107 protein-coding genes, 1 tRNA gene, 2 pseudogenes and 2 riboswitches (1 of these 112 running past the window's edge) are annotated in these 104021 nt (G+C 45.7%); of the genes and pseudogenes, 73 read left to right on the top strand and 37 right to left on the bottom strand.

What is annotated here, in order from left to right:
• Positions 1-122 precede the first annotated feature (122 nt).
• The 7 genes and pseudogenes from rpmH to mnmC form a co-directional block, all read left to right on the top strand.
• Positions 123-257, top strand: coding sequence for a 50S ribosomal protein L34 (gene rpmH / locus PKF022_RS09640; protein ID WP_011903922.1), 135 nt, complete (start codon positions 123-125; stop codon positions 255-257).
• An 8-nt stretch (positions 258-265) separates the two neighbouring features.
• Positions 266-583 carry a ribonuclease P protein component gene (rnpA, locus tag PKF022_RS09635; RefSeq protein WP_255532698.1) on the top strand — a complete coding sequence of 106 codons (318 nt, stop codon included), beginning with the start codon at positions 266-268 and terminating at the stop codon, positions 581-583.
• Position 584: 1 nt separating this feature from the next.
• Positions 585-824, top strand: a complete 240-nt coding sequence (gene yidD, locus PKF022_RS09630) for a membrane protein insertion efficiency factor YidD (RefSeq protein ID WP_216245941.1) — start codon at positions 585-587, stop codon at positions 822-824.
• Between the two features lie 10 nt (positions 825-834).
• Positions 835-2508 carry a membrane protein insertase YidC gene (gene yidC, locus PKF022_RS09625; RefSeq protein WP_281776744.1) on the top strand — a complete coding sequence of 558 codons (1674 nt, stop codon included), beginning with the start codon at positions 835-837 and terminating at the stop codon, positions 2506-2508.
• Between the two features lie 42 nt (positions 2509-2550).
• Positions 2551-3912, top strand: a complete 1362-nt coding sequence (mnmE, locus tag PKF022_RS09620) for a tRNA uridine-5-carboxymethylaminomethyl(34) synthesis GTPase MnmE (protein ID WP_281777504.1) — start codon at positions 2551-2553, stop codon at positions 3910-3912.
• A gap of 90 nt (positions 3913-4002) precedes the next feature.
• Positions 4003-5868, top strand: a complete 1866-nt coding sequence (locus PKF022_RS09615; protein ID WP_216231047.1) for a phosphoenolpyruvate carboxykinase (GTP) — start codon at positions 4003-4005, stop codon at positions 5866-5868.
• A 48-nt stretch (positions 5869-5916) separates the two neighbouring features.
• Positions 5917-7008, top strand: a pseudogene (gene mnmC, locus PKF022_RS09610) (FAD-dependent 5-carboxymethylaminomethyl-2-thiouridine(34) oxidoreductase MnmC); the annotation flags it as partial.
• Here mnmC and PKF022_RS09605 read toward each other — a convergent pair.
• On the bottom strand, positions 6978-9656 hold the full coding sequence (locus tag PKF022_RS09605) for a DNA topoisomerase III (RefSeq protein ID WP_281776743.1): 2679 nt from the start codon (positions 9654-9656) through the stop codon (positions 6978-6980). The pseudogene mnmC and the gene PKF022_RS09605 overlap by 31 nt on opposite strands.
• A gap of 196 nt (positions 9657-9852) precedes the next feature.
• Positions 9853-10554 carry a DNA-processing protein DprA gene (gene dprA, locus PKF022_RS09600; protein WP_281777503.1) on the bottom strand — a complete coding sequence of 234 codons (702 nt, stop codon included), beginning with the start codon at positions 10552-10554 and terminating at the stop codon, positions 9853-9855.
• A gap of 71 nt (positions 10555-10625) precedes the next feature.
• Here dprA and def point away from each other — a divergent pair, with 71 nt between their 5' ends.
• The 9 genes from def to PKF022_RS09555 all read left to right on the top strand — a co-directional run bounded on the left by def (position 10626) and on the right by PKF022_RS09555 (position 18815).
• Positions 10626-11141, top strand: coding sequence for a peptide deformylase (gene def, locus PKF022_RS09595; protein ID WP_216231045.1), 516 nt, complete (start codon positions 10626-10628; stop codon positions 11139-11141).
• 8 nt (positions 11142-11149) lie between these two features.
• The gene (gene fmt / locus PKF022_RS09590; RefSeq protein ID WP_281776742.1) at positions 11150-12148 is read left to right on the top strand and encodes a methionyl-tRNA formyltransferase; all 999 of its coding nucleotides are present in this window, start codon (positions 11150-11152) and stop codon (positions 12146-12148) included.
• Positions 12149-12150: 2 nt separating this feature from the next.
• Positions 12151-13017, top strand: a complete 867-nt coding sequence (htpX, locus tag PKF022_RS09585) for a zinc metalloprotease HtpX (RefSeq protein WP_281776741.1) — start codon at positions 12151-12153, stop codon at positions 13015-13017.
• Between the two features lies 1 nt (position 13018).
• Positions 13019-14335 carry a 16S rRNA (cytosine(967)-C(5))-methyltransferase RsmB gene (rsmB, locus tag PKF022_RS09580; protein ID WP_281776740.1) on the top strand — a complete coding sequence of 439 codons (1317 nt, stop codon included), beginning with the start codon at positions 13019-13021 and terminating at the stop codon, positions 14333-14335.
• The gene (locus tag PKF022_RS09575) at positions 14332-14913 is read left to right on the top strand and encodes a DUF4390 domain-containing protein (RefSeq protein ID WP_255532696.1); all 582 of its coding nucleotides are present in this window, start codon (positions 14332-14334) and stop codon (positions 14911-14913) included. The genes rsmB and PKF022_RS09575 overlap by 4 nt, the downstream gene beginning before the upstream one ends.
• Entirely contained in the window at positions 14910-17219 is a 2310-nt protein-coding gene (locus PKF022_RS09570) for an ATP-binding protein (protein ID WP_281776739.1), read from the top strand. The genes PKF022_RS09575 and PKF022_RS09570 overlap by 4 nt, the downstream gene beginning before the upstream one ends.
• 2 nt (positions 17220-17221) lie before the next feature.
• Positions 17222-17905: a response regulator gene (locus tag PKF022_RS09565; protein WP_281776738.1), complete on the top strand. Its 684-nt coding sequence runs from the start codon at positions 17222-17224 to the stop codon at positions 17903-17905.
• 93 nt (positions 17906-17998) lie between these two features.
• A tRNA-Phe gene (locus PKF022_RS09560) sits at positions 17999-18074 on the top strand.
• An 84-nt stretch (positions 18075-18158) separates the two neighbouring features.
• Positions 18159-18815: an FMN-binding negative transcriptional regulator gene (locus PKF022_RS09555; protein WP_281776737.1), complete on the top strand. Its 657-nt coding sequence runs from the start codon at positions 18159-18161 to the stop codon at positions 18813-18815.
• Between the two features lie 176 nt (positions 18816-18991).
• Here the strand turns inward: PKF022_RS09555 and PKF022_RS09550 are convergent, their stop codons facing one another.
• Positions 18992-19723, bottom strand: coding sequence for a GntR family transcriptional regulator (locus PKF022_RS09550; protein ID WP_281776736.1), 732 nt, complete (start codon positions 19721-19723; stop codon positions 18992-18994).
• Positions 19724-19801: 78 nt separating this feature from the next.
• Between PKF022_RS09550 and PKF022_RS09545 the strand changes: the two genes are divergently transcribed.
• The 10 genes from PKF022_RS09545 to PKF022_RS09500 all read left to right on the top strand — a co-directional run bounded on the left by PKF022_RS09545 (position 19802) and on the right by PKF022_RS09500 (position 26517).
• Positions 19802-21172: an adenylosuccinate lyase family protein gene (locus PKF022_RS09545; protein WP_281776735.1), complete on the top strand. Its 1371-nt coding sequence runs from the start codon at positions 19802-19804 to the stop codon at positions 21170-21172.
• Between the two features lie 25 nt (positions 21173-21197).
• Entirely contained in the window at positions 21198-22169 is a 972-nt protein-coding gene (locus tag PKF022_RS09540) for a tripartite tricarboxylate transporter substrate-binding protein (RefSeq protein WP_281776734.1), read from the top strand.
• Between the two features lie 192 nt (positions 22170-22361).
• On the top strand, positions 22362-22847 hold the full coding sequence (locus tag PKF022_RS09535) for a hypothetical protein (RefSeq protein ID WP_281776733.1): 486 nt from the start codon (positions 22362-22364) through the stop codon (positions 22845-22847).
• Between the two features lie 140 nt (positions 22848-22987).
• On the top strand, positions 22988-23542 hold the full coding sequence (locus tag PKF022_RS09530; RefSeq protein WP_281776732.1) for a peroxiredoxin: 555 nt from the start codon (positions 22988-22990) through the stop codon (positions 23540-23542).
• Positions 23543-23596: 54 nt separating this feature from the next.
• A complete protein-coding gene (locus tag PKF022_RS09525) occupies positions 23597-23749 on the top strand; it encodes a hypothetical protein (RefSeq protein ID WP_216231037.1) in 153 nt (50 codons plus the stop codon).
• 67 nt (positions 23750-23816) lie between these two features.
• On the top strand, positions 23817-24500 hold the full coding sequence (locus PKF022_RS09520) for a haloacid dehalogenase type II (protein ID WP_281776731.1): 684 nt from the start codon (positions 23817-23819) through the stop codon (positions 24498-24500).
• A 9-nt stretch (positions 24501-24509) separates the two neighbouring features.
• The gene (locus PKF022_RS09515) at positions 24510-24908 is read left to right on the top strand and encodes an MAPEG family protein (protein WP_281776730.1); all 399 of its coding nucleotides are present in this window, start codon (positions 24510-24512) and stop codon (positions 24906-24908) included.
• A 99-nt stretch (positions 24909-25007) separates the two neighbouring features.
• Positions 25008-25160, top strand: a complete 153-nt coding sequence (locus tag PKF022_RS09510) for a hypothetical protein (protein WP_281776729.1) — start codon at positions 25008-25010, stop codon at positions 25158-25160.
• A 6-nt stretch (positions 25161-25166) separates the two neighbouring features.
• Entirely contained in the window at positions 25167-25907 is a 741-nt protein-coding gene (locus PKF022_RS09505) for a sulfite exporter TauE/SafE family protein (protein ID WP_281776728.1), read from the top strand.
• A gap of 143 nt (positions 25908-26050) precedes the next feature.
• Positions 26051-26154, top strand: a riboswitch (glycine riboswitch).
• Positions 26155-26325: 171 nt separating this feature from the next.
• The gene (locus tag PKF022_RS09500) at positions 26326-26517 is read left to right on the top strand and encodes a hypothetical protein (RefSeq protein WP_216231032.1); all 192 of its coding nucleotides are present in this window, start codon (positions 26326-26328) and stop codon (positions 26515-26517) included.
• Between the two features lie 58 nt (positions 26518-26575).
• On the opposite strand, the gene PKF022_RS09495 is transcribed toward PKF022_RS09500, so the two are convergent.
• Genes PKF022_RS09495 through PKF022_RS09485 form a run of 3 tightly spaced genes read right to left on the bottom strand, consistent with a single transcriptional unit; the run spans position 26576 to position 28135 of the window.
• The gene (locus tag PKF022_RS09495) at positions 26576-27220 is read right to left on the bottom strand and encodes a histidine phosphatase family protein (protein WP_281776727.1); all 645 of its coding nucleotides are present in this window, start codon (positions 27218-27220) and stop codon (positions 26576-26578) included.
• Between the two features lie 17 nt (positions 27221-27237).
• Positions 27238-27642, bottom strand: coding sequence for a GNAT family N-acetyltransferase (locus tag PKF022_RS09490; RefSeq protein WP_348773168.1), 405 nt, complete (start codon positions 27640-27642; stop codon positions 27238-27240).
• Entirely contained in the window at positions 27629-28135 is a 507-nt protein-coding gene (locus PKF022_RS09485; protein ID WP_281776726.1) for an MOSC domain-containing protein, read from the bottom strand. Before PKF022_RS09485 ends, PKF022_RS09490 begins: the two co-directional genes overlap by 14 nt.
• A 72-nt stretch (positions 28136-28207) precedes the next feature.
• Between PKF022_RS09485 and PKF022_RS09480 the strand changes: the two genes are divergently transcribed.
• From PKF022_RS09480 to PKF022_RS09470, 3 genes are all read left to right on the top strand, one after another.
• A complete protein-coding gene (locus PKF022_RS09480) occupies positions 28208-29083 on the top strand; it encodes a DMT family transporter (RefSeq protein ID WP_281776725.1) in 876 nt (291 codons plus the stop codon).
• A gap of 375 nt (positions 29084-29458) precedes the next feature.
• Positions 29459-29716, top strand: a complete 258-nt coding sequence (locus tag PKF022_RS09475) for a DUF2798 domain-containing protein (protein ID WP_281776724.1) — start codon at positions 29459-29461, stop codon at positions 29714-29716.
• On the top strand, positions 29717-29962 hold the full coding sequence (locus PKF022_RS09470) for a hypothetical protein (protein ID WP_281776723.1): 246 nt from the start codon (positions 29717-29719) through the stop codon (positions 29960-29962).
• 22 nt (positions 29963-29984) lie between these two features.
• Here the strand turns inward: PKF022_RS09470 and PKF022_RS09465 are convergent, their stop codons facing one another.
• The 7 genes from PKF022_RS09465 to PKF022_RS09435 form a co-directional block, all read right to left on the bottom strand.
• On the bottom strand, positions 29985-31613 hold the full coding sequence (locus PKF022_RS09465; RefSeq protein ID WP_281777501.1) for a peptide chain release factor 3: 1629 nt from the start codon (positions 31611-31613) through the stop codon (positions 29985-29987).
• A 57-nt stretch (positions 31614-31670) separates the two neighbouring features.
• Complete coding sequence (locus tag PKF022_RS09460) at positions 31671-32408, bottom strand: pseudouridine synthase (protein ID WP_281777500.1); 738 nt, start codon at positions 32406-32408, stop codon at positions 31671-31673.
• 49 nt (positions 32409-32457) lie between these two features.
• Positions 32458-33876 (bottom strand): serine/threonine-protein kinase, encoded by a 1419-nt coding sequence (locus tag PKF022_RS09455; RefSeq protein ID WP_281776722.1) that lies wholly within the window; start codon positions 33874-33876, stop codon positions 32458-32460.
• Positions 33877-33881: 5 nt separating this feature from the next.
• Positions 33882-34634, bottom strand: a complete 753-nt coding sequence (locus PKF022_RS09450; RefSeq protein WP_281776721.1) for a metallophosphoesterase family protein — start codon at positions 34632-34634, stop codon at positions 33882-33884.
• A 25-nt stretch (positions 34635-34659) separates the two neighbouring features.
• Positions 34660-35559 (bottom strand): lipid A biosynthesis acyltransferase, encoded by a 900-nt coding sequence (locus tag PKF022_RS09445; RefSeq protein WP_281776720.1) that lies wholly within the window; start codon positions 35557-35559, stop codon positions 34660-34662.
• Between the two features lies 1 nt (position 35560).
• Entirely contained in the window at positions 35561-36232 is a 672-nt protein-coding gene (gene can / locus PKF022_RS09440; RefSeq protein ID WP_216231024.1) for a carbonate dehydratase, read from the bottom strand.
• 332 nt (positions 36233-36564) lie between these two features.
• Complete coding sequence (locus PKF022_RS09435) at positions 36565-37461, bottom strand: aspartyl/asparaginyl beta-hydroxylase domain-containing protein (protein ID WP_281777499.1); 897 nt, start codon at positions 37459-37461, stop codon at positions 36565-36567.
• A gap of 157 nt (positions 37462-37618) precedes the next feature.
• On the opposite strand from PKF022_RS09435, the gene PKF022_RS09430 reads away from it, so the two are divergent.
• Positions 37619-37984 (top strand): hypothetical protein, encoded by a 366-nt coding sequence (locus PKF022_RS09430; RefSeq protein WP_216231022.1) that lies wholly within the window; start codon positions 37619-37621, stop codon positions 37982-37984.
• A gap of 77 nt (positions 37985-38061) precedes the next feature.
• Entirely contained in the window at positions 38062-38382 is a 321-nt protein-coding gene (locus PKF022_RS09425; RefSeq protein ID WP_011903860.1) for an HU family DNA-binding protein, read from the top strand.
• 86 nt (positions 38383-38468) lie between these two features.
• Here PKF022_RS09425 and rodA read toward each other — a convergent pair whose 3' ends face one another.
• From rodA to PKF022_RS09400, 5 genes are read right to left on the bottom strand one after another with little or no spacing between them, the layout of a single operon-like run.
• Entirely contained in the window at positions 38469-39620 is a 1152-nt protein-coding gene (rodA, locus tag PKF022_RS09420; RefSeq protein ID WP_281776719.1) for a rod shape-determining protein RodA, read from the bottom strand.
• Entirely contained in the window at positions 39602-41509 is a 1908-nt protein-coding gene (mrdA, locus tag PKF022_RS09415) for a penicillin-binding protein 2 (protein ID WP_348773167.1), read from the bottom strand. Before mrdA ends, rodA begins: the two co-directional genes overlap by 19 nt.
• 8 nt (positions 41510-41517) lie before the next feature.
• Entirely contained in the window at positions 41518-42042 is a 525-nt protein-coding gene (mreD, locus tag PKF022_RS09410; protein ID WP_215391803.1) for a rod shape-determining protein MreD, read from the bottom strand.
• Positions 42039-42974 carry a rod shape-determining protein MreC gene (gene mreC, locus PKF022_RS09405; protein WP_281776718.1) on the bottom strand — a complete coding sequence of 312 codons (936 nt, stop codon included), beginning with the start codon at positions 42972-42974 and terminating at the stop codon, positions 42039-42041. Before mreC ends, mreD begins: the two co-directional genes overlap by 4 nt.
• A 24-nt stretch (positions 42975-42998) precedes the next feature.
• Complete coding sequence (locus PKF022_RS09400; RefSeq protein ID WP_068319852.1) at positions 42999-44042, bottom strand: rod shape-determining protein; 1044 nt, start codon at positions 44040-44042, stop codon at positions 42999-43001.
• A gap of 61 nt (positions 44043-44103) precedes the next feature.
• Here PKF022_RS09400 and gatC point away from each other — a divergent pair, with 61 nt between their 5' ends.
• From gatC to PKF022_RS09340, 12 genes are all read left to right on the top strand, one after another.
• Positions 44104-44397, top strand: a complete 294-nt coding sequence (gene gatC, locus PKF022_RS09395; protein WP_216231018.1) for an Asp-tRNA(Asn)/Glu-tRNA(Gln) amidotransferase subunit GatC — start codon at positions 44104-44106, stop codon at positions 44395-44397.
• Complete coding sequence (gatA, locus tag PKF022_RS09390) at positions 44394-45911, top strand: Asp-tRNA(Asn)/Glu-tRNA(Gln) amidotransferase subunit GatA (RefSeq protein WP_281776717.1); 1518 nt, start codon at positions 44394-44396, stop codon at positions 45909-45911. The genes gatC and gatA overlap by 4 nt, the downstream gene beginning before the upstream one ends.
• Positions 45911-47380: an Asp-tRNA(Asn)/Glu-tRNA(Gln) amidotransferase subunit GatB gene (gene gatB / locus PKF022_RS09385; protein ID WP_281777498.1), complete on the top strand. Its 1470-nt coding sequence runs from the start codon at positions 45911-45913 to the stop codon at positions 47378-47380. The genes gatA and gatB overlap by 1 nt, the downstream gene beginning before the upstream one ends.
• 27 nt (positions 47381-47407) lie before the next feature.
• Positions 47408-48082, top strand: a complete 675-nt coding sequence (locus PKF022_RS09380) for a DUF484 family protein (protein ID WP_216231016.1) — start codon at positions 47408-47410, stop codon at positions 48080-48082.
• Positions 48063-49064 (top strand): tyrosine recombinase XerC, encoded by a 1002-nt coding sequence (locus PKF022_RS09375; protein WP_281776716.1) that lies wholly within the window; start codon positions 48063-48065, stop codon positions 49062-49064. The genes PKF022_RS09380 and PKF022_RS09375 overlap by 20 nt, the downstream gene beginning before the upstream one ends.
• Before the next feature lie 69 nt (positions 49065-49133).
• The gene (locus PKF022_RS09370) at positions 49134-50195 is read left to right on the top strand and encodes a GTP-binding protein (RefSeq protein WP_281776715.1); all 1062 of its coding nucleotides are present in this window, start codon (positions 49134-49136) and stop codon (positions 50193-50195) included.
• Between the two features lie 231 nt (positions 50196-50426).
• Positions 50427-50804 (top strand): RNA polymerase-binding protein DksA, encoded by a 378-nt coding sequence (gene dksA / locus PKF022_RS09365; protein WP_172457147.1) that lies wholly within the window; start codon positions 50427-50429, stop codon positions 50802-50804.
• Between the two features lie 13 nt (positions 50805-50817).
• Positions 50818-51720, top strand: coding sequence for an acetylglutamate kinase (gene argB / locus PKF022_RS09360; RefSeq protein ID WP_215348098.1), 903 nt, complete (start codon positions 50818-50820; stop codon positions 51718-51720).
• Positions 51721-51730: 10 nt separating this feature from the next.
• Entirely contained in the window at positions 51731-52381 is a 651-nt protein-coding gene (slmA, locus tag PKF022_RS09355; protein WP_216231012.1) for a nucleoid occlusion factor SlmA, read from the top strand.
• Complete coding sequence (locus PKF022_RS09350; RefSeq protein ID WP_281776714.1) at positions 52378-53517, top strand: homoserine O-acetyltransferase; 1140 nt, start codon at positions 52378-52380, stop codon at positions 53515-53517. Before slmA ends, PKF022_RS09350 begins: the two co-directional genes overlap by 4 nt.
• Positions 53514-54107: a methionine biosynthesis protein MetW gene (gene metW, locus PKF022_RS09345; protein ID WP_281776713.1), complete on the top strand. Its 594-nt coding sequence runs from the start codon at positions 53514-53516 to the stop codon at positions 54105-54107. The genes PKF022_RS09350 and metW overlap by 4 nt, the downstream gene beginning before the upstream one ends.
• 15 nt (positions 54108-54122) lie before the next feature.
• Positions 54123-55442: an MFS transporter gene (locus PKF022_RS09340; RefSeq protein WP_281776712.1), complete on the top strand. Its 1320-nt coding sequence runs from the start codon at positions 54123-54125 to the stop codon at positions 55440-55442.
• A gap of 37 nt (positions 55443-55479) precedes the next feature.
• On the opposite strand, the gene PKF022_RS09335 is transcribed toward PKF022_RS09340, so the two are convergent.
• A complete protein-coding gene (locus PKF022_RS09335; protein ID WP_281776711.1) occupies positions 55480-56262 on the bottom strand; it encodes an exodeoxyribonuclease III in 783 nt (260 codons plus the stop codon).
• Positions 56263-56270: 8 nt separating this feature from the next.
• Between PKF022_RS09335 and pyrE the strand changes: the two genes are divergently transcribed.
• A complete protein-coding gene (pyrE, locus tag PKF022_RS09330) occupies positions 56271-56939 on the top strand; it encodes an orotate phosphoribosyltransferase (RefSeq protein ID WP_281776710.1) in 669 nt (222 codons plus the stop codon).
• Between the two features lie 12 nt (positions 56940-56951).
• Here pyrE and dapF read toward each other — a convergent pair whose 3' ends face one another.
• The 3 genes from dapF to PKF022_RS09315 are packed head-to-tail and all read right to left on the bottom strand — an operon-like array spanning position 56952 to position 59649.
• The gene (gene dapF, locus PKF022_RS09325) at positions 56952-57806 is read right to left on the bottom strand and encodes a diaminopimelate epimerase (RefSeq protein ID WP_281777497.1); all 855 of its coding nucleotides are present in this window, start codon (positions 57804-57806) and stop codon (positions 56952-56954) included.
• A gap of 59 nt (positions 57807-57865) precedes the next feature.
• On the bottom strand, positions 57866-58765 hold the full coding sequence (locus PKF022_RS09320; RefSeq protein WP_281776709.1) for a lipid A biosynthesis acyltransferase: 900 nt from the start codon (positions 58763-58765) through the stop codon (positions 57866-57868).
• 23 nt (positions 58766-58788) lie between these two features.
• Complete coding sequence (locus PKF022_RS09315) at positions 58789-59649, bottom strand: lysophospholipid acyltransferase family protein (protein WP_281776708.1); 861 nt, start codon at positions 59647-59649, stop codon at positions 58789-58791.
• Between the two features lie 202 nt (positions 59650-59851).
• On the opposite strand from PKF022_RS09315, the gene metK reads away from it, so the two are divergent.
• From metK to metF, 3 genes are all read left to right on the top strand, one after another.
• Complete coding sequence (metK, locus tag PKF022_RS09310; protein WP_216152593.1) at positions 59852-61018, top strand: methionine adenosyltransferase; 1167 nt, start codon at positions 59852-59854, stop codon at positions 61016-61018.
• A gap of 67 nt (positions 61019-61085) precedes the next feature.
• A riboswitch (S-adenosyl-L-homocysteine riboswitch) is annotated at positions 61086-61191 on the top strand.
• A 61-nt stretch (positions 61192-61252) separates the two neighbouring features.
• A complete protein-coding gene (gene ahcY / locus PKF022_RS09305; protein ID WP_215348088.1) occupies positions 61253-62698 on the top strand; it encodes an adenosylhomocysteinase in 1446 nt (481 codons plus the stop codon).
• Positions 62699-62735: 37 nt separating this feature from the next.
• The gene (metF, locus tag PKF022_RS09300; RefSeq protein WP_216231004.1) at positions 62736-63566 is read left to right on the top strand and encodes a methylenetetrahydrofolate reductase [NAD(P)H]; all 831 of its coding nucleotides are present in this window, start codon (positions 62736-62738) and stop codon (positions 63564-63566) included.
• A gap of 1 nt (position 63567) precedes the next feature.
• Here metF and PKF022_RS09295 read toward each other — a convergent pair whose 3' ends face one another.
• Entirely contained in the window at positions 63568-64185 is a 618-nt protein-coding gene (locus tag PKF022_RS09295; RefSeq protein WP_281776707.1) for a 5-formyltetrahydrofolate cyclo-ligase, read from the bottom strand.
• A gap of 129 nt (positions 64186-64314) precedes the next feature.
• Between PKF022_RS09295 and PKF022_RS09290 the strand changes: the two genes are divergently transcribed.
• Genes PKF022_RS09290 through PKF022_RS09280 form a run of 3 tightly spaced genes read left to right on the top strand, consistent with a single transcriptional unit; the run spans position 64315 to position 68312 of the window.
• A complete protein-coding gene (locus PKF022_RS09290; protein ID WP_281776706.1) occupies positions 64315-66237 on the top strand; it encodes a lytic transglycosylase domain-containing protein in 1923 nt (640 codons plus the stop codon).
• Positions 66238-66273: 36 nt separating this feature from the next.
• On the top strand, positions 66274-67182 hold the full coding sequence (locus PKF022_RS09285) for a complex I NDUFA9 subunit family protein (protein ID WP_281776705.1): 909 nt from the start codon (positions 66274-66276) through the stop codon (positions 67180-67182).
• The gene (locus PKF022_RS09280; RefSeq protein WP_281776704.1) at positions 67182-68312 is read left to right on the top strand and encodes a polynucleotide adenylyltransferase; all 1131 of its coding nucleotides are present in this window, start codon (positions 67182-67184) and stop codon (positions 68310-68312) included. Before PKF022_RS09285 ends, PKF022_RS09280 begins: the two co-directional genes overlap by 1 nt.
• Before the next feature lie 8 nt (positions 68313-68320).
• Here the strand turns inward: PKF022_RS09280 and PKF022_RS09275 are convergent, their stop codons facing one another.
• Positions 68321-69508, bottom strand: a complete 1188-nt coding sequence (locus tag PKF022_RS09275; protein ID WP_281776703.1) for an SAM-dependent methyltransferase — start codon at positions 69506-69508, stop codon at positions 68321-68323.
• A 25-nt stretch (positions 69509-69533) separates the two neighbouring features.
• On the opposite strand from PKF022_RS09275, the gene PKF022_RS09270 reads away from it, so the two are divergent.
• The 8 genes from PKF022_RS09270 (at position 69534) to PKF022_RS09235 (ending at position 81081) form a co-directional block, all read left to right on the top strand.
• Positions 69534-70343 (top strand): SDR family oxidoreductase, encoded by an 810-nt coding sequence (locus tag PKF022_RS09270; RefSeq protein WP_281776702.1) that lies wholly within the window; start codon positions 69534-69536, stop codon positions 70341-70343.
• Between the two features lie 24 nt (positions 70344-70367).
• Positions 70368-70763: a dihydroneopterin aldolase gene (locus tag PKF022_RS09265; protein ID WP_216230998.1), complete on the top strand. Its 396-nt coding sequence runs from the start codon at positions 70368-70370 to the stop codon at positions 70761-70763.
• A gap of 30 nt (positions 70764-70793) precedes the next feature.
• Complete coding sequence (gene ttcA / locus PKF022_RS09260; protein ID WP_281776701.1) at positions 70794-71702, top strand: tRNA 2-thiocytidine(32) synthetase TtcA; 909 nt, start codon at positions 70794-70796, stop codon at positions 71700-71702.
• A complete protein-coding gene (gene glmU / locus PKF022_RS09255) occupies positions 71699-73228 on the top strand; it encodes a bifunctional UDP-N-acetylglucosamine diphosphorylase/glucosamine-1-phosphate N-acetyltransferase GlmU (RefSeq protein ID WP_281776700.1) in 1530 nt (509 codons plus the stop codon). The genes ttcA and glmU overlap by 4 nt, the downstream gene beginning before the upstream one ends.
• Entirely contained in the window at positions 73228-75060 is a 1833-nt protein-coding gene (gene glmS / locus PKF022_RS09250) for a glutamine--fructose-6-phosphate transaminase (isomerizing) (protein WP_281776699.1), read from the top strand. The genes glmU and glmS overlap by 1 nt, the downstream gene beginning before the upstream one ends.
• A 130-nt stretch (positions 75061-75190) precedes the next feature.
• The gene (locus PKF022_RS09245) at positions 75191-76729 is read left to right on the top strand and encodes an efflux transporter outer membrane subunit (protein WP_281777496.1); all 1539 of its coding nucleotides are present in this window, start codon (positions 75191-75193) and stop codon (positions 76727-76729) included.
• A gap of 169 nt (positions 76730-76898) precedes the next feature.
• Positions 76899-78038, top strand: coding sequence for an efflux RND transporter periplasmic adaptor subunit (locus PKF022_RS09240; RefSeq protein ID WP_216231896.1), 1140 nt, complete (start codon positions 76899-76901; stop codon positions 78036-78038).
• 7 nt (positions 78039-78045) lie between these two features.
• The gene (locus PKF022_RS09235) at positions 78046-81081 is read left to right on the top strand and encodes an efflux RND transporter permease subunit (RefSeq protein ID WP_216230994.1); all 3036 of its coding nucleotides are present in this window, start codon (positions 78046-78048) and stop codon (positions 81079-81081) included.
• A gap of 18 nt (positions 81082-81099) precedes the next feature.
• Here the strand turns inward: PKF022_RS09235 and PKF022_RS09230 are convergent, their stop codons facing one another.
• The 3 genes from PKF022_RS09230 to PKF022_RS09220 are packed head-to-tail and all read right to left on the bottom strand — an operon-like array spanning position 81100 to position 82596.
• The gene (locus PKF022_RS09230; protein ID WP_281776698.1) at positions 81100-81762 is read right to left on the bottom strand and encodes a glutathione S-transferase N-terminal domain-containing protein; all 663 of its coding nucleotides are present in this window, start codon (positions 81760-81762) and stop codon (positions 81100-81102) included.
• A 27-nt stretch (positions 81763-81789) separates the two neighbouring features.
• Complete coding sequence (locus tag PKF022_RS09225; RefSeq protein WP_281776697.1) at positions 81790-82290, bottom strand: flavin reductase family protein; 501 nt, start codon at positions 82288-82290, stop codon at positions 81790-81792.
• Positions 82291-82299: 9 nt separating this feature from the next.
• A complete protein-coding gene (locus PKF022_RS09220) occupies positions 82300-82596 on the bottom strand; it encodes a hypothetical protein (protein ID WP_216230991.1) in 297 nt (98 codons plus the stop codon).
• 87 nt (positions 82597-82683) lie between these two features.
• On the opposite strand from PKF022_RS09220, the gene PKF022_RS09215 reads away from it, so the two are divergent.
• Complete coding sequence (locus tag PKF022_RS09215) at positions 82684-83667, top strand: MDR family oxidoreductase (protein ID WP_281776696.1); 984 nt, start codon at positions 82684-82686, stop codon at positions 83665-83667.
• 21 nt (positions 83668-83688) lie between these two features.
• Here the strand turns inward: PKF022_RS09215 and PKF022_RS09210 are convergent, their stop codons facing one another.
• Complete coding sequence (locus PKF022_RS09210) at positions 83689-83865, bottom strand: DUF1289 domain-containing protein (RefSeq protein WP_216230989.1); 177 nt, start codon at positions 83863-83865, stop codon at positions 83689-83691.
• A gap of 35 nt (positions 83866-83900) precedes the next feature.
• On the opposite strand from PKF022_RS09210, the gene PKF022_RS09205 reads away from it, so the two are divergent.
• Complete coding sequence (locus PKF022_RS09205; protein ID WP_281776695.1) at positions 83901-84986, top strand: MBL fold metallo-hydrolase; 1086 nt, start codon at positions 83901-83903, stop codon at positions 84984-84986.
• Here the strand turns inward: PKF022_RS09205 and PKF022_RS09200 are convergent.
• On the bottom strand, positions 84898-85347 hold the full coding sequence (locus PKF022_RS09200) for a PhaM family polyhydroxyalkanoate granule multifunctional regulatory protein (RefSeq protein WP_216230987.1): 450 nt from the start codon (positions 85345-85347) through the stop codon (positions 84898-84900). The genes PKF022_RS09205 and PKF022_RS09200 overlap by 89 nt on opposite strands.
• A 74-nt stretch (positions 85348-85421) precedes the next feature.
• Between PKF022_RS09200 and PKF022_RS09195 the strand changes: the two genes are divergently transcribed.
• Together PKF022_RS09195 and metH are read left to right on the top strand one after the other, a co-directional pair.
• Positions 85422-86486 carry a homocysteine S-methyltransferase family protein gene (locus PKF022_RS09195; protein WP_281776694.1) on the top strand — a complete coding sequence of 355 codons (1065 nt, stop codon included), beginning with the start codon at positions 85422-85424 and terminating at the stop codon, positions 86484-86486.
• Entirely contained in the window at positions 86483-89233 is a 2751-nt protein-coding gene (gene metH, locus PKF022_RS09190) for a methionine synthase (RefSeq protein ID WP_281776693.1), read from the top strand. Before PKF022_RS09195 ends, metH begins: the two co-directional genes overlap by 4 nt.
• Here the strand turns inward: metH and PKF022_RS09185 are convergent.
• Complete coding sequence (locus PKF022_RS09185; protein ID WP_216230984.1) at positions 89230-89547, bottom strand: DUF1840 domain-containing protein; 318 nt, start codon at positions 89545-89547, stop codon at positions 89230-89232. The genes metH and PKF022_RS09185 overlap by 4 nt on opposite strands.
• Before the next feature lie 68 nt (positions 89548-89615).
• On the opposite strand from PKF022_RS09185, the gene argS reads away from it, so the two are divergent.
• The 3 genes from argS to PKF022_RS09170 are packed head-to-tail and all read left to right on the top strand — an operon-like array spanning position 89616 to position 92601.
• Positions 89616-91310: an arginine--tRNA ligase gene (gene argS / locus PKF022_RS09180; protein WP_281777495.1), complete on the top strand. Its 1695-nt coding sequence runs from the start codon at positions 89616-89618 to the stop codon at positions 91308-91310.
• Positions 91311-91345: 35 nt separating this feature from the next.
• Complete coding sequence (locus PKF022_RS09175) at positions 91346-91957, top strand: SPOR domain-containing protein (RefSeq protein WP_281776692.1); 612 nt, start codon at positions 91346-91348, stop codon at positions 91955-91957.
• The gene (locus PKF022_RS09170; RefSeq protein WP_216230981.1) at positions 91954-92601 is read left to right on the top strand and encodes a thiol:disulfide interchange protein DsbA/DsbL; all 648 of its coding nucleotides are present in this window, start codon (positions 91954-91956) and stop codon (positions 92599-92601) included. The genes PKF022_RS09175 and PKF022_RS09170 overlap by 4 nt, the downstream gene beginning before the upstream one ends.
• Positions 92602-92626: 25 nt before the next feature.
• Here PKF022_RS09170 and PKF022_RS09165 read toward each other — a convergent pair whose 3' ends face one another.
• The 5 genes from PKF022_RS09165 to PKF022_RS09145 are packed head-to-tail and all read right to left on the bottom strand — an operon-like array spanning position 92627 to position 97419.
• On the bottom strand, positions 92627-93403 hold the full coding sequence (locus PKF022_RS09165; RefSeq protein ID WP_281776691.1) for an SDR family NAD(P)-dependent oxidoreductase: 777 nt from the start codon (positions 93401-93403) through the stop codon (positions 92627-92629).
• Positions 93400-94695 carry a cyclopropane-fatty-acyl-phospholipid synthase family protein gene (locus PKF022_RS09160; protein WP_281776690.1) on the bottom strand — a complete coding sequence of 432 codons (1296 nt, stop codon included), beginning with the start codon at positions 94693-94695 and terminating at the stop codon, positions 93400-93402. Before PKF022_RS09160 ends, PKF022_RS09165 begins: the two co-directional genes overlap by 4 nt.
• Complete coding sequence (locus tag PKF022_RS09155; protein WP_281776689.1) at positions 94692-95477, bottom strand: DUF1365 domain-containing protein; 786 nt, start codon at positions 95475-95477, stop codon at positions 94692-94694. The genes PKF022_RS09160 and PKF022_RS09155 overlap by 4 nt, the downstream gene beginning before the upstream one ends.
• Positions 95477-96853 carry an FAD-dependent oxidoreductase gene (locus PKF022_RS09150; RefSeq protein ID WP_281776688.1) on the bottom strand — a complete coding sequence of 459 codons (1377 nt, stop codon included), beginning with the start codon at positions 96851-96853 and terminating at the stop codon, positions 95477-95479. The genes PKF022_RS09155 and PKF022_RS09150 overlap by 1 nt, the downstream gene beginning before the upstream one ends.
• Positions 96850-97419, bottom strand: coding sequence for a glutathione peroxidase (locus PKF022_RS09145; protein WP_281776687.1), 570 nt, complete (start codon positions 97417-97419; stop codon positions 96850-96852). Before PKF022_RS09145 ends, PKF022_RS09150 begins: the two co-directional genes overlap by 4 nt.
• Positions 97420-97511: 92 nt before the next feature.
• Between PKF022_RS09145 and rfaE2 the strand changes: the two genes are divergently transcribed.
• A complete protein-coding gene (gene rfaE2 / locus PKF022_RS09140; protein WP_216230975.1) occupies positions 97512-98000 on the top strand; it encodes a D-glycero-beta-D-manno-heptose 1-phosphate adenylyltransferase in 489 nt (162 codons plus the stop codon).
• On the opposite strand, the gene PKF022_RS09135 is transcribed toward rfaE2, so the two are convergent.
• Both PKF022_RS09135 and PKF022_RS09130 read right to left on the bottom strand, forming a co-directional pair.
• Positions 97997-98806 carry a type III pantothenate kinase gene (locus PKF022_RS09135; RefSeq protein ID WP_281776686.1) on the bottom strand — a complete coding sequence of 270 codons (810 nt, stop codon included), beginning with the start codon at positions 98804-98806 and terminating at the stop codon, positions 97997-97999. The two genes, rfaE2 and PKF022_RS09135, sit on opposite strands and share 4 nt — an antisense overlap.
• Positions 98803-99588 (bottom strand): biotin--[acetyl-CoA-carboxylase] ligase, encoded by a 786-nt coding sequence (locus tag PKF022_RS09130; protein WP_281776685.1) that lies wholly within the window; start codon positions 99586-99588, stop codon positions 98803-98805. The genes PKF022_RS09135 and PKF022_RS09130 overlap by 4 nt, the downstream gene beginning before the upstream one ends.
• A 37-nt stretch (positions 99589-99625) precedes the next feature.
• Between PKF022_RS09130 and PKF022_RS09125 the strand changes: the two genes are divergently transcribed.
• The 7 genes and pseudogenes from PKF022_RS09125 to PKF022_RS09095 form a co-directional block, all read left to right on the top strand.
• Entirely contained in the window at positions 99626-100720 is a 1095-nt protein-coding gene (locus PKF022_RS09125) for a VanZ family protein (RefSeq protein WP_281776684.1), read from the top strand.
• Between the two features lie 16 nt (positions 100721-100736).
• Positions 100737-101045, top strand: coding sequence for a ferredoxin (locus tag PKF022_RS09120; RefSeq protein WP_281776683.1), 309 nt, complete (start codon positions 100737-100739; stop codon positions 101043-101045).
• Positions 101046-101071: 26 nt separating this feature from the next.
• Positions 101072-101785 (top strand): alpha/beta hydrolase, encoded by a 714-nt coding sequence (locus tag PKF022_RS09115; RefSeq protein WP_216230970.1) that lies wholly within the window; start codon positions 101072-101074, stop codon positions 101783-101785.
• Positions 101786-101817: 32 nt separating this feature from the next.
• Entirely contained in the window at positions 101818-102084 is a 267-nt protein-coding gene (locus tag PKF022_RS09110) for a DUF493 family protein (protein ID WP_281776682.1), read from the top strand.
• A gap of 7 nt (positions 102085-102091) precedes the next feature.
• Positions 102092-102736: a lipoyl(octanoyl) transferase LipB gene (lipB, locus tag PKF022_RS09105; RefSeq protein ID WP_281776681.1), complete on the top strand. Its 645-nt coding sequence runs from the start codon at positions 102092-102094 to the stop codon at positions 102734-102736.
• 53 nt (positions 102737-102789) lie between these two features.
• Positions 102790-103743, top strand: a pseudogene (gene lipA / locus PKF022_RS09100) (lipoyl synthase); the annotation flags it as partial.
• Positions 103652-104021, top strand: partial view of a hypothetical protein gene (locus PKF022_RS09095; RefSeq protein WP_281776680.1) — the 5' portion only. The gene runs 299 nt beyond the window's last position; only the first 370 of its 669 coding nucleotides appear in the window; its start codon is at positions 103652-103654; its stop codon lies beyond the right edge, outside the window. The pseudogene lipA and the gene PKF022_RS09095, both read left to right, overlap by 92 nt.

Raw genomic sequence — 104021 nt, 5'->3', positions numbered from 1 at the left:
TTTAAATTAATGATTTAAGAGAAATTTGGGGAAAAATAGAGAAAAACACCTACATATTCATCAAGATAGATTGACCTTTTGCTCTGCAACAAGGAAAATACTTGGTTTTCCAGGGATCGATCATGAAAAGAACTTACCAACCCTCAGTAACTCGTCGCAAGCGCACTCACGGCTTTCGCATTCGTATGAAAACCAAAAGCGGACGCGCAGTTTTAAATGCCCGTCGTGCAAAAGGCCGCAAGCGTTTGGCTGTTTAATTTAGCCATTGAATAGCGCAAGGATTTCTGAATTATTAAAAATACGTCCCCAGACAAGTTTGTACTGGGGTGTATATGCTGCATCTACCCAAGAGGGCGCCAAGCCTGATTTGGGGGTTGCGGTAGCAAAGAAGTTGGCCAAAAGAGCGGTTGACCGAAATCGCCTAAAGAGAATGATTCGCGAATTGGTGTGGGCCGCTCAATCCAACACATTAAATAAAGATGTTGTTGTTAAGCTCAAAAAACCAATTGGTCGTGAGACACGAGGCAGGCTCAGAAAAAAAGAAAAAGAAATTCTCCGCTCTCAAATTTCAGGGTTAATTTAAGGTGCGTGTTTTAAACAATGTGGCAATAAAGTTGGTGAAAATTTATCAACTAACATTAAGCCCATATGTGGGAATGCACTGCAAATACGTACCCAGTTGTTCGCAATACGCTTGTGACTGCTTTAGTCATTATGGATTTTTAAAAAGCCTTGGATTGATGGTGTGGCGTATCTTGCGCTGCAACCCATGGTCACATGGTGGCTATGATCCTGCTTTAAAAGATACAAAAACATCAACTTAAGTGAATGTAAATGGACTTTAAAAAAACAATTCTTTGGGCTGTATTCTCGATGTCGGGTCTTATGCTCTACAACAATTGGCAGGTTCATGAAGGCAAGCCATCTTTGTTTGGTGGCGCTCCAGCAAGCGCCCCTGTAGCTGCCGATAAAGCAGCAGCCGCCAACAAGGTTGATGTTCCCGCGCAAATCTCAGGATCACCAGCTGTTGCTGCAACTCCTGTCGTAAGTAGCGGTGCGATTGAGGGCGCAGAAAAGTTCACTTTACAGAACGATGTTTTGGTGCTGGAGATCAGTGCAAGCGGTGCAAACGTGATTGATGCAAGGCTATTGAAATCTTTAACCGCAGACAATAAGCCGGTTGAATTGTTCCAATACACGCCGACACATAAATACTTTGCTCGTTCAGGATTAATTTCCCTTGGAAATAATGATCTTCCAAACCATACAAGTACATTTAAGTTGGCTCAATCCGGCAAAGATGGCTCAGGCAGACCATTTGCTGTTTTTGTTAACGAGCGCAATGGCGTTAAGTTGGAAAAAACATTCATTCTTAATCCGGGTAGTTATGTTGTGGATGTTGGGCATCGCGTTACCCAAGCATCAAACAACTCAAACCCACTTGTTCTTTACACAGAGATTGTGCGCGACGCTTCGCAAGAACAAAAAATCGGCCCCTTCGATGGCGCCTTTTCTGCTAGCACCTTTACTGGCCCTGCTGTTTATACCGACAAAGAAAAGTTTAATAAGCTCGAGTTCACGGCAATTGATAAAAACAAAATCACCATTCCTTCTCAAGTGGCTGCCGGTGAGCCGGCGTGGATTGCAATGGTTCAGCACTACTTTGCAAGTGCGTGGATTCCTGGCGACAAGACTGCCCGCGATATTTATGCTGGCAGAATTGACAACGGCTTATATCGCATTGGCATGCAGACACCGCTTGGCGTAGTTGCACAAGGCTCTACCGTAGTTGAAAAGGCCAAGTTATTTGTCGGCCCACAAGAAGAACGCGTTTTAGAAACAATCGCTCCAGGTTTTGAGCTGTTGAAAGACTACGGCTATTTAACCATTCTGGCCAAACCAATTTTTTGGCTGCTAGACAACATTCATTCTTATGTTGGCAATTGGGGTTGGTCAATCATTCTCTTGACCATACTAATTAAGTTGGTGTTCTTCCCCTTGTCTGCTGCAAGCTATAAGTCAATGGCGCGCATGAAGGAAGTGCAGCCCCGCTTAGTTGCTATGAAAGAGCAATACAAAGGCGAGCCGCAAAAACTGAATCAAGCAATGATGGAGATGTATCGTAAAGAAAAGATCAACCCACTGGGTGGTTGCTTGCCTGTGCTGATCCAAATCCCGGTGTTTATCTCCCTGTATTGGGTTTTGTTGTCTTCAGTCGAGATGCGTGGCGCACCATGGGTATTGTGGATTCATGATCTATCAGTTCCAGATCCGTACTACATCCTGCCAGTAATCATGGCTGCCTCGATGTTTGTGCAAACCAAATTGAATCCAACACCGCCAGATCCAGTGCAGGCAAAAATCATGATGTACATGCCAATTGTTTTCTCGGTCATGTTCTTCTTCTTCCCCGCTGGTTTAGTTTTGTACTGGGTGGTAAACAACCTGTTGTCGATTGCACAGCAGTGGCAAATTAACCAAATGTTTGGAAAAAAGCCCGCTAAGTAATTTGCGAGCCGCATAAAACTTTGTAATAAGTAGACAGCAATGATGACGAGAAAATTGCCTATCATTGCTGTCGCAACCGCACAGGGTAAGGCTGGCGTGGGTGTAGTTCGCATCAGCGGACAAAACCTACAGTCCATCGCAAACTCCCTCTTTCAAAAAAAACTTTCTCCTCGACAGGCCAACTTGTTAACGCTGTGTGACGAACACGGCGATGCTATTGATCAGCTTATTGCCATTTACTTTGCTGGACCAGCCTCATTTACAGGCGAGGATGTTTTAGAGCTTCAATGTCATGGTGGGCCACAACTGCTTGAGTTGGTAATAAAGCGCTGCCTTGAGTTGGGAAAAAACGAGGGGCTCGTTATTGCCGAGCCTGGCGAATTTACGCTCCGCGCTTACTTAAATAACAAAATTGATTTAACGCAAGCTGAAGCAATTGCCGATCTTATAGATGCGCAGAGTGAAGCCGCCGTTCGCGGCGCCGCACGTTCACTACAGGGCGCCTTTTCTGATGACATTAATAATCTCATCGAAGAAATTACTCAGCTCAGAATTTTGGTTGAATCAACCCTTGATTTTCCAGAAGAAGAGATTGAGTTTTTAGAAAACGCACAAGCTCGTCAGCGCTTAGCGGCAGTGAAAGAAAAGTTACAAGGGTTACGTGCCGGCGCAAAACAGGGAAAAATCTTGCGAGATGGAATCCAATTGGTTTTGGCTGGTGCCCCCAATGTTGGAAAAAGTTCCCTATTAAATCGTTTGGCCGGCGAAGAGGTGGCCATTGTCACCCCGATTGCTGGAACTACCCGCGATCGGGTAAAGGAAAGCATCACTGTTGATGGTGTGCCAATGCACATTATTGATACCGCAGGTTTGAGGGAAACGTCCGACATAGTCGAGGCAAAGGGAATTGAGAGATCTTGGGATGCCATTCGTCTTGCCGATATGGTGATTTTTTTGACCGATGCCCAGGCAGGAAATCAAGAAGATGCGCTAAAAGCCCAGATTTTGAAGGAATTACCCCCTAAATGTGCCGTACTTGAGGTCATCAATAAGGCAGACCTACTGCCAGAATCTCCAAAATTGCCGTCTGACCAGGCTTTATTGATTTCTGCCAAAACTGGAGCGGGAATAGATCAGCTGAAGCAGAAGATTTTGGAGCTTGTAGGCTGGGACGGCCCTCAAGAGGGCGCAATCTTGGCGCGCAGAAGACATTTAGACTGTATAGAGCGAGCTGCCGAACATATTGAAAAATCGGAACAATTCGCCGCAAATGGCAACAATTCACTAGAGTTATTCGCAGAAGAGCTATCTTTGGCGCAAAAACACCTCGGTGAAATCACCGGAAAACTGCTTCCAGACGACCTTTTAGGAAAAATCTTCAGCCAATTCTGTATTGGCAAGTAAAGGGTTTGTGCGGTGTGGGGTCGGGGGTAAAAATTCACCCAAAATGATAAAATTGTCGGATTAAAAAATTCAATCTTCATAGGGAAACATATGACTTCAACTACCAGCGGCCAGATCAATGTCAATGCGCCGGCTTACGTAAAAAACAAGCGTTTAATTGAGTGGGTTGGCGAAGTTGCTGCCTTAACCAAACCCGATGCCATTCGTTGGTGTGATGGGTCGCAAGCTGAATACGATGAGCTCTGCGAGCTATTGGTTTCGGCTGGTGTATTTAAGCGCCTTAACCCTGCTAAGCGTAAAAATTCCTTTTTGGCTTTGTCAGACCCTGAGGATGTGGCGCGCGTTGAGGATCGTACCTTTATTTGCTCAGCCAAGAAAGAAGATGCTGGCCCAACCAATAATTGGGTTGAGCCAAGCGAAATGCGCGCAACATTGAATCCATTGTTTGATGGCTGCATGCGCGGTAGAACTATGTATGTAGTGCCATTTTCAATGGGCCCAATTGGCTCACCAATTGCACACATTGGCGTCGAGTTGTCAGATAGTCCTTACGTTGCAATCAACATGAAGTTGATGACTCGTATGGGCAAAGCGGTTATCGATCAGTTGGGCGCTGACGGCGAGTTCGTTCCCTGCATCCATACGGTTGGTAAGCCTTTGGCTGCTGGCGAAAAAGACGTTGCTTGGCCTAACAACAAGAACAAATACATCGTTCATTACCCAGAAACTCGTGAGATCTGGTCCTTTGGTTCAGGTTACGGCGGCAATGCCTTGTTAGGTAAAAAATGTTTTGCCTTGCGTATTGCATCGAACATGGGCCGCGACCAAGGCTGGCTGGCTGAGCACATGTTGATCTTGGGTGTAACTTCACCTGAAGGTAAGAAATATCATATCGCTGCAGCATTCCCATCCGCCTGCGGCAAAACCAACTTCTCTATGATGATTCCTCCAGCAGGATTCGAAGGTTGGAAAGTAACCACTATTGGTGATGACATTGCTTGGATCAAGCCACGCAAAGACCCTGTCACCGGCAAAACCCGTTTATTCGCAATCAATCCAGAATCTGGTTACTTTGGCGTAGCCCCTGGAACCAATCGTCAAACAAACCAAAACTGTATTGACTCATTGAACCAAGACGTGATTTTCACCAACGTTGGTTTGACTGATGATGGTGATGTTTGGTGGGAAGGCTTAACAGAAACCCCGCCAGCACATTTGATCGACTGGCAAGGTAAAGACTGGACTCCTGCTGATGGCGCTGCTGGCCGTAAAGCTGCGCATCCAAATTCACGCTTCACTGTTGCGGCAACCAATAACCCAGCGGTTGATCCAAACTGGGACGATCCTGCAGGCGTTCCAATTGATGCTTTCTTGTTCGGCGGTCGCCGCTCAAACACCGTGCCTTTGGTTAGTGAAGCGCGTGATTGGGTTGAGGGTGTTTACATGGCTGCAACATTGGGCTCAGAAACTACTGCAGCCATTACAGGTCAAATCGGCGTTGTACGTCGCGACCCATTCGCAATGATTGCATTTGCAGGCTACAACATGAGCGACTACTTCCAGCACTGGTTAAATATTGGTAAGAAGTTGGAAGCCGAAGGCGCTGTATTGCCGAAGATCTATTGTGTGAACTGGTTCCGCAAAGACGAAAATGGCAAGTTCGTATGGCCTGGCTTCGGCGAGAACATGCGCGTTCTTTCCTGGATTTTGAATCGTGCCGAAGGTAAAGCTAACGGTAAAGAAACCCCGTTTGGCATCACTCCAGAGTACGCAGACATGCACTGGGGCGGCCTTGATTACTCAGCAGACAAGTTCACCAAAGCCATCAACGTTGGTATTGATGACTGGAAGAATGAGCTGAAGTTACATACGGAGTTGTTCGAGCACCTTGGCGATCGTTTACCAAAAGAGCTGAAAGAAACTCGCTCTAAGATCGAACAACGTTTGAATGCTTAAAACTGATAAGTCTTTAGTAATCACAAACGTTTTATATAGCTTTATTCAATGACCAAACCCCAACACCATGAAATAGTGGTGATTGGGGCAGGCATTTGTGGAGCAACCATTGCAAATGAGTTGCTCGAGCGTGGCAAAGCAGTTTGCATTATTGACGCTGCCACATCCCCGGCTACCGCCTGTTCCAGCCATGCTTATGCCATTGCTCATCCCCATATTGGTAAAGGTTCGCCACGCTTATTGCGTTTAACGCGAATTGCATTTTTGCTTGCCGAGGCGCGTTGGAAAAATGTATGGCAGCAGCATGGAATATTTCAGCCAACCAAAAAAGATAAAGTATTTGATCGTGCGCAAGTGACGGATCACCTCCGCTCTTTAGGCCTCGATAGTGATATGGCAATGGCTATGGATCCTCAAGAGGCGCAGCGTGTTTGTGGAATTGAGCAAAGCGGTGTTTGGCTGCCACGCGGCGCTTGTCTAAATTTATATGAAGCAAGCAAACAGTTACTTCAGGCGCATGAACGTTTAACTTGTCTTTGGAGCGCGCGAGTTGTGCGTTTAGACAGGTCTGAAGACACCTGGCATTTATTTGACGCTACAAATCAACTCATTGTCTCCGCTGATAAGGTTGTTATAGCCTGCGCCATGGAGACAAAGCCCCTGATGAGCAGTATTGATGTTCGTTTGCCCTTAAAGCCTGTTCGCGGGCAACTGAGCATTTTTTCTATTGAAGAAAGCAATCCTTGGGCTAAGAGGTTGCCTAGAGTTGGCATTTCTGGGGATGGATACTGTTTGCCTGCATCGCGTTCAGAGGGCGGCAGTTATCAATGGATCGTTGGCTCTAGCTTTGATGAGGGTGTAGATGATCTTTCCTCGAGAGATGAAAGCGACAACTTTAATCGCGAACAGGCCCGGGGCTTAGTAGCCTATGAAAATGGCGACCTTAGCTCGCTAATCAAAGTTGGTGAATTCGTTGGCATTCGCTGTGTTGCGGGCGATCGTTTACCTATCATCGGCGCCCTCGCTCAGCGCCCAGGAATATTTTTAGCTACCGCTCTAGGGTCGCGAGGAATTTTATGGTCCGCTCTAGCAGCTAAGCTTATTACTGCTCAGCTGCTAGAGGATGACTTTGCTTTGCTAGCGCGCTTAGGTTTTGCAGCTGATTTAGTTGCTGCACTTGCACCCGCCCGTTTCTTCGCAGGGGCTTTAGCGGCCCCCTCCGCTTTGGGGGCTTTAGCTTCAAATTCAAAACCAATTTTGCCCGCAGAATCTAAGGCTAAATAGGCCTTAAACCCACGCCCTGTCCGGTTCGACTTAAAGTTGGTTAGAAGATCCGTTTTGCCTTCTTTCAACAATTTCTGAACTTGCTCTGGCGAAACTTCTTGTTGCAAAACAACCTTGCCGGTTTTGAAATCACACGATTTACTAGGGCCAGTATTGTTTTCGCAAACGTAGCGCATGCCATCTTCATAAACAGCACCAGAGCATTTCGGACAAACGCCTAATGCTTGGCGGCCTGTGAAATCAACCGCTTCAGTTTCGTCATCTTGTGTATTACCAAAATCAAACTCGAGCTTGAAACCAGCGTTTGGATAGTCTTTGTCGTCCTCTGGAATTTCGCTTAACTTAATGATTGCTGCAAATGGCCTTCCCATTTTGCTGCGGAAGCCTTGTAGCGGACCAATGGTTTTTTCACGCAGCAACTCCTCAACTTCAGGATATTCAAACGCACGTCCACCGGGTGTTTTGCTGATAGTAAAGCCACACTTTTCGCAAGCAAAACGACGGTAGTTTTCTTTCACCGGGCCCTTACAGTGCGGGCATGGCGTGGTCATCGTGACATAGTCGCCGGGGATGGTATCGCTGTCGTATTCTTTAGCGCGCTTCACAATACGCTGAGTCATTTGCGCGATCTCTTGCATGAAGGTATCGCGATTCATCTTGCCTTGCTCGATGAGAGAAAGTTTGTTCTCCCAACTGCCAGTCAAATCAGGTCGAGTCAGCTCTTCAACATCTAAACCGCGCAATAAAGTCATTAGCTGAAATGCTTTGGCTGTTGGTATTAGCTCACGCGCTTCGCGTACGATATATTTTTCAGCCAGTAGCCCTTCAATAATTGCCGCCCGTGTTGCTGGTGTGCCCAAGCCCTTTTCAGCCATGGCTTCGCGCATCTCATCATCATCTACCCACTTACCAGCACTTTCCATTGCGGAGAGCAATGTTGCTTCTGTATAGCGTGCTGGTGGTTTTGTTTTTAGTGGTACTGCAGCGATGGATTCGGTTTGAACGGATTCGCCCTCTTGGACCGGAACTAGCTCATCATCCGCCTGATTGGATTTGCCGTAGACCGTTAGCCAGCCTGGGTTTACGAGCACACGCCCCTCAGTTTTAAAGTGGTGTCCTGAGGCCTCTGTAATACGAGTAGTAACGCGGAATTCTGCAGCGGGATAAAACACCGCCAAGAAGCGACGCACTACCAAATCGTAAAGTTTTGCCTCTGGCTCACTCAAGCTCTTCGGTGTTTCTAGAGTAGGAATGATCGCAAAGTGATCGGAAATTTTGGAGTTATCGAAAATGCGCTTGTTCGGTTTAATCCATCCGTAGCCCGCCTTAGTTTTTGGATCCTTGGGATCGCCCTGCAGAATTTGTTTGGCAAATGCACGATAGTCTTGCGAATGCTCAGAGAGGTTCTCCATGGTTTGTTTAACCGTATCGAGATAATCTTCTGGCAGTGCTTTTGCATCAGTACGCGGATACGTTAATACTTTGTGACGCTCATATAAGGCTTGTGCAAGACCTAATGTATTTTTTGCGGAGAAGCCAAAGCGCGCATTCGCTTCGCGCTGCAAACTAGTTAAGTCGAATAGCTGAGGGGCAAGCTGTGTGGCTGGCTTGGCTTCTTCAGTTACGTTTGCTTTTTTGTCACGACATGCCGCTACGATGCTTTGTGCAGCTGCTTCGCTCCATAAGCGATTCTCGCGAGCATCTGGTTCGGCAGCATCTTTTTTAAACTTCGGATCAAACCAACGACCCTCATAGACGCCTGCTGCAGCAATGAATTCTGCTTTCACTTCCCAGTAGTCTTTGGAGATAAATTTACGGATGAGTTCTTCGCGCTCGACAACAATAGAGAGTGTCGGAGTTTGTACGCGGCCTACGGTTGTTAAAAAGAATCCACCACTTTTGCTATTAAATGCGGTCATTGCGCGAGTGCCATTGATGCCAACTAGCCAATCTGCTTCAGAGCGACAACGCGCCGCATCTGCAAGAGGCTGCATATCTTCATCAGTTCGTAAGTTGGCAAAACCATCACGAATTGCTGCCGGTGTCATCGATTGCAGCCACAGGCGTTTAATAGATTGAGATGCTTTTGCATGTTGCGCAATCAAACGGAAAATCAACTCACCTTCTCGCCCAGCATCGCATGCATTAATAAGTGCGTTGACATCTTTGCGCTTAATAAGCTTTTGTAAAACCTTTAGGCGTGACTCTGTTTTGGCAATCGGACGCAAATCAAAATATGGAGGCACCACTGGCAGATTGGCAAAAGACCACTTGCCACGCTTTACGTCAAACTCTTCTGGAGCAGCGATCTCTAATAAATGGCCCACTGCAGAAGAAATCAGAAATTCATCGCTTTCAAAATAGTCTTCATATTTTGTAAAGCCGCCTAGGGCCTTAGCAATGTCATTGGCAACAGAAGGCTTCTCAGCAATGATGAGTGCCTTAGGGTGATCACCTGCGGTAGTCTTTGAACTGCTTTTTTTGGTAGTTGCTTTAGTTGCCACGCGTTTTGCCTAAATTTGAGCTAGAAATGGTGTTTTATGGGGCAAAAGGGAGGGTCGATTTATGTCTAAATAGGACCCAGCCAACTGCATACCCCTTTTTTATTATTAACCGATAAATTAAGAAAAGTCCAAAAACCCCTATCTTTTGCTTATTTTGGACGCATCAGGCTGCCTATTTTTATAGCAAAACCCCCTTTTAAAGCCATTTAAATGAGGGTTTCAAGCAAAAATCGAGCTCCTCAAGAATATCCTCCGGCCGAAAGGCAAGTTTTGCCCCTTGCTGAATCAGCAGATGGCAGCCTATTGAGTTGGGGTTGCTAATGGGGCCTGGAATAGCAAAAACTTCCCTCCCTAAATCTGCTGCCAGTCGGGCCGTAATGAGTGAACCCGACATTTTGGCGGCTTCGATCACCACAACACCGAGCGAGAGTGCTGCAATGATGCGATTTCGCTTGGGAAAGTGCCATGCCTTGGGGCCTACCCCTGGGGGCAATTCAGAGATCAAGAGCCCTCGTTGCCCAATGGCTTGAGAAAGGCTGGTATTTTGACGTGGGTACACAAGGTCTGTACCGGTTCCCAGCACTGCGGCGGTGAAGTGCCCTGGCCCAAGCTTAAGGACGGCATGGTGGGCTGCGCTATCAACGCCTATGGCTAGCCCAGAAACAATGAGCACCCCTGCTTTTGATAGTCCTTGAGCAATGAGGTGGGCATTTTTTAGACCCTCTAGACTAGCGCTTCTTGAGCCCACGATGGCAATCATGGGTTTCTTTAAAAGAGCAATTTCTCCATATATATAGAGCGACTTTGGGGGGTCAAATAAATCATAAAGACGGCGAGGGTAGTCATCGCTTCCACATTTGATACAGGTGGGGGCATTCGGCGTAGGCAGTATTTGCATAAAACAATTTTGTGCCATGGGGGAATTTGAACAATCAGGACAGACTGATAGCTCTGTTGGATAATTCTTATATGGCTTTGTTAAATGTCCTTTGTTATCCAGACCCCCGCCTGCACAAGGTTGCAAAACCGGTAGCGCAGGTTGATGCTCGCATTAAAAAAATTGTCGCTGATATGGCGGACACTATGTATGAAGCCCCCGGCGTTGGCTTGGCAGCAACCCAAGTAGATATTCATGAGCGCATCGTAGTGATCGATGTATCTGATGAGCAAAACGAGTTGATGGTTTTTATCAATCCGGAAATTATTTGGGCAAGTGCGGAAACGAAATCTTGGCGTGAAGGCTGCCTGTCTGTCCCTGAGTTTTATGACGAAGTTGAAAGACCAGCAGAAATTCGCGTTAAGGCACTAGATATTGACGGCAAAGAATTTGAAATAAATGCCGATGGCTTGTTGGCAGTTTGTTTGCAGCACGAGTTAGATCATTTGCAAGGAAAAGTATTTGTCGAATATTTATCAATCCTGAAGCGAACTCGTATCTCACAAAAAATGAAGAAGCGCGCTAAAGAATTAGTAGGTCAGCGCTAAGCGCCCCAATGAAAATTGTCTTTGCTGGAACCCCGGTGTTTGCTGCGCAAGCCATGCGCGCAATCGATGCTGCAGGACATGAAATTGTTCTAGCGCTTACTCAGCCTGATCGCCGCTCTGGCAGGGGGATGCATTTACAAGCAAGCCCGGTTAAAGAGTTTGCTTTAGAAAAAAATATTCCGATATTGCAGCCAGAAACATTAAGACGCACCAACACTGACCCACAAAAAAAAGCACAAGCTGAGGAGGCTTATGAGCGCCTCTCATCAACTGAGTTTGATGCCATGGTTGTCGTTGCCTATGGCTTGATTTTTCCCCAAGAAATTTTAGATATCAGTGAACGGCCTGGAAGATTTGGCAGCTTTAATATTCACGCCTCTCTACTTCCTCGTTGGCGTGGTGCTGCGCCAATTCAGCGAGCGATTGAGGCGGGTGATGCCAACACGGGTGTTTGCATAATGCAAATGGATGCAGGGCTGGATACTGGCGATGTAGTGATGGATGCTCAGCTTGCTATTGCGCGTGATGAAACAAGCGCTAGTTTGCATGACCGATTGGCGCAACTTGGCGCTGATCTGATTGTTAAAACACTAGACGCTTTGCAGCAAGGCAAAGATTTGACTCGAGCGCCGCAACCAAATGTAGGCATTACTTATGCTGAAAAAATATTAAAAAACGAGGCGGAAATTGATTGGGCTTTAAGTGCAAACGAAATCGATCTGCGCATTCGAGCTTTTAATCCTTTCCCCGGCGCAAGCAGTCAGGTCAACGGACTTATCGTGAAGCTTTGGGATTCTCAGGTCGCTGATGATGGGGTTATAAGCCCAAATGGGAATATCGGTGATGTAATTGGGTTTAGTGGCGAAGGCGTATATATTCAATGTGGCCAAGGCGTAATCGAGGTTACTCAAATACAAAAACCTGGTGGAAAAAAAATAGGTGCCAAAACAGGCCTACAGTCGATTGGTGACGGTGAAAAACGGTTGCATTTTCAGTCAAAGGAGTAGAAATGTTTAATTTTGCAAAAACTGCTGTTTTGATGGCAGCCATTACCGCCTTATTTATTGTGGTTGGCGGCATGTTGGGTGGCGAGCAGGGCATGTTAATGGCTTTGCTTATGGCGGTTGGCATGAACTTTTTTAGCTATTGGTTTTCTGACACCATGGTGCTAAAGATGACTAATGCACAGCAGGTTGACGAAAGATCTGCGCCTCAGTTTTATGGGTTGGTGAAAGAGCTGGCCGAAAAGGCAGGTTTGCCGATGCCCAAAGTATTTTTGATTAATGAAGATGCGCCCAATGCTTTTGCAACAGGACGAAATCCAGAAAATGCTTCCGTTGCTGCCACAACGGGGATTCTAAAAATTCTTTCGAATCGTGAATTACGCGGTGTAATGGCGCATGAACTTGCACATGTTCGTCATCGGGATATTTTGATTTCAACGGTAGCTGCAACTATGGCCGGTGCAATTTCTGCGCTAGCAAATTTTGCGATGTTCTTTGGTGGACGCGATTCGGAGGGAAGACCCAACAATCCAATAGCAAGCTTAATGGTGGCTATATTGGCACCAATTGCAGCAAGCCTGATTCAGATGAGCATTTCTCGCGCGCGAGAATATGAGGCCGATCGCGGCGGTGCAGAAATTAGCTCTGACCCCGAAGCTCTCGCACATGCACTAGAAAAAATTCATAACTATGCACAAGGCATCCCGTTTCAGGCTGTTGAGCAGCATCCTGAAACTGCGCAGATGATGATTCTCAATCCTTTAAGCGCTGGCGGTCTTGCACAACTTTTTTCAACACATCCTCCCACTGAAGAGCGGGTGGCACGCTTAATGCATATGGCTAAAAACGGGGCATACCCCGGAGCAAATTAATTTGACTGATCAGCAAAAACCACGCAGTCTCCCGCTTTCTGAGGCAATTACTATAGCTGCACAAGCGATTAGTGAGGTGATGAGCGGAAGATCGCTTACAGAAGTTTTAGATCAGCTTGAGCCACACGAACGCCCGATTGTTCAGAGCCTTAGTTTTGATGCCCTCCGCAAATGGGTGCGCTCGCACGAGTTGATCAAGCAATTTATTCCAAAGACCCCCCCGCCAGAGACCGATCATTTATTGAGCGTTGCCATTGCTTTGTTTTTGCATGATGGAGCAGATAGCAAAGGCTATCCAGCACACACTATTGTTGATCAAGCGGTTAAAGCATGTAGTGAGTATGACAAGACCATGTATGCCAAGGGATTGGTAAACGCAGTTTTGCGTAAGGTAAGTCTTTTAGTGCAGCCGCCCGAGGGCGAGAAGCGCTATCCGCCAGATCCAATCCCAATGTACGTACCCGCATGGTGGCGAGCAAATCTCAAACGCAATTACTCTAAATCTTGGCAATCAATTTTGTTTCGGCAGGCTAAGCGCGCACCATTAATTTTGCGTGTAAATCAGCGTCAATATTCGCGCGAGCAATATCAATCTCTATTGTCTGAGGCAGGAATTGCATCAGAACCTATAGAGGTGGTAGCTGGCGTTGCATTGCCTTGCGCACTCTTGATTCCAGAAGCGGTACCCGTGTCTGATCTGCCAGGTTTTTATAGTGGCGCTGTATCCGTCCAAGATGCGGGTGCACAGCTTGCTGCGATTTTGTTAAGCCCCCAAGATGGTGAGATGGTGTTAGATGCTTGTGCTGCTCCTGGCGGAAAGACGGCACACTTACTAGAGCTTGCTGATTGTTCGATGCAGGCTTTGGAGCTAGATGGTGATCGGATAGGGAAAATTGGTGGCAATTTAGATCGCCTTCGCTTGCGCTCAGACAAGGTGCGCGTAGTGCGTGGCGACGCTTCAAAAGCCGCCTGGTGGGACGGCATTCCTTTTGACAAAATTTTGCTCGATGCACCTTGTTCTGCATCGGGTATTGTGTCGCGGCATCCAGACATTCCATTCCTGAGACGTGAAGCAGATATCCGGGCCTTACAAGAACGACAGCGAGGTATTTTGAACCAAGCTTGGAAGATGCTGAAGCCAGGGGGCACTCTTTTGTATGTGACTTGCTCGATATTTGTTGAGGAGGGCGAGGATCAGGCTAATTGGTTTGCGGGGCAGCACTCTGATGCGGTACGATTAGATGCTCCAGGCCAGATTTTGCCTGGCGAGTTAAATGACGGTTTTTACTATGCTTTGTTTAAGAAAAATGGGCCATGAGCCGAAGAATTAAACAACTCCTCTTTTTGTTCTTGATGGCTTTGGGAGTTCTCTCAACAACCGTTAGTGCAGAAGGTATCAAGATCAAATCCTTTGAGCTGGAGAGGTCAGACAACGACTGGCTTTTGAGTGCTACTTATCAGATTGAATTGTCACCAGGCCTAGAAGATGCAGTAAAAAAAGGCGTAGTTTTATATTTTCAAACAGAGTTTGATTTAACAAGATCACGTTGGTATTGGTTTGATGAGAAGCCAGCCCTCATACAAAGACAAACTCGTTTGTCGTATCAACCATTGACACAGCAGTACCGCATTGCTTCTGAAGGTTTTACCTTTTCTGCCAAATCTATGTCTGAAGCATTACAGGCCGTAGGGAGCATAGGTAGTTGGCGTGTAATGGATAGCTCACAACTGGACCCCGGCAAATCCTATACCGCAAGCATGCGCATGACCCTGGACCTGAGCAAGTTACCAAAACCATTCCAGGTCAATGCATTAAATAATCGCGACTGGAATGTATCGAGCGATTGGTATCGCTTTCCGTTCTCTCCAAATGGCCCCAATCTGATTAAGCGATGAGATCGATAGCGGCCCTTCTGGATCCAGGCTTTTTTTCATCAAAAGTCTGGAGCAAAAAAGTAATTCCAATCACGATTGGATTGATTGGCGTTTTCGCTCTCTTGCTCTTGGTTTTATTAGCAATCGCCTCATCCAATACGGAGTTTTTTGATAACTATTTTATTTGGCTGTATGCCGCAAACGTAGTCATTGGCATTTCTCTGACATTGGTTATTTTGATTTTGGTGGCAGTGATTGCAGTGCGCTGGTATCGAGGCCATTTTGGCACACGCCTAATCGCAAAGCTGGCAATGATTTTTGCCTTGGTTGGCATCGTCCCGGGATTGATTTTGTACGGCGTTTCTTTGCAGTTCGTATCACGCAGCATTGAAACCTGGTTTGATGTAAAGGTAGAGTCAGCATTGAACTCTGGTCTGGAGTTGGGTCGAGTTACTTTGCGAGTTGCCCAAGAAGAAATCTTAGGCGAAGGTAATTTTATTGCTGAACAAATTGTGCAGATTCCTTCGGGCGCCACAACAGATCAGGTTGGTGCGGCCATTATGAAGATTCGTAATCAATTTGGTATTCAAGAGGTAAGCCTCTTTAATATGCAGCGTAATTTAATTATCACCAGCGAGCTAAAGCCTAAAAAATATTTTCCTGCGCCTAGTGCCGATGTTGTTGCAGAGGCTTTTAAAAATAAGGGCGCCACCTTTTTAGATCAAATTGAAATGGATGGCGGGCAGCGTGGCTATCGCATTAGGGCAATTGTTCCCGTTGTTCGCAAGAAGGCTGCACACAGCAGAGCGGACTCTAGCAAAGATGCGGAAGATAAGTATTTCTTGCAGCTAGTGCGCTATATTCCCACCCCATTGGCAAAGAATATTTTTGCGGTTGAATCTGCATATAGTGAATATCAAGAAAAATCACTGGGACGCACAGGTCTGCGCAAGATGTTTGTTGGTACGCTGACCCTGACCCTCTTTTTTGCTGTATTTGTAGCCATTACCTTGGCACTTATGTTGGGTAGACAGCTTGCTCGCCCTTTGCTCATGCTACTAAAAGGAACGCAGGCAGTGGCACAGGGCGACTTGTCGCCCAAGCCCGAGTTAGATACTGGTGATGAGCTTGGCATGCTTACACGTCAATTTAATGTCATGACAAGACAGTTGGCAGATACCCGCACCTCTTTGCAGGAGTCCAAAGCTTTCTTGGAACGAGTATTGGGAAGTCTTACAGCAGGTGTATGTATTTTTGACAAAAACTACAACGTCGTTTCTAGCAATGCTGGAGCCGACAGAATTTTTGGGCAAGACCTAACTCAGCTTGATGGAAGGCCGCTGAGCAGCAGCCCTGCTTTACAAGAGTTTGAGGGAGCCATTAAAGAGGGTTTTGCCACTATGAAACTTGCTGTAGCTGGTGAGGGTGGAGTAGAGCAAAAGTCTAATCAAGCTAATGCGCCAGTGTGGCAAAAACAAATTCAGTTACACAGCACCAATGAGTTTGAAAATGAATTGGGCGTCACGCTGTTTGTGCGCGGCACAGAGTTGACCGGTGATTTGCGCATGGTAGTTTTTGACGACATTACCGACGTGGTGAGCGCACAAAGATCGATTGCCTGGAGCGAGGTAGCAAGACGCCTAGCCCACGAGATTAAAAACCCACTTACGCCTATTCAGCTTTCAGCTGAAAGATTGCAACATAAACTTGCCGGCAAGTTGAGTCCAGAGCAAGAAGAAATGATTAATCGCAGCACCGAAACCATTATTGGTCAGGTGCAGGCCATGAAAGAAATGGTCAATGATTTTAGGGATTTTGCAAAGACCCCAACCCCTCAATTGAAGCCAGTTTCTATCAATACACTTACCTCTGAGATCTTAGGTCTTTATGAGGGAAGCCCTCTGAAAACCAAGCTGGATCCAGGGTGCCCAAATATTATGGGCGACCCAACCCAACTCAGGCAGGTAATCCATAACTTGCTACAAAATGCTCAAGACGCCACTCTTGAAGGCCCCAACCCTGGCAGTCCAGTAGAGGTAAAAACAGAGTTAGTGCCCTATGGCGAGCACAATGGCGTGGTTCAAAATGCAGTGCGATTGACAATAAGTGATTGTGGAGTTGGATTTCCAGCTAAGATATTGGCAAGAGCCTTTGAGCCATATGTAACTACAAAGAGCAAAGGCACGGGATTGGGTTTGGCGGTGGTCAAGAAAATTGTTGATGATCATGCGGCCAAAATTGAAATCCGCAATCGCATGTCGGGTGAAGAAGTGATTGGTGCGCAAGTATCAATATTGTTTATGAATCTAGCAAAAGAGGCAGCCTAAGCATGGCTAGTATTTTGGTTGTAGATGACGAGATGGGTATTCGTGAGCTTCTCAATGAGATCCTTACAGATGAAGGCCATACCGTGTACGCCGCAGAGAGCGCCATACAAGCACGCACTATTCGAGAGCAGATGCGCCCCGATTTAGTTTTGCTAGATATTTGGATGCCAGATACGGATGGCATTACATTATTAAAAGAGTGGTCCAACACTGGTCAGTTGACGATGCCAGTAGTGATGATGTCTGGTCACGCAACGATTGACACCGCTGTTGAAGCAACGCGAATTGGCGCTTTGAACTTTTTAGAAAAGCCGATTGCTTTACAAAAGTTGTTGAAGACAGTGAGTAAAGCTTTAGAAAGCTTTCCTAAATATGTTGAACCAGAACAAGAGCGAATCGTTCAATCTAGTAATAGTGCTGTAGCAATACCAAAGCAGGCGGCAGTTGAGTCAGCCCCCGCGCCTGCCGGGGGTGAATACATTAGTGGAATTGCAAAAACCTATTTTGATTTGCCGCTAAGAGAGGCTAGAGATCTCTTTGAAAAGGCTTATTTTGAGCATCAAATGCAAATCATGGGCGGTAGCATGACGAAGATTTCTGAATATACCGGCCTAGAGCGCACCCATTTATATCGCAAGCTAAAAGCGCTAGGAATAGACACCTCTCGTAATAAAGGCGAAAGCTAATCACCTATTGGCAATGGACTGCTCGCCCCCGGAATTAAGCCAATCTGGCAAATCAACGGCGCCCAAAGCAAATTCGTTATAATTCCAAGTCTTGGCCTGGTAGCTCAGTCGGTAGAGCAGAGGATTGAAAATCCTTGTGTCGGTGGTTCGATTCCGCCCCGGGCCACCAAGAAATACTAAAACCACCTTTGGGTGGTTTTTTCACTTATGGGTTTGGGATTGATTTTTAATCCATAAATGTTTTAATTAGCAGATGTATATCCCTTCACATTTTCTTGAGACTGATCCAGAGAAGATCTCTCAATTTATTAAAACTCACCCTCTTGGACTAATGGTTGCCAATGTTGATGGGGATCTGGTTGGAAACCACCTCCCTTTTATGGCGCCCAATGGAAACATAGCCGTTGGGAGCAAGTTAATTTCACACACAGCCAAAGCAAATCCAATATGGAAGATTGGCGAGAAAAACCAAAAGGTATTGTTAGTCTTTTCTGGATATGAAGCTTACATCAGCCCATCTTCATATCCCACAAAGAAAGAAACGCATAAAGTTGTTCCTACCTATAATTATTTAAGCGTTCACATCAATGGAACGCTATCGGCCATCCAAGATGAGGAAGATAAGCATCACATTGTGAAGATCCTGACGGAGAAAATGGAGTCAAGCAGGAAAGATCCGTGGGCCGTTACAGATGCCCCAAAAGATTACATTGAAACGATGTTGGCAAATATTGTGGGAGTCGAATTGCTAGTTGAAAAAATCGAAGCCAAATGGAAGATTAGTCAAAATCGTCCTGCCAGGGATCGTCAAGGCGTTATTGATGATCTCAGGGGGAATGACGAGGATTCAAATAGCCTAGAGATGGCAAAAGAGATAGAGGCGCTAGGTGGTTTGAAGTCGGATCATTAATCCTGAGCCCTGGTCAATTCCGCCCCGGGCCACCAAGAAACATCAAAACCACCTTCGGGTGGTTTTTTCATTTGTTGCTAGAGTGTTCGCCGCTTTAGAACTTCCTTTGTCTTAGGCTGGCTTACTGTTCTCAATCATCTAAGGTGGCTACTTGTTATGTCGTTTAAAACGACAAATTATTTAGACTCTCTTCTCAATCTTGTAGATGCGCTATATCTATCCGCAGGATGTGTGGTGACTGTTATTTGAAAGGCTTCATTGGCTGTATCTATATAGCTACGCACAATCTTCAGTGCTGGCGACTTAGCCTTTGCCTGTAAGAGCTTGGCGAATTCTTCGTTCAGCAGAATGGCAAATACATCCTGTTTAATTTCCGCAATCTTTCTTCCATATTCTGATTCAATCAAGTGACTAATTAGAATGCTTGGATTGTCTTTTGCGAGCTTAGGAATTTTTTTATAGCTTGCGTCGATATAGATTTCAGTAAGTCCCATGGGCTCATCTGGATTTTTGTCGCTGAATCTAAGGCTACATAGTTTTAGCCATTCTTTGCCGACACTACATCCAAGCTCCTCAGTCAATTTTTTGTTCGCTGTGATTTTTTCATTTGAGTAGATAACACGAGCATGTTTTTCACCAAACTCCGTTAAGTCCTCAACAGAGCTAACAGTTTGCTTATATCCCGCATTGGGAGTTGCTGACTCAACCTTTGTGCCAGCTTTTTTACGCCTAGAAACCATTCCAACAGCCTCTAACTCAGCTATTGCGGCTCTTACGGTATAGCGGCTGGTCGAATATTGTTCAGCTAACTCCAATTCCGTTGGAAATACGCTACCAACGGGAAACTGCCCTTTTTTAATAGCGTTTTGAAGGTTTTGGGCTAATTGGAGGTATAGCGGCTGGCTCATGTTGAAATTTTACTTGACATTATGTCCGTACATATAGAGAATTATTATGTACGGACATAATAAAAGTTGGAGAGAGACATGAAAAGCAGTTTTTCGGCGAGCACAGTAATTGATTCAATTTTGTTTAGAGACGCATTTGGAACTGCGGCAATGCGTGAGATCTTTTCAGATAAGGCTTTAATTCAGCGCTATATCGATATTGAGATAGCGCTGGCAGTGGCGGAGGCAAAGTGTGGAGTAATTCCTAAAGAGGTGGCAGATGAGATCGCCAAGAAATCCACAATCGATTTAATTGACTTTGATTTGTTGAGAAATGAAACGGATATTGTTGGATATCCAATTCTTCCTTTGGTTCACCAGTTGGTGAAGATGTGCGGTGAAGCCGGTAAGTTTGTTCACTGGGGCGCCACTACACAAGACATCATGGATACCGCAGTCGTCTTACAGGTTCGCTCTGGCCTTGAAATTGTTAAGCAAGACATCAAAGAGCTGCGCAAGATTCTGGCATCGATGTCAGAGAGGTATCGCAATACCCCTATGGCCGGACGTACTCACTTACAACAAGCCCTGCCAGTCACCTTTGGCTATAAGTCAGCAATTTGGCTTGCGATGATGGACCGTCATGCTGAACGTCTAGCGCAACTTGAGCCTCGAGTTTTGGTGGGCGAATTTGCTGGCGCCGCAGGAACGATTGCTTCATTGGGCGATAAGGGTTTAATTGTTCAAGAAGCATTAATGAAAGAACTTAATTTGGGCGTGCCAGTAACCACTTGGCATGTGGCTCGCGACGGATTAGCTGAGGCAGTTAATTTCTTAGCATTGGTTACTGGTTCACTGGGAAAGATTGCTTACGACATCATGCTCATGGCATCTACTGAGTTTGCCGAAGTGTATGAGCCATTTGTAAAAGGCCGTGGTGCTAGTAGCACAATGCCACAAAAACGTAATCCAATTAGTAGCGAATTAATGTTGGCAGCTTCTAAGGGTGTACGTCAGCATTCTGGATTAATGCTTGATGCCATGATTCAGGATTTTGAAAGAGCGACTGGACCGTGGCACGCAGAGTGGATGGCGATTCCAGAAAGTTTTGTATTAACTGCTGGAGCTCTTCATCAAGCTAAGTTCATGCTGTCAGGGCTGATTGTGGATGAGAAGAAGATGCTTGAGAACCTTAATCTCACCAAGGGCTTAATTGTTGCTGAAGCCGTGATGATGGGTATGGCGCCATTTATTGGTCGTCAACAAGCTCATGATGTTGTATATGACGCTTGCCGCGATGTTAATGAAAACGGTGGCACTTTGTCAGAAGCACTCCAAAAGATTCCAGAAGTCACTAAGAACTTTACTAAAGAGAGGATTGAGGAGTTAACCAATCCGATTAATTACTTGGGTATGGCCCCACAAATGGTGGACAAAGCTGTTGCTCATTCTCGCTCATTGAAGTTTTAATTAATTTAGAAATTAGGAGATACAGATGTTCAAAAAAATATCAGCACTATTGGTTGCCTTGCTATCTTCCGTAGCTATCGCCCAATCTGATTATCCAAATCGTCCAATTACTTGGGTTGTACCATTTGCTGCTGGGGGACCAACGGATGCTTTGGCTCGTAGCATTGCTGATGTGACAAGCAAGCAGCTTGGCCAATCCATCATTATTGAAAACACGCCAGGTGCCGGTGGAACGATTGGAGCAACTAAAGTGGCTAGAGCTACGCCAGATGGATATACATTTTTAGTTGGTCATATGGGGTATATGGGCGCTGCCCCAGCTTTATACAAAAAGTTAAATTACAACCCGGTGGTAGATTTTGAGGCGGTATTCCGTTTCCCAGATACGCCGTTAGTGCTGATGGTAAGAAATGACCACCCAGCAAAGAATGTGAAAGAGTTGTACGACTATGCCAAAAAGAACCCTGACCAAGTGTTTATGGGTAATGCCGGCCTTGGGTCAAGTTCACATCTGATTGCTGCTTTGGTGGCTAATGCTGCTGGCGCAGATGTAAAGCATGTCCCTTACAAAGGGGCTGGTCCGGCATTAATTGATGTTGTTGGCGGCCAGATTGATGGCATGTACGACCAAACAAATACAGCTTTCCCGCAAATTACAGAGAAACGTGTTCGCGCGTTGGCTGTGACTTCAAAGGCACGATTGCCACAACTCAAAGATGTTCCTACGCTAAACGAAACAATTTTGCCTGGCTTTGAAGCAAGTACATGGTATGGAATTTATGCTCCTAAGGGCACGCCAAAGGCGGCTGTGGAAAAAGTTCAAAACGCATTCTTAAAAGCCATGAAAGATAAGGCTTATACCGATAAGCTCCAGTCACAGGCTATACAGTTGTTGCCGGAACAGCAATACCTGGGCTCCTCATTGGCAAAACACACTGAAGCAGAGGTGGTGCGCTGGAGAGCTGTTGCTGCTAAATCAAATTTAGCGATGGATTGAGTATCCTCGGCCTTGGTCGATTCCACCCCGGGCCACCAAGAAATACTAAAACCACCTTCGGGTGGTTTTTCATTTGGGGATGCACTGTTAAATACGCCATCAAAATTACTCTCTAGTTGGTTTCGGTGCTAGATACAATCTATCTAACGGGCTGTAAAACTTAACAAGATAGTATTAATTAGGTGCTCAAAAATGAAAGAAATTTCAATCAGTGATTTATCCTCTTTTGGATTGTTGATGGGCTTTATCGTGGTGTTTTTCGTTTTGATTGTTTATCACGGCTTATGTTTGTGGGGCGCCCAATCTATGTACCATCGACATGCCAGAATATTAATTGCTAAAAAACAATATATTCGAATGGAAATTTTTTTCTTTATGGGTTTATCCGCACTAGCACTCATTCATTTGAGTGAAATTGGCATACTATCTCTCTTGGGGCTAATACATGGGGTGGCATCAAGCATTGACCACGCCATTGTTGTGATTGGTGGCATATACACAACGATTGGATCCGAGCAGGCTGTTTCTAATTTGCCAAGTAGATATCGAATTCTTGCTGTAGTACTATCAATGAGCAGCCTTTTTTGTTTTGCTTGGAGTACCGCTGTAATGATGGATATGATGCGAATTTATCGCAAAATAAGTGCTTCAGATGGGACAATTGTTAACAATGATTAGATCTAGTCTAGAGCTGGATAAGCTCTCCTGAGCTCCTGGTTCGATTCTGCCCCGAGCCACCAAGAAACATCAAAACCACCTTCGGGCGGTTTTTTATTGCCTTCTTGCTTATGAGCGCTTGTTTTGTATAGTATTTGCATATGACAAATCTCAATCAGCTCCCTACAGATCTTCCAATTCCTCAAGATGATGGCTCAACCAATCACTTGAAGGGAATGAAGCTGCCCAATATTTCTTTAACTGCCACCAATGGTAAGACTGTTAACTTTGGCGACATCAAAGGTAAATTAGTTATCTACTGTTATCCAATGACAGGGCAGCCCAATGTTGCCTTGCCTGATGGTTGGGATCAAATTCCTGGGGCAAGAGGTTGTACGCCGCAAAGCTGTTCCTTTGGAGATCACTATCAAGAACTTCAGGCATTGGGCGCTGAAGTAGTGGGCTTAAGTGTTCAAACGACTGAGTATCAAAAAGAGATGGCCGATAGACTTCACCTCCCATTCCCGGTAGTTAGTGATGTGAACTATCAATTTCAAAAGGCATTGAATATGCCAACCTTTGTAGCGGCTGGAATGACATTACTAAAGCGGGTTACTTTAATTGCGAATAAGGGCGTGATAGAGGCAGTTCACTATCCAATCTTCCCAAGTGACAGCGATCCAGCCTGGGTGATTGAATATTTGAAAAGCCATTAGGTCAGTATTTGTCTGGGTCGATTCAAAGAAATTCATGGGTATACTTGAAGGCATATGAAAAAAATAACACTTAATTTATTGGCACTAGCCACCGTGCTTTTGCTTGGCGCTTGTGCAGGCGCAAGCACATCTTCACCCGTTGGAGTTACTTGTCTTCCCGGAATACCTGTGCAAGATAAAAATCCAGATTGCACTGGCGGCGGTTAAACAAACCACCTTCGGGTGGTTTTTTATTTAGCGAGATAGACATTCATATAAAAAATTGGGGGACGGCATGTATAAGCTGATTGCATTTGATGCCTATGGCACTTTATTTGATGTGTATTCCATGGGGCAGTTGGCAGAAGAATTATTTCCGGGTCATGGACAAGCTTTTGCTTTGATGTGGCGTGACCGTCAAATTGAGTACACCCGCTTAGTAACAATGAGCGATCCCAATCCTGCTGGAAGCAAATACTATCTTCCATTTTGGGAGTTAACTATTCGGTCGCTACGATATGTTTGCAAACGTATGGGGTTAAACCTCACAGAGCAATACGAAGAACGACTGATGGATCAGTATGCAAAGCTTACCGGCTTTGAAGATAGCTTAGATGTTCTTAAGGCAATAAAAGAAAAAGGAATTTCTACTGCTATTTTGTCTAACGGCAGTAGAGAGATGCTAGCCACGGTGGTGGAAAGCAATGGTCTTAAGCCGTACTTAGATCAGGTGGTGACTATTGAGGATGTGCGCTTATTTAAAACAGCGCCTCAAGCTTATGAGCTTCTGTTAAAAGCATTTCCAGTAAAGAAAGAAGAGATCTTATTTGTCTCTAGTAATGCCTGGGATGCACTTGCAGCCAAATGGTATGGGTTTGATGTGTTTTGGGTGAATCGTCTTGGGCACCCTTTTGAAGAGATTGGCGAAAAACCAAACTATGAAGGAACTTCCTTAACTAAAGTTTTGGAAGTGATTTAAGGAAAAAACATGCTACTGATTACTGCAATTATTGCCTCAATCTTGACCATCATTTTCGTTAAGCTCTCTTTTGCAGTCATTGGGCTCAGAAGAAAAAATAAAGTTGGCCTAGGAAGCGGGGGTCACGACGATCTAGAAAGGGCCATTCGTGCACAAGGTAACTTTGCCGAGTATGTACCATTCGGTTTAATTTTGATTGCTTGTCTCGAGTTAAATGGCGCCCCTTGGTGGTTCGTTGTTCTACCAGGGATAACTTTAATCATTGGACGTTTAATTCATGTCAAAGGCATTCATGAGCCGCCCCCCAATTTTAGTAATCGCGTATTAGGGATGAAATTTACTTTTGGCACTCTCATTACGCTGGTTGTCTTAAACTTGGGCTGGTCCTTGTACGGTTTGGTGGCATAGGGATCAAAAAATCTGAAAATAGAAGCGTTTAAGTTTTAATATTTAATCATTACAAAGAGTTTTTATTTATTAGACAGTCTTCAATCGGGATAAAGCGATATGAAAAAATTATTTCTTGCTGTAACAGTAAGCTTGGTTGCTTTAGGTTTAAGTGCTTGTGCCGCAAGTTCCACTTCACCTGTTGGAATTAACTGTGACTATAGTCAAGGCAAGCCCTTGTGGGAATTGCCGGTAGATTGTCAGGGGCGTTAGTGGTGATTGAGCTTGCCTGATCTCATTATTCAGGCCCTTGTTCTGGGGGCTTTGGGCCTGGGTGCTGGTGTATTGGGTGGCGTCATTGGCTTTGGCACCACTATTATCTTGATGCCTGCTTTGGTCTATTTTTATGGACCTATTCAGGCAATTCCGGTCATTGCTTTGGTTGCTACCGTAGCAAATCTCTCGCGCATTTTTCTTTGGTGGAGCGTTATTCAGTGGCGCGTTTGTTTAGTTTATAGCTTAGCTGCCATCCCATTCACCGTATTAGGTGTTAATACTTTAGTGCGGCTTGATGAACGTCTCATCGAAATGACTTTAGGAGTCTTTCTGATTGTATTAATTCCTATTCGTCGTTGGATGCGTAAAAAGAATTTCTACCTATCACTATGGCAGATGGGTTTTGTTGGTGCCGCTATTGGCTATTTAACGGGAATTGTCGCGACTACGGGTGCCATCAATACCCCTTTCTTTTTGGCTTATGGCTTAAGCAAGGGCGCCTTCTTAGGAACAGAGGCGGCAAGCACTTTATCAATTTTATTTACCAAAGGCATTGCTTTTCATCAGCTGGGTTTTTTAAATATAATGGCCATCATTCAAGGGTTTCTGATAGGTGCTTGTGTTTTAGCCGGCTCCATTTTCTCTAAAAAAATCGTGCTCGCATTGCCGGAACATAAATTTTTAATATTGATGGAATTGGTAATGCTGATTTCTGGACTTTCTATTCTGTCGATGTCCTTTTAGTGAATATCGGTATAAATCACTAGTTTGATAAAAGTGATATCCGGTTATAATTTTTATAAGCAGGAGAGTGAGGGTTTCCCTCCACCGAAGGCGCAAACTCCCATGAACGCTCAGGTATCCACCAGGAAGGTACTGCTTATCCTAAATAGCCGTCTGGAGAGCCACCATTTTGATGGTGCACCGAAGGAGCAAGTTCTAAGCCACGCTTAGGGTGAATCTCTCAGGTATCAAGGACAGGGGGAGCGGCATCCATCAGCGCGGCATTAGCTCGTGTGGTGGACTGCTTTGGGAGAGTCTCTATGCATATTCAGATTGAATAGTTCACGAATTTTTATCGTGCCGCAAATGCGGCTTTGAATTCATCTGTATTTCCCAATATCGACTTTGATTTTGGGCGCTAACTTATTAAGGTAAATGTATGACTAATAAATTTGTTGAAGAGGCTCCTTATCACCCTGGTTACGAAGATGCTGGCTTTAAGGGCGCATCCTCGCCACTAGCTGCGGAAATTGATCGCTTTAGAAAAAGTAATTCTCGTTACTTAAGTTTTGCTGATGTGATCGTTGATTTTTGTGCATCAGATCAAAATAAACTGCACGCTGCTAAGTAATTGAAAAATAAATAAGCCACCTTTCGGTGGCTTATTTATTTACTGAATCTTTAGATTTTTATAGATCCAAATTATCCAGGGCTAAATCTTCCAGGTGGCCAGTTTGGGCCCAGGCATCTACCTTCCAATCCAATCCGTTATGGCTGATCCAGTTGAGGGAAGCGTTGGGCACTGCAACGGCCTTTTCGGCCTCTAGCGCTTGATTGCTTGCGATACGGTACATCATATCTAACGCCCCACCATGGCTTACCAACAAAATCGTTTTACCGATATGCTGGACGCGAATTTCCTCAAGCGCAGTGTTGATGCGATTAGCAAATTGCTGAATGCTTTCTCCGCCACGTAATTCTTCGGCAATATTTCTGCTGATATGCGATTTCCAAAGCTCTGGTTCAATCTGCGGCGCTTCATCAGTAGTGAGTCCTTGTAGCGCACCAAGATGCCGCTCCCTGAGCGCTGCATTGGTAATTGCGGTTGTGCTAAACAGTTGCTCAATTGCTTTTGCGGTTTTAGCTGCCCGCTCAAGATCGCTGGTATATAAAACATCAAATGCAAGATTAATTTTTTTAAGAGCATGAGCCATTTGCTCTGCTTGAGCAAGTCCTCGAGCATTTAGGCTTATATCGGTGTGGCCTTGTAGGCGACGTGCGGCGTTCCAATCCGTTTCACCGTGACGCACCAAACAAAAACGAGTAGTAGTCATGCAGCCATCATAAAGACTTAATTATTTTTTAGAGTCCAGGCGCGTGGATTGTGCTCAAAGCCAATATGCCCATAGTATTCATTTGCCTTAGGCGCAGCGAGAAGCACGATCATGCATTCAGGGCCTAGTCGAGATTTGGTTTCTTCAATGAGTTGCTTACCAATTCCAGAGCGTTGATATTGCTGATCAACCGCTAGGTCTGCCAGATAGGCAACATAGGCAAAGTCAGTTAATAATCTAGAAATGCCTACTAATACTTCACCATCCCAAGCGGTAATCGTGAGATTAGCATTTTTGATCATGGCCTCAAAGGTTTGTACGTTATGAATGGGGCGTCGTTCTCCAAGCGTAGAGCGTTTGTAGAGGTCTATTGCTTGCTGAGCGGTGATGATGGCATCGTCGCGGTATTCAATCATTTTCATTTTCTATAGATAGCTGATCACCAATGGTTAAAACCCCTGAGCTTAGGACTTCAGCTCGGATACCGCCACGCCCTTCAAATGCTTCCATAAAGCTTGGTCTGCCGAGCAGTTGGGCGGGTCTTTCGCATGGCGTGCAAAGTTCTGTGCCCAACAGCTGAATGCTACCCAGCTGAAATCGTTGCCCTACGAAGTCATTGAGCTCATCTGCAGTGATCCCCTTGAGTACGACATTGCGACGTGTTTCAGCACCATGAAAGCTGGGCTCATCACCGGCCTTTAGCCAGTCATTTGCCGTCTCAATTCCCGATAGGCTAATTAAGCTAATGTGACGCACCTTGGTAGGCTTGCTTGCGGAGTAAGCCCCTGCGCCCAAAGCATAGCGGTCACCCTTAATGCCCATGCCAGCGATTATTTTGGCGGAGTTCATCTGCTTCATATGCGTACCTGCTGCAGTCGCAATATAAATGGCTGTTATATGGGCATTCAATTTCATGGTTAGTCATTGAATATTACAGCCCTCATGGGAGATTGTTAATACAATCAATTGAACACAAGAAAAAGGGTGATGGTGAGCAAAGAAACCAAGGGAATGTTGATTGGCTTTATAGGTATTCTGATCTTTAGCTTAACGCTGCCGGTTAGCAAAATTGCTGTTTTAAGTTTTAACCCTTATTTCATTGCTTTTGGAAGAGCAAGCTTGGCAGGCTTAGTCGCGCTAGCATATCTTGCCTATAAAAAAGAAGGCATGCCGACCCAAGTCGAACTTACAAAGTTTGTAGTGATAGCCCTAGGCGTTGTATTTGGGTTTCCTATTTTTACCACTGTAGCAATGGCCCATGGCTCTTCATCTCATGGGGCTGTTATTTTGGGAATGATGCCACTTGCTACAACGGTAATTGGGGTGCTGCGCTTTAAAGAGCGACCTTCATTGGGTTTTTGGCTGGTATCTCTACTGGGCGCTGGCCTAGTTGTTTTATATGCATTGCTCAAGAGCTCAGGCAGCTTTACTTATATTGATGGCCTTTTGGTCTTGGGCGGCATCAGTGCATGTGTTGGTTATGTAGAGGGCGGCGAGCTTTCAAGAAAGATAAATCCTCGCACAGTTATTTCATGGGCATTGGTAATCTCATTACCCATCAATTTAGTGATGGCTTGGCTGACCTATAGCCCAGAATATATTGATGCAGGTGCCGTAGCATGGATCAGTTTTATGTATCTCAGCATCTTCTCGATGTTTCTTGGCTTTTTCTTTTGGTATGAGGGCCTTGCGATTGGTGGCATTGCAAGAGTAAGTCAGGTCCAGTTAGTCCAGCCATTCTGCACTCTAGTGGCAGCCAGCATTTTGCTTGGCGATTCACTCACAGCAATGAACTTAATCTTCGCAGTTTTGGTAGTGTCTACAGTAATACTCGGTAAAAGAATGTTGGTGAGAAGAGTCTAGTCAATTTTTGTTTCTCACTTTTATATAGCGCTGTAATTAAAAAGCCCCAGTAACGGGGCTTTTTAATTATGCAGCAACAACTTTATGTTTGCTAAGTGCTCGCAATATTTTGCTTTTCTCTTTTGGTTTTGTGCTTGCTTCTAATAATTTAGTAAGCTGCGCTGTGTTAAGGGGCCCTAAACGCGCTTTACCAGTTTTGGTAAGCATAGAGTCGTTTTTTCTGGTTCTTTGGTTTTGGCCTACAGCCATAAATTTCCTAGAGTAATGGAATGATGAATCTCAAAGGCTTGCTCAAGAGATTCCCCTATCTAGGGCGCACAATAGTGATCACAGTCCAGAATAACAGTTAACACCTGCAGAAGCTATGATGTAACCATGATGAATTTACCCAGTTTAGTTTTTGCCCTTGTAATGGGCTTCTTAATGTCTCTGAGCATTACGCTTGCAACTACATTTGTCAGAGTAGGCCCTGCAGAAAATTTCTTTTGGTTATGGCTTGAGGTATGGGTAGTGGCGTATCCAGTGGCAATTGTCTGCATACTAATTTATAAACCTCTTGCAAGCAGGTTAAGCGAGAAAATTATTCAGGGCTTAGGCTCGCGTAAGAAAAATGATGGCCACAAGGATAATTAAATGAATATTCGAGCAAGGTATTTAGTCGTATGCATTAGCAGCATTTTTCTTTTATCCTCATGTGCCGCGGTATACACCGATGCGTCAGACGCCAATCACGTGACTTTTTTAAATAGCAGTGGCGAATCCATTGAACAGTTAACTAATAAGGCAAATGCTTATTGCCAGCAATACGGCAAGATCGCCTCATTTCGGAGTAGTGATACTCCATTGGTCGCCGTATTTGATTGCAAGATGCCGCGTTAGATTGCTTAGAGCGGCGGGTAAATTAGCCAGCTAAATCTGATTGATAAATTAGGCCAGCATGCTCTCTCAGGGCGTGGAATTGAATTGATTCCCAGCGCTGTTGAGCGACATCTAATTCTGATTTATGTGATGCCAGGAAAACGGATGCGCCTACGACATCTTCTGCCATGCGGTGAATGTTTTCTTGGGTAAATTTTTTCAGCGCTACAGGGTCATCAGAGCTAACCCAGCGGGCCAAGCTATAGCGGGCAGGCAATAGACGTACCTCTGCGCCATATTCTGTTTGCAGACGGTGGCTTACTACTTCGAACTGGAGTTGACCAAATGCGCCCAACAACATGGTGCCACCAGCCAGTGGCCTAAAGACCTGAATAGCGCCCTCTTCACCTAATTGCATTAGTCCAGTGCGTAATTGTTTTGAGCGTAATGGATCTGCAGACTCAACCATGCGGAAAATCTCTGGTGCAAAAAATGGCAGGCCGGTGAACTGTAATTGCTCCCCTTCAGTTAAGGTGTCACCAAGGCGAAGTAATCCATGATTGGGCAGACCAATGATATCGCCTGGAAAAGCTTCGTCCAAAATATCGCGCCTTTGCGATAAGAAGGAAAGCGCATTGTTTGTGCGTACCTCTTTGCCATTACGACAAATCTTGAGTTTCATGCCTCGCTGAAAATGACCAGAGCAGATTCTTAAAAATGCCACTCGGTCGCGATGCGCTGGATCCATGTTGGCCTGAATCTTGAAGACGACCGCCGAGAATTTATTTTCTGCAGGGCTGACTTCACGTTGTAGCGCTTTGCGTGAACCTGGTGATGGCGCTAGCTCAACTAATGTATTCAGAATCTCACGTACGCCGAAGTTGTTGATTGCCGAGCCAAAGAAAACAGGCGATTGACGACCAGCTAGAAAGGCCTCGAGATCAAAGGCAGGCATCGCCTCTTTAATTAGCTCTACCTCAGCCAGGGCATTTTCTAAGTCCGTGCCTAGACGTTCTTTCAGTGCTGGATCATTTACATCAACTACCGCATGTGAGTCTTCGGTTACGCGATCTTCGCCTGCTTTGAACATTCGCATCCGCATATTGGCAATGTCGATAACTCCCGCAAAGGATTTGCCCATGCCGACTGGCCAAGTAAATGGAACCACTTCAATACCGAGAGCGGTTTCGATCTCGTCCATGAGTTCCATTGGCGGCTTTACTTCACGATCCATCTTGTTGATGAAGGTGACAATAGGCGTATTACGTGCGCGGCAGACTTCAAGCAAGCGCAATGTTTGGGATTCGACACCATTGGCAGCATCAATCACCATCAGAGCCGAGTCAACGGCAGTTAATACTCGGTAGGTATCTTCGGAGAAATCTTGGTGGCCCGGCGTATCTAGTAAGTTAATGATGCAATCGCGGTATTCCATTTGCATTACCGAGCTTGCTACAGAGATACCCCGTTGTTTTTCAATCTCCATCCAGTCGGAGGTTGCATGGCGGCTTGCTTTACGGGCTTTCACACTGCCAGCAATTTGAATGGCGCCCGCGTATAGCAATAGTTTTTCAGTAAGCGTAGTTTTGCCGGCATCTGGGTGAGAGATGATGGCAAAGCTGCGACGTCTAAGTACTTCTGCGCCTGGCGTGCTGGAGGTGGAAGTTTCGATGGTAATTTTGCGCTACTTAATATCAGTTTGGACGCAATTATAAGCGGGCGAGCCGCTTCAGAATTGCTCTTCAGGCCTTACATATCGCCATTGACCTGGCGGCAGTGGGCCTAGTGAGATACGACCCATTCTGACGCGTTTGAGACCCAACACTTTGAGGCCCACCATCTCACACATCCGACGTATTTGGCGCTTGCGTCCTTCGCGCAATACAAAGCGAAGCTGATCTTCATTTTGCCAGCTTACTTGTGCGGGCTTTAGTGCTACTCCATCAAGCGAGAGACCATGTCTTAGGCGATCTAAATCTTCAAAAGAAAGCATTCCTTCAACGCGTACTAAATATTCTTTTTCAATGGGACTATTTTCGCCAATCAATAATTTGGCAATACGCCCATCTTGAGTAAGAACTAGCATGCCAGTAGAGTCGATATCCAATCTTCCGGCAGGTGCTAGACCTTTAGTGTTGAAGCGAGGATTTCTCCCTTTATCTAGGGGGCTGGCAAAGTAATTTTCTGGAGTAATCAAAGAGGCTGCAGGTTGATATTCTTGCTCATCATCGTAGTGAGATATGTAACCAACAGGTTTATTAAGGATCACGGTAATGCGAGAAGCTTGTTGCGCTTTGGCGCCAGATTGCAACTCTATTTTTTGATGACGAAAAGCACGAACACCCAACTCATTCACTACTTCACCGTCTACCGTTACGAGACCTTGCTCAATATATGAGTCAGCTTCACGACGTGAACACAGGCCTAGCTCAGAGAGTAATTTTGAGACGCGTACTTTTTCTTCCATGTACGCATTATCCGTCAATTACTAGCCTTAGGGACTTGATGGGCCTAGATCAAGTCCTGACAATATGAACGCTACAGGGCGCCTCTTCGACAATCTTAGTCATAGAGGTTCTCCATGGCGTTACCTTGTTAGGCAGCTTATGTGATGCTCCAATCAGAATGAGGGATGCATCATTGTCTTTCGCGAATTCTACAATTCGGGATGCTGGATCAAGAGCCTCTAGTACGTGATAAGAAATTCTCTCTGGCGGAAGCTTTAGCGGTTTAGCCCAATCCATTAGCTGTACTAAATGACCGCGCACAATACCGCTGGCAGTCTCACTCTCTTGGTTTCCTTCGAATGTTGGTGTGCTGTTAATGGTGCTCAAGCAAACTAATCGACTTTCAGGATAGGCATGCAAAAGGTTCTTTGCAGTAATTTGCATACGCTCTCGTAAGTCTTCATCTGACTGGCGAGTATCAATTGCCGCAATCATGAGGGGCGCGTCAAAGTTCCCCATGCTCGGACGTGGACTTGGGGAGGGTTCATAGCCAGCAGCTTTAAACATCCCCTTCAGGTTTTGCCAAAAACTAGGTGGCTCAACACGGTCAGCCCGCTCCGTTAGTGTGACGCCCTCGGGATCCCGCAGCACTTGCCGCAAGCGCGCAGCACTTTGGTAGCGATCTGCGGCACGAGGTTCAAGGCACCTTAAAACAACTTCTTGAAGCCAGCGAGGAATTTCTCTACGAATTGCCCTTGGTGGGAATGGCTCTGCCCACATTCTTCGACGTAAGCCACTCATTGATTGGGGATTACCAAATGGTAGTTCACCAGTCAGCAGCTCGTACATGATTACACCGATAGAAAAAATATCACTACGTGCATCAGAGCGAATACCAGCTACTTGCTCGGGGGAGATATAGGGCGCAGAGCCAACGCCTTTTCGCATTTCTTCGGCCAGCAAATCAGGATAGCGAGCATGATGTGACAAACCAAAATCAATTAGGGTTAACTTGCCCTTCTCATCAACCAAAATATTTTCAGGCTTAATATCAAGATGGATTGCATCTTGAGAGTGCAGTGATTGAACTGCTTGCGCAAGATCTGCGCCAATGCGGACAACTTCATCAATCGTAAAAACTTTACCTTCTTTAATGTAGTCCTCAAGAGGCCTGCCTTCCACCCATTCCATTGCAATATATGGACGCGTGGCCATATTGCCAGAGCCCAGATACTTTGGAACGTATGGGCTTTTAAGTGAGCGCAAGATGGTGAGTTCAGTTTCAAAGCCAATCAAGCTTTCTACAGGCTGATCTCTACCAACGCGTGGTATCTTTAGCAGAATAGGAACATCAATACCTTCTTTGGTTGCAGAAAAAAGGCTGGCCATTCCGCCACGATGAACTTCTTTGCCTAAGGTAAATCCATCAACTACTTTGCCTTCTTGAAATATATCGTCTACTGCTTCAATATCAGTATTAATTGCCATTAGATTTACCTGCCCGTAATAAGGCGATTTGCTAAGTCTTCTGGCAGCCCGGCACGACGCACTTTGTCTGCAGCAGTAAAGTGATCATAGGGTGTGCGATGAAAAGTGAGAACTTCTGCATCAGGTTCGAAAATGGCAAAACAGGCCTCAGGGTTGCCATCTCTTGGCTGGCCAAGGGAGCCTACAACGCCTACCCACTGGCGATGGTGAAGTACTGGAATTTCATCGCCGGGATGTGGTGCAAAGCGAATGAGTTTTCCAACGGCGCTTTGATAAAACAATGCCTGCTCATGTGCGTGGCCTACAAAGGTGTAATTCTTTCCAGAGTTTTGTACGCACCGCCATGCGCTCATGCTATCGGTAATGTAATTCCAGTCGGCAGGGTTATGTGCAGAGGCGTGAACAAAACAAATTTCGTCCTCTTGAATAATGAGCGGTAGATTTTTTAAGAACTCCACGTGACTAGGCTTGAGCTGAGACTTAGTCCACTCGATGGCAGCATTGGCGCTGGAGTTCATTTGACTTCGACTGTCCTTAAAAACAGCTTCATCATGATTGCCAAGGATGGCTATGGCCTGCTTCTTCTCCACAAGATCAGCAATTCGATCGATGAGCGCTGCAGGGTCGGCGTTATAGCCAACTAGGTCGCCCAAGAAAACCATTCGGGTTACTCCAAGCTCTTGTGCACGAGCCATACAGGCTTCAAAGGCTTCTAAATTACTATGGAGATCGGCGAATAGCCCAATACGTTCAGTCATCCCTTAATGATAGGACAAAAGACCTCTAGATAGAAGGGTTATAGGGGCTTGGACCGTTATCTGGGCGATTTTTGAACCGCTTATGAACCCAGTAGTATTCCGCTGGGCGTAATCGAATTTTCTCTTCAAAATATTGGTTTAGACGAGCAGTGTCTGATTTTGGATCAACTCCTGGGAAATTCTCCAAAGGCTCTCCAATTTCGCACAGGTAGCCAGACTCATCCGCCTTCAAGGTGGTTGTCATCAGACAGACATCGGCGCCTGTAATTTTAGCTAAGCGAGAAATCGTAGTGATCGTATTCGTTTGGATGTCAAAAAACGGTACAAACTCAGAGTCCTTGAGACCCAAATCAATATCTGGAGCAATGATGATGAAATCGCCGTTACGAATTTCGCGAATGATGGCTTTAGCATTTCCCTGTCGATCAATGGAGTTCCCACCGAAGCGATTGCGCCATTCAATAATTTTTTTATTAAAGAATGGACTTTTCATTCTTTGAAAAAATCCAGAAGTCCGTGGCCAGTGCTTTTCTTTGGACAGTGCGCTCAAAATAATACTACCCTCAATGCCTGTGAAGTGCATATTAACGAGGATGCGCGGTTTTTTGCTAGAGAGATCTACTGCTGACTTTACCTCGATCATATTACTCAACTGTTTTGAACTGCCGCACCAAATAATACTTTTTTCTACGAGGCTGCGACCAAGCAAACGCCAGTGTTGTTTGCATAAGCTATCAATTTCAGCTGAGCTTAATTGGGGGAAGCATAGGCGGAGATTAGTTTTCACAACCCGGTTTCTATCGCCGGGAATGCGAGCAGCAATATAGCCAAGCCCATAACCAATGGCAACTAGTAATCTATAGGGTAGTAGTGAGAGAAGCTTGAGTAGCGCAACAACTACTTGATTAGAAAAAGATTTGAGCAAATTAGTTTTGATCTTGTTCGTAGCGCTTTACAGACTTAGCATAGCGCTCAGTCATTTCTTCGACCGAGCTGCTTGACATGCCCAAGTCGTTCACCAGACCAGTCTCAAGTCGATAAGCCCAGCCATGAACGGTTAGATCCTGTCCGCGCGCCCAAGCATCTTGCACGATAGTGGTTTCACAAACGTTCACTACTTGCTCAATGACATTGAGCTCGCATAAACGATCTTGACGTTTTTGGGTTGGGATCATGTCGCCTAGATAACGCTCATGTTTTTGATGCACGTCTTTGACATGGCGTAACCAGTTATCAGCCAGACCGACTCGCTTATCTGTTAGTGCCGCATGAACGCCTGAGCATCCATAATGGCCCACCACCAATATATGCTTCACTTTAAGTAAATCAATTGCAAACTGAATAACGGATAAACAATTTAAATCTGTGTGGACAACGACGTTTGCAACGTTTCGATGGACAAATAATTCACCAGGCAACAAATTAACAATGTCATTTGCTGGCACTCGGCTATCAGAGCAACCAATCCAAAGGTATTCGGGGGCCTGTTGAGAGACAAGGCGCTTAAAAAAGTTGGCATCCTTGGCTATCATGCTTTCTGCCCAGGTGCGATTGTTTGTAAATAGCTGCTCTAAAGCTTGAGAATTCTTCATCGTCATGGATTCAGTTTAAAGTACTTTGATGACACCTATTTGGTTAAAACAAACCCCCACTGGGATCACTCTCAATTTGCATTGCCAGCCTGGGGCAAAACAAACAAAAGTGGTTGGCCTTCATGACGGCTGCTTAAAAATTTCTCTACAGGCGCCGGCCCTTGAAAATAAGGCAAATGAGCTCCTATTGGCCTGGCTTTCCAAGCAGCTGAGGGTGCCTCAAAAGCAAATTCAATTCGTGTCTGGTCAAAATAGCCGCAAGAAAAGAGTAGAAATATGGGGCCCCATTAGTCCTGAGCAAATTGTTCAGTTACTAAGCCCCTAAAACCAAAATCAGCCTACCAAAAAATGGCCCACAAAATTCCTAGAATCAGCACCCACTTGCCTACGTAGTAAACGGTGCGATGTTTTGCTTTAAGTTTTTTGGCTTGCGCGCGGAGTTGGTAGAAATAGGTAAAAAGAACATTTACAAAACCAACTTTTTCGCCTTCTACGTTTTGAGAAGAAGCTGCACTCATGACATATCGACCAAACCAGCGATTCAGTAGCTGAACTATTTTGGTGTACACAGGACGCTCAACATCACAAAATAAGATAATTCTTTGCTGGTCGGTTTCATTGGCAGCAAAGTGAATGTAGGTCTCATCAAACATCACCGCTTCACCATCTTTCCAGTAATAGCGCTCACCATCGACGTCAATGAAGCACTTGGGGTTGTTTGGCGTAGATAGACCAATGTGATAGCGCAAGGAGCCTGCATAAGGGTCGCGGTGGCGTACCAAGGTTGCGCCGGGCGGCAATGAGGCAAACATGGCCGCCTTAATGGAGGGGATGGATTTCAGCAGTGCCACTGTTTTAGGGCATTTAGCTTGGGCTGACGGCACCTCTTTTCCGTACCAGCATAGGTGAAAACGCTTCCAACCAGTGCGAAAGAAAGAATTAAAGCCAATGTCGTTGTATCCGGTTGCTGCAGCAATGGATCCACCCTCCTGCAAAGAAAGCGCTTCCTGCCGTATGGTTTCCCAATTGTCTTGAATGGGTTCCATTTCAGGAAATTGGCTAACTGGAATAAAGGCGCTTGCCTTCACTTTTGAAAATAGGTACAGCAGGGTATTTACTGGTGCTAGAAGCACCTGGTAGTCAGTGAGAGATCTCACTACGCCAAAACGCACCTTTCCCCTGTAATAGACGTAAATTGCTGATACTACAAAAACAAAAAAGATAACGTGACGAATTTCCATGGCTTTTGTCTATTTAAGGTAGTTATCGATATTTTAATTTGGATATAGGCCTTAAATAGACTATTTCTCGCAACTGGATGCTCATATACTTCATATAGAAGATATAAGCACCCGACTAGGGTTTGTGTGTAGATTTACTAAGGAAATTCTGATGAATAGCTTTATAAAGTGGCTCTTAAGCCTTGTTTTAATTGGGTTAGTGGCTATTTCAGTCTATACGTGGGCCATGCTGAATTGGAGCTACGGAAGTGGCGAGCGTGCTGGATATGTGCAGAAATTCTCTAATCGTGGCTATGTATGTAAAACCTGGGAGGGTGAGTTGGCGATGGTCTCTATGCCCGGCACGATGTCAGAAAAATTCCTCTTTACGGTGCGTGAAGATGCTGTGGCGCAAAAAATAAATGCTAATTTAGGAAAAAAAGTTGCCCTAAAGTATGAGCAACACATCGGTTTGCCGACAACCTGTTTTGGCGATACGGAGTATTTTGTTTCTGATATCGTAGTTTTGGATGAGTAGTTTGTAGTTGAAGTAAAAAATTGCTGTAACGCAACTTTATTTTTGTAATTTTTTGTGGTTAAAATCATGTAAGCGTAATGTGCGCTGACATCAATATCTATAAGGAGCTTCACTTGAACAAAGCCGAACTAATCGCAGCGATTGCTGACGACGCGGAGATTTCTAAAGCCAAAGCTGAATTCGCATTGAATTCTGCTATCGACACAATCATCAAAGCTGTTACTAAAGGTGACTCAGTACAACTGATCGGCTTTGGTACATTTGCTTCTGGCAAGCGTGCTGCACGTATGGGTCGTAACCCAAAAACTGGCGAGCCACTCAAAATCGCTGCTGCAAAAACTGTTAAGTTTTCTGCTGGTAAAGCGTTTAAAGATTCAGTTAACAAGCGTAAGAAGTAATTCTTCCTTTGTTGATAAAAAAGCCCGGCATGCCGGGCTTTTTTATTCCCTAGAAAATTTTCAGAGTATTAACAGTTGTTTCTAAATTAGCTTTGCACTAAACGGCGATGACGATGAATGCTCATCAATATGCCAGCACCAAATCCCAGGGTCACAAGAGCGGTACCACCATAACTGATAAATGGAAGTGGCACTCCAACAACTGGCAATAGGCCGCTTACCATGCCGATGTTCACAAATGCATAGGTGAAGAAAATCAAAGTCACGGCGGCACCTAACAAGCGCGTAAATAAATTTGGCGCACTTGCAGAGATGGCGAGCCCTCTTTTAATTAAGGCAAAGAAGAGTGCTAGCAAGACCAAGTTACCTAACAGACCAAATTCCTCAGAGAAAACCGCAAATACAAAGTCAGTATGTTTTTCTGGAATGAATTCTAAGTGCGCCTGAGTTCCTTGAAACCAACCTTTGCCAAAGAATCCGCCAGAACCAATCGCAATCATAGATTGAATGGTGTGAAAGCCTTTGCCTAATGGATCGCTAGTGGGATCCAATAAAGTGCAGATGCGATGCTTTTGATAATTGTGTACGAGTGGCCAAACCACATCATGTGCACAGATAGTGCTGCCGAAAATAATAATTAACAGAATGCCAATAACGCCTAAAGCAACAAAAGGCAAAATCCATTTCCACGGTAGGCCTGCCAAAATAATGACGTAAAGACCAGCCGCAAAAACTAAAAGAGCAGTTCCCAGATCGGGCTGGCGTGCGATTAAAAACACTGGGATTGCCAAAATAATTCCAGCAACACCGTAGTCCCAAGATTTTTGAATGCCTTCACGTTTCTGAAAATACCAAGCAAGCATCAGGGGCATTGCAATTTTCATAATCTCAGATGGCTGAATCACAACCCCAATATTGAGCCAACGACGTGCACCTTTTTTAATTAAGCCAAATGCAGCTACTGCAATTAAAAGAGCAACGCCAAATCCATAAATCCAAACTGCGCCCATCTCTAGCCACTTAGGCGGTATACGTGACACGATCCACATGACTACAAAAGAGAGCACGAGATTACGCACCTCTTCTAAAATTTGCACGGGAGTATTTTGACTCGCCGATAAAAAAGTAAAAAAGCCGATTGCCGCTAAGCCAAGCAGAATAAGGCCGAGCTGGCGATCTAATCCGGAAAAAATACCAAAGAAAAATCCTTTAACTTTGATTAAGGGGCTCTTTTCCACTCAGGAATCTCCTTAGGCCACTTGCCCTCAATGTAATAGTCCAATGCCTTACGTGCGATTGGTGCTGCGTGTTGCGCTCCAAAGCCTGCATTCTCGACAACCATGGCAATCACAATGGTTGGCTTATCTACTGGAGCGAATGCAATATATAAAGCGTGGTCGCGCAAGAACTCTGCAGTAGCACTGTGCTTATATTCTTTTGAATTCAAACTAAAAACTTGTGCAGTTCCAGTTTTTCCGCCAACTTGATATCCGGTTCCTTTAAATGCAGCTGCAGAAGTGCCTGAAATATTCACTTCAAGCATCGCCTTCTTAATGACTTCAATATTTTCGGCATTGAGATCGATGCGATAACTTTCTTTAGGTGTTGTGAGTACTCTATTTCGCGTGAACGGATCTTCAATTGCTTTGACTAAGTGAGGCTTCATGACGATGCCGTTGTTTGCTACGTTAGCCATTGCATGGGCTAATTGCAAAATAGTGAAAGCGTTGTAGCCCTGACCAATGCCTAGAGAAATAGTTTCACCTTCATACCATTTTTGCTGCTCTGGCTTTTTAAAAGTGTTTTTCTTCCATTCGGTAGAAGGTAGGACACCTCTTGCCTCGCCTTGTAAATCAATGCCAGTGATTTGGCCAAAGCCAAGCGGCTTCATAAAGTCATGCATCATGTTCACGCCCATATCGCGTGCAAGCAAGTAGTAATAGGTGTCGCAAGATTCAACAATCGACTTTTGCATATCCACAATGCCATGGCCACCTTTTTTGTCATCACGGAATGTGTGATTACCAAAGTCAAAGTAACCAGGATCAGAAATTGTTTGTGATGGCGTGCGCTTTTTATTTTCTAAGGCAGCTAGCGCCATGAAGGGCTTGTAAGTTGAACCTGGCGGGTAGATACCTTTAAGCGGGCGGTTATAGAGTGGCTTTTGTGGCGAGTCGTTTAGCTCTTTCCAGGTGACTGAATCAATGCCTTCAACAAAATCATTTGGATTAAAGTTAGGCTTCGAAACAAATGCCAAGACATCGCCAGTCTCTGGTTCAATTGCCACAAACGCACCACGGAAATTGCCATACAGTTGCTCCACCAAATACTGCAACTTGATATCAACTGAGAGAACTACATTCTTTCCAGGAATCGATGGTGAGCTAGAAAGCGTGCGCACTGGTTTGCCGCCAGCAGTAATTTCTACTTGGTCGTATCCAGGCACTCCACGTAATACAGTTTCGTAGCTCTGCTCTAAACCAATTTTTCCAACGTACTGAATGCCTGGCAAGAAAGATGCCTGTAAAGCGTCTGGATCATCAGCCTTGGCGCCCTCGATTTCGGCCTGCATGCGCTCCTTATCTTTCTGAGAAACGCGGCCAATATAGCCAATCAAATGGGAGGCTAATTCGTTATATGGGTACTCTCGGAAGCTGCGGGCGCGGATTTCTACCCCAGGAAAACGGTAGCGATTGGCCATAAAACGGGCTGTTTCGGTCTCGTTGAGCATCGAGCGCAGGGGAAAAGTGCCCATATTGCGAGAATCTTCTAGAGAGCGCTTGAAATTACGGCGATCCCTGGGGGAAATATCAATGATTTCAGAAAGATCGTTGATTAATTGGTCTACGTTGCCTTTGACCTCCTCGGCATTCACATCCAGAGTGAGGGCAGAATAATTCCTGCCGATCACAATACCATTGCGATCAATTAGAAGACCTCGGTTTGCTGGAGCGGGGACGAGCGCAATACGATTACTCTCTGCTAATAGCGCATATTTTCCATGGCTGACTAATTGAAGCCATACAAGGCGAGTAACAAGTAATAAAAAACAAACGGTGACAAACAAGGTCGCAATGTGAATGCGCTCTTGAAATGAGTCTAGATCAGGCTTTTTAAAAGAAACCATCTTGTTTCTTAGAGTGGTCGATTGTGATCAACATCTATAGGGCGACGCTGTGGCGCAAGGAGGATGCGCGTTGCCAATGGCCAGAGCATCGCCTCAATCAGTGCTTGAATAGCGCCTGTGAGAGCCCACCAATACAGTTCGCCGCTTAGCAACCAATGTGCCAGCACGGGAAAGAGTGATACCAATAAGAAAATCGGCAGCAGATGTAATGCTTGTGACAGCACCGTGAGAGCCACAATACGTCTGTGCCATGAGATGGCGACATAAGCAACAAGCGAGTAACTAAAGGCATGCAAGCCTAGGAGATCGGAGTTATGAACATCCATCATGAGACCAAGAATGAACGCGGTGATCACGCTCACATATCGATGTTGATGAATATTCCAAAACACAATACAGAGAATCAACCAATCGGGTACCCAGCCATAGTTACCAATCGGCAATAGATTTAATAGCAGCGCACAAAATAAGCTGAAGTAAATAAAGACCGGATTTACCGGGCGCAGAATGTAGCCGCTTTGGAAATCAATCATTGCATTCCTCGCGCACGAGTTTGACGTCTACCAGGAGTATTTGTTAGCGGCGCACCGGTTGCTGATTTGTTATTCAGCGTCGGAGCTTTAGCATCAAACTGCGGATCATATAAAAGCGCCAATGCTTGACGATAGCGATTTACTGCTGCAACTGGTACGCAAAATACATTTGAGGAATTCTTATCGACATTGCGTTCAATTTTGCTAATGACGGCTACTGCAAAACCGGGAGGGTAAATGCCATCAATTCCAGAGGTCAGCAAAATATCCCCGACCTCAAGATCACTTGCTACTGGTAGGTAGCGAAGCTCTAGCGGGTTACCGCGCCCTGCACCAAAGACGGCTGCACGAAGTCCGTTACGCGCCACCTGCACCGGAACGGCAAAATCACGGTCTTCCAGCAGAGAAACCTCGGCAGAGCGCTCATACAGGCGAACTACTTGACCCAAAATACCGGAATCATTGGCAATCGGGTTGCCTAGCTTAAGGCCGTCGTTACTCCCGCGATTAATCACAATGCGCTGTGAAATAGGGTTCGGTGGATTAAATAGAATTTCTACTGGTAGTGTTTTAAATGGCACCTGTTTTTGCAAAGCCATCAGCTCACGCAAGTTTTGGTTTTCCACCATCAAAAATTCTGATTGATTTGCCAGTAGAGAAAGCTCCGCTTGACGTACTTTCATCACTTGGTTTTCTTGATCCAGAGTTGATCTAGTGGTGAAATATTCTGATGTTGCTTCAAGTGCATTGCGCGGCATCATCATCACGTATTCAAGCGGACGTAACACCCAATTCACATTGTTACGAATTGGATCAAGAGCTTTAAAACGAAAATCGATCAGCATCAGAGCGATGCTGATCGACAGACAGACAATCAGTTTAAGTAAGGCCGGAATGCCCTGTCTGAAAAGTGGTGGAGCGCTATGTTGCAATTCCCTGGTCGACGTGTATGTCGCTTACTCGTGCGAGAACACTCCGCCTAACTTATCCATGCGCTCAAGTGCGATACCGCAACCACGAGCCACGCAAGTTAAAGGATCTTCTGCAACATGAATTGGCAGGCCAGTTTCTTCAAGCAAGAGGCGATCAAGATCACGCAATAAAGCGCCGCCGCCAGTTAGCATCATGCCGCGTTCAGCGATATCGGATGCCAACTCAGGTGGAATCTGCTCGAGAGCCGCTTTTACTGCGGTCACAATTTGATTCAACGGATCGGTTAATGCTTCCAAGATTTCATTGCTGGTAACTGTAAAGCTACGTGGAATACCTTCTGAAAGATTGCGACCTTTTACTTCCATCTCGCGCACTTCGGCGCCGGGGAAAGCGGAGCCAATGGTTTTCTTGATCAACTCAGCAGTTTGTTCGCCGATCAACATGCCGTAGTTACGACGGATGTAATTGGTAATTGCTTCGTCAAACTTGTCGCCACCAACACGAACGGAGCCTTTGTAAACCATGCCGCCCAATGACATCACGCCAACTTCGGTTGTACCGCCACCGATGTCGACAACCATCGAACCAGCAGCTTCAGAAACTGGCAAGCCAGAACCAATTGCAGCAGCCATCGGCTCTTCAATTAAAAATACTTGTGATGCGCCAGCGCCTAATGCAGATTCACGAATCGCACGACGTTCAACTTGAGTAGATCCACAAGGAACGCAAATGATGATGCGTGGGCTTGGCTTTAATAATTTGCTCTCGTGCACAAGCTTGATAAATTGCTTGAGCATTTGTTCGGTAATGGTGAAGTCAGCGATAACGCCGTCTTTCATTGGGCGAATTGCCTCAATATTCCCTGGAACGCGTCCCAACATCGCTTTTGCCTCTTTGCCGACGGCCAAAATGGTCTTTTTGCCGTTTGGACCACCCTCTTGGCGAATTGCCACTACTGAGGGTTCATCGAGGACAATACCCCGCTCACGCATATAAATTAAGGTGTTGGCGGTTCCTAGGTCGATGGCTAGGTCATTGGAAAAGTAGCTGCGGAAAAAACCAAACATGATGTAGTGGGAAAATAGAAAGTGTTAATGAAAATATATAGGAATGATACTCTAGCGCCCCATGAAACTTGATGATGTCCAGCGCATTGCGCACCTTTCTAGGCTTGAGTTAAATCAGGCAGAAGCCGAGGCAGTTTTGCCTCAATTGCAGGCCATTTTTTCCTTGGTGGAGGAAATGCAGGCCGTTGATACAAGCGGGCTTGAGCCTTTGGCTCATCCCATCCTCTTTTTGCGTGATTTGGCCCAGCCTATGCGTGCTGACCAAGTGACCGAGTCTGACCATCGCGCCGAAAACATGCAATCAGCCCCTGCGCAGCAGGATGGCTACTTCCTTGTACCAAGGGTGATCGAATGAGTTGGCACAACACTCCTATAGCCTTAATGGCAAAAGCGCTAGCCGCTAAAGAGGTTTCTAGCACCGAGCTCACTCAGTACTTTTTGAACCGTATTGAAGCTGGAAAGCAGTGGAATGCCTATCTTGATGTGAATGCTCACTTAAGCTTAGAGCAAGCTAATAAAGCAGATCAGTTAATTTCATCTGGCAAAGCGGGCAAATTAACCGGCATCCCCATTGCGCATAAAGATGTCTTTGTAACGCGTGGCTGGAAGTCGACTGCAGCCTCCAAAATCCTGGAGGGATACCAGAGCCCATTCGATGCCACGGTAGTGGCGAATCTGGGTATCCCAGATGAAAACAATCCCCATGGCGCTGGCATGGTTTGTCTGGGCAAGACAAATATGGATGAGTTCGCTATGGGCTCTTCTAATGAAAACTCTGCTTACGGCCCGGTTTTAAATCCATGGAATGCCGCGCACGTTGCCGGCGGTTCTTCAGGCGGCTCTGCAGCAGCAGTTGCTGCTGGGTTAGCGCCGATTGCTACTGGTACCGATACAGGCGGCTCCATTCGCCAGCCAGCTGCATTTTGTGGCTTAACTGGAATTAAGCCCAGCTATGGGCGTGTTTCTCGTTACGGCATGATTGCCTACGCATCTTCACTCGATCAAGCGGGCCCGATGGGCAAGACCGCAGAAGATTGCGCTTTGCTGCTTTCAGCAATGTCTTCGCATGATCCACGTGACTCCACTTCTTTAGCGGACTCCGGAGAAGATTACGGCCGTTACCTCAACCAAAACTGGAAAGATGGAAACAACAATTCAGCAAAACCACTAGATGGTTTGCGTGTTGGTTTACCAAAAGAATTTTTTGCTGAAGGTTTAGCAAGCGATGTTGCCAAGTCCGTTAATGAAGCCTCCAAGCTTTTAGAAAACTTAGGCGCCACATTAATTGAAGTAAGTTTGCCCAAAACCAAATTATCTATCCCCGTTTATTACGTTTTAGCACCTGCAGAAGCATCGAGTAATTTGAGTCGCTTTGATGGTGTTCGTTACGGATATCGCGCAAATGAATACCGTGATCTTGGTGATATGTATGCTAAGTCTCGCACCGAGGGTTTTGGCTCGGAAGTAAAGCGCCGCATCATGATTGGAACCTATGTCCTTTGTCATGGTTACTATGATGCTTACTATCTTCAGGCGCAAAAGATTCGTCGCATTATTGCGGCAGATTTTCAGGCGGCTTTTAATCAATGTGATGTCATCTTGGGGCCCGTAGCCCCTGATGTAGCCTGGCGCTTAGGTGAAAAGTCAAAAGACCCTGTGCAAATGTATTTAGAAGATATTTATACGCTATCAACAAACTTGGCAGGCCTGCCGGCAATGAGTGTGCCATGCGGATTTAATGCCAATAATTTACCTATTGGCATGCAGCTCATCGGCAATTATTTTTCTGAAGCACGCCTCTTGCAGGTAGCTCATCAATATCAGCAGGCCAGTGATTGGCATTTGCGTCAAGCAAGCGAGGTGGCATGATGCAATGGGAAGTCGTTATTGGTCTAGAGACCCACGCACAATTACAAACACAGTCGAAGATTTTTAGTGGTGCAAGCACGCGCTTTGGTGCGGAGCCAAACACGCAAGCATGTGCGGTGGACCTTGCGCTGCCTGGTGTATTGCCAGTGCTCAATCGCCAAGCAGTAGAGCATGCGATTTGTTTTGGGCTAGCAGTGAATGCAAAGATTTCACCGGCAAGCATCTTTGCACGCAAGAACTATTTCTATCCTGATTTACCTAAGGGCTATCAAATTAGTCAAATGGAAATTCCAGTGGTGGTTGGAGGAAAAGTTGAAATCCTGGTTGGCGATGAGATGAAGGTAGTTGAGCTCACTCGCGCCCACATGGAAGAAGACGCAGGTAAATCAGTCCACGAAGAAGGTTTTGCTGGTCCCCATGGAGAGCCTTCTAGTGGCATCGATTTAAATCGTGCAGGAACACCTTTGCTGGAAATCGTGACTGAGCCCGTAATGCGCAGTGCCGCAGAGGCGGTTGCCTATGCCAAAGCGCTACATGGCCTGGTGGTTTGGCTGGGTGTTTGTGACGGCAATATGCAAGAAGGTTCATTCCGTTGCGATGCAAACGTATCTGTTCGCCCTATGGGGCAAGCAGAGTTTGGTACCCGTTGCGAAATTAAGAATCTGAACTCTTTCCGTTTCTTGGAAGAGGCAATTCAATACGAGGTGCGTCGTCAAATTGAGTTAATTGAAGATGGCGGTACCGTCGTTCAAGAAACCCGTTTATATGATCCCGATCGCGGTGAAACACGTAGCATGCGTAGCAAAGAAGATGCGAATGACTATCGCTACTTCCCGGACCCTGACTTATTGCCTGTAGTCATTGATGATGCATGGATTGAAGATGTGCGTAGCAAGATGCCTGCACTCCCTGCGCAGTTGCGTGATCAGTGGCAAAGCGAATTTGGTTTAAGCGCCTACGATGCGCAGTTGCTCACGCAAGATCGTGATACTGCAAAAGTATTTGAAGACCTATTGGCAATCGTTGGTAAGCCATTAGCAAAAGCAGCGGCTAATTTAATTGCTGGCGAACTTGCATCGTCATTAAATCGTGCTGGTATTGCTGCGGCAGATGCGCCATTAAAGGCGGAACATTTAGCGCCATTACTGACTCGCGTCGCGGATGGCACTATCTCCAACAAAATTGCTAAAGACATTTTTTCGATTCTTTGGGAAGAGGCTCTTGCAGGCAAGACCATTAGCACTGTAGATCAAGTGATTGATGCCAAGGGTTTGAAGCAAATTAGTGATAGCGGTGCAATTGAGGCCATCATTGATCAAGTTTTGGCGGCGAATCAGAAATCGGTTGAAGAGTTCCGCTCTGGCAAAGAGAAGGCATTTAATGCTTTGGTAGGCCAGATCATGAAAGCTTCTCAAGGCAAAGCCAATCCTGGTCAGGTAAATGAACTCTTGCGTAAAAAGCTGGGTTAACAAAAGAACATTTTTAGAAAGCAATTGATGAGCGCAATAGATCCAAAACAAGCCGAGCAAGAAGAGTTAGTTGCTGAGTGGTTGCGTGTAACCCCAGGCTTTTTTGAGCGCTATGCTGATCTCTTTAATGAGATTCGTATTAAGCATCCGCATGAAGATCGTGCCATCTCTTTGCAAGAGCGTCAGATGACGGTGTTGCGTACACAAAATCAAGAACTCAATCGTCGCTTAAGTGAGATGCTGCACTTTGGTAGTCGTAACGATAAAACGCAGCAAAGTTTAGTTGCTTGGCTTTTGCGTTTAATGAAAGCAAACAATAAAGCCGATGTAGAGTCTGCGATTACTTCTGGCTTGGCCGAAGTCTTTGAAGTGGAGTCTGCGCAATTGCTGTCACCGAATTCTGCATTTAGTCCTTGGGTTGACACCCCCTTGTGTGGTTCTGCAAAAGAGTTGGCTGCTGCCAGCGTAGATCTTTTAGCAAGTCAAACCACTATCGATCCTGAGTGGCAAAGCATGGTCGCTATTGGCTTGCCGCTGGGCAAAAGTATTGGCGCCAATCAATCGCCAGCAGTATTGTTGCTAGCAAGTAAAGACGAATCCCGCTTTACTGCAGACATGGGCGCGTTTTATTTACGTCAGATCGCTGAACTCACTGCTGCAGCTTTGGATCGCATCCAAGCTTATGAAATTAAAGGCGACTGACCTTCATCCCCTCATGCAAGAGTATTTGCATGAGTTGCATGTCTTGCGCCAACTCTCGCCGCATACGCTCAAAGCGTATGGCATGGACCTGAGTGATTTACAAAACTTTGCCCTTGAAGATGCCATTGAACTTTTAAAGGTAAGCAATGGGCATGTGCGTCGTTGGGCTGGTCGTTTGCATTCAAAAGGTAAATCTTCGAGAAGTATTGCGAGAGCACTTTCTGCATGGCGTGGTTGGTATGACTGGCTAAGCGAAAAGGATGCGCGACGTGATACACGCGCAGGTAAGGTAACAAGCGCGTTGGTTGCAAACCCCGTAGATGATGTGAAGGCGCCTAAGCGCTTGAAGTCTTTGCCTAAAGCTTTATCTGTTGAGCAGGCGCTTGCTTTGGTAAATCAAGCAGTCAAAGAGGCGGAAGAGAAAAAGGATTTAGAGTCGATTCGGGATGCGGCTATTATTGATCTGCTCTATTCCTCGGGCTTGCGTCTTTCAGAGCTTTTGGGTATTGATGTGATGCAAAGTAAAAATCGCCAACATGAGTCTGCAGGTTGGTTGGATTGGGATGCTGCGGAGGTAACGGTTTTGGGCAAGGGCGGTAAACGACGCTCCGTTCCTGTTGGTGTGCCCGCTATGAAATCTCTTATGGCATGGCGAGAGCTGCGCGATGACGTAAGCTACCCCGAAGAGTCCATCGCACTATTTTTATCTGCCACAGGTAAGCGTTTATCGCCACGCACAGTGCAGGCACGCTTACGCACCTTAGCCATGCGCGCTGGTTTACCAACGCATGTGCACCCCCATATGATGAGACATAGCTTTGCAAGTCATGTGTTGCAGTCATCACAAGATTTGCGCGCCGTCCAGGAGATGTTGGGGCACGCCAGCATCGCTAGCACCCAGATTTATACCTCCCTTGACTTTCAGCACCTTGCCCAGGCCTACGATAAAGCGCATCCACGCGCAAAGGCTGGCAAAGACTGAGGAACTCGGTAAGATAGAAGGTTTCCCGCTTTGGGAAACTTTAGCCTCTAGATTTTGATTGGATCATCCATGGCATTAATTCCGGTAACCATTTTGACGGGCTTCTTAGGAAGCGGCAAAACCACATTGCTTAAACACATTCTGACTGAAGAGCATGGCAAAAAAATTGCCGTGATTGAGAATGAGTTCGGCGAAGAAAATATTGATAACGATATTTTGGTGCAAGACAACCAAGAGAATATTGTGCAAATGAGTAATGGCTGTATTTGCTGCACCATTCGTGGCGACCTCGTTGAAGCGCTAAATGAGCTTTGGGAGCAGCGCAAGGATAAGAAGATTAGCTTTGATCGCGTTGTGATTGAAACCACGGGCGTTGCTAATCCCGGCCCTGTAGCCCAGACTTTCTTTATGGATGACGATGTTGCCGATCACTATGTCTTAGATGCTGTGGTTACCCTAGTGGATGCTAAGCACGGTCAGCAGCAGCTCAATGAACATGAAGAAGCCCAGCGCCAGGTTGGCTTTGCTGATCAAATCTTTATTACCAAGACAGATTTAGTTACTCCTGCAGAAGTAGATGCTTTGCGCAATCGTCTGATGCATATGAACCCAAGAGCGCCGATTTCTGGCATTTCCAAGGGTGTGGTGCCACTGAATGCGGTTTTGGACCTTAAGGGCTTTAATCTGAACGCCAAGCTGGATATCGATCCGCACTTCTTGGAGCAAGATGACCATGATCACGAACATTGTGGCCATGACCATAGTCATGATCATGATCACAGCACCTGTGGCCATGACCATAGCCATGACCACCACCATGGTCATGCAGGCCACACGGACCGCATTCAATCCTTTGTTTTTCGTAGTGATAAACCCTTTGATCACAAAAAGCTGGAAGACTTCCTTGGCGGCATCTTGGAGGTCTTTGGAGAGAAGATGCTGCGCTATAAAGGCGTGCTTTATGTGAAGGGAAGTGCCCGAAAAGTGGTGTTCCAGGGGGTTCATCAGATGATGGGCAGCGATTTAGCCGGGCCTTGGGGTTCAGAACCCAAGCAAACCCGTATGGTGTTCATTGGCATCGATCTGCCCAAAGACACCCTACTGGCTGGGCTTGAAGGCTGTTTGGCCTAGGAAGATTCGGGTACAATCCGCCGCCACGGTCAATATTATGAATATTGAAAAATATTGATTAGATGGCTGTAAAAGTTTGGCAGAATGAGGCAATAATGCTTCAAACCAAGGAAGAATGAGATGACGGTAAAAACAGCAACAAAACCAGCAACTGCTGCAAAAACAAGCAGTAAAGCTGCGAGCACAAAAGCTCCAAAAGGCGCGCCCTTAACGGAAGCTGAATTGCTCAAGATGTCCGAGAAGGACTACATGAGTGCTGCCCAGTTAGATTTTTTCCGTCAAAAATTACTCACCCTTAAAGATGACATTCTGAAGAATGCATCCGAGACAACAGAACATTTGCGTGAAAATATTTTGGTTCCAGATCCTGCGGATCGTGCCACGATTGAAGAAGAGCATGCCTTGGAGTTACGTACACGTGACCGTGAGCGTAAGTTGCTCAAAAAAGTAGAGCAAGCACTGGCGCGTATTGAATCTGGTGATTACGGTTGGTGTGAAGAAACTGGTGAGCCAATCGGCCTGAACCGTTTAATTGCAAGGCCTACAGCCAATTTATCTCTTGAGGCTCAAGAGCGTCGTGAACTCCGTCAAAAACTATTTGGCGAATAAATTTTAAGTAGCAATGACTAAGCATTTACCAACTATTAGTGATATCTCTCCTTTATTAAAGGCGGAGATTTTGGCTGAGGCTTTGCCTTACATCCGCTCGTATCATGGCAAAACTATCGTGATCAAGTACGGCGGAAACGCTATGGTTGAAGAGCGCCTCAAAGAAAGTTTTGCACGCGACGTTATTTTGTTGAAACTCGTTGGCATGAATCCAGTGGTGGTTCATGGCGGCGGACCGCAAATTGATGAAGCTCTCAAAAAGATTGGTAAGACTGGCACCTTTATTCAAGGTATGCGCGTTACCGATGAAGAGACCATGGAAGTAGTTGAATGGGTTCTTGGCGGCGAAGTGCAACAAGACATTGTGATGTTGATTAACCACTTTGGCGGCCAGGCGGTAGGCTTGACCGGTAAAGACGGTGGACTTATCCGCGCCAAGAAGATGTTGGTTGCCGATGAAAAGATTGCTGGCGGAACTATTGATTTGGGATTTGTTGGCGAAATCGAGGCCATCAATCCAGCAGTTGTAAAAGCTTTGCAGGACGACGCCTTTATTCCGGTGATCTCCCCGATTGGATTTAGCGAAGAAGGTCAGGCTTACAACATCAATGCAGATTTGGTGGCTGGCAAGATGGCTGAAATTTTGCACGCAGAGAAGTTAGTCATGATGACCAATATTCCGGGGGTGATGGATAAAAACGGCACTCTTTTAACTGACCTTACTGCACGTGAGATCGATGGCTTGTTTGCTGACGGCACGATTTCTGGCGGTATGTTGCCGAAGATTTCTTCTGCATTAGACGCAGCAAAGAGCGGCGTTAATTCAGTGCACATTATTGATGGCCGTATTGAACACTCTTTATTGCTAGAGATTCTGACCGAGCAAGCATTCGGTACGATGATCCGCTCCAGATAAGTAGATAAGCATGCGTGAATCTTTAGAGCCAGCAGATATAAACGACAGCAGCGCTGACGCCGCTAAGACACGCAAGCGTCCTAAGCCAGGCGAACGCCGTCTACAGATCTTGCAAGTGCTCGCAGAAATGCTGCAAAACCCGAAAGGTGAGCGCGTTACCACTGCCGCTTTAGCAGCGAAGATTCAAGTTTCAGAAGCTGCCTTGTATCGCCATTTTGCGAGTAAGGCGCAGATGTTTGAGGGCCTGATTTCTTTTATTGAGCAAACTGTTTTTGGCTTGATTAATCAGATCAACCAAAAAGAAGAGTCTGGTCTTGCTCAGGCGCGCGGTATTTTGCAAATGCTCTTGTTCTTCGCAGAAAAGAATCCCGGCATGACTCGTGTTTTATTGGGTGATGCTTTATTGCAAGAGGATGATCGTTTGCAAGAGCGTATTACTCAAGTGTTGGATCGTGTCGAAGCATCCCTCAAGCAGGCATTGCGAATCGCTCAAACCCAAGGCGGCAATTGGGCCCAACTGGGTCAAGAAGAGGTTAGTATTCGTGCTGCTATGTTGATGAGTTTTGTTTTGGGTCGTTGGCATCGCTTTGCCCGTAGCGGGTTTAAGAAGTTGCCCACCGAAGCATCCGATGTTAGTTTGCGCCTTCTCCTTTCAGAATGAGCGAGCTAAACCTCTCTAGAAATACCATTCATTTTGCCGAGCCCTTGCCTTTGCAGAGTGGCGCTGTGTTGTCTGGCTACGATTTAGTGATTGAAACCTACGGCAAGCTCAACGCAGACAAAAGTAATGCCGTATTGGTTTGTCATGCACTCAACGCATCACATCATGTAGCCGGACCAAGTCCAGAAGATCCAACAGATATCGGTTGGTGGGACAACATGATTGGCCCAGGCAAGCCAGTGGATACCAATCACTTCTTCGTCATCGGTGTAAATAATTTAGGTTCTTGCTTTGGCTCTACTGGGCCTATGAGTATTAATCCCGCTACAGGTAAGCCTTACGGCGCGGAGTTTCCGGTAGTTACCGTTGAGGATTGGGTGAACACTCAGGCACGTTTAGCTGATAAGTTGGGCATCCGAAAGTTCGCTGCTGTGATGGGCGGCAGTTTGGGTGGTATGCAGGCAATGGCTTGGGCTATCCAGTTTCCCAAGCGAATAGATCATTGTGTCGTAGTTGCATCTACGCCAAAACTGAGCGCTCAAAATATTGCATTCAATGAAGTGGCACGTAATGCCATTTTGTCTGACCCCGATTTTTATGGCGGCAACTATTACGAGCATGGCGTAGTACCTAAACGTGGTTTACGTTTAGCTCGCATGGTTGGGCACATCACCTATTTGTCTGATGATGATATGGCAGAAAAATTTGGGCGCGAATTACAACGTCCTAATGGCGAATCCAATGACTACCGCTTTAGTTTTGATGTTGAATTTGAAGTTGAAAGTTATCTCCGCCATCAAGGCGATAAGTTTTCAACCTACTTTGATGCTAATACTTATTTACTGATTACCCGTGCGCTTGATTATTTTGATCCTGCACGCCGTTACGATGGCAGTCTCAATCGCGCCCTGGCAGAAGTGCAGTCAAAGTTTTTGGTGGTGAGTTTTTCAACGGACTGGCGTTTCCCGCCCAATCGTAGTCGCGAGATTGTGGAGTCTTTGCTGAGCAATAAGAGCGAAGTGACTTACGCTGAGATTGATGCGCCCCATGGGCATGATGCCTTCTTATTGGATGACGCTCGATATCATAATTTGGTACGAGCCTACTTTAAGCAAATGCGCGAGACCCAATCATGAGTAATCTCAATAAACGCGCCGACTTTGCTGCTATTGCCAATTGGATTGCACCAAATACTCAAGTATTAGATTTGGGTTGTGGAGACGGTAGTTTCTTAGAGTTCTTGCAGAAACAAAAGCCTGTGCATTCTTATGGCGTTGAGATTGATGATTCACGCGTACTGTCTTGCGCGCAAAAAGGGTTGAATGTCATCCAACAGGACTTAGAGGGCGGCCTAGCCCTTTTTGAAGACAATAGTTTTGATACGGTTGTTCTGTCGCAAACTTTGCAAACCATTCATCAAACTGAAAAGATTTTGCGTGAAGTTGTGCGCGTAGGAAAAGAATCGGTAATTTCGTTTCCTAACTTTGGCCATTGGTCGCACCGCCTTGCTGTGGGCTTAGGCCGTATGCCAGTCTCTAAGAGCCTGCCCTATCAGTGGTACAACACGCCAAACGTGCGCGTGCTTACTGTTGCCGATTTTGAGAAGCTAGCCTCTAGTCTTGGCTTAAAGATTCTCGATCAATGCATCTTGCACGAAGGTCGCCAAGTTACTTTGATGCCGAACCTTTTTGGCAGTCTTGCCTTATTCCGCATTCGTCGCGCCTAGGATAAAAATACAAAGGTGTTAACTGCAGTCCAATCTTGGATAAAAGATTTTCGGGTTTATCTCGAGTGGCCTTGCTTGCGCATGCTATTCCTGGGCTTCTCCGCGGGCCTACCTTTGCTGCTCATTTTGGGAACCCTTAGTTTTTGGTTGCGTGAAGCCGGCATTGATCGCAGCACTATTGGCTACTTAACCTGGGTTGGTTTGATCTATGCCTTTAAGTGGATGTGGGCACCTCTCATAGATCGTTTGCAAATTCCCTTGCTAACGAAATTGTTTGGCCGCCGCCGCAGTTGGTTGCTCTTTGCACAAGCGCTCATCATTTTGGGTCTGGTTGGCATGTCAACTTTAGATCCGAAGCTCGCACTCAATTCGATTGTTTGGTGCGCCTTGTTGGTGGCCTTTGGTTCTGCTACTCAAGACATTGCTTTAGATGCATTTCGGATTGAATCTGCCAATAGTGATCATCAGGCAGCTTTAGCTGCAACCTATCAAACCGGATATCGACTGGCTTTGATTTGGGCTGGTGCTGGCGTTCTTTGGCTTGCTGCTCGCGCTGAAACGGGCAGTGGATACGATGCGAGTGCATGGCAATTTGCCTACCTCTGTATGGCCGCCTCTATTGGCGTTGGCGTGATTACGACCTTGCTAAGCAAAGAGCCAGTCAAGTATGAGTTGGCAAAAGTGCGTACCGCCAAAGCATGGCTATATCAAACGCTTATAGAGCCTTTTGCAGAATTCATCACCCGCTATCGTTGGCATGCAGTATTGATTTTGTCTTTGATTGCCGTTTATCGCATTAGTGATGTAGTGATGGGCATTATGGCTAATCCGTTCTATGTAGATATGGGCTACACCAAAGATGAGGTGGCGGCAGTCAGTAAAGTATTTGGTGTGGTTATGACTTTAGTGGGTGCATTTCTTGGTGGCGTACTTACATTACGATTTGGTGTGCTCCGCATTTTATTTGTAGGCGCTGTTCTGTCTGCGGTCAGCAATCTGTTGTTTGCCTGGTTGGCAACACAAGGCCATGACTTGCATGGCTTGATTTGGGTAATTTCTGCAGACAACCTTAGCTCAGGCATTGCAAGCGCAGCCTTTATAGCTTTCTTATCTTCGCTAACCAATATTCGCTACTCAGCTACTCAATATGCTTTGTTTAGCTCGATGATGTTACTGCTGCCTAAATGGTTGGCAGGTTTCTCAGGCGTGTTTGTTGATAATTTCGGGTACCAAGCATTCTTCTTTGGTACCGCCATTATTGGTGCTCCAGTGCTGCTCTTAATTTGGGCCACGATTCATTTCAAGATCGTGCAGATCAAAAAAGAAGGGGAGTAATCTCCCCTGCTGTTTTTTTACTGCAATTTACTACCACTTAAATCTTCCAGTCGTAATCTACAGTGAGTGGTGCGTGGTCCGAAAATTTTTCATCTTTATAAACAGCAGTTTTCTTAGCGGTTTGCGCAATACCTGGTGTGCTGATGTGATAGTCAATGCGCCACCCTACGTTTTTTGCATAGGCTTGCCCGCGATTGCTCCACCAGGTGTAACAAGCTTCAGTTGCCTCAGGTTCAAGCTGGCGATAGACATCAACGTAACCCACTTTGTTAAATAGATTGCTGAGCCATGCGCGCTCCTCTGGCAAGAAGCCAGAATTTTTGAGATTACCTTTCCAGTTCTTTAAATCAATTTCTTGATGAGCAATATTCACGTCGCCACAAAGAACGATTTCACGACCAGACTTTTTAAGATCGATGAGATGAGGTAAAAAGCTGTCGAGATAGCGGTATTTGGCCTCTTGTCGCTCTGGTGAGCTTGAACCAGAGGGCATATAAACCGAAATGACAGAAAGCCCCTTAAAGCGTGCTTCTACATAACGCCCCTCAGCATCGAACTCTTCATTGCCATACCCGTACAAGACCTCATCAGGCTTGTGGGGGGTATAAATACCGCAGCCGCTATAGCCTTTCTTCTCGGCATGATGGAAAAAGGCATGCATGCCATCGGGATTGAGAATGGCGTCTTCTAAATCATCACGCTGGGCCTTGAGTTCTTGCATGCAAATGAAGTCAGCTTTTTGCTGACCAGCCCATGGCAGAAAGCCTTTTTTGACTGCGGAACGGATACCGTTGAGGTTCGCGGAAATGATGCGTAACATGTAGGCCTATGAGCTCAAATAATTCAAATCAAGATAACTTTATACGTTTTGCCTTAGAGGCAAAGGTTTTGTCCTTCGGGGAGTTTAAAACTAAAGCGGGCAGACTCTCGCCTTATTTCTTTAATGCCGGTGAATTCAACGACGGCGCTCGTTTGAGTGCGCTAGGCCGCTACTATTCCAAGGCATTACAAGAATCGAAGTTGCAATTCGACATGCTTTATGGCCCAGCCTATAAAGGCATCACACTTGCGGCTGCTACAGCAATCGCTTTGGCTGATGATGGCATCAACGTTCCTTACGCCTACAACCGCAAAGAAGCAAAAGATCATGGCGAAGGTGGCGTCTTGGTGGGCGCTCCTGTTAAGGGGCGAGTGGTGATTATTGATGACGTGATTTCTGCTGGAACCTCTGTAAGAGAGTCTGTGGATCTGATTCGTAAAGCTGGAGCAGAGCCTGCTGCAGTATTGATTGCTTTAGATCGTATGGAGCGTTCGGGTAATGCCGTTGAGGTTGGTGATAAATCTGCTGTACAAGCAGTAGAACAAGAGTTTGGTTTGCCGGTGATCTCGATTGCTAACCTAGCTGGCTTGATGTCTTTCTTAACTGCTTCAAGTGATACTCAGTTAACTAATTATTTGCCTGCAGTAAGAGCCTACCGCGAAAAATACGGCATCTAAGAGCAAGCGCTCTTAGATTTCTGTCTCACCTTCAAATACAGTAACCGCAGGACCAGTCATGATGACTGGTTGAGCAACGCCATCAATGGTTCCTGCCCACGCAATCTGTAGGTCGCCTCCACGTGTATGAACCTTTACCGGTGAATCTAATAAGCCCCTGCGAATGCCAGAAACAACTGCTGCACAAGCACCGGTTCCGCAAGCTAAAGTTTCTCCTGCGCCGCGCTCAAACACGCGTAATTTAACTTCGTTGCGATAGATGACTTGTAGGTAGCCTGCATTCACTCTTTTGGGGAACGCAGCAAACTTTTCAATCTCAGGGCCTTCCTCGAGGACGGGCGCGCTATCAACGTCGCCAACTACTTGCACTGCATGTGGGTTGCCCATGGATAAGACCCCTACCAAACTATCATGGGTAGCAGGGTGGTTTAAGGGGAGTGCATATAACGTTTCTTGAAACTCTTGAACACTCGCTAAACCATTGGCATTAAATGGAATGAGGCTATGCTCAAAAATGGGAGCCCCCATATCCACTTCTACTTGCCCATCCGCATGAGATTTGAGGGTGATAACAGTATGCGCCACTTCTACACGTAATGGGTTCTTGTTGGAAAGACCTTGATCGAGTACAAAACGTACAAAGCAACGTGAGCCGTTGCCACATTGCTCTACTTCGCCGCCGTCAGCATTAAAGATGCGATAGCGAAAATCAGCATCTGGGCGCGTCGCCTTTTCAACCAGCAGAATTTGATCTGCGCCAATGCCAAATTGACGATGGGCTAATGCTTGCCATTGCTCACGTGAAATACCGCTGAGATCTTGATCAATGCCATTGAGCACAATGAAGTCATTGCCAGCACCATGCATTTTGGTGAAGCGTAACTTGCGTATTGGATTGTTTGTGTTGGTGCTCAAAATATTTCCATTTAATCGTAAAGACTAGGTTCGCCAGGCGGCCTATGTTTAAAGCGCTTATGTACCCAATAGTACTCTGCTGGTCTTTCACGAACAAGCTCCTCAATATATTGATTGAGACGTGCAGTATCTTGGTCGGGATCATCGCTTGGAAAGTTTTCGAGCGGTGCTCCAATATTACATATGTAACCCGTTTTATTTGCGTTTAAAAAAGTCGTCATTAAACACACTTCTGCCCCGCTGAGCTTAGCTAGACGTGAGACAGAAGTTACGGTGCTGGTAGGAATGTTAAAAAATGGAACAAAAATGGAGTCGCGTGGGCCTAGATCGATATCCGGGGCAATGACAACAAAGTTTCCGCTTCTAGTTTCCCTAATAAGATCTCGCAGTCGACTTTGCCTTTCAATCGATTTAGCCCCAAAGCGATCTCGCCACTCAACCATTTTTTGATTGAAAAATGGATTCTTCATTTTTTGGTAAAGACCCGCTCCACGTGGCCAACCATTTTTCATGCCGAGGGCTGAGAGTGCCATAAAACCACCCTCAAGACCAACAAAATGTGGGTTTACTAAAATACGCGGCTTTCGATCGCCCAATGGGACTTGAGATTCAAGATGCACAAAAGACAAAATTTGTTTACTTGTTCCCAGCCATACTCTGCTTCGCTCTACAACACTGCGCCCAAATAATTTCCAGTGCTCAATTGCAAGCTTGTTAATTTCTTGCTCACTTAGATTCGGAAAGCACAAACGCAAATTAGTTTTGACTACTTTGCTACGCCCATTCGGAATGTGGGCTGCAAGCCAACCTAGGCCATAGCCAACATGGACAGTAATCGTATAGGGTAAAAAAGCAAAGAGGCGCAGAAGACTGAGCGCCAAGAAATTGAAGAGGTTTTGTAACCAGGTCATTCCAGAAATAATAACGAATTTATTTAATTGCTTGGGGGCAATTCTGCACCGGCGGGATGCTTGTAGCGGTTATATGACCAAATGAATTGCTCGGGTGCAATAAGCACTGCATTTTCAATTGCAACATTAAGCTCCGCAGCTGCTATGTCGGCATTCTCGGACAAGGGCGCAAGACGTGTTGCTTGCATTAACCAGCCAGCCCCAATACCTTTGCGTTTAGCGGTAAACATCACTACTGGCGTGTTGTTGCGGTTAGCAAGACGAGCTGGCAACGGGGTTGTATAAGCAGGACGCCCAAAGAATGGCACCCATACACCTTCGCCACCGCTAGGCACTTGATCTGGAAGAATGCCAATGGCCTCGCCTCTAGTCAGTGCCCGAGTCATTTGACGAACGCCATTAAGGTTGGTCGGAACAAAATGCATATTGGGATAGGCGCGACCCTCTTCAACTACTTCGTTAAGCCATTCTTGGCGTGATGGTCGATAGAGAATGGTTGCAGGAAAATGTTGGGCTAACACGCGAGGAATAATTTCAAAGCCACCCAAGTGAGGGGTGAGCATTACCAAACCATGACCTTCGCTGATTGCTGCTTCAACGACATCCCAGTTATGAACCTCAACTAATTTAAGAGCTTTTTCTGGATTGCGCCAAATCCACAGACTGTCTGAGAACAGCATGCCAGAGGCCCTAACTGCCCCCCAAAGCCGGAAGGGAAGGCCTCGATCATTCACCACAGCCTCATACTGCGGCCGAAAGAGAGAGCGGTATTGCTTGGAGCCGACATAAGCAAGCATGCCTAAAAAAGCCCCAATCAGCTGTACTAGAGCAAGGGGAAGCACGGCAATCGTATTGAGGCAGAGCTTAAGTAAGAGTTTTCGCACACCCTAATGATATTCAATGCCGCTCTCAGTGTGTGGATTTTGGCCTTCCTTGATGGATTGGACGTTTTTCGGATAAAATCCATTCATCGCTGAGTTAAGACAACTTGCAGAGCGATTCATAAATTCTGCTAAAGCGTCGCCGTTGTAGTTCCTGGCACGTCGAGTTGTCCAAATGATGTGTTAATTAAATAAGGAATATGCAATGGCAAATGATTACTTCTTTACCTCAGAATCAGTCTCTGAAGGTCACCCCGATAAAGTAGCAGACCAAATCTCTGATTCGATTCTCGATGCCATCTTGGCTCAAGATCCAACCGCACGTGTTGCGGCAGAAACTTTGTGCAACACCGGCTTGGTAGTTTTGGCCGGCGAGATCACTACGAACGCTAACGTTGATTACATCCAAGTTGCACGCAATACCTTGCGCGAAATTGGATACGACAACACTGACTACGGTATCGACTACAAAGGTTGTGCAGTATTAGTTGCCTACGACAAGCAAAGCCCTGACATTGCTCAAGGCGTTGATAAAGCTCATGATGACGGCTTGGATCAAGGCGCTGGCGACCAAGGCTTAATGTTTGGTTACGCTTGTGACGAGACTGCAGAGTTGATGCCTTTGCCAATTCACCTTTCACACCGACTGGTTGAGCGTCAATCCCAGTTGCGTCGTGATGGTCGTTTGAATTGGTTGCGCCCTGATGCTAAGTCACAGGTCACCTTGCGTTATGTGGATGGCAAGCCCGACTCTATTGATACCGTTGTACTGTCTACTCAGCACGATGAAAATATTTCTCTCGAGAAATTGCGTGAAGCAGTCATTGAAGAAATCATCAAGCCAGTATTGCCTAAACATTTGATCAAAGGTGCTATCAACTTTTTGGTTAACCCAACAGGTCGTTTTGTTATCGGCGGTCCACAAGGCGATTGCGGTTTAACTGGTCGCAAAATTATTGTGGATACCTACGGCGGTGCAGCCCCCCACGGCGGCGGCGCTTTCTCTGGCAAAGATCCATCCAAGGTTGACCGTTCTGCTGCATACGCTGGCCGTTATGTTGCGAAGAACGTGGTTGCTGCTGGCTTGGCAAGCAAGTGTTTGATTCAGATTTCTTACGCGATTGGTGTTGCGAAACCAACTTCAGTAATGGTGAGCACATTTGGCACAGGCAAGATTTCAGATGAGAAGATTGCTCAATTGGTTTCCGAGCATTTTGACTTGCGTCCAAAAGGCATTGTGAAGATGCTCAACCTCTTGCGCCCAATTTATAAGAAGACTGCTGCTTACGGCCACTTTGGTCGTGAGGAACCAGAATTTACTTGGGAGCAAACAGACAAAGCGGCTGCATTACGTGCCGCAGCAGGTCTGTAAGTAGGAAATACGCAGTTTGTAGGCGTATTGAGGCGAAATATGCAGTAATTGTTTACAATTACTGCATACCTTCAAGGAGCGTTGCAAGGAATGCTGAGACCCAGTACTTCCCCAGGCTTGAAGGGAGTGGATTCCTAAACGGAGTTTGCTAATTGCAACCGCGCTCGCTAACCCATGATTCAATGGCTAGCGAGTTTCTACTCCAGCATTGGATCGTATTTAGCTGGAGCATTAATGAATACCGTTTCTGATTTAAATAACTTTGTAGCAACTCGTTGCGCAATTGCTGATATCACTTTGGCTGACTTTGGTCGAAAAGAAATTGCGATTGCTGAAACGGAGATGCCTGGCTTGATCGCAATTCGTGATGAGTTTGCTGCACAGCAGCCACTCCGTGGCGCACGCATTACTGGTTCATTGCATATGACTATTCAAACAGCTGTGCTGATTGAAACTCTGGAGGCACTTGGTGCTGAAGTGCAATGGGCTTCATGCAATATTTTCTCTACACAAGATCATGCTGCTGCTGCAATTGCTGCTAACGGCACTCCTGTGTTTGCTATCAAAGGCGAAACCCTTGAGCAGTACTGGGACTTTACCCATCGTATTTTTGAGTGGGCGGATGGCGGCTACACCAACATGATTTTGGATGACGGTGGCGACGCTACTTTGTTATTGCACCTTGGTGCTCGCGCTGAAAAAGATCAAGCCTGCTTGAATCACCCAACTAGCGAAGAAGAAACTATTTTGTTTGCGGCCATTAAAAAGAAATTGGCGCAAGATCCTACTTGGTACTCAACACGCTTGGAAAAAGTAAAAGGCGTTACAGAGGAAACCACTACAGGCGTACACCGTTTGTATCAAATGTTTGCCAAGGGTGATTTGAAGTTCCCAGCAATCAACGTAAACGACTCCGTTACTAAGAGCAAATTCGACAACCTGTACGGTTGCCGCGAATCTTTAGTTGATGCGATTAAGCGCGCTACTGACGTGATGGTTGCTGGTAAGGTTGCAGTAGTTTGCGGCTACGGCGACGTGGGCAAAGGTTCTGCACAAGCATTGCGTGCTTTATCTGCTCAAGTGTGGGTAACAGAAGTTGACCCAATTTGTGCATTGCAAGCTGCAATGGAAGGTTACCGTGTTGTAACTATGGATTACGCTGCTGACAAAGCAGATATCTTTGTTTCTGCAACAGGCAACTACCATGTGATTACGCATGACCATATGGCAAAGATGAAGAACCAAGCCATCGTTTGTAATATCGGCCACTTTGATAATGAGATCGATGTTGCTGGTATTGAAAAATACAAGTGGGAAGAGATCAAGCCACAAGTTGACCATGTGATTTTCCCGGCTGCCAATGGCAAGCCTGAGAAGCGCATCATCATTTTGGCTAAAGGACGTTTAGTTAATCTTGGTTGCGGTACGGGGCACCCTTCTTACGTGATGAGCTCTTCATTTGCAAACCAAGTGATTGCTCAAATTGAATTGTGGAATGCAGTTGGTACAGATAAATACCCAATCGGTGTTTACACCTTGCCTAAGCATTTGGATGAGAAGGTTGCACGCTTACAACTCAAGACTCTCAATGCAGAGTTGACTGTGTTGTCAGATCAGCAAGCTTCTTATATTGGTGTAACGAAGGAAGGCCCGTACAAGGCTGACCACTATCGCTATTAATCCAATTAACATTCAATAGATACCTAGGCCCAAAATCATGGAATTAAGCGTTGAATTCTTTCCTCCAAAAACACCTGAAGGTGAGAGTAAGTTACATCTTGTGCGCGAGCGTTTCAGTGAAACACTCAAGCCTGCGTTTTATTCCGTGACTTTTGGCGCTGGTGGCTCTACACAGTCTGGCACATTAAAAGTGGTAAGCGACATACATGCTGCTGGTGCAGCAGTTGCCCCACACTTATCTTGTGTTGGCAGCTCACGTGAAAGCGTGCGCGAAATGTTGAAGCAATATCAAGCCTTAGGCGTAAAGCGAATTGTGGCTTTGCGCGGTGACTTACCTTCTGGTATGGGCCAGTATGGCGAGTTTCATCATGCCAATGAATTAGTAGAATTTATTCGCGCAGAGACAGGCGATTGGTTTCATATTGATGTAGCTGCTTACCCAGAGACGCATCCTCAGGCCAAGTCACCTGCTAGTGATGTTGATTTCTTTGTGCAAAAAATGAAAGCGGGTGCGAACTCCGCTGTTACACAGTATTTTTATAACAGCGATGCGTACTTCCGCTTTGTGGATGAGGCATATGACTTGGGCGTTACTCAACCCATCATTGCTGGAATCATGCCAATCACAAACAGTAGCCAGTTATTAAGATTCTCCGATGCCTGCGGTGCAGAAATCCCACGATGGATTCGTTTGCGCCTTCAATCCTATGGCGATGACATTGCCTCTATTCGTGCATTTGGTGAAGAGGTGGTCACGGATTTGTGCGATCAGCTGCTAACTGCTGGTGCACCTGGAATCCATTTCTATTCGCTAAATCAGGCTGATGCTGTTTTGGCGATTGCCGATAACTTAGACTTAACGAAGTAATCTAGCTGTACAAGCCAGACTCTGTTAGGAGCATATCCAGGGGCTCATCATGTGTTTGAGGGCCCCATTGGGAATCATCTAGTTTTTGCCAATCAAATCCAATCCCAATGCAAACAAGCTTGGGATTTTTCTGTCTGAGATCCGCTAGGGTCCGATCGAAGTAACCGCCGCCGTAGCCCAGGCGCCAGTACTGCGCTTTGCCATCCACCGCTGAGCTAGACCAACCCACGCAAGGAATAAGGATGCAGTCAGGAATGAGTTGTGGTCTTAAAACATTCTCTGGCCTGGGCTCAGGAACGCCATGCTGACTTGGAAGTAATTCATCACCCTCTTGCCACTCAAAGAAATCAAGATGCTGATCAGGGCGTGCAAATGGGAGCGCAAGTCGGCATTGATTGTCATTTTTCGCCCAGGTCAATAAATGAGGGCGCAAATCTATTTCGTTCTGAATGGGCCAATAAAGCGCTATCGATCGAATGGATTTTCCAGCCCCTGCTAAAAATTGGCTCAGATTTGCGATCAAGTTTGTTTCCGCAGTGGCATACCCATCCCCCAAAGCAAATTCTTTGCGTTGTTTTAATAAATCCTGGCGAAGAGTTTTTGGTGAATTACCGTGCATATCGACCATTATCAGGCGAAAATTAGAAGATATAGTAATCAAGTTGTTGTCCGGTTGCAGCCGTGCAAATACATATAGGGTTAGATCGCAAGAATGAAGTCCGCAATATTTAGTAGCAAGCACCTTTGGATGACCAAGATTATGATCTTGGGCCTAGCGCTGAGCATGTCTAGTAGCTTTGCAGAAAAGCTTAAAAAGCCAAGCCTGCCAAAGTCCTACGAGAGCAAAGCTGCGTCCGCGGAGGTTACCGATACTGATCGGATGTTTATCGATCTGCGTGAGGCTGCAAAAAAGAATGATGTGTTTCGGACACAGCAACTCTCTTCTGCTTTGGCAAATTATCCATTTGATGATTACGTAGCCTATTTCCGCATTAAGCCACAATTATTCGATAGTGCTGGCGGTGCGCGTAATGACTATAGCGCTGATGCCCAAGTGGTTGCTTTTTTAAATCAATATCAAGGTACAGCTTTGGCAGACCGGATGCGTAATGACTGGCTTTTGGTTTTGGGCAAGCGAAGAGATTGGGCGCGCTTTGATGCAGAGTACGCAAAATTTGTATTGGATGACGACACACAAGTGAAGTGCTACTCCCTGTTATCTAAGTTATTGCAAGGCGAAAATCCAACCAAGCTAGCAATTGATTCGCGATCGGTTCTATTGGACCCAAGTTACTTTGGGCAGGCATGTCAAGAATTGGTGCCATCGTTAGTTGCAGCCGGAGGAATGACTCCAAGTGAAGCTAAGGCAATTGGTCGCGCTGCAAGTGAAAGAGGTTTTGACACCATGGCGCGTCGCCTTGGCGGCGAAGATCCGATAGCAGATATTGTAAAAGCCGCTAAAGCCGATCCAGCAAAAGCCTATCGTGACTTTTCTCAAAATGCACCGCGTTACAGCAAAGAGAATCAAGCGGTCGCATGGGGTGTTATTGGACAGTTTTTAGCTAAGAAGTTAGATCCGAATGCGGATGATGCTTATCGTTTCCAGCAGGAGCTTGGTTACAACGAACTCCTTTCAGTTGAATCACAAGAATGGAAAGTACGAGCTGGCTTACGCGCTAAGGATTGGGTTCTAGTGAAGAATGCGATTGATGGCATGAATCCAGCGGTGCGCGCTAAAGATCCCGCATGGACGTATTGGTATGGTCGCGCATTAAAAGCGGAAGGCCAGGATGCTAAAGCCAAAGATAGTTTTGAGTTGATTGCCGATCAATACAACTTTTATGGTCAACTGGCGCGTGAAGAGTTGGGCAAATCCAATCATGCTCCCGCCAAGACCAAGGTAACTGAGCAAGAAATTGACGCAATGGCGAGCCGTAAAGGGTTTATTCGTGGTGAGCGCTTATATGCCATGAACTTGCGCTTTGAAGGTAATCGCGAGTGGAATTGGGAATTGCGCAATATGACTGATAAGCAGTTATTGGCTGCGGCTGAGTATGCGAAGCGCATTAACTTATATGACCGTGTCGTCAATACTGCTGACCGCACAAAACAAGAGCATGACTTTAGTTTGCGTTACCCAACACCATTTAAAGAAGAGCTATCCCCCATTGCACGCCAAATTGATCTGAATCTTGCTTGGGCATATGGCTTGATTCGTCAGGAGTCGCGCTTCATTATGAATGCTTCATCCTCTGTCGGTGCATCCGGCTTGATGCAGGTGATGCCTAATACGGCAAAGTATGTCGCTAAAAAAATCGGCATGACAAATTATACCAATGACAAGCTGAGCGATACCAATACGAATTTGACTCTGGGTAGTAACTATTTGAATATGGTTCTAGTAGATCTAGATGGTTCTTGGGTCTTGGCCTCGGCAGCATATAACGCGGGACCTTCACGTTCAAAGGCGTGGCGTGAAAAATTATCTGGCCCTACAGAGGGCGCTATCTTTGCAGAAACCATCCCATTTACTGAGACACGTGTATATGTGAAGAACGTACTCTCTAATGCAAATTACTATTCATCTGTAATGAACGGCCAGACACAATCTTTAAAGCAACGATTGGGTGTTATTGCACCGAAGGCTGCAACTCAATCTGAGCTTCCTTAAACGAGCAGTTACCTTATTGGGTAAAGAAAGTCTCATATGAAATACGACATCCTTCTGATTGGTGGTAATGGTTTTGTAGGGCGGGTCATTGCAGCACAACTTCAGCTTGCGGGCTATTCTGTATTGATTCCAACTGGCCATTTGGCTGCGGCACGTGAATTGCGTATGTTGCCGAAAGTTCACGTAGAAGAAGCTGATATTCATGAATTTGATGAATTACAGGGGCTTTGTGGACGCATTAAAGCAAATGGAGCAGTGATCAATTTGGTTGGCGTCTTACATGACAAACCGGCTCAGCCTTATGGAAAAGTATTCAAGGCGGCCCATGTAGATTTGCCAAAAAATATTATTACGGCGATGCAGTTGCATAGCCTAAAGCGCTATTTACACATGAGTGCATTAGGAGCTGATTCTAGTGGCCCTTCTATGTATCAGCGTAGTAAAGGTGATGGCGAGGCAGCTGTGAAGGCAAGCAATTTGGATTGGACTATTTTTAGGCCATCGGTCATTTTTGGAGCGCAAGATCAATTCATTAATTTATTTTCTAAGTTAACGAAGTTGTTTCCTGCTATGCCCTTAGCGAATCATCAGGCTCAGTTTCAGCCGGTGAACGTAGATGATGTTGCATCTGCTTTTGTGAAATCTCTATCAATGCCTCAAACGATTCATCAGTCCTATGACTTAGTCGGCCCAACCGTTTATACGATGAAGGAAATCGTTGAGTTTGCGGCTCGTAAGGCAAAAACCAGTTGCACCATTATTCCGGTGCCTGCCTTTGTTGGCTATTTACAGGCTCTCGCATTTGAATTTTTGCCCGGGCCAACCCTAATGTCGCGTGACAATATTGCCTCTATGCAATTGCCCAATACGTTACCTGAAAAAGGCGTTGATGCGTTGACGGACATATTCAAAATGAGTCGTCGTAGTTTGGAAGGCATGCAGTAATGAAAGTCTATGCAGTAGGCGGAGCTATACGGGATACCCTGATGGGCTTGCCTGTGCACGACATTGATTATGTTGTGGTCGGCTCTAGCGTAGAGGAGATGATTGCTAAGGGCTATCGTCCTGTAGGAAAAGATTTTCCTGTATTTCTGCATCCAGAGACACAGGCTGAATATGCGCTTGCACGCACTGAGCGCAAGACTGGTCAGGGCTATAAAGGATTTCATTTTTATGCCGATCCCTCCGTCACCTTGGAGCAAGATTTAGAGCGACGTGATTTAACAATTAATGCAATGGCGCAAGAAGTAGGCTCAGATGGAAAACAGTTTGGTCCGATTATTGATCCTTATAACGGCCAGGAAGATTTGGCTGCCAAAATATTTCGGCATGTGTCTGATGCATTTGCAGAAGACCCATTACGTCTATTACGTATCGCTCGATTCTCAGCACGTTTCCCGGAATTTAGCGTAGCCAATGAAACTCTGGCAGCCTTAAAAGCCATTGTTCAGTCAGGTGAATTGAAGGCCTTATCGGCTGAGCGTATTTGGCAAGAACTCGCAAGAGGTATGGTTGCTGCTAAGCCCTTACATTTATTTCAGGTCTTATTGAATACGGGTGCCGCTAGTACGCTATTGCCGTCGACATTGGTCACCAAGTTATCCGAAGAGTCTTTTCGCGAGGCGTTAATTGCGCATTTCTCATGTGCCGGCAATAGTTTGGATGAGCGTTGCGCAATTATCCTGATGGATTTACCCGCCATGGAAATTCGCTCGTGGGCCGATTGTGTACGCATGCCAATCGAAGTACGAGATTTCGCAGAAATATTTAGTGACCTGAAAGTTTTGGCAAATAAATGCCTTAACCATTCCTATCAGGCAGTAGATATTCTGGCTTGGTTTAATCGCGCAGATCTTTGGCGCAAGCCAGATCGTGTGCAGGCGATTTTGAATCTTGCTGACAATCTGGGAATGAATGTCTTGCCCTTGTTAAATGCAATGAGGAGCACCCAAACAATCAATACCGCAGAAATTATTTCTGGCGTGGCAGCTGAAGACCGCTCCAATGGCGAGCGGATAGGTAGCGCGTTCGAGTCTGCCAGATTGGCAGCAATCACTACAGCCCTAGAGGCTTAGGCGAAAAGCTACAGCCGATTTCTGCCGCGTAGACCTGGCAGATCTTCAAGTACATAGCCTGGCAGCAAACTTTCTAAGTTTTTAGAAAATGCAAAGGCTTTAAAGAGTTCGCCCATCTCTGCCTCAGACAATAACTTCTGTAAAGAGTTAGAAATTGGAAGAAACGTTTCTGGATCACTTGGATCGCCAATCTCCAAAGCAACATCACCAATACCGGCATCTAGTAAGTAGGCTGCCTGATTGGTGAGATAGACATCATCTGCATTTTCGGATAATGCGCTGCGAGCAATTTGAGACCATTCAACGTGCGTAGTTAAGTCACAAAGACCGGGAAGATGAAATGGATCTTGAATTGCATGATGGCGATGGTGAGCCATCAGAGTACCTTCAAGTCTTTGAGGGTGATAGTACTCACCTTCTGGAAATCCATAATCAAATGTAAGAAATAAGCCAGCATCTAAATGCCGAGCAACTTGTCGCATCCAAGCATTTGCTGGTGTGTGAAGTTCAGTGACATATCCCTCTGAGAAGTTGCTACTTAATAAACTTTCTGGAAGTAATTTTTGCTCTACTGGAGAGCCCGTCTTCCAAACGAGTTTTTCGTTTTCAAAAGAAACGCCATGCCAATACCAAAATCCATTTTGATAAATGATGGCATCACAAGGAATGGCATCAATTACTTCATTAGCAAGAATGACCCCTTTGAAATTTTTTGGTAGTTCAGTAAGCCAACGGGACTGAGTTTTGAAATTGAGTTGCTTAATAGTGCCGCCAATTCTTTCCTGTTGGCGCTCAGCTAAATCTGGCGAAATTTCAATAATGTCGTAATGATCCAATTGAAAGCCAAGGTCATTAAGGCGAGTCAGTATGGATGTGGCTAGCTTTCCAGTGCCTGCGCCAAACTCCAAAATTTGAGTGGGCAAACCCTTTTCTTTGAGGCCTTCAAGAACTGGTAAAAGAGTTGAGCAGATAGCAGCGCCAAAAAGGGGGCTTAATTCAGGGGCAGTGGTGAAATCGCCGCCTGCGCCCAGTTTGTGGGCTCCGGCGCTGTAATAGCCCATTCCGGGCTCGTATAAGGCCATCTCCATAAAGCGAGAAAAGGGCAGCCAGCCGCCTTGCGAGGCGATCTGAGAGGCTATTTTGGCCTTCAGAAGCGCACTATGCTCCGTTTCAAGGCTGGTCAAGGTAATATCCATAGCTCGCTAGTCTAAGAGAATTTAATTGAACCCTAGTTCAACACCCCAATCCCAGCAAGTAAAGGCAGTTTTGGTGACGGGCGCTGCGAAGCGCCTCGGTCGAGAAATTGCTTTGCAGTTTGCCCGTCAGGGCTGGGATGTTGCTGTTCATTATGGGCGATCAGCCCAAGAAGCTAGCAAAACTGTCGAGGAAATTCGTGGGTTAGGGGTTCAGGCTGAAGCTTTTCAGGCGGATTTGGCTGATGAAGCGGCAACCCAAGATCTTTTTAAGGCTGTTAGCAATGCCTTCCCTAATTTAAGTTGTTTGGTTAACAGTGCATCTATCTTTGAATACGATCGCGCTAACTCCAATAGTCCTTTAAGTGGAAAAGGCTTGCAAGCTCACATGCAGGTTAATTTAGCTGCACCAATTTTGCTAGCCCAGCTGATGTTTGAGTACCAAAAGAGTAAATCAAATAAATCCGACGTGGTCCCAGTAGTCATTCAATTGCTGGATCAAAAACTCATTAATCTCAATCCAGATTATCTGTCTTACACGCTATCAAAGGCTGCGCTTCTCTCGTCTGTTGAGTTGCTAGCAATGGATTTTGCTCCACATCTTCGAGTTGTGGGGTTGGCGCCCGGAATCTCCCTTCCATCAGGCAATCAAACAAATGAAGGTTTTACAAAGGCGCATCAGATGACGCCATTAGGAAAATCTTCAACCCCAGCAGATATCGCAAAAGCAGCAGTATTTCTTGCTGAGTCTAATGCCATTACTGGCACGACTTTATATGTCGATGGTGGACAGCATTTATTGCCATCCACACGTGATGTCATGTTTAAAACCAATTAAGTATTTTTTAAAAAGCAAACATTCATGCATGCCATTCTCTCTCATCCCGCCCTTATTGACTGTCGACGTTTGTTTCTACGTGACTATGAAATCTATATCAACATCGGTGTGCATGACTTTGAGAAAAAAGCAGAACAACGTGTCATTCTTAATGTAGATCTATATATTCCCTTGGCAATGAATACGCCAACTCAAGACCAGTTGGATGAGGTGGTGGATTATGACTTTATGCGTGAAACCATTAAGGCTAGAGCCTCCCAGGGCCATATTCATTTACAGGAAACCTTCTGTGATGACATCGTGACAGCAATGTTGTTGCACCCTAAGGTATTGGCTGCACGGGTGAGCACGGCTAAGCCCGATGTCTACCCGGATTGCCATTCGGTAGGTGTTGAGGTATTTCGCATTAAGACCGCTTAGGAAAAGAGTTTAGAAAAGAACACAATAGTTATGGGCGATATACGTAAAGTTGTCTTCGAAGAAAACAAGCTAGAGAAAAAACTCTGTCGCTTGGTTGGTCAAGCCATTGGCGACTTTGGCATGATTGAAGATGGCGATAAAGTGATGGTATGCGTATCTGGCGGTAAAGATAGTTATGCCATGCTCGACATATTGATGAAGTTGCGGGAACGTGCACCAATCAATTTTGAAATCGTTGCCGTGAACTTAGATCAAAAGCAGCCTAACTTTCCTGCTGAAATATTGCCTAATTACTTTAAGGGTTTAGGCGTTCAATATCACATTGAAGAGCAAGATACTTACAGCATCGTGAAGCGCGTAATTCCCGAAGGAAAAACTACTTGTGGATTGTGCTCACGTTTGCGTCGTGGAATTTTGTATCGCGTGGCAGATGAGTTGGGTGCAACCAAGATTGCTTTAGGCCATCATCGTGATGACATCTTAGAAACGTTGATGCTCAATATGTTCTATGCGGGTAAGCTCAAAGGTATGCCACCAAAGTTACGCTCAGATGATGGCAAACATATTGTGATTCGCCCTTTAGCCTATGTTCCTGAAAAGTTGCTGGAGCGTTACGCGGCCGACATGAACTTCCCCATCATTCCATGTGACTTGTGTGGCAGTCAGCCTAATCTCCAGCGTCAGGTCATGAAGGAGATGCTCCGTGACTGGGAAAAGAAGCATCCAGGTCGAGTGGAGAACTTATTTCGCTCCATGCACCATATCGTCCCGTCCCATTTAATGGATGGGGAGGCTTTTGATTTCAAAAATCTGGAGATTTCTACCGAACTGTCTGGGATTGCTGCTAGATCTGCTGGCGATAAGGCAATTGATGAGGCTGAATTAGATGAATTAGCCTGTGGAACCATGATTCAGGGGTCTTATAATCCCCCTTTATGAATATCGTCATATTGGCTGCTGGGCAAGGAAAGCGGATGAAATCCGCCTTGCCCAAGGTCCTGCAAATACTGGCAGGCAAACCGCTACTTCAGCACGTTCTCAATACCGCACTTTCGCTGCAGGATAAGAAAGCAAAAACTGGCCCTGTTGTTGTGGTGGGACATGGTGCAGCAGACGTTAAAACATTCTTAGTGAATGCAAGCAAAGAAAACTCAGATTACAGCAAAGTAGTTACTGCACTTCAAGCTGAGCAAAAGGGCACAGGCCATGCCTTATTGCAGGCGCTACCAAAATTGGATACACAAGAGCCCACATTAGTTTTGTATGGCGATGTTCCACTGACAACAAAAAAGACACTCTCCAAATTAGCAAAGTTAGCGGATGGTGTGCGCGGTCAAGATAGTGCGCTTGCACTTCTGACACAAAACTTAAGCAATCCCACTGGTTATGGCCGCATCGTTCGTGATGTTGATGGCTCGGTAAAAGAGATCGTTGAGGAAAAGGACGCAACTCTAGCGCAAAAGCAGATTCAAGAGATTAATACTGGCATCATGGTGTTGCCAACGAACTCTTTAAAAAAGTGGCTCAAGGCTTTGCGTGCAAGTAATGCACAAGGCGAGTACTACCTGACAGATGTCATTGCTATGGCAGTTAAAGATGGCGTGCCTATTCGCACCACTCAGGCTGATGATGAGTTTGAAACTGTTGGAGTTAATAGTCGCGATCAACTAGCTGGTTTAGAGCGCGTTCATCAGATCAATATTGCCAATCAATTAATGGATACGGGAGTCTCTCTTGCGGATCCTGCGCGTATTGATGTACGCGGCACTTTAGAGTGCGGCACAGATGTATCAATTGACGTAGGTTGCGTATTTGAAGGCTGCGTTACTTTAGATGCAGGCACAAAGATTGGGCCGTATTGCGTAATTCGAAATAGTGTTATTGGTAAGAGTGTAGCTATTCATGCGTATAGCCATATAGATGGCGCAAAAGTAGGCAGTCAATCTGTCATTGGTCCTTATGCACGTTTACGTCCTGGTGCAGATTTATCAAACGATGTGCATATCGGTAACTTCGTAGAAGTGAAGAACAGCAAAATTGCTGCTAATAGCAAAGCTAATCACTTGGCTTATGTTGGCGACTCCATTGTTGGCTCAAGAGTCAATATTGGTGCAGGTACTATTACTTGCAATTACGATGGTGTTAATAAACATCAAACGATTATTGAAGATGACGTCTTTATTGGTTCTGATACACAGTTAGTTGCGCCGGTGCGCGTAGGACGTGGTGCTACATTAGGTGCCGGTACCACCTTGACGAAGGATGCACCAGCAAATCAACTGACAGTATCAAGAGCAAAGCAAATTTCCCTGCAGTGGCAGCGCCCAGTAAAGCAAGATAAAAAGAGTCCCGCTAAAAAAGCGCCTGTAAAAAAATCGGTAGCTAAAAAAGTAACCGTAAAGAAGACTGCAACTAAGAAGACAGTAAAAAAAGTAGTTAAGAAAACTACAAAAGGTAAAAAATAATGTGCGGTATTGTTGGCGCAGCCTCTCATAAAAATATCGTGGATGTTTTAGTAGAAGGCTTACGCCGCCTGGAGTACCGTGGTTATGACTCTTGCGGTTTTGCAGTCATCAACGGCAACGATGCTAAGCATCCAATTGAGCGGGCGCGCACTACGGCACGCGTATCTGAGTTAGCTGAGCAAGGAAAAGATTTTGTTGGCACCCTTGGCATTGCGCACACACGCTGGGCAACCCACGGCAAGCCAGATACACAAAATGCTCACCCACATGTTTCCAATAACTTGATTGCGGTTGTGCATAACGGCATTATTGAGAACTATGAGTCACTGCGTGCCGAATTGAAAGCTGCTGGTTATGTATTTACTTCGGAGACGGATACCGAAGTTATTGCACACTTAGTTCATCGGCAATATGTCGCTAACGGACAAAAAGATATTGCTCAGTCAGTGAGAGCTGTGCTCCCTAAATTACATGGTGCATATGCTATCGGTGTTATTGCACAAGATAATCCGAGCACCTTAGTGGGCGCTCGTGTTGGATCTCCTTTGGTTGTCGCTATTGGATCTCATGAGCACTTTTTAGCATCAGATGCGCTTGCTTTGGCTGGTCGAGCGCATTCTATGATGTATTTAGAGGAGGGCGATGTTGCCGTTCTTAAAGCAGATAGTGTCGATGTGGTTGACCAAGATGGTAAACCAGTGCAAAGAGAATTAAAGCCAATGCCTGCGCAAGCTGATTCAGTTGATTTAGGTCCGTATCAGCATTACATGCAAAAAGAAATTTTTGAGCAGCCTAGAGCCATTGGCGATACGCTTGCCAACATTGCTGAGTTTGGCCCAGGATTATTTAATGCAAACCCTGAGGACTGGAAATCGTTTGATCAAATTTTGATCTTGGCTTGTGGCACTAGTTATTACTCTGCATGTGTTGCTAAATACTGGTTAGAGGATATTGCAGGTATTCCAACCCAAGTTGAAATTGCAAGTGAGTACCGCTATCGCACTACCGTTCCAAATCCAAGAACTTTAATTGTGGTGGTTTCACAATCGGGTGAAACAGCGGATACCCTAGCCGCTTTACGTCATGCCAAGAGCTTGGGGCATAAATTCACTTTAGCAATTTGCAATGTGGCTAGTAGCGCCATGGTTCGCGAAACAGATTGGCATTTCTTAACTAAGGCTGGCGCAGAAATTGGCGTTGCTTCAACAAAAGCATTTACTACACAGCTCTTAGCCTTATACCTGCTAGCAGTTTCATTGGCAAAACGTGCTGGCAGAATTTCTGCTGAAAAAGAAAAAGAATTACTCCGTGAGCTACGTCACCTACCTAAAGCTTTACATGCAGTGCTAGCTCTTGAGCCACAAATTATTGCGTGGAGCGATGTTTTTGCTAAATGCGAAAATGCACTCTTCTTAGGGCGCGGTTTGCACTACCCTATTGCATTGGAAGGCGCTTTAAAACTCAAAGAGATTTCTTATATTCATGCAGAGGCATATCCAGCTGGTGAGTTGAAGCATGGGCCGCTCGCCCTAGTAACAGAGAAGATGCCTGTTGTTACGGTTGCTCCAAAGGATGAGTTGCTAGAAAAACTCAAATCCAATATGCAAGAAGTAAAAGCACGTGGCGGCAAGCTTTATGTATTTGCTGATCAAGATACCCATATCTCTAGTAGTGAGGGCATCAACGTAATTAAGCTTCCGGAGCACTACGGCAATTTGTCACCTATTCTTCATGTGGTGCCACTTCAGTTGCTGGCGTATCACACTGCTTGCGCACGAGGTACTGACGTCGATAAGCCAAGAAATTTGGCTAAGAGTGTTACTGTTGAATAAATTTCCAGTCCGTTTGACATTCATCTAAAGTTGTGAACAAATTTCAGTAGATAAATCAGGGCTTTACGGAGCCCTGATTGCATTTTTGTGTTCAAATAACTCTTGTAAAAGAGGATATTTGTTGCAACTCATGTTTTTGTCGATTCCACAGTTCTCACATTTGAATTTACTTTCGCTTATTTGTGCGGGAGCTCTCTCTGCTTGCGCAGTTGGACCAGACTTTAAACAGCCTGAGGCACCCAAGACTTCTTCTTATACTGAAACTACTTTATCTAAGACACTGACCCCTGCGCCTGGCGTGCCTGGCGGTAGTGAACAAGAGTTTGTAGAGGGCGCTGATATTGAAGCGCAATGGTGGGAGCTCTATAAGTCTGCAGAGCTTGATGCCTTAATTAAGAGAGCGCTCCAACAAAATCCAAACTTAGGTGCTGCTGATGCTGCATTACGAGCCGCTCAAGAAAATGTCAACGCACAAATTGGCGGTCAATACTTTCCAGCTGTTGGTCTTGGCGGTACAGCAACCCGTCAACTTCAACCATCTGCTATCTACGGACTTCCATATGGTTCAGATACCTACAATCTGTACAACACTTCAGTTAATGTGACTTATAAGTTGGATGTCTTTGGTGGGGCACGTCGCGCGGTTGAGGGTGCTCGTGCACAGGCTGAAGTTGCGCAGTTTCAATTGGAAGGTGCCTATCTTTCTTTAACTGCTAATGTGGTAACAGGCGCAGTACGAGAAGCAGCCCTGCGTGCGCAAATGCAAGCTACAGAAGAAATTCTGAAGGCCCAAACCAATCTTGCCGAAGTAACGGAGAAGCAATTAGTGATTGGCACGGTTTCAAAAGTAGACGTCACATCTCAACGCACATTAGTTTCAAGCTCTCAAGTTGATCTTTTCAACTATGAAAGAAATTTAGCATTTGCACGTAATCAGTTGGCAGTATTGGTGGGCGAAATTCCAAGCAATGCAAATATTGCTAAATTTGATTTAGCAAACTTGCATTTGCCTGAGAAGTTACCGCTCTCAGTGCCATCCAGCCTGGTGCGCCAACGCCCTGACGTACGTGCTGCTGAGGCTCAACTCAAGGCCCAAAATGCCTTTGTGGGCGTTGCTACCGCTAATTTATTGCCGCAATTCAATATCACCGGGTCCATTGGTTCTGCAGCCCTTACTTCCGCTGCGTTATTTGGGCCGAACTCTGCTCTTTGGTCAATTGGTGGTGGGATATTGCAACCGCTTTTCCAAGGCGGCCAACTATTGGCACAACGTCGCGGCGCGATTGCGAACTACGAACAAGCTGCTTTCCAATATCAAGCAACCGTCTTAAATGCATTTCAGGAAGTGGCTAATGCATTACGTGCGTTAGAGACCGGCGCTCAAGCGTTGAAGGCGGCCTCAGATGCAGAGCGTTATGCCTATGAAACATTGGATTTAGTACAGCAGCAGTACAAGTTGGGTACTGCTAGTTATTTGGCGGTGCTCTACTACCAAAATCAGTATCAACAAGCCAAAGTGAAATCAGTTTCTGCACAAGCAACTCGTTTCTCAGATACGGCTGCTTTATTTGCAGCGCTCGGCGGCGGCTGGTGGAATCGTGAAGGCCCTGCTTTTAAACCAAAAGACATAGCGAACAAAGATCAAAATGAAACTTCTGGAACAAATTAAGAACAAGCTCGTTGCCTTGATTCTTGCCTTATGGGTATGGATGCAGCGCAAAGCAATTGAATGGAAATTACGTGAGAGAGCCATTGCTCTTTGGGAAAAAGCAAAAGCATTTTGGTCTCGCATGGGACAAAAATGGCGCAACACCAAAACTCATGAGAAGTTGATGGCTATGGAGCCGTTGAAACGTCGTATGATCATCATGCTCTGCGGCGTATTTCTGTTGCTAGGCTTGATATTTGCTTTTAATCAGTTAAAGACATTCATGATTAAGCATTTCATCGCGGGAATGGGTTTGCCTCCGGCAACCGTATCCACGATGGTGGTCGCAGCATCTGAGTGGCAGCCTAAATTAACTAGCGTTGGTAATGTGCGCGCATTTAGAGGTGTTGAGCTCAGTACCGAACTTGGCGGCTTGGTACAAACAGTGCCGATTAAGTCGGGGCAAGATGTTAAAGAAGGCGAGCTTCTTATTAAGCTAAATGATGCCTCTGATATTGCGCAATTAAATTCATTAAAAGCAATGGCAGATTTAGCGAAAGTAATCAACGAGCGTGATAGACAGCAACTGGCAATTCAGGCAATTAGCAAAAACGTATTTGATACCAGTGCCGCAGATGCTAAATCAAAGCAAGCCCAGGTGGAGCAACAGACTGCTCTAGTAGCGAAGAAAAATCTCAAAGCGCCATTTAGCGGGCGTATCGGCATTGTGGCTATTAACCCAGGCCAGTATGTAAATCCGGGCGATAAGTTATTAACCCTACAAACCTTAGACCCTATTTTTGTGGATTTCAATTTGCCACAAAATAATGCTGAGCAAATTCAGGTTGGCCAAGAAGTTGTGGTGACAACCGATGCATTTAAGGATGCCAGCTTTACAGGCAAGATAACTGCCGTTAGCCCAAAGGTAGATACCAATACTCGAAATATTCAGGTAGAGGCTCAACTCGCTAATCCGGATAAGAAAATTCTGCCGGGAATGTTTGCTAACGTAAATATTAAGGTAGGTGATCAGGTTAAATACTTAACCTTGCCTCAAACAGCGGTTACTTACAACCCTTACGGCTCCACAGTCTTTATTGCTAAACCTACTGGCAAAAAAGACAAGCAAGGTAAGCCCGCTCTTGAGGCGCAACAAGTATTTGTCACAACCGGTTTAACACGCGGTGATCAAGTGGCTATCCTCAAAGGTATCGATGAGGGAGCAACCGTAGTTACTAGTGGGCAGCTGAAGCTAAAGAATGGCACACCACTGATTGTTAATAACAAAGTGCTGCCAGCAAACTCACCCGATCCAAAGCCTCAGGAATAAATAGCAGATGAATTGGACCGATATATTCATCCGTAGGCCAGTGCTCTCCATGGTAGTGAGCGCCCTGGTACTGATCTTTGGTTTAAAGGCAATTGGATCCTTACCAGTAAATCAGTATCCGCAAACACAAAATGCGATTGTGACCATTACAACAGCCTACTATGGTGCAGATCCAGAAACCATTGCGGGCTTTATTACGCAACCCCTAGAGGCTTCTATAGCTCAGGCGCAGGGCATTGATTACCTTTCTTCTGCCAGCGTGAGTGGTGTCTCAACCATTATTGCAACATTGAAGTTAAATTACGACTCAAACGCGGCATTAACTCAGATACAAACTCAAATTAGTGCAGTTAAGAATCAGCTGCCACCTCAAGCTCAGCAGCCGATTTTGACGGTACAAGTTGGTCAATCAACTGCTGCGATGTATATGGGTTTCTATAGCGATGAAATCCCCAACAACGCAATTACTGATTACTTATTGCGTGTAGTTAAGCCAAAGCTAGACTCTGTTGAAGGCGTGCAGAATGCAGAAATTACAGGCGGTCGCAAGTTCGCTTTACGCGCTTGGCTTGATCGTGAAAAGATGGCTGGTTTGGGCGTTGGTGCAGATGATGTCTATAGCGCTTTATCGGCAAATAATTATCTTTCAGCCGTGGGAAGCACCAAGGGCGATATGGTGTCGGTCGATTTGGTTGCTGGAACCGATTTACATACGTTAGAAGAGTTTCGTAAGTTAGTTGTAAAAAAAGATGGGGTAAATATTGTTTACCTTGATCAGGTAGCTAACGTCACATTAGGTTCCGAGGACTACAACACGAACGTTGCCTTCAGTGGCAAAAGCTCGGTATTTATCGCGATAAAGGTTGCACCACAAGCTAATTTATTAGACGTAGCGCAGCGTGTACGGGATGTGGTGCCGGATATTCAAAAGCAATTACCAATCGGGATGACTGGCAAGATTGTGTATGACTCCACCAAATTTATTACCAGCTCCATTGACGAAGTAGTTTCTACGTTGTTAGAGGCTTTGGTCATTGTGACTGTAGTGATCTACCTCTTTTTGGGTAGCGCTCGTGCTGTTGCGGTTCCAGTCATTGCGATGCCTTTATCTCTCATTGGCACATTTTTCTTGATGCAGGTTTTAGGTTATTCCATTAACTTACTCACCCTCTTGGCCTTAGTGCTAGCAATTGGCTTGGTGGTGGATGACGCCATCATCGTGGTTGAAAACGTTGACCGTCACATGAAGGAAGGTAAGTCGCCTTTAGAGGCTTCATTAATCGCTGCGCGTGAATTAGGCGGCCCTATTTTGGCGATGACAGTCGTGCTGATTGCGGTATATATCCCAATTGGTTTCCAAGGCGGCTTAACCGGCGCATTGTTTACTGAATTTGCGTTTACTTTGGCTAGTGCTGTGGCAGTTTCCGGGTTGATTGCGTTAACACTCTCACCAATGATGTGCTCGCGTATCTTTACCGAAGAACAAGAGGCCTCATCATTTGTCCAAAAAATTGATCGTATCTTTGATAAGGTGCATCACAGCTACCAAAGTACTTTGCGTGAATTATTAAGCACGTGGCAAGTCATTATTGTGATGGGCGTAATCTTGCTAGGCGGAGTTGGATATTTATATGCAACTGCTCGCGCTGAATTGGCGCCAACGGAAGACCAGGGCATTGTATTGATGCAAGCATCAGGACCGCCTAATAGTACGGTTAATCAAATGCAGACTTACGCCGACCAAATCTATGCAATTGCGGCTGCAGAACCAGAATATGAACAAGCGTTTCAGATCACTAGTCCAACTTCTAGCTTTGGCGGTATTTTGCTCAAAGACTGGGGCGAGCGTAATCGCAATGCTACAAAGTTCCAGGAAGATATGCAGCAGAAGTGGAATACCATTGCAGGCGCCCGTGTTGCAGCCTTCCAATTCCCTGCGCTACCGGGCGCACAAGGCTTGCCAGTACAGGTGGTGATCAATACCACTGAATCTTATTCGGCCTTAAATGAGGTGTCACAGGCGGTGCTTGATAAAGCGCGCCGTAGCGGCAATTTCTTCTTCGTAGATTCCGATCTCAAGATTGATAAGCCTCAAGACGTTTTAGAAATCGATCGTGAAAAAGTGGCTGCTCTTGGAATGACTCAACAGCAAGTGGGCGCGTCACTTTCCGCAGCTTTAGGCGGCGGCTTTGTGAATTATTTCTCAGTAGCAGGACGCTCTTATCGAGTGATTCCACAAGTGAAACAAGTCGATCGTTTAAACCCAGATCAAATCTTGGATTACTACATCCGCACTCCAAGTGGCGCCATGGTTCAGGCGCGTACTATTGCAACCATTAAGCAAAGAGTGGTGCCTCAGTCAATTAATCACTTTCAGCAATTGAATTCAGCCACGATCTCGGGTGTAAGTACGCCATTTATCTCACAGGCGGATTTATTAGAGTTCATGCGTCAGACCTTAAAAGAAGTTGCTCCTAATGGTTACAGCATGGACTACGCCGGCCCATCACGTCAGTTTATGGCAGAGTCTGGCGGCTTCTTAGTCACCATGTTTTTTGCGATCTTGATTGTGTTCTTAGTGCTTGCAGCTCAGTTTGAGAGCTTCCGTGATCCGATTGTGATCTTAGTTTCTGTGCCATTGGCTTTATTCGGCGCCTTAATCTTTATTAACTTAGGATTTACGACTCTCAATGTGTACACCCAGGTTGGCCTTGTCACATTGATGGGATTAATTAGTAAGCACGGTATTTTGATCGTAGAGTTTGCTAATGAGTTGCAAGAAGCTGGACGCAGCAAACTAGATGCTATCGTAGAGGCCAGTAGTGTTCGTTTGCGCCCTATTTTGATGACAACTGCTGCGATGGTCTTAGGTGTATTACCTTTGGTTATTGCTTCTGGGGCTGGCGCTGCGGGCAGACAGTCTATGGGCATTGTGATCTTTACCGGACTATCTATTGGTACGCTATTTACGCTATTTGTAGTGCCAGCAATGTACCTATTTATTGGTGCTGATCACCACGCTAAAAAGTTTAAGCAACAGTAAAAATACAAATCAGAAAAACTACTTAACGATATTGAGTTCTTTCTCGGCAATATCGTTAAGGCAAGTTTCTTCTTCGAGGCGTTTTAGCCATACGTCAATATTCTTGAGATCTGCACGCTCTCCAGTTTGCTGTGGGAAGGTTTTGTTTAGCAGAATCCAGCGGCTGACACAGAGGGCGAGAACGATATCGCCGATCTGAAATTGATTGCCTGAGCAGTAATTTTGTTTGGCTAGCGTTTGATCAAGCATGCCAAGTAGTCGATTAGTTTCTTGATAGCCCTTCAAGATCGCTTGGTGATTACGTTCAGCTTCTGGTGTTCTGGTTAGCCCCAAAAATGCAATACGTAGTGCTGGCCACATCGTGCCCAATTGCCAATCCATCCATTTCTCGGATTCATATTGGGTTTTGATATCTGCAGTTAAGCGTCCAGCTTTGTCATGTTGACGTGCCAAGTAACGCATGATGGTATTGGACTCCCAGAGTACAACGTCGCCATCTTCGAGCGTTGGTACTAAGCTATTTGGATTGAGTTTTAAAAACTCCGGGGTGTTATTAACGCCAAAGTGCAGACCAGCATCAATACGCTCAAAATCCTTACCTTCCTTAAGGCCTAGCTCAGCAAGACACCACAATACTTTTTGAACGTTGATAGAACTTTTGCGACCCCATAAACGTATCATGGTATTTCCTTGCGAAGGTAGTTGGTGTTAACTAGATTTAATTTCTGTGAAATCGAGACCAACAAATTTACTGCGCGCAAAAATGAGAGGCTCGCGTTCTGGATGATTTTTTAAGTTAATGACTTTGGCAACGATGATGTTGTGATCGCCGCCAATATGAACGCAAACAGTTTCACATTCGTAATACGCCACACAATGCTCAATTTGAGTAAGTCCGCTGGCTGCAAGCTTATGGTCAATGCCATTAAATTGATCCACTTTCACTGTAGCAAAATGCATGGCTAGATTTTCTTGCGAACGTTCTAGCACATGAATGAGATGCTTTTTCCCAAGCTCAACCCAGGGCATAAGGCGTGAATGTTTCTTAAGACTCCAGAGAATCAGTGGAGGCTCTAATGAGACTGTATTAAACGAGCTAATCGTGATGCCATGAGAATTATTTTCTTCATCCAGGCAGGTAATGACAGTGACCCCGGTTGCAAATGATGAAAAACCTTTGCGCAGCTCTTGTGAGGTAAATGGGGTCATTAGCTTTGCTTACTTAACTTCAGTTTTTGCAGAATCTGCAATGGTTGTGCCGGGAATAGGAATCAAGATTTCATTTTCTTCAGCTTTTACACACTTAAATCGATATTCTTTGCCTGCTTTAGATAAGAAGCTGGCACCCTCATAAAAATCATTTCTACAGGTCTTAGTTGCGAAATCCATAACATCCTGTGGCGCTGCACTTGAACTAATGAGGCGCATGTTACCCATTGACATATTGATTTGGGTGGAAGAGCACCCGGATAGCAATAAGCCAGAAATCGTAGTTAATAGTAGAATTTTTTTCATGGAAACCTCCATAATCAGCAATGCTCGTTAGGATAAACCTATTAAGCAATTGCTGCGGGGAAATACCTCGCTCTAAAAGGATGAGACATGTTTAAAGCAATATTGGTAAATAAAGACGATCAAGGTTATCGCGCAGAATTGGCTCAGGTAGATGAGGCTAGTCTCCCAGAGGGTGATGTTCGCGTAAAGGTGCTGTACTCCACGCTCAACTATAAGGATGGCTTAGCCATCACCGGTAAGGGTCCAGTGGTACGAAGCTTTCCAATGGTGCCGGGCATCGATTTTGCAGGTGAGGTGATTGAGAGCACTAGTTCTGACTTCAGGCCTGGCGATATGGTGCTGCTCAACGGCTGGGGGGTGGGCGAAGGGCATTGGGGTGGTTTGGGGCAACAGGCCCGCGTCAAGGCCGAATGGTTGATTCCATTGCCAAAAGGATTTACCGCTAAACAAGCATTGGCTATTGGCACTGCAGGCTATACCGCGATGCTTTGTGTCATGGCGCTACAAAAGCATGGGCTCAAACCAAGCGATGGTGAGGTTTTGGTTACAGGTGCTGCAGGAGGCGTAGGCAGCTTTGCAATAACGCTCTTAAGCAAACTGGGCTTCACTGTTGTGGCTAGCACTGGGCGTATGGCAGAAGCAGGCTATCTGAAAAAGTTGGGTGCAGCCGAGGTAATTGATCGTGCCGGTCTATCTGTTCCTGGTAAGCCATTGGCTAAAGAGCGTTGGGCTGCAGTAGTCGATAGCGTAGGCAGTCATACCTTGTCCAATGCTTGCGCACAGACCAAGAGTGATGGTGCGGTAGCGGCTTGTGGACTGGCGCAAGGAATGGATTTTCCATCTACTGTTGCACCATTTATTTTGCGTGGAGTTACTTTGTATGGCATTAATAGCGTAACTGTGCCACGTGCAAAACGGATCGCTGCTTATGAGCAACTCAGCAAGCTGGTTGATCTAAAAACTTTAGACGAAATCTCCCATGAAATTTCTCTAGAAGAGTCCATTAAATATGCGCAGGAATTAATGGCGGGGAATGTGCGTGGACGTCTAATTGTCGACGTCAACAAATAAAGAGAGTGCTGAAGATTATTTTTACTGTGGTGCTTGGGGTTTGCGAATAGATAATTGTGCCCAAACCTCAAGCTTCTCGGGATTGGACATATCAGACCAATCAGCAATCTCAGTAAGGGTACGATAGCAGCCACGACAGTAACCATTTTCAGGGTTAATGTCACACCAATTAATGCAAGGCGATGGAACTGTTGTCAAAGCAAACCTAGAGATAAAAGAAATTACGTTAAATCATGATTACTCAAAACAAAGCAAGTGCTGAAGCTGAGATCCATTATCCATTAGGAGAGGCTCTTCCGGAAGTGGGCAGCAGTATTGAGGTTGCACCAGGTGTTCGTTGGATTCGGATGCGCCTACCGTTTGCTTTGGACCATATCAATCTATGGTTGCTGCGTGATGAAATCGACGGTGTTTCAGGTTGGACGATTGTGGATTGCGGTATTGCCAATGATGAGACAAAAGCTTCATGGGAGCAGGTCTTTGCTACTCAGCTTGAGGGCTTGCCAGTCTTGCGCGTCATAGTGACACATATGCACCCAGATCATGTGGGCTTATCGCAATGGCTATGTGAGAAATGGAATGTGCCTTTATGGATCTCCATGACTGATTATTTAACTGCTCAATGGTTAAGCTGCAAAGAGGGTGGTGCTGCAGTGGGTGCGCGTGCCGGCAGCGGAGGTTCTGCAGATCATTTTCAAAGGCATGGATTAACGGCACCAGAAGATTTAGAAAAAATTAGAGCACGATCCAATTACTACAGCAATATGGTTCCTGGAGTGCCACGTCAATATCGTCGCATTATTGATGGTGAGAGTATTTCAATTGGCGGACATGCTTGGCAAGTCATGATGGGTTATGGACATGCGCCTGAACATGCTTCTCTATTTTGTAAAAAGCTAGGTGTACTGATCTCTGGAGATATGCTGTTACCTCGCATTTCTACGAACGTCAGTGTTTACGACGCTGATCCAGATGCAGACCCCCTGGGCCTATATTTAGACTCTATTGAAAAATATTTAGCATTGCCAGAAGATGCTTTGGTATTGCCTTCTCACGGAAAGCCATTTACAGGTATCAGACCGCGTATTGCGCAACTAAAAGCGCATCATGATGATCGCTTAGCTGATGCCTTAGCTGCATGTAAAAAACCGGCACATGCTCGAGAGATTGTGCCGGTCTTGTTTAAGCGAGAATTAGATATTCATCAACTTACTTTTGCGATGGGTGAGGCTATTGCTCATCTGAATTACCTACTTCGTCGAGGTAAGTTGCGTCGCCAGCTTTGCGACGACGGCGTGTTGCGGTTTTCCGCGGTTTAGCACTTGTCGTTTTAGTCTCGGATTCTTCCTTTGGGGCTGTAGCTGCTGCTCCTGCTGCAGAGACGGCATCGCCAAAGGATTTGAGGGCCATCATGGTGGCGTGCTGAACTTCTAAGCCTTGGATGGTCGACTTGAGGATGTTGAGATTCAAATTGAGCCAGTTTTCAACGCTTTTAAGGTCTTTAATGCGTTTTTCTAGCTCATCTACATCTAGGCCTGGAAAGGCGGCCCCAAAGCCGCCAGCAGCCTTGGATGCGTCGGTTGTAAATGGAAACTGTCCAGCCTGAGCAGCCGCACCTTGTCCCCACATCGTCTTAAACATATCTAGGCTTTGATTAAATTCAGGAATGGTTCCAAACATAGGGGCTCCGGGGTAAATGAAAAGTCGCTTTTCCAATAGAATAAGGGATTCTAGAGATTAATCCCGGTTTAACAATGCAATCTAATGGTTTGTCCCAGCCTTATACCCGCGGTCAAAAGCTTCCCGAGCTTTTAAAGCAGCGCATTCTGATTTTGGATGGCGCTATGGGCACCATGATTCAGCAATATAAATTAACTGAAGTTGACTACCGTGGCTTGCCAGGCAACAGCCGCTTTGCCGATCATCCCGGCGACATAAAAGGCAATAACGAGTTACTCGTACTGACTCAACCTCAAATCATTAGCAAGATCCATGAGCAGTACTTGGATGCGGGTGCAGACATTATTGAAACCAATACTTTTGGTGCCACCTCAGTTGCGCAAGAAGATTACAAGATGGCCGGCTTAGCACGTGAGATGAACGAAGTCTCTGCCAGATTGGCTCGCGCAGCTTGTGAAAAGTACAGCACGCCAGATAAGCCACGTTTTGCTGCGGGCGCGATTGGGCCTACACCCAAGACAGCAAGCATTTCACCTGATGTGAATGATCCAGGCGCACGCAATGTGACCTTTGATGCTTTGCGTGCTTCGTACCGTGAACAGATTGAAGGATTGTTTGCTGGTGGCGTGGATTTATTTTTAGTCGAAACCATTTTCGATACGCTCAATGCTAAGGCTGCACTCTTTGCGCTTGATGAATTTTTTGAAGAAACTGGCGAGCGTTTACCAGTCATGATTTCCGGAACGGTAACTGATGCGTCTGGTCGTATTTTGTCAGGGCAAACCGTTGAAGCATTTTGGAACAGCTTGCGTCACATTAAGCCACTGACGTTTGGTTTGAACTGTGCGCTCGGTGCTGCGCTGATGCGTCCTTACATTGCAGAGTTGGCACGTATTTGTGATGCCGCAGTATCTTGCTACCCCAATGCTGGCCTGCCTAACCCAATGAGTGACACCGGCTTTGATGAAACACCTGAAATCACCTCAAGTCTGGTTGATGGTTTTGCAAAAGATGGTTTAGTCAATTTAGTTGGCGGCTGCTGCGGTACTACGCCTGATCATATTCGTGCGATTGCAAATGCGGTTGCGAAACGTAAGCCACGTGCTTTCTATAAAGAGAATGCAGAGGCGGCAGTATGAGCAAGATTGAGAAAAAAGTCATGCCAGCAATGAAGCTTTCTGGCCTTGAACCTTTCAATGTTACGACCGACGTTGGTTTTGTAAATATTGGTGAGCGCACTAACGTTACAGGTTCTAAAGCATTTGCGCGCATGATTTTGAATAATCAATTTGATGAGGCGCTTGCGGTAGCGCGTCAGCAGGTTGAGAACGGTGCACAAGTGATCGACATCAATATGGATGAGGCGATGCTTGACTCAGAAGCGGCCATGACTCGCTTCTTAAATTTAATTGCCTCTGAGCCTGACATTGCCCGCGTACCAATCATGATTGATTCCTCCAAGTGGAGCGTGATTGAGGCGGGCTTGAAGTGCATTCAAGGCAAACCAATCGTCAATTCAATTTCTTTGAAAGAAGGCGAAGAGCCGTTTAGAAAGCAAGCACGTTTGATTCGTCGTTATGGCGCCGCTTCTGTGGTGATGGCTTTCGATGAAGTAGGTCAGGCCGATACATTTAAGCGCAAGACTGAAATTTGTCAGCGCTGCTATGAGATCTTGGTCAATGAAATCGGTTTTCCTGCTGAAGACATCATTTTTGACCCCAATATTTTTGCAATTGCTACTGGCATTGAAGAGCATGACAACTATGCAGTGGACTTTATTAATGCCACGCGTTGGATTAAAGAAAATTTACCTGGCGCCAAGGTAAGCGGCGGTGTTTCTAATGTGAGCTTCTCCTTCCGTGGCAATGATCGTGTGCGTGAAGCGATTCATACCGTGTTTCTGTATCACGCCATTCAGGCTGGCATGGATATGGGTATCGTTAATGCCGGTCAGTTGGGTGTTTATGCTGACCTAGACCCTGAATTACGCGAGCGCGTAGAGGACGTTGTTCTTAATCGCTTTAAAGAAAAAGACGGCAAAACTCCAACAGAACGTTTGTTAGATATTGCCGATCAATTTAAAGGTGGTGGTGCTAAGCAAGTTGAAAATTTGGTGTGGCGAGAAGGTCCAGTTCGTGAGCGCCTAACGCATGCTCTGGTGCATGGCATCACCACTTTTATTGAAGAAGATACAGAAGAACTGCGCGCTGAAATTATGGGTGCAGGCGGCAGACCAATTGAAGTCATTGAAGGTCCGCTCATGGATGGTATGAACGTCGTTGGTGACTTATTTGGTGCAGGCAAGATGTTCTTGCCACAAGTGGTTAAGAGTGCCCGTGTTATGAAGCAGGCCGTTGCGATCTTGATTCCATATATCGAAGAAGAAAAGCGTCAACATATTGCCGCAGGTGGTGAAGCTAAGGCAAAAGGCAAGATTGTGATGGCTACCGTGAAGGGCGACGTACACGATATTGGTAAAAATATTGTGACCGTTGTTCTGCAATGTAATAACTTTGAAGTTGCTAATATGGGCGTGATGGTTCCTTGTGCAGAAATTTTGAAGCGTGCCAAGGAAGAGAATGCAGATATCGTTGGTTTATCTGGTTTGATCACGCCATCGCTCGAAGAGATGACTTACGTCGCTCAGGAGATGCAGCGTGATGACTATTTCCGTGAGCGCCAAATCCCACTCATGATTGGTGGGGCTACTACTTCTCGCGTACATACTGCGGTGAAAATTGCGCCACACTATGATGGCCCAGTGGTCTATGTGCCTGATGCGTCTCGTTCAGTATCGGTTGCTTCAAGTCTGCTATCCGATGAAAGCGCTAAGAAATTTATTCAAGATTTGCATGATGACTATGTCCGTATTCGTGAGCAACATGCCAATAAGAAAGCTGCGCCAACAATTTCCTTGGCTGCAGCTCGCAAGAATCGCGAAATGTTGGACTGGGCCTCTTATGTTCCTGAAAAACCAAAGTTTATTGGCCGCCGTGTATTTAAAAACTTTGCATTAAGCGATATTGCTAAATATATCGATTGGACGCCATTCTTTCAAACATGGGATCTGGCGGGCAAGTTTCCAGCGATTCTGGATGACGAGGTTGTGGGGGTTGAGGCGCGCAAGGTATATGCCGATGCCCAAGCCTTGCTTGATAAGCTGATTAAAGGTCAATGGCTTCAAGCCGATGCCGTAGTCGCTTTTTATCCTGCCAATACGATTGGTGACGATATTGTTTTGTATAGCGATGAATCACGCCAACATCCTTTATTTGTGTGGCATAACTTGCGCCAACAATCTGAGCGTCCGGTGGTAGATGGTGTGCGCAGACCGAATCGTTGTTTAGCAGACTACGTTGCCCCAAAAGACTCTGGCGTTGCTGACTATCTTGGTTGCTTTGCTGTGACAACTGGTCATGGCGTTGAAAAGAAAGTTGCTGAGTTTCAGGCAAAGCATGATGACTACAGCGCAATTATGTTGAAAGCTTTAGCGGATCGATTGGCAGAAGCTTTTGCTGAGTTGATGCATCATCGTGTGCGTACCGATTTATGGGGCTATGCAACCGATGAGCTTTTGACAAATGATCAAATGATCAATGAAGAGTATCGCGGCATCCGCCCAGCTCCTGGCTATCCAGCCTGTCCTGCACATGAAGTTAAACAAGATTTACTGCGAGTCATCGGTTCTGAAGATATTGGTATGACTCTGACCGAGTCTATGGCAATGAACCCTGCTTCTAGTGTGAGTGGGTTCTATCTCGCTCATCCAGATGCGCGCTACTTTAATGTAGGCAAGCTGTCTGATGATCAGGTTGAGGATTTGGCAAAACGCCGTGGTCAGAGCGTTGAAGATACCCGGCGCCAGCTGGCAAGCTTACTCGATTAAACGCCCCACATAACGGGTTCGTCTTTGGCTCTAGCCTGCTTCATGAGCTCTAGAAATGGGTAGGCACGTTGCCCAAGGCGATCAGCCAGCTTAGGTTTCTCTGCGCCATGCTCAGAATCTTCATTCACTTTGGCCCGTTCTTCAAGATCTTTGAGTATGGCAGTTTCTAGCGCGGTGATCAGTTCTGGAAGTTGTTCAACCGTTAGGATCCCACGAGACTCCAAGGGGCGTTCCAAGATATCAAAAATTCGTTTGGTCAGATCCGCCAGCATGATGACGTCTGGACCAGCCTTTGAGCGAAATTGATAGATCATTTCGATAGCTTACCACCTGATAAACTCACTTATCTATGTTGTCTACTAATAAAAATCGCTTAATTGAAATGCTGAGTGCTGCCCTGGCAGGCTTGGCTCACGAGCGCGGCCTAGAGGCTGCCCCAGCACCTCGTTTGGAGCGTCCCAAGGCTGTTGATCATGGCGATGTTGCCTGTAATATCGCTCTCCAGCTTTCGAAAGCCTGGAAACTGAATCCACGTGAGCTTGCGCAAGCTTTGGTTGAGCGCCTCCAGCAGCAGGCGGGCTTTAATCAGCTCATTGCCTCTTGCGAGATCGCTGGTCCTGGATTTATCAATTTCCGTTTAAGTAATGCCGCTAAAACTGCCGTAGTGCAGGAGATACTTTCCTCGGGCGCGCATTTTGGTGAATCCCCATTAAGCAGTGGATCGGCCTCAAGCGCCATGATTGAGTTTGTCTCAGCCAATCCAACGGGCCCCCTGCATGTGGGTCATGGCAGGCAGGCTGCACTAGGTGATGCTCTTGCCAATTTATTGGCGACCCAAGGTATCAAAGTACACCGCGAGTTTTATTACAACGACGCTGGCGTACAAATTGCAAATTTAGCCTTATCAGTCCAGGCTCGCCTGAAGGGCTTAAAACCTGGCGACGCGAACTGGCCTGAACAAGCCTATAACGGCGAATATATTGCAGAGATTGCCGCAGCATTTAAAGCCTCACCCGAATTTAAAGATGATATTGAGGCAATTCGTCAATTTGCGGTTGCATATCTTCGCAATGAACAAGATATTGATTTAAAAACCTTCGGTGTCAAATTCGATTGCTATTACCTCGAATCCTCTTTGTATACCGACGGTAGTGTGGCTCAAATCGTTGGCGATTTACAAAACATAGGTAAGACCTATGAATCTGAAGGCGCATTGTGGTTAAAGACTACGGATGATGGCGATGATAAAGATCGTGTGATGCGTAAGTCCGACGGTAGCTTTACTTATTTTGTGCCAGACGTTGCATATCACACAAGCAAGTGGAATCGTGGCTTTCAGAAGGTGATTAACGTGCAAGGTAGCGATCATCATGGAACAATTGCCCGTGTTCGCTCAGGCTTGCAGGGTGTAGCGCAGAAACGTGGCTGGGATATCCCTAAAACTTATCCCGATTACGTATTGCATAAGATGGTCACGGTGATGCGTCACGGCGAAGAGGTCAAAATTTCTAAGCGTGCCGGTTCATATGTCACCGTCCGAGATTTAGTGGAATGGTCTGGTGGTGTTACTTCAGAGATGACTCCTGAAGAGCGGGAATTAGCATTGCAGCGTGGTCGTGATGCTGTGCGCTTTTTCTTAATCTCGCGTAAAGCAGATACGGAATTTGTTTTTGATATTGATTTAGCCTTGCAGCAGAATGACGAGAACCCTGTTTTCTATGTGCAGTACGCACATGCGCGAATCAGCTCAATCTTGCAGCAATGGGGTGGAAAAACGGTAGACTTAGCTGGAGCGGATTTATCCCTCTTGCAAAGTAAGGCGTCTGATCATTTGCTGCGTCGTTTAGCGGAATATCCAGAAATGCTGACAACAGCTGCAGAAGAGTTGGCCCCTCATGCTTTGGCTTTTTACTTACGGGATTTAGCGGGCGATTTCCATACCTTCTACAACGCCGATCGGGTATTGGTTGACGACCAAAATTTAAAGTTAGCGCGTCTTGCATTGCTCTCGGCAACGCGTCAAGTATTGCAAAATGGCCTAAAAGTACTCGGGGTATCCGCGCCAGCAAAGATGTAATGGCGAGGTATGGGGTGTAGATGTAAGATGAGGAAATGATGAAAACACCGAATCAGAAAACTGGCTTTGTACAGCACCGCGTGGATAGTAAAAACACCCAATATGGTGGCACTATTCTTGGCTTTATCTTGGGTTTAGGTGTTGGTCTCGGAATCGCGTTCGTTATCGCTTTTTATCTTTCCAAGAATACCCCCCAAGAAAGACCTGGAATGCGCGCTCCCAGTCTTCCATTAACAATCAAACCTTCTGCCGCACCCGCTGAAGGTGAAACAGCCGCCCCTGCAGAACCAGTGGATTTAAATAAGCCGCTTCAAGGTAAATCACCTGCGCCTGCATCAGCCGATCCAATTGGTGACTTGGTTGGTGGCAAAAAGTCTACTGACGCACCTTCTACTGCAACTAAATCTGACGCTATTTATTTCTTGCAAGTCGGCGCCTTTAATAAGCGCGCAGATGCAGATGCGCAAAAAGCCACTTTAGCTATTCAAGGTATCCAAGCGCAGTTAAGTGAGGTTACGGCTGATGGCAATACTTTATGGCGTGTTCGCGTGGGTCCTTATAACAGTGTTGAAGAGAGTAATCCAGTTCGGGATAAATTGAGCAGTATCGGCATCAAACCAACATTAATTAAATCCAGTAAATCATGATTTCATTGAGCAAAAGAGTAATTACATTATTTGTATTTCTTGCTTTAAGTGGCATTGCTAGCGCTCAAAGTCAAAAAATTGAAGAGGGTTTTGATTACCGCATATTGCCGATTGCGCAGCCGGTAGAGACTAAAGGGAAGGTTGAAGTTATTGAGTTCTTTTGGTACGGTTGCCCGCATTGCTATGACTTTGAGCCTGAGCTCAGCAGCTGGGTTAAGCGCCAGCCTAAAGACGTCGCTTTTAAAAGGGTTCCCGTAGCTTTTCGTGATGATTTCATGCCACATAGCCAATTGTTTTATGCCCTTGAAGCAATGGGCAAAGGTGACGCTCTCAATGAAAAAGTCATGTATGCCATGCATAAAGAAAATAAACGTCTTTTAACGGAGTCGGAGATTGCTGATTGGGTTGCTTCACAAGGAATAGATCGCAATACTTTCTTGGCGACTTATCGTTCTTTTGCTGTCATTTCGAAAGCTCGTGCGGCAAAACAAATGGCTGAAGCTTATCGAATTGATGGCGTGCCTACTATTGTGATGCAGGGCAAATATGTGACATCGCCCTCTATTGCTGGCACTAAAGCTAAGGCAATTGCAGTAATGGATTTTTTAGAGGACAAAATCCGCAAGGATAAGTACAAGCAATAGCTTTAAAGTATTGCTCTGGCGCTGCTTAAATTTTGACGAAGCGGCGCACAATCCAAAAGTAGATGGGATAAGGCAAGATTCTGAGGAACTTTAAAAATCTCGAGAATCGCTTAGGGAAATGAATATCAAATTCCCCCTTCTGAATACCTGCCAAAATTTCTTGGGCCGCTTCTTCAGCGCTAATGAGTGCCGGCATCTCAAAGTCATTCTGGGCTGTTGCCTCAGTGGCAACGAATCCTGGCGAGATCATATGGACACTGACTCCTGTTGGCAGTAGATCGTAATATAAATTCTCACAAAAATTGATGATGGCGGCTTTACTAGGGCCATAGGCCAAGGCTTTTGGTAGGCCACTATAGCCTGCCACACTGCCAACGATGGCGATGTGTCCAGAATGGGCTTTAAGCATCTCGGGGGTTACTAATGCAACCGCCCTCATAGGCCCCAAAAGATTAGCATCAATTGTTTTCTCGGCTATTTGAATATCAAAGTTATCCGCTCTGAGAGGCGTATATACGCCAGAAACAAAAAGCAAAAGATCAATGCCGCCCCATGCATTGAGTATGGTCTTATATCCCTCTTTTAACTGTTCGTTACGAGTAACATCCAGTGGAATAACGAGAGTTTGATTTGTATCGCTATTAAGGGCAATTTGATTGAGGCGCTCAACCCTACGGCTAGAAAGCGCTACCTTGGCGCCTTGGGCCAGCAAGGCTTTCACGCAAGCTTCCCCAATACCACTCGAGGCCCCAATGACCCAAACTCTTTTTCCTACAAATTGTTCAATGCCTGATTGCTTCATACGCTCAGCGCATCGGAAGATGCTGTCGATGGTTGGTGGCTGAGTGTGAATTGCACTACATCAATGTTGCGCTCAGTAAAGCCGGCTGCACAATACATTAAGTAGAAGTTCCAGAGTCGAATAAATGCTTCGTCAAATCCTAGTTGGCGCACTTCTTGAAGTTTGTGATTAAAACCATCTCTCCAGAGACACAGTGTTTTTGCGTAGTCCGCACCAAAGGCAAACTCTTGTTCGATTTTCAGCCCAGCCTTAGCAGCGCTAGCCTTAAAGCTTGCCCGCGATGGCAGCATACCGCCAGGAAAAACGTATTGCTGAATAAAGTCGGTATTACGTCGATAGCGCTCAAATAGATCTTCGGCAATAACAATGGTTTGAATGCAGGCCTTGCCACCAGCTTTTAAACATTTGGCAACCGTTTCAAAATACTCCGGCCAATGTTTTTCACCAACCGCCTCAAACATTTCAACTGAGGCAATACCGTCAAATTTTTCTTGGCAATCGCGATAGTCTTGCAATCGCACTTCAAATGAAGCTGGATTTGTCATTTGGGACTGCACTGCTAAAAGGCGGCTTTCAGCAAAAGCTTTTTGTTCTGTAGATAAAGTGAGGCCGGTAATTGCTCTATTGGTACGCAGTGATTCTTCCATTACTCCACCCCAACCGCAACCAATTTCTAAAACATGATCCCCTGGTTTTGTCTGAAGAGATTCCAGAATGCGTCTAATTTTTGCACGTTGAGCATCGGCCAATTCTTGCTTATCTCCCTCTGAGAACCAGGCGCTGGAGTAGCTCATAGTGGGGTCGAGCCACAGGGTGTAGAAAGCATTTCCTAGGTCGTAGTGAGCATGAATATTTTTACGGCTACCGGTTTTGCTGTTATCTCTTAACCAGTGTTTCAGGCGATAAAAGATTGATCCATACCAGTTGCCATAGATGGCTTTTTCTAAAATGGTTCGGTTACGAATAGCCAGCTCAAGTAGAGCTTTGAGATCTGGGGTATTCCATTTACCCTGTATATAGCTCTCAGCAAAACCGATATCTCCATGAGACATGATTTCTTTAAAAACAGACCACTCTAGTATGTGGATTTCGGCATGCAACTGATCGCCATGATTTCCAAACTCTCGCTTCTCTCCATCTGGAAGCGTCAACTTCAAGTAACCACTACTAAGTTGAGTTAAGAGCGTTAAAAGTGTCTTAGCGCTGAGTTGATGCTTATGTGAAGAGTAAGCTCGCTCTTGAGGGCGAGAAAAGTTGAGTCTCGAGAGAAGTGATTGTCCAGGGCGATTCATCTGCTGACTTCTAGTTCTGGTGGTTTAGGCTTTGAGTGAAAGGGTACACCTTTTATCCATAATTTCAATGCCTGCCAGTGAATTCGGAAAATCACACCTAAACTCATGAGGGGGTAGCGAAGCAATGCCAGATAAACATTAGCGCGGCTTAGAGGGCGGCTGGCGCCACTAATACTGGTATTGATGAGGGGTAGACCGTCCTCATGCAGCTCAATACGATAGACACTGTTTTTGCCGCTACTGCTATCTTGCGGAAATAAAAAGCGAAAATGGTATTCACCTCGTACCTCGCAAAATGGCGATACATGAAATACTTTCTTGCTGGTGAGTGTTTCGCCGGAGTGCAGTACTTCACCTGAATCTTTAAATAGTAAATAGCAGTGACGCTCACCAAAAGTATTATTTACCTCAGCTAACACTGCCTGTACTTGGCCATCCGCCCGAGTGCAGATCCAGAAACTCACCGGATTAAAAACGTAGCCCAATACCCTTGGAAAAGTTTGTAACCAGATTTCTCCATCAACATGAGGTATTTGGTTATCAGCAAGAATCTTCTCGATCCAGGCAAGACTATTAGGTTCGCCTAGGCCGTGGTCTTTGTCAAAAAAGGCACAAATTCCCCAGCGGTTATCGCTTAAGCCGTAATCATTTAGTAAATTTGGGTTTGCTTGGCGGGCACGCATCGGAACGGAGATGGTAAATACCCCATACCCAAAAGCATTTTTAGCCGGCCGCATGCGCTGGTGCTTGACTACTCCAAAGTTAATCTTTGTTTGCGCCATTAACTATCTTGTTTTGCTTTGATGGGCTGACGAACGCTTTCAATTAAGGCTTCTGCAACTAGTTCGCCGGAACGTAGGCCATCTTCATGAAACCCAAAGCCAGTCCAGGCGCCGCAATACCAAATGGATGATAGGCCTTGAATCAAAGGCAGCTCTTTCTGCGCTTGTATTGCACTCATGTCAAAGACGGGATGCGAATAGTGAATCTCCTGATGCACTAGCTTTGGATCTGGCTCTTCAGAGGGATTTAAGCTAACAATAATTTGTGTATTTTTCAGTTGATCTGGAAGTGGCTGCAAGCGATTAATTAAATAGTTAACGCTGACATGCTGTTTTGCATTTGGCTTGTCGCCAGACTTAGCAGTGTAATTCCAGGCAGCCCAACAACGCTTAGCCTCAGGCAAGAAGCGAGTGTCAGTGTGAAGAATGGCCCGATTTTTTTGATAAGGAATAGCCGCCAAAATATTTCTGGCCTCTTGATCAATGCCGTGAACTAAATCTAGCGCTTGATCGCTGTGACAAGCCATGATGACTTCATCAAAATAGCTTGACCCAGCTTGACTAATAACCTCTGCTTGACCGCCATCATGACTGGTATTTACTCGCAGAACACAATCACGTTTAATGACTGCCCCATGCTTTTCTATCGCAGCAACAATGCGTTTTACATACTCGCGCGATCCGCCTTTGATGGTTAACCATTGAGGGCGATTTTGAATCTGTAAAAGACCATGGTTATGGCAGAAGCGCACCATAGTTTGAATTGGAAATTCAAGCATTTGCTCAACTGAGCATGACCAAATTGCGCCGATCATCGGCAGAAAATAATTTTCTTTAAAGCTTTGACTAAAGCGATGGCGCATTAAAAAATCAGCAATTTTTTCATCTGGTTCTTTGTATTGATGACCGGCATCAATTTGCTCATGAGCTAGCTGGGTTGCTAGACGATTAAAGCGCAATATGTCATAAGCCATATGCCAAAAAGAGGGGGACAGAAGGTTGGAGCGCTGACCAAAAAATGAGTTAATGTCATTGCCTGCCCACTCAATCTTTTTGCTGGAGCCTGACTTTAAAGAGGCATCAATCGAAACAGAGAAGGACATTTCTGAGGGGGCTACAGGCGCTTGTATTTCCTCAAATAGTCGCACAAGACGGGGATAAGTTTTTCGATTGAAAACTAAAAATCCAGTATCGACACCATGTGTGATTTCTTTACCATTGAGATTGCAAGTGAAATCTACTGTGTTGCTATGGCCGCCAATGTGGCCACCGGCTTCGTATAAGGTAATTTCAAATTCAGGGTGTTGTCTTAAGGCGTATGCACAACCCAATCCAGAGATGCCTGCGCCAATAATGGCAATCCGTTTTTGACTCACTGGACCTTCTCTCCTAAAAGCTTTTCAATTTGATTGGTAATGCTACTGCTGGTAGGTTTAGTCATACTTCCATAGGAATCAACCACATTGCCATTTCGATCTATTAGGTACTTATAAAAGTTCCATTTGGGTGTTGTACCAGTTTTTGTAATTAACATCTTAAACAGCGGGTTTGGGTTACTGCCTGAGATCGAACTTTTAGAAAACATCGGGAATTTTACGTCGTAAGTGTTTTTGCAGAAGTCAGCAATGTCTTTGTTGCTGCCAGGCTCTTGTTGTCCGAAGTCGTTAGATGGAAAGCCAAGCACTACAAATCCTTGGTCTTTATATTTGGCATAAATCTTCTCAAGACCCTCATATTGGCTCGTAAAGCCGCAGAAGCTGGCAGTATTTACGACCAGAATGACTTTGCCTTGGTATTGACATAGATTTTGTGGCGTCTCGTCCTGCAGGCGGGGGAAGGTATGAGAAAGTAGTGGGCTACAGCTGTTTGCTGCATTGGCCACCTGAACTCCGGGCAGGAGAAATAAGAAGGGAAGGAGCCAATTCATTAAATTGCGGTGCATATTGCGCCTTTAAATTTCGCTTGATAGAGGCCAAGTCTAAGACATTCTCAGCAATATCGCTGGCATTGCAAAATTGCCATTAATATTGAGCCATGAGTAAGTTGCCACCACCCTCTTTCGAAGCCAAAGTATGTCCGCCGGATGAACTTGCGGCTCGCTTAGCAAAGCTTCCTAGGCCATTAGTCTTTACAAATGGCGTCTTCGATATCTTGCACCGCGGACATGCTAGTTATTTAGCCCAAGCACGTGCTTTAGGTGCTAGTTTGATAGTGGGCGTGAATTCAGATGCCTCTGTAAAGATGCTGGGCAAAGGCGATGACAGACCCATTAATACTGAGGCTGATCGCCAGGCCTTATTGGCTGCATTGGAGAGCGTAGACATGGCAGTGTTGTTTACCGAACAAACCCCTGTCAACTTAATTGAAAAAATTCGCCCCGATATTTATGTCAAGGGTGGAGATTATGAAATCGATACTTTAGCGGAGACCCATCTTGTAAAAAGTTGGGGCGGGAAAGCGGTTGCTATACCGTTTTTATATGAACGCTCTACTACCAGTCTTTTAGGCAAAATCCGTTCTTAAAGATTTTGGAGTAACCACGCCCAAATGCCGCGAAGTACTAAGCCCTCAGTTTGCTCAATCGGCCAACTCTGCAAGTCAGATTTTTTTATTTGAGTAAGAAGAACTTTTGCATTGCCACCATCAAGCCAAATTCGTTCGACAGGATGATTTAATTTTTTAGCTTGTAGTAATGCGTAGTGAATAGCACCAATTTGCGCTGCATCACATCCGCCAATAATGGCTTCATTCGTAGTGATTCCAAATTCTTGCTGAGATTCTTCACGAATTGCTAAAGGGAGTTGCGCGGTTTTGCTCTGCAGGCTTTCTTGCATCAGTCCAAGACCGGGCAGAATCCACCCGCCGTAATGAACTCCATTAGAGCCAAGCAAGTCAATCGTAGTAGCAGTGCCAGCATTGACGATTAAGGTGTTATGAGTAGATAGGGCGCGAGCTCCGATGAGGGCCGCCCAGCGATCAGCTCCTAACTTGCTCTGGTCTTGGTATAGGCTACGCATACCCGAGTAGGTACTGTCACCTTGTAATTGCTTCCAGTTCAAATCACTCCATTGTGGAAACAGAGATTTGAGATTGGAGATAGCCTCTTCGCCGGCAACACAGCTAAAACCAATGGCATCTGGTTTTGGAAGTGTCTTAGAAATATAGTCTGCTAATTCAGCACGATGTTCTTCAGACTGCAAAGACTTGCTACTAATAGAGCCTGAGTAAGCCCACAACTTTTTTTGTTGGGCACTTGGGTTTTGATTGGATTCCACGGCAGCCCATTTGAGGCGTGTATTACCAACATCAAAGAATAAATAAAGGCTCATGATTGAATCCGCAATGAAACATCACCTGCGTGAATGGCGATTGTTTTGTTTTCTTGTTGCAATAGTAATGCTCCAAATTCATCGACGCCTTTAGCAATACCATTAACAGCATCTTTTCCCGCACCAGAAATGCAAACGGCATGATCTCGATAAGCATCCCATTTCATCCAGGACCCCATGCAAGGCTTAAATCCATGTTGATCAAATTCTGCGAGATGATGCTCAAGCGAGGCGATTAATTTCAGCCAAAGGTATTCGACATCAGGCGGTGAGTTTGTAATCTGCTGAATTGAGCTTGCTTTCAATCCATTACCTAGATTTGCTTCAATTGCCTCCGCATTGCGTAAGTTGATGCCAATGCCAATAATCATCCAAGTAGCATCCCCTGCTTTTGCTTGACCACCTTCAATCAGAATGCCAGCGAGTTTGCATCCATTGAGCAACAAATCGTTTGGCCACTTTAGGCGAAGACCTAATTCGTGAAGTTTTGATTCATTGAGGTCGCAAGCTTGTGCAATCCCAGATATGACTGCTAGACCAACCAACAAACTCAAACCACTCAGTTCTGCAGGAGTTCTTTTAAACGGAAAGGCTAAGGAGAAGCAAAGAGAATCTTCCGGATTGGCTAGCCATGATCGACCGGCCCTTCCTTTGCCTGCTGTTTGTTTGTGGGCAATGCGTGCTATTGGGTCAATTAACTGACCCGCGCGCCAGCGCACCAAAAGATCGTCATTGGTTGATTTGGTCTCGGTAATACGCTCAAGGATGCAATTTGCAGTCATTCCGCCATTGTAGAAAGGTCTGACCTAGAATTGTGGGATGGATCAAAAAGATCAACGACCTCGGAAGTTGGTATGGCCTTTGCAGGCTATGCCATTGGCCAGAGCCATGAGCCTAAGCTATGCGCTCTTGATTCTCTATGTCAGCCTGAATCCCTTTGATTTTGATTTCCACAATGGAATATCCGCTGGCGCCTGGTTAAATGCCCCCCTGCCGCGTTTTATTACTTTATTTGATGTGGCGGTCAATATTCTTGCTTATATCCCTTTGGGATTTTTGGTGATGTTCGCCGCCTATCCACGATGGCGTAACTTTGTGGCGCTGGGCGTTGCTCTTGGTTTGAGCGCTGCATTAGCCCTAGGTGTAGAAACGTTGCAATCTTGGTTGCCTACACGCATACCCAGTCAGATGGATTGGTGGGCTAATGTCTTAGGCGGTCTCTTGGGAGGTTTATTGGCTATTCCCTTGGGCCCACAATGGCTTTCTGGAAGTGCAATTCGTCGGCGCTTTGACCAATGGTTTGGTTTAAATTGGGCGGCTTGTGCCCTGTTCTTGTTATTTCCGTGGTCGCAAATTTATCCGCAAAGCTCTTGGTTGGGCACTGGAGTTTGGGGGCATGCCATATTCGCATCAGTAGACTGGGGTACCTTAGTGATTAATCACGTCATTCAAGAGGCGGTGATTACATCGCTCTGTTGGTTAGGTGTTGCTTTATTGTTATCGCTAGGTATGCGTGCCAAAGCTCCTCAGTGGCGCATCCTCAATGGGCTTTTAGGTTTGACAGTCACAATCAAGATCCTGTTTACAGCACTTCAGTTTGGGGCGGAATTGAGTTTGAATTGGCTAACTGCAGGGGCTATTTGGGGAATGGTGCTGGGCAGCATCTTATTGAGGAGGACCTTAAGGCTAGAGCCTGAGCAGAAATTTTGGTTGGCCTTGATTTGTTTAGTTGGCACAACAATAGCGGTTAACGTTTTACCCGATAATCCCTATTTCATTCTGACGCTAAGACATTGGTATCAGGGGCGTTTATTGCACTTTAATGAGCTCATGCAGTGGGTTTCAGTAGTATGGTTACCTCTGGCACTGATTTGGATGCTTCGTAGCGCTAAGGAATTTAAATCAAAACATTGATGAATATAATTTTTCTATGAGCTTTTCACACCATCTATTCTTTTGTTTAAACCAACGCAGTAATGGTGAAGCATGCTGTGATCAGCACAATGCCTTTGCATTATTTGATTACGCAAAGAAAAGGGTTAAAGAGCTCGGTCTTGCAGGATCAGGAAAGATTCGCGTCAATAAAGCTGGGTGTTTAGATCGCTGTGCTGATGGTCCTGTCATGGTCGTTTATCCACAAGGTGTTTGGTATACCTTCGTTGATGTTGATGATATTGAAGAGATTATCCAATCCCATTTGATTGCAGGTCGTCCAGTGGAGCGTTTGCAGTTGACTTAGAGATTTCAAATGATTGAAAGTGTTTTATGAATAGCCGTACAAAAGTAATTCATATTGAAGGTATTGTTGGATCAATGGAGATGTCTATTGATCTTCCTGATGAATTAAAGAATGACCCTAACTTTGCCATTCGCGGCTTAGCGCTCGTTGCTCATCCACACCCTTTGATGGGCGGAACAATGGATAACAAGGTCGCCCAAACAATGGCGCGTGCATTTAATCAATTGGGTTATGTCAGTGTGCGCCCAAACTTTCGCGGTGTAGGCGGCACTGAAGGCGTTCATGATGATGGTGTTGGTGAATTAGATGATCTACTCCACGTGACTGATTGGATGCGCACACCTTCTAGTTGGGGTGCATTTGAGGCAACCGCAAATCAATCTTGGGTGGTCAATGCTAATACTTTGCCGTTGGTTATATCGGGTTTTTCATTCGGAAGCTTTGTGGGCAGTCATTTAGTGCAAAGGCTTTCAGACCTGGGGCGCCCAGCAGAACGCCTTGTCATGGTGGGTAGTGCTGCTGGCAAATGGACGCTGGCTCAAGTTCCTACCGATACGATTTTGATTCACGGTGAATTGGATGAAACCATTCCCTTGATTGATGTTTTGGATTGGGCGCGCCCTCAAGAATTAACAGTGCAAGTAGTTCCTGGTGCGGATCATTTTTTCCATCGCCGTTTACATTGCATTCGCAATATCATTACCGGTGCTTGGCTAGGTATGCCAGATCATCGCAAATAATTACAAATCGAACTAGATATAGAGAGTCAAGCATGGCTGAAGAAAAGTCTTTAATTGAGTACCCCTCAATGTTTCCAATCAAGGTGATGGGTAAAACAAACCCTGAATATCTCCCTGCGATCATTCATATTGCTAAGCAACTTGATCCTACATTTGATGAGAGCAAAGTAGAACAACGTCCATCTAAGGACGGAAATTACCTTGGCATTACTTTGCCAATTACTGCGACTAGTCGTGAACAGTTGGATGAGCTTTATAGAACTTTATCTACCCATCCATTGGTTAGCGTGGTTCTCTAATTAATTAATGTTAGCTTTAGTCAAACAGCTTGGATTGGCGGATTACGCAGCGACGTATGAAGCGATGCAAGCATTTACTAAAGCGCGCACCAGTGATACGCCTGATGAGATTTGGGTCTTAGAGCATCCCCCGGTTTTTACTTTGGGTCTAGCAGGCGATGCGGGAAATTTACATTCGCCGAGTAATCAAATTCCTTTGGTGCAGGTCGATCGTGGAGGCGAGATTACTTATCACGGGCCAGGTCAAATCGTTGTTTATCTTCTGTTGGATCTCAGGCGCCTTGGAATTTTCGTCAAGGAGCTGGTCTCTCGAATAGAGCAAGCGGTGATTGATGCCCTGGCCGATTTCGGCATTCAGGCCGAAAGACACCCAGGTGCCCCAGGAATTTACGTCTCACAGCAGTCAGGAGTGCCTCCAGAATGGATTGGCGCGAAGATTGCAGCCCTAGGCCTTAAAGTCTCTAAAGGCTGCTCCTATCATGGCGTTGCCCTGAATGTGGCTACAGATTTAGAAGCTTTCAAGCGTATCCACCCTTGTGGTTATGAGGGTTTAAAGACGGTTGATATGCAAACCCTTGGGATCAAGGACAATATAGACACTATTAGCCAAAGGCTTTTGCAGCATTTACAAAAGCAACTGATGCCATCATGACAATAAATAAGCCTGACACCAACACACCTCTTGAGGGTCGCCAAGACCTTAATTACGACGCATCACGTAAGCAAAAATCAAGCGAGAAGACTGCGCGCATTCCAATTAAGATTGTTCCACTAGAACAGGTTCTTAAAAAGCCAGATTGGATCAGAGTTAAAGCTGCTTCCAACAATTCACGCTTTTCTGAAATTAAAAAGATTCTGCGCGAGAACGAATTGGTAACAGTTTGTGAAGAGGCAAGTTGTCCAAATATTGGTGAATGCTTCGGTAAAGGCACGGCAACATTCATGATCATGGGTGACAAATGTACACGTCGTTGCCCATTCTGCGATGTAGGGCACGGCAGACCAGATCCTTTGGATACAAAAGAGCCGGCCAATCTAGCGCGCACTATTGCTGCCCTGAAGTTGAACTATGTTGTTATTACTAGCGTGGATCGTGATGATCTACGAGATGGGGGTGCAATGCATTATGTGGATTGCATTTCTCAATCACGTACTCTTTCGCCCAACACCCGCATCGAAGTATTGGTGCCAGATTTTCGTGGCCGCCTTGATAAGGCTTTAGATATTTTTGCTGATCATGCGCCGAGTGGTTTGCCTGATGTAATGAATCACAACCTAGAGACAGTACCTCGTTTGTATAAACAAGCTAGACCTGGTGCTGACTACTTACATTCATTAAAGCTCCTCAAAGACTTCAAAGAGCGCTTTCCACATGTACCCACTAAAAGTGGTTTGATGGTTGGTCTTGGTGAAACGGATGAAGAAATTTTAGAAGTTATGCGTGATATGCGTGAGCACAATATCGACATGCTCACGATCGGCCAGTATCTTGCTCCTTCAGGCCATCATTTGCCGGTGACGCGTTATGTACATCCCGATGTCTTCAAAATGTTTGAAGAAAAGGCTTATGAAATGGGCTTCTCTCATGCGGCAGTCGGGGCTATGGTGCGCTCAAGCTATCACGCAGATCAACAGGCGCATGGAGCCGGGGTTGTTTAGAAAAGTTTATAAAGCCGTTATTTTTTTAGCGGCTTTAGTTTTTCTGGTTGGGTGTAGCCCCAAATTAGATTGGCGTACAGTCCAGTCGCCACAAGAAAGATATACCGCTTTATTTCCGGGTAAGCCAGATAAACTGGAGCGCAAGATTCCCTATGGGGAGCAGGAGCTTTCTCAAACACTCGAAGCCGTAAAAATTGACGATGATATTTATTCGGTCAGCACTATTCAGTTGCCAGCCAATCAAGCATCATCACTAAATAAGTTGCTTTCCCAGTTGC

This window comes from Polynucleobacter sp. KF022 (genome assembly GCF_027924105.1).
Lineage (GTDB): Bacteria > Pseudomonadota > Gammaproteobacteria > Burkholderiales > Burkholderiaceae > Polynucleobacter.
This window is presented reverse-complemented; position numbering and strand designations above follow the sequence as displayed.

What these genes read in the sequence shown, in the direction of transcription:
- rpmH (WP_011903922.1), top strand. Translation starts at nt 123, where the DNA reads ATGAAAAGAACTTACCAACCCTCAGTAACTCGTCGCAAGCGCACTCAC.
- yidC (WP_281776744.1), top strand. Translation starts at nt 835, where the DNA reads ATGGACTTTAAAAAAACAATTCTTTGGGCTGTATTCTCGATGTCGGGT.
- mnmE (WP_281777504.1), top strand. Translation starts at nt 2,551, where the DNA reads ATGACGAGAAAATTGCCTATCATTGCTGTCGCAACCGCACAGGGTAAG.
- PKF022_RS09615 (WP_216231047.1), top strand. Translation starts at nt 4,003, where the DNA reads ATGACTTCAACTACCAGCGGCCAGATCAATGTCAATGCGCCGGCTTAC.
- dprA (WP_281777503.1), bottom strand. Translation starts at nt 10,554, where the DNA reads ATGCAAATACTGCCTACGCCGAATGCCCCCACCTGTATCAAATGTGGA.
- def (WP_216231045.1), top strand. Translation starts at nt 10,626, where the DNA reads ATGGCTTTGTTAAATGTCCTTTGTTATCCAGACCCCCGCCTGCACAAG.
- fmt (WP_281776742.1), top strand. Translation starts at nt 11,150, where the DNA reads ATGAAAATTGTCTTTGCTGGAACCCCGGTGTTTGCTGCGCAAGCCATG.
- htpX (WP_281776741.1), top strand. Translation starts at nt 12,151, where the DNA reads ATGTTTAATTTTGCAAAAACTGCTGTTTTGATGGCAGCCATTACCGCC.
- PKF022_RS09575 (WP_255532696.1), top strand. Translation starts at nt 14,332, where the DNA reads ATGAGCCGAAGAATTAAACAACTCCTCTTTTTGTTCTTGATGGCTTTG.
- PKF022_RS09570 (WP_281776739.1), top strand. Translation starts at nt 14,910, where the DNA reads ATGAGATCGATAGCGGCCCTTCTGGATCCAGGCTTTTTTTCATCAAAA.
- PKF022_RS09565 (WP_281776738.1), top strand. Translation starts at nt 17,222, where the DNA reads ATGGCTAGTATTTTGGTTGTAGATGACGAGATGGGTATTCGTGAGCTT.
- PKF022_RS09555 (WP_281776737.1), top strand. Translation starts at nt 18,159, where the DNA reads ATGTATATCCCTTCACATTTTCTTGAGACTGATCCAGAGAAGATCTCT.
- PKF022_RS09550 (WP_281776736.1), bottom strand. Translation starts at nt 19,723, where the DNA reads ATGAGCCAGCCGCTATACCTCCAATTAGCCCAAAACCTTCAAAACGCT.
- PKF022_RS09545 (WP_281776735.1), top strand. Translation starts at nt 19,802, where the DNA reads ATGAAAAGCAGTTTTTCGGCGAGCACAGTAATTGATTCAATTTTGTTT.
- PKF022_RS09540 (WP_281776734.1), top strand. Translation starts at nt 21,198, where the DNA reads ATGTTCAAAAAAATATCAGCACTATTGGTTGCCTTGCTATCTTCCGTA.
- PKF022_RS09535 (WP_281776733.1), top strand. Translation starts at nt 22,362, where the DNA reads ATGAAAGAAATTTCAATCAGTGATTTATCCTCTTTTGGATTGTTGATG.
- PKF022_RS09530 (WP_281776732.1), top strand. Translation starts at nt 22,988, where the DNA reads ATGACAAATCTCAATCAGCTCCCTACAGATCTTCCAATTCCTCAAGAT.
- PKF022_RS09525 (WP_216231037.1), top strand. Translation starts at nt 23,597, where the DNA reads ATGAAAAAAATAACACTTAATTTATTGGCACTAGCCACCGTGCTTTTG.
- PKF022_RS09520 (WP_281776731.1), top strand. Translation starts at nt 23,817, where the DNA reads ATGTATAAGCTGATTGCATTTGATGCCTATGGCACTTTATTTGATGTG.
- PKF022_RS09515 (WP_281776730.1), top strand. Translation starts at nt 24,510, where the DNA reads ATGCTACTGATTACTGCAATTATTGCCTCAATCTTGACCATCATTTTC.
- PKF022_RS09510 (WP_281776729.1), top strand. Translation starts at nt 25,008, where the DNA reads ATGAAAAAATTATTTCTTGCTGTAACAGTAAGCTTGGTTGCTTTAGGT.
- PKF022_RS09500 (WP_216231032.1), top strand. Translation starts at nt 26,326, where the DNA reads ATGACTAATAAATTTGTTGAAGAGGCTCCTTATCACCCTGGTTACGAA.
- PKF022_RS09495 (WP_281776727.1), bottom strand. Translation starts at nt 27,220, where the DNA reads ATGACTACTACTCGTTTTTGTTTGGTGCGTCACGGTGAAACGGATTGG.
- PKF022_RS09490 (WP_348773168.1), bottom strand. Translation starts at nt 27,642, where the DNA reads ATGAAAATGATTGAATACCGCGACGATGCCATCATCACCGCTCAGCAA.
- PKF022_RS09485 (WP_281776726.1), bottom strand. Translation starts at nt 28,135, where the DNA reads ATGAAATTGAATGCCCATATAACAGCCATTTATATTGCGACTGCAGCA.
- PKF022_RS09480 (WP_281776725.1), top strand. Translation starts at nt 28,208, where the DNA reads ATGGTGAGCAAAGAAACCAAGGGAATGTTGATTGGCTTTATAGGTATT.
- PKF022_RS09475 (WP_281776724.1), top strand. Translation starts at nt 29,459, where the DNA reads ATGATGAATTTACCCAGTTTAGTTTTTGCCCTTGTAATGGGCTTCTTA.
- PKF022_RS09470 (WP_281776723.1), top strand. Translation starts at nt 29,717, where the DNA reads ATGAATATTCGAGCAAGGTATTTAGTCGTATGCATTAGCAGCATTTTT.
- PKF022_RS09460 (WP_281777500.1), bottom strand. Translation starts at nt 32,408, where the DNA reads ATGGAAGAAAAAGTACGCGTCTCAAAATTACTCTCTGAGCTAGGCCTG.
- PKF022_RS09455 (WP_281776722.1), bottom strand. Translation starts at nt 33,876, where the DNA reads ATGGCAATTAATACTGATATTGAAGCAGTAGACGATATATTTCAAGAA.
- PKF022_RS09450 (WP_281776721.1), bottom strand. Translation starts at nt 34,634, where the DNA reads ATGACTGAACGTATTGGGCTATTCGCCGATCTCCATAGTAATTTAGAA.
- can (WP_216231024.1), bottom strand. Translation starts at nt 36,232, where the DNA reads ATGACGATGAAGAATTCTCAAGCTTTAGAGCAGCTATTTACAAACAAT.
- PKF022_RS09430 (WP_216231022.1), top strand. Translation starts at nt 37,619, where the DNA reads ATGAATAGCTTTATAAAGTGGCTCTTAAGCCTTGTTTTAATTGGGTTA.
- PKF022_RS09425 (WP_011903860.1), top strand. Translation starts at nt 38,062, where the DNA reads ATGTGCGCTGACATCAATATCTATAAGGAGCTTCACTTGAACAAAGCC.
- mrdA (WP_348773167.1), bottom strand. Translation starts at nt 41,509, where the DNA reads ATGGTTTCTTTTAAAAAGCCTGATCTAGACTCATTTCAAGAGCGCATT.
- mreD (WP_215391803.1), bottom strand. Translation starts at nt 42,042, where the DNA reads ATGATTGATTTCCAAAGCGGCTACATTCTGCGCCCGGTAAATCCGGTC.
- PKF022_RS09400 (WP_068319852.1), bottom strand. Translation starts at nt 44,042, where the DNA reads ATGTTTGGTTTTTTCCGCAGCTACTTTTCCAATGACCTAGCCATCGAC.
- gatC (WP_216231018.1), top strand. Translation starts at nt 44,104, where the DNA reads ATGAAACTTGATGATGTCCAGCGCATTGCGCACCTTTCTAGGCTTGAG.
- gatA (WP_281776717.1), top strand. Translation starts at nt 44,394, where the DNA reads ATGAGTTGGCACAACACTCCTATAGCCTTAATGGCAAAAGCGCTAGCC.
- gatB (WP_281777498.1), top strand. Translation starts at nt 45,911, where the DNA reads ATGCAATGGGAAGTCGTTATTGGTCTAGAGACCCACGCACAATTACAA.
- PKF022_RS09380 (WP_216231016.1), top strand. Translation starts at nt 47,408, where the DNA reads ATGAGCGCAATAGATCCAAAACAAGCCGAGCAAGAAGAGTTAGTTGCT.
- PKF022_RS09375 (WP_281776716.1), top strand. Translation starts at nt 48,063, where the DNA reads ATGAAATTAAAGGCGACTGACCTTCATCCCCTCATGCAAGAGTATTTG.
- PKF022_RS09370 (WP_281776715.1), top strand. Translation starts at nt 49,134, where the DNA reads ATGGCATTAATTCCGGTAACCATTTTGACGGGCTTCTTAGGAAGCGGC.
- dksA (WP_172457147.1), top strand. Translation starts at nt 50,427, where the DNA reads ATGTCCGAGAAGGACTACATGAGTGCTGCCCAGTTAGATTTTTTCCGT.
- argB (WP_215348098.1), top strand. Translation starts at nt 50,818, where the DNA reads ATGACTAAGCATTTACCAACTATTAGTGATATCTCTCCTTTATTAAAG.
- slmA (WP_216231012.1), top strand. Translation starts at nt 51,731, where the DNA reads ATGCGTGAATCTTTAGAGCCAGCAGATATAAACGACAGCAGCGCTGAC.
- PKF022_RS09350 (WP_281776714.1), top strand. Translation starts at nt 52,378, where the DNA reads ATGAGCGAGCTAAACCTCTCTAGAAATACCATTCATTTTGCCGAGCCC.
- metW (WP_281776713.1), top strand. Translation starts at nt 53,514, where the DNA reads ATGAGTAATCTCAATAAACGCGCCGACTTTGCTGCTATTGCCAATTGG.
- PKF022_RS09335 (WP_281776711.1), bottom strand. Translation starts at nt 56,262, where the DNA reads ATGTTACGCATCATTTCCGCGAACCTCAACGGTATCCGTTCCGCAGTC.
- pyrE (WP_281776710.1), top strand. Translation starts at nt 56,271, where the DNA reads ATGAGCTCAAATAATTCAAATCAAGATAACTTTATACGTTTTGCCTTA.
- dapF (WP_281777497.1), bottom strand. Translation starts at nt 57,806, where the DNA reads ATGCATGGTGCTGGCAATGACTTCATTGTGCTCAATGGCATTGATCAA.
- PKF022_RS09320 (WP_281776709.1), bottom strand. Translation starts at nt 58,765, where the DNA reads ATGACCTGGTTACAAAACCTCTTCAATTTCTTGGCGCTCAGTCTTCTG.
- metK (WP_216152593.1), top strand. Translation starts at nt 59,852, where the DNA reads ATGGCAAATGATTACTTCTTTACCTCAGAATCAGTCTCTGAAGGTCAC.
- ahcY (WP_215348088.1), top strand. Translation starts at nt 61,253, where the DNA reads ATGAATACCGTTTCTGATTTAAATAACTTTGTAGCAACTCGTTGCGCA.
- metF (WP_216231004.1), top strand. Translation starts at nt 62,736, where the DNA reads ATGGAATTAAGCGTTGAATTCTTTCCTCCAAAAACACCTGAAGGTGAG.
- PKF022_RS09295 (WP_281776707.1), bottom strand. Translation starts at nt 64,185, where the DNA reads ATGCACGGTAATTCACCAAAAACTCTTCGCCAGGATTTATTAAAACAA.
- PKF022_RS09290 (WP_281776706.1), top strand. Translation starts at nt 64,315, where the DNA reads ATGACCAAGATTATGATCTTGGGCCTAGCGCTGAGCATGTCTAGTAGC.
- PKF022_RS09285 (WP_281776705.1), top strand. Translation starts at nt 66,274, where the DNA reads ATGAAATACGACATCCTTCTGATTGGTGGTAATGGTTTTGTAGGGCGG.
- PKF022_RS09280 (WP_281776704.1), top strand. Translation starts at nt 67,182, where the DNA reads ATGAAAGTCTATGCAGTAGGCGGAGCTATACGGGATACCCTGATGGGC.
- PKF022_RS09275 (WP_281776703.1), bottom strand. Translation starts at nt 69,508, where the DNA reads ATGGATATTACCTTGACCAGCCTTGAAACGGAGCATAGTGCGCTTCTG.
- PKF022_RS09265 (WP_216230998.1), top strand. Translation starts at nt 70,368, where the DNA reads ATGCATGCCATTCTCTCTCATCCCGCCCTTATTGACTGTCGACGTTTG.
- ttcA (WP_281776701.1), top strand. Translation starts at nt 70,794, where the DNA reads ATGGGCGATATACGTAAAGTTGTCTTCGAAGAAAACAAGCTAGAGAAA.
- glmU (WP_281776700.1), top strand. Translation starts at nt 71,699, where the DNA reads ATGAATATCGTCATATTGGCTGCTGGGCAAGGAAAGCGGATGAAATCC.
- glmS (WP_281776699.1), top strand. Translation starts at nt 73,228, where the DNA reads ATGTGCGGTATTGTTGGCGCAGCCTCTCATAAAAATATCGTGGATGTT.
- PKF022_RS09245 (WP_281777496.1), top strand. Translation starts at nt 75,191, where the DNA reads ATGTTTTTGTCGATTCCACAGTTCTCACATTTGAATTTACTTTCGCTT.
- PKF022_RS09240 (WP_216231896.1), top strand. Translation starts at nt 76,899, where the DNA reads ATGGAGCCGTTGAAACGTCGTATGATCATCATGCTCTGCGGCGTATTT.
- PKF022_RS09235 (WP_216230994.1), top strand. Translation starts at nt 78,046, where the DNA reads ATGAATTGGACCGATATATTCATCCGTAGGCCAGTGCTCTCCATGGTA.
- PKF022_RS09230 (WP_281776698.1), bottom strand. Translation starts at nt 81,762, where the DNA reads ATGATACGTTTATGGGGTCGCAAAAGTTCTATCAACGTTCAAAAAGTA.
- PKF022_RS09225 (WP_281776697.1), bottom strand. Translation starts at nt 82,290, where the DNA reads ATGACCCCATTTACCTCACAAGAGCTGCGCAAAGGTTTTTCATCATTT.
- PKF022_RS09220 (WP_216230991.1), bottom strand. Translation starts at nt 82,596, where the DNA reads ATGAAAAAAATTCTACTATTAACTACGATTTCTGGCTTATTGCTATCC.
- PKF022_RS09215 (WP_281776696.1), top strand. Translation starts at nt 82,684, where the DNA reads ATGTTTAAAGCAATATTGGTAAATAAAGACGATCAAGGTTATCGCGCA.
- PKF022_RS09205 (WP_281776695.1), top strand. Translation starts at nt 83,901, where the DNA reads ATGATTACTCAAAACAAAGCAAGTGCTGAAGCTGAGATCCATTATCCA.
- PKF022_RS09200 (WP_216230987.1), bottom strand. Translation starts at nt 85,347, where the DNA reads ATGTTTGGAACCATTCCTGAATTTAATCAAAGCCTAGATATGTTTAAG.
- PKF022_RS09195 (WP_281776694.1), top strand. Translation starts at nt 85,422, where the DNA reads ATGCAATCTAATGGTTTGTCCCAGCCTTATACCCGCGGTCAAAAGCTT.
- metH (WP_281776693.1), top strand. Translation starts at nt 86,483, where the DNA reads ATGAGCAAGATTGAGAAAAAAGTCATGCCAGCAATGAAGCTTTCTGGC.
- PKF022_RS09185 (WP_216230984.1), bottom strand. Translation starts at nt 89,547, where the DNA reads ATGATCTATCAATTTCGCTCAAAGGCTGGTCCAGACGTCATCATGCTG.
- argS (WP_281777495.1), top strand. Translation starts at nt 89,616, where the DNA reads ATGCTGAGTGCTGCCCTGGCAGGCTTGGCTCACGAGCGCGGCCTAGAG.
- PKF022_RS09175 (WP_281776692.1), top strand. Translation starts at nt 91,346, where the DNA reads ATGATGAAAACACCGAATCAGAAAACTGGCTTTGTACAGCACCGCGTG.
- PKF022_RS09170 (WP_216230981.1), top strand. Translation starts at nt 91,954, where the DNA reads ATGATTTCATTGAGCAAAAGAGTAATTACATTATTTGTATTTCTTGCT.
- PKF022_RS09165 (WP_281776691.1), bottom strand. Translation starts at nt 93,403, where the DNA reads ATGAAGCAATCAGGCATTGAACAATTTGTAGGAAAAAGAGTTTGGGTC.
- PKF022_RS09160 (WP_281776690.1), bottom strand. Translation starts at nt 94,695, where the DNA reads ATGAATCGCCCTGGACAATCACTTCTCTCGAGACTCAACTTTTCTCGC.
- PKF022_RS09155 (WP_281776689.1), bottom strand. Translation starts at nt 95,477, where the DNA reads ATGGCGCAAACAAAGATTAACTTTGGAGTAGTCAAGCACCAGCGCATG.
- PKF022_RS09145 (WP_281776687.1), bottom strand. Translation starts at nt 97,419, where the DNA reads ATGCACCGCAATTTAATGAATTGGCTCCTTCCCTTCTTATTTCTCCTG.
- rfaE2 (WP_216230975.1), top strand. Translation starts at nt 97,512, where the DNA reads ATGAGTAAGTTGCCACCACCCTCTTTCGAAGCCAAAGTATGTCCGCCG.
- PKF022_RS09135 (WP_281776686.1), bottom strand. Translation starts at nt 98,806, where the DNA reads ATGAGCCTTTATTTATTCTTTGATGTTGGTAATACACGCCTCAAATGG.
- PKF022_RS09130 (WP_281776685.1), bottom strand. Translation starts at nt 99,588, where the DNA reads ATGACTGCAAATTGCATCCTTGAGCGTATTACCGAGACCAAATCAACC.
- PKF022_RS09125 (WP_281776684.1), top strand. Translation starts at nt 99,626, where the DNA reads ATGGATCAAAAAGATCAACGACCTCGGAAGTTGGTATGGCCTTTGCAG.
- PKF022_RS09120 (WP_281776683.1), top strand. Translation starts at nt 100,737, where the DNA reads ATGAGCTTTTCACACCATCTATTCTTTTGTTTAAACCAACGCAGTAAT.
- PKF022_RS09115 (WP_216230970.1), top strand. Translation starts at nt 101,072, where the DNA reads ATGAATAGCCGTACAAAAGTAATTCATATTGAAGGTATTGTTGGATCA.
- PKF022_RS09110 (WP_281776682.1), top strand. Translation starts at nt 101,818, where the DNA reads ATGGCTGAAGAAAAGTCTTTAATTGAGTACCCCTCAATGTTTCCAATC.
- lipB (WP_281776681.1), top strand. Translation starts at nt 102,092, where the DNA reads ATGTTAGCTTTAGTCAAACAGCTTGGATTGGCGGATTACGCAGCGACG.